110 protein-coding genes and 2 riboswitches (1 of these 112 running past the window's edge) are annotated in these 111122 nt (G+C 58.0%); of the genes, 62 read left to right on the top strand and 48 right to left on the bottom strand.

The window, feature by feature from the left end; genetic code table 11:
- From potA to ACWJ62_RS06650, 10 genes are all read left to right on the top strand, one after another.
- Positions 1 to 769: the 3' portion of a spermidine/putrescine ABC transporter ATP-binding protein PotA gene (gene potA, locus ACWJ62_RS06695; protein WP_449285478.1), read on the top strand. 353 nt of this gene lie to the left of the window's left edge; 769 of the gene's 1122 nt are visible here — the last part of the coding sequence; the start codon falls outside the window, past its left edge; it ends in the stop codon at positions 767 to 769.
- On the top strand, positions 762 to 1619 hold the full coding sequence (potB, locus tag ACWJ62_RS06690; protein ID WP_449285477.1) for a spermidine/putrescine ABC transporter permease PotB: 858 nt from the start codon (positions 762 to 764) through the stop codon (positions 1617 to 1619). Before potA ends, potB begins: the two co-directional genes overlap by 8 nt.
- On the top strand, positions 1619 to 2389 hold the full coding sequence (gene potC, locus ACWJ62_RS06685) for a spermidine/putrescine ABC transporter permease PotC (RefSeq protein ID WP_449285476.1): 771 nt from the start codon (positions 1619 to 1621) through the stop codon (positions 2387 to 2389). Before potB ends, potC begins: the two co-directional genes overlap by 1 nt.
- Positions 2386 to 3426, top strand: a complete 1041-nt coding sequence (locus ACWJ62_RS06680) for an extracellular solute-binding protein (protein WP_449285475.1) — start codon at positions 2386 to 2388, stop codon at positions 3424 to 3426. Before potC ends, ACWJ62_RS06680 begins: the two co-directional genes overlap by 4 nt.
- A 156-nt stretch (positions 3427 to 3582) precedes the next feature.
- The gene (locus ACWJ62_RS06675) at positions 3583 to 4662 is read left to right on the top strand and encodes an extracellular solute-binding protein (protein WP_449286149.1); all 1080 of its coding nucleotides are present in this window, start codon (positions 3583 to 3585) and stop codon (positions 4660 to 4662) included.
- Positions 4663 to 4667: 5 nt separating this feature from the next.
- Complete coding sequence (locus tag ACWJ62_RS06670; protein ID WP_449285474.1) at positions 4668 to 5762, top strand: ABC transporter ATP-binding protein; 1095 nt, start codon at positions 4668 to 4670, stop codon at positions 5760 to 5762.
- A complete protein-coding gene (locus ACWJ62_RS06665) occupies positions 5759 to 6619 on the top strand; it encodes an ABC transporter permease (protein WP_449285473.1) in 861 nt (286 codons plus the stop codon). The genes ACWJ62_RS06670 and ACWJ62_RS06665 overlap by 4 nt, the downstream gene beginning before the upstream one ends.
- A 4-nt stretch (positions 6620 to 6623) precedes the next feature.
- Positions 6624 to 7475 (top strand): ABC transporter permease, encoded by an 852-nt coding sequence (locus ACWJ62_RS06660; RefSeq protein WP_449285472.1) that lies wholly within the window; start codon positions 6624 to 6626, stop codon positions 7473 to 7475.
- Positions 7476 to 7537: 62 nt separating this feature from the next.
- Positions 7538 to 7852, top strand: a complete 315-nt coding sequence (locus ACWJ62_RS06655) for an antibiotic biosynthesis monooxygenase family protein (protein WP_449285471.1) — start codon at positions 7538 to 7540, stop codon at positions 7850 to 7852.
- A gap of 85 nt (positions 7853 to 7937) precedes the next feature.
- On the top strand, positions 7938 to 10199 hold the full coding sequence (locus ACWJ62_RS06650; RefSeq protein WP_449285470.1) for a diguanylate cyclase: 2262 nt from the start codon (positions 7938 to 7940) through the stop codon (positions 10197 to 10199).
- A gap of 4 nt (positions 10200 to 10203) precedes the next feature.
- Here ACWJ62_RS06650 and ACWJ62_RS06645 read toward each other — a convergent pair whose 3' ends face one another.
- The 5 genes from ACWJ62_RS06645 to ACWJ62_RS06625 all read right to left on the bottom strand — a co-directional run bounded on the left by ACWJ62_RS06645 (position 10204) and on the right by ACWJ62_RS06625 (position 14413).
- Positions 10204 to 10644: a universal stress protein gene (locus ACWJ62_RS06645; protein WP_014579184.1), complete on the bottom strand. Its 441-nt coding sequence runs from the start codon at positions 10642 to 10644 to the stop codon at positions 10204 to 10206.
- Positions 10645 to 10682: 38 nt separating this feature from the next.
- Entirely contained in the window at positions 10683 to 11966 is a 1284-nt protein-coding gene (locus tag ACWJ62_RS06640; protein WP_449285469.1) for a TRAP transporter large permease, read from the bottom strand.
- Positions 11967 to 12001: 35 nt separating this feature from the next.
- Positions 12002 to 12595 (bottom strand): TRAP transporter small permease, encoded by a 594-nt coding sequence (locus tag ACWJ62_RS06635; protein ID WP_449285468.1) that lies wholly within the window; start codon positions 12593 to 12595, stop codon positions 12002 to 12004.
- Positions 12596 to 12703: 108 nt separating this feature from the next.
- Complete coding sequence (locus ACWJ62_RS06630) at positions 12704 to 13732, bottom strand: TRAP transporter substrate-binding protein (protein WP_449285467.1); 1029 nt, start codon at positions 13730 to 13732, stop codon at positions 12704 to 12706.
- A gap of 141 nt (positions 13733 to 13873) precedes the next feature.
- Positions 13874 to 14413 carry a YqiA/YcfP family alpha/beta fold hydrolase gene (locus ACWJ62_RS06625; protein WP_449285466.1) on the bottom strand — a complete coding sequence of 180 codons (540 nt, stop codon included), beginning with the start codon at positions 14411 to 14413 and terminating at the stop codon, positions 13874 to 13876.
- Positions 14414 to 14577: 164 nt separating this feature from the next.
- Here ACWJ62_RS06625 and ACWJ62_RS06620 point away from each other — a divergent pair, with 164 nt between their 5' ends.
- Positions 14578 to 15105: a glutathione peroxidase gene (locus tag ACWJ62_RS06620; protein WP_449286148.1), complete on the top strand. Its 528-nt coding sequence runs from the start codon at positions 14578 to 14580 to the stop codon at positions 15103 to 15105.
- Here the strand turns inward: ACWJ62_RS06620 and ACWJ62_RS06615 are convergent.
- Together ACWJ62_RS06615 and ACWJ62_RS06610 are read right to left on the bottom strand one after the other, a co-directional pair.
- Positions 15102 to 16109, bottom strand: a complete 1008-nt coding sequence (locus ACWJ62_RS06615; protein ID WP_449285465.1) for an LLM class flavin-dependent oxidoreductase — start codon at positions 16107 to 16109, stop codon at positions 15102 to 15104. The genes ACWJ62_RS06620 and ACWJ62_RS06615 overlap by 4 nt on opposite strands.
- 85 nt (positions 16110 to 16194) lie before the next feature.
- The gene (locus ACWJ62_RS06610) at positions 16195 to 16851 is read right to left on the bottom strand and encodes a metallophosphatase domain-containing protein (protein ID WP_449285464.1); all 657 of its coding nucleotides are present in this window, start codon (positions 16849 to 16851) and stop codon (positions 16195 to 16197) included.
- 70 nt (positions 16852 to 16921) lie between these two features.
- Here ACWJ62_RS06610 and ACWJ62_RS06605 point away from each other — a divergent pair, with 70 nt between their 5' ends.
- The gene (locus ACWJ62_RS06605) at positions 16922 to 17794 is read left to right on the top strand and encodes an Nmad3 family putative nucleotide modification protein (protein ID WP_449285463.1); all 873 of its coding nucleotides are present in this window, start codon (positions 16922 to 16924) and stop codon (positions 17792 to 17794) included.
- Here the strand turns inward: ACWJ62_RS06605 and ACWJ62_RS06600 are convergent.
- Positions 17760 to 18536: a crotonase/enoyl-CoA hydratase family protein gene (locus ACWJ62_RS06600; protein WP_449285462.1), complete on the bottom strand. Its 777-nt coding sequence runs from the start codon at positions 18534 to 18536 to the stop codon at positions 17760 to 17762. The two genes, ACWJ62_RS06605 and ACWJ62_RS06600, sit on opposite strands and share 35 nt — an antisense overlap.
- A 75-nt stretch (positions 18537 to 18611) precedes the next feature.
- Between ACWJ62_RS06600 and ACWJ62_RS06595 the strand changes: the two genes are divergently transcribed.
- From ACWJ62_RS06595 to ACWJ62_RS06580, 4 genes are read left to right on the top strand one after another with little or no spacing between them, the layout of a single operon-like run.
- Positions 18612 to 20012 (top strand): ethanolamine ammonia-lyase subunit EutB, encoded by a 1401-nt coding sequence (locus tag ACWJ62_RS06595; protein ID WP_449285461.1) that lies wholly within the window; start codon positions 18612 to 18614, stop codon positions 20010 to 20012.
- The gene (eutC, locus tag ACWJ62_RS06590) at positions 20009 to 20839 is read left to right on the top strand and encodes an ethanolamine ammonia-lyase subunit EutC (RefSeq protein ID WP_449285460.1); all 831 of its coding nucleotides are present in this window, start codon (positions 20009 to 20011) and stop codon (positions 20837 to 20839) included. Before ACWJ62_RS06595 ends, eutC begins: the two co-directional genes overlap by 4 nt.
- A 37-nt stretch (positions 20840 to 20876) precedes the next feature.
- Positions 20877 to 21632 (top strand): putative 4-mercaptohistidine N1-methyltransferase, encoded by a 756-nt coding sequence (locus tag ACWJ62_RS06585; protein WP_449285459.1) that lies wholly within the window; start codon positions 20877 to 20879, stop codon positions 21630 to 21632.
- 12 nt (positions 21633 to 21644) lie between these two features.
- Complete coding sequence (locus ACWJ62_RS06580; RefSeq protein WP_449285458.1) at positions 21645 to 22385, top strand: ParA family protein; 741 nt, start codon at positions 21645 to 21647, stop codon at positions 22383 to 22385.
- 18 nt (positions 22386 to 22403) lie between these two features.
- Here ACWJ62_RS06580 and ACWJ62_RS06575 read toward each other — a convergent pair whose 3' ends face one another.
- Positions 22404 to 23180 (bottom strand): FCD domain-containing protein, encoded by a 777-nt coding sequence (locus ACWJ62_RS06575; RefSeq protein ID WP_449285457.1) that lies wholly within the window; start codon positions 23178 to 23180, stop codon positions 22404 to 22406.
- Positions 23181 to 23397: 217 nt separating this feature from the next.
- Here ACWJ62_RS06575 and ACWJ62_RS06570 point away from each other — a divergent pair, with 217 nt between their 5' ends.
- Genes ACWJ62_RS06570 through ACWJ62_RS06555 form a run of 4 tightly spaced genes read left to right on the top strand, consistent with a single transcriptional unit; the run spans position 23398 to position 29166 of the window.
- Positions 23398 to 24237 (top strand): (Fe-S)-binding protein, encoded by an 840-nt coding sequence (locus ACWJ62_RS06570; RefSeq protein WP_449285456.1) that lies wholly within the window; start codon positions 23398 to 23400, stop codon positions 24235 to 24237.
- Positions 24234 to 25685 carry a LutB/LldF family L-lactate oxidation iron-sulfur protein gene (locus ACWJ62_RS06565; RefSeq protein WP_449285455.1) on the top strand — a complete coding sequence of 484 codons (1452 nt, stop codon included), beginning with the start codon at positions 24234 to 24236 and terminating at the stop codon, positions 25683 to 25685. Before ACWJ62_RS06570 ends, ACWJ62_RS06565 begins: the two co-directional genes overlap by 4 nt.
- The gene (locus ACWJ62_RS06560) at positions 25682 to 26353 is read left to right on the top strand and encodes a LutC/YkgG family protein (protein ID WP_449285454.1); all 672 of its coding nucleotides are present in this window, start codon (positions 25682 to 25684) and stop codon (positions 26351 to 26353) included. The genes ACWJ62_RS06565 and ACWJ62_RS06560 overlap by 4 nt, the downstream gene beginning before the upstream one ends.
- Positions 26350 to 29166 carry an FAD-binding and (Fe-S)-binding domain-containing protein gene (locus tag ACWJ62_RS06555; RefSeq protein WP_449285453.1) on the top strand — a complete coding sequence of 939 codons (2817 nt, stop codon included), beginning with the start codon at positions 26350 to 26352 and terminating at the stop codon, positions 29164 to 29166. The genes ACWJ62_RS06560 and ACWJ62_RS06555 overlap by 4 nt, the downstream gene beginning before the upstream one ends.
- A 3-nt stretch (positions 29167 to 29169) precedes the next feature.
- Here ACWJ62_RS06555 and nfsA read toward each other — a convergent pair whose 3' ends face one another.
- A complete protein-coding gene (gene nfsA, locus ACWJ62_RS06550; protein WP_449285452.1) occupies positions 29170 to 29907 on the bottom strand; it encodes an oxygen-insensitive NADPH nitroreductase in 738 nt (245 codons plus the stop codon).
- Between the two features lie 141 nt (positions 29908 to 30048).
- Here nfsA and ACWJ62_RS06545 point away from each other — a divergent pair, with 141 nt between their 5' ends.
- Entirely contained in the window at positions 30049 to 31239 is a 1191-nt protein-coding gene (locus tag ACWJ62_RS06545; RefSeq protein WP_449285451.1) for a diguanylate cyclase, read from the top strand.
- Here the strand turns inward: ACWJ62_RS06545 and ACWJ62_RS06540 are convergent.
- Entirely contained in the window at positions 31219 to 32013 is a 795-nt protein-coding gene (locus tag ACWJ62_RS06540; RefSeq protein WP_449285450.1) for an enoyl-CoA hydratase/isomerase family protein, read from the bottom strand. The two genes, ACWJ62_RS06545 and ACWJ62_RS06540, sit on opposite strands and share 21 nt — an antisense overlap.
- Before the next feature lie 250 nt (positions 32014 to 32263).
- On the opposite strand from ACWJ62_RS06540, the gene ACWJ62_RS06535 reads away from it, so the two are divergent.
- The 6 genes from ACWJ62_RS06535 to ACWJ62_RS06510 all read left to right on the top strand — a co-directional run bounded on the left by ACWJ62_RS06535 (position 32264) and on the right by ACWJ62_RS06510 (position 38899).
- Positions 32264 to 33079: an ABC transporter ATP-binding protein gene (locus ACWJ62_RS06535; protein ID WP_449285449.1), complete on the top strand. Its 816-nt coding sequence runs from the start codon at positions 32264 to 32266 to the stop codon at positions 33077 to 33079.
- Positions 33079 to 33957, top strand: coding sequence for a branched-chain amino acid ABC transporter permease (locus ACWJ62_RS06530; protein WP_014579204.1), 879 nt, complete (start codon positions 33079 to 33081; stop codon positions 33955 to 33957). Before ACWJ62_RS06535 ends, ACWJ62_RS06530 begins: the two co-directional genes overlap by 1 nt.
- A gap of 1 nt (position 33958) precedes the next feature.
- Positions 33959 to 35002, top strand: coding sequence for a branched-chain amino acid ABC transporter permease (locus tag ACWJ62_RS06525; protein WP_449285448.1), 1044 nt, complete (start codon positions 33959 to 33961; stop codon positions 35000 to 35002).
- Between the two features lie 71 nt (positions 35003 to 35073).
- On the top strand, positions 35074 to 36282 hold the full coding sequence (locus tag ACWJ62_RS06520) for an ABC transporter substrate-binding protein (protein ID WP_449285447.1): 1209 nt from the start codon (positions 35074 to 35076) through the stop codon (positions 36280 to 36282).
- Between the two features lie 8 nt (positions 36283 to 36290).
- Entirely contained in the window at positions 36291 to 37100 is an 810-nt protein-coding gene (locus ACWJ62_RS06515) for an ABC transporter ATP-binding protein (RefSeq protein WP_014579207.1), read from the top strand.
- Positions 37097 to 38899: an AMP-dependent synthetase/ligase gene (locus tag ACWJ62_RS06510; protein ID WP_449285446.1), complete on the top strand. Its 1803-nt coding sequence runs from the start codon at positions 37097 to 37099 to the stop codon at positions 38897 to 38899. Before ACWJ62_RS06515 ends, ACWJ62_RS06510 begins: the two co-directional genes overlap by 4 nt.
- Before the next feature lie 11 nt (positions 38900 to 38910).
- On the opposite strand, the gene ACWJ62_RS06505 is transcribed toward ACWJ62_RS06510, so the two are convergent.
- Together ACWJ62_RS06505 and ACWJ62_RS06500 are read right to left on the bottom strand one after the other, a co-directional pair.
- The gene (locus ACWJ62_RS06505) at positions 38911 to 39231 is read right to left on the bottom strand and encodes a hypothetical protein (RefSeq protein WP_449285445.1); all 321 of its coding nucleotides are present in this window, start codon (positions 39229 to 39231) and stop codon (positions 38911 to 38913) included.
- A 94-nt stretch (positions 39232 to 39325) separates the two neighbouring features.
- Positions 39326 to 40276, bottom strand: a complete 951-nt coding sequence (locus tag ACWJ62_RS06500) for a hypothetical protein (RefSeq protein WP_449285444.1) — start codon at positions 40274 to 40276, stop codon at positions 39326 to 39328.
- 131 nt (positions 40277 to 40407) lie between these two features.
- Between ACWJ62_RS06500 and ACWJ62_RS06495 the strand changes: the two genes are divergently transcribed.
- Positions 40408 to 41055, top strand: a complete 648-nt coding sequence (locus ACWJ62_RS06495) for a hypothetical protein (RefSeq protein ID WP_449285443.1) — start codon at positions 40408 to 40410, stop codon at positions 41053 to 41055.
- Between the two features lie 91 nt (positions 41056 to 41146).
- Positions 41147 to 41434, top strand: coding sequence for a hypothetical protein (locus tag ACWJ62_RS06490; RefSeq protein WP_041645974.1), 288 nt, complete (start codon positions 41147 to 41149; stop codon positions 41432 to 41434).
- A 30-nt stretch (positions 41435 to 41464) separates the two neighbouring features.
- Here the strand turns inward: ACWJ62_RS06490 and ACWJ62_RS06485 are convergent, their stop codons facing one another.
- The gene (locus ACWJ62_RS06485) at positions 41465 to 41851 is read right to left on the bottom strand and encodes a hypothetical protein (protein ID WP_449285442.1); all 387 of its coding nucleotides are present in this window, start codon (positions 41849 to 41851) and stop codon (positions 41465 to 41467) included.
- Between the two features lie 170 nt (positions 41852 to 42021).
- Between ACWJ62_RS06485 and nei the strand changes: the two genes are divergently transcribed.
- Positions 42022 to 42864: an endonuclease VIII gene (gene nei / locus ACWJ62_RS06480; RefSeq protein ID WP_449285441.1), complete on the top strand. Its 843-nt coding sequence runs from the start codon at positions 42022 to 42024 to the stop codon at positions 42862 to 42864.
- Here nei and ACWJ62_RS06475 read toward each other — a convergent pair.
- The 3 genes from ACWJ62_RS06475 to ACWJ62_RS06465 are packed head-to-tail and all read right to left on the bottom strand — an operon-like array spanning position 42861 to position 47801.
- Positions 42861 to 43850 (bottom strand): L-threonylcarbamoyladenylate synthase, encoded by a 990-nt coding sequence (locus ACWJ62_RS06475; RefSeq protein WP_449285440.1) that lies wholly within the window; start codon positions 43848 to 43850, stop codon positions 42861 to 42863. The two genes, nei and ACWJ62_RS06475, sit on opposite strands and share 4 nt — an antisense overlap.
- Before the next feature lie 13 nt (positions 43851 to 43863).
- Positions 43864 to 46227, bottom strand: a complete 2364-nt coding sequence (locus ACWJ62_RS06470; RefSeq protein WP_449285439.1) for a YbcC family protein — start codon at positions 46225 to 46227, stop codon at positions 43864 to 43866.
- Entirely contained in the window at positions 46227 to 47801 is a 1575-nt protein-coding gene (locus tag ACWJ62_RS06465) for an NADH-quinone oxidoreductase subunit L (RefSeq protein ID WP_449285438.1), read from the bottom strand. The genes ACWJ62_RS06470 and ACWJ62_RS06465 overlap by 1 nt, the downstream gene beginning before the upstream one ends.
- A gap of 399 nt (positions 47802 to 48200) precedes the next feature.
- Between ACWJ62_RS06465 and ACWJ62_RS06460 the strand changes: the two genes are divergently transcribed.
- Positions 48201 to 48611 carry a hypothetical protein gene (locus tag ACWJ62_RS06460; protein ID WP_449285437.1) on the top strand — a complete coding sequence of 137 codons (411 nt, stop codon included), beginning with the start codon at positions 48201 to 48203 and terminating at the stop codon, positions 48609 to 48611.
- A 38-nt stretch (positions 48612 to 48649) separates the two neighbouring features.
- Here the strand turns inward: ACWJ62_RS06460 and ACWJ62_RS06455 are convergent, their stop codons facing one another.
- The 10 genes from ACWJ62_RS06455 to ACWJ62_RS06410 all read right to left on the bottom strand — a co-directional run bounded on the left by ACWJ62_RS06455 (position 48650) and on the right by ACWJ62_RS06410 (position 58568).
- Positions 48650 to 51085 (bottom strand): sensor domain-containing protein, encoded by a 2436-nt coding sequence (locus tag ACWJ62_RS06455; RefSeq protein ID WP_449285436.1) that lies wholly within the window; start codon positions 51083 to 51085, stop codon positions 48650 to 48652.
- Between the two features lie 107 nt (positions 51086 to 51192).
- Positions 51193 to 51441: a sulfurtransferase TusA family protein gene (locus ACWJ62_RS06450; protein ID WP_449285435.1), complete on the bottom strand. Its 249-nt coding sequence runs from the start codon at positions 51439 to 51441 to the stop codon at positions 51193 to 51195.
- Positions 51425 to 51553, bottom strand: a complete 129-nt coding sequence (locus tag ACWJ62_RS06445; RefSeq protein ID WP_264753977.1) for a hypothetical protein — start codon at positions 51551 to 51553, stop codon at positions 51425 to 51427. Before ACWJ62_RS06445 ends, ACWJ62_RS06450 begins: the two co-directional genes overlap by 17 nt.
- Positions 51550 to 52722 (bottom strand): formate dehydrogenase subunit gamma, encoded by a 1173-nt coding sequence (locus ACWJ62_RS06440; protein WP_449285434.1) that lies wholly within the window; start codon positions 52720 to 52722, stop codon positions 51550 to 51552. Before ACWJ62_RS06440 ends, ACWJ62_RS06445 begins: the two co-directional genes overlap by 4 nt.
- Before the next feature lie 87 nt (positions 52723 to 52809).
- Positions 52810 to 53418: a formate dehydrogenase FDH3 subunit beta gene (gene fdh3B / locus ACWJ62_RS06435; protein WP_064229103.1), complete on the bottom strand. Its 609-nt coding sequence runs from the start codon at positions 53416 to 53418 to the stop codon at positions 52810 to 52812.
- A 15-nt stretch (positions 53419 to 53433) separates the two neighbouring features.
- Positions 53434 to 56319 carry a formate dehydrogenase subunit alpha gene (locus ACWJ62_RS06430; protein WP_449285433.1) on the bottom strand — a complete coding sequence of 962 codons (2886 nt, stop codon included), beginning with the start codon at positions 56317 to 56319 and terminating at the stop codon, positions 53434 to 53436.
- Between the two features lie 90 nt (positions 56320 to 56409).
- The gene (locus ACWJ62_RS06425) at positions 56410 to 56601 is read right to left on the bottom strand and encodes a twin-arginine translocation signal domain-containing protein (protein ID WP_081449860.1); all 192 of its coding nucleotides are present in this window, start codon (positions 56599 to 56601) and stop codon (positions 56410 to 56412) included.
- 41 nt (positions 56602 to 56642) lie between these two features.
- A complete protein-coding gene (locus tag ACWJ62_RS06420; protein WP_449285432.1) occupies positions 56643 to 57254 on the bottom strand; it encodes a TorD/DmsD family molecular chaperone in 612 nt (203 codons plus the stop codon).
- A gap of 109 nt (positions 57255 to 57363) precedes the next feature.
- The gene (locus ACWJ62_RS06415; RefSeq protein ID WP_449285431.1) at positions 57364 to 57990 is read right to left on the bottom strand and encodes a DUF3306 domain-containing protein; all 627 of its coding nucleotides are present in this window, start codon (positions 57988 to 57990) and stop codon (positions 57364 to 57366) included.
- Entirely contained in the window at positions 57990 to 58568 is a 579-nt protein-coding gene (locus ACWJ62_RS06410; protein WP_162851887.1) for a DUF3305 domain-containing protein, read from the bottom strand. The genes ACWJ62_RS06415 and ACWJ62_RS06410 overlap by 1 nt, the downstream gene beginning before the upstream one ends.
- A gap of 143 nt (positions 58569 to 58711) precedes the next feature.
- Here ACWJ62_RS06410 and ACWJ62_RS06405 point away from each other — a divergent pair, with 143 nt between their 5' ends.
- From ACWJ62_RS06405 to ACWJ62_RS06390, 4 genes are read left to right on the top strand one after another with little or no spacing between them, the layout of a single operon-like run.
- Positions 58712 to 60691, top strand: a complete 1980-nt coding sequence (locus ACWJ62_RS06405; RefSeq protein ID WP_449285430.1) for a 4Fe-4S binding protein — start codon at positions 58712 to 58714, stop codon at positions 60689 to 60691.
- Between the two features lie 17 nt (positions 60692 to 60708).
- Positions 60709 to 61557 carry an Mrp/NBP35 family ATP-binding protein gene (locus ACWJ62_RS06400; RefSeq protein ID WP_449285429.1) on the top strand — a complete coding sequence of 283 codons (849 nt, stop codon included), beginning with the start codon at positions 60709 to 60711 and terminating at the stop codon, positions 61555 to 61557.
- Positions 61554 to 62258, top strand: a complete 705-nt coding sequence (locus ACWJ62_RS06395; RefSeq protein WP_449285428.1) for a biotin/lipoate--protein ligase family protein — start codon at positions 61554 to 61556, stop codon at positions 62256 to 62258. The genes ACWJ62_RS06400 and ACWJ62_RS06395 overlap by 4 nt, the downstream gene beginning before the upstream one ends.
- Positions 62255 to 62731 carry a DUF6505 family protein gene (locus tag ACWJ62_RS06390; RefSeq protein ID WP_064229096.1) on the top strand — a complete coding sequence of 159 codons (477 nt, stop codon included), beginning with the start codon at positions 62255 to 62257 and terminating at the stop codon, positions 62729 to 62731. The genes ACWJ62_RS06395 and ACWJ62_RS06390 overlap by 4 nt, the downstream gene beginning before the upstream one ends.
- On the opposite strand, the gene ACWJ62_RS06385 is transcribed toward ACWJ62_RS06390, so the two are convergent.
- The 7 genes from ACWJ62_RS06385 to ACWJ62_RS06355 form a co-directional block, all read right to left on the bottom strand.
- On the bottom strand, positions 62732 to 63979 hold the full coding sequence (locus ACWJ62_RS06385) for a molybdopterin-binding protein (protein WP_449285427.1): 1248 nt from the start codon (positions 63977 to 63979) through the stop codon (positions 62732 to 62734).
- Positions 63980 to 64005: 26 nt separating this feature from the next.
- Complete coding sequence (gene mobB / locus ACWJ62_RS06380; protein WP_148609964.1) at positions 64006 to 64497, bottom strand: molybdopterin-guanine dinucleotide biosynthesis protein B; 492 nt, start codon at positions 64495 to 64497, stop codon at positions 64006 to 64008.
- Positions 64494 to 65081 carry a molybdenum cofactor guanylyltransferase MobA gene (gene mobA, locus ACWJ62_RS06375; protein ID WP_449285426.1) on the bottom strand — a complete coding sequence of 196 codons (588 nt, stop codon included), beginning with the start codon at positions 65079 to 65081 and terminating at the stop codon, positions 64494 to 64496. The genes mobB and mobA overlap by 4 nt, the downstream gene beginning before the upstream one ends.
- Before the next feature lie 12 nt (positions 65082 to 65093).
- Positions 65094 to 65963 (bottom strand): formate dehydrogenase accessory sulfurtransferase FdhD, encoded by an 870-nt coding sequence (locus tag ACWJ62_RS06370; protein WP_449285425.1) that lies wholly within the window; start codon positions 65961 to 65963, stop codon positions 65094 to 65096.
- Between the two features lie 187 nt (positions 65964 to 66150).
- Positions 66151 to 66957 carry a substrate-binding domain-containing protein gene (locus tag ACWJ62_RS06365; RefSeq protein ID WP_449285424.1) on the bottom strand — a complete coding sequence of 269 codons (807 nt, stop codon included), beginning with the start codon at positions 66955 to 66957 and terminating at the stop codon, positions 66151 to 66153.
- Positions 66958 to 67025: 68 nt separating this feature from the next.
- Positions 67026 to 67769: an ABC transporter ATP-binding protein gene (locus ACWJ62_RS06360; RefSeq protein ID WP_449285423.1), complete on the bottom strand. Its 744-nt coding sequence runs from the start codon at positions 67767 to 67769 to the stop codon at positions 67026 to 67028.
- Positions 67766 to 68464 (bottom strand): ABC transporter permease, encoded by a 699-nt coding sequence (locus ACWJ62_RS06355; protein WP_053113881.1) that lies wholly within the window; start codon positions 68462 to 68464, stop codon positions 67766 to 67768. Before ACWJ62_RS06355 ends, ACWJ62_RS06360 begins: the two co-directional genes overlap by 4 nt.
- A 118-nt stretch (positions 68465 to 68582) precedes the next feature.
- On the opposite strand from ACWJ62_RS06355, the gene ACWJ62_RS06350 reads away from it, so the two are divergent.
- Together ACWJ62_RS06350 and ACWJ62_RS06345 are read left to right on the top strand one after the other, a co-directional pair.
- Complete coding sequence (locus ACWJ62_RS06350) at positions 68583 to 69467, top strand: substrate-binding domain-containing protein (protein WP_449285422.1); 885 nt, start codon at positions 68583 to 68585, stop codon at positions 69465 to 69467.
- A 38-nt stretch (positions 69468 to 69505) separates the two neighbouring features.
- Positions 69506 to 70639, top strand: a complete 1134-nt coding sequence (locus tag ACWJ62_RS06345; protein ID WP_449285421.1) for a putative sulfate/molybdate transporter — start codon at positions 69506 to 69508, stop codon at positions 70637 to 70639.
- On the opposite strand, the gene ACWJ62_RS06340 is transcribed toward ACWJ62_RS06345, so the two are convergent.
- Entirely contained in the window at positions 70617 to 72332 is a 1716-nt protein-coding gene (locus ACWJ62_RS06340; RefSeq protein ID WP_449285420.1) for an FAD-binding oxidoreductase, read from the bottom strand. The genes ACWJ62_RS06345 and ACWJ62_RS06340 overlap by 23 nt on opposite strands.
- A 151-nt stretch (positions 72333 to 72483) precedes the next feature.
- Here ACWJ62_RS06340 and ACWJ62_RS06335 point away from each other — a divergent pair, with 151 nt between their 5' ends.
- The gene (locus ACWJ62_RS06335) at positions 72484 to 72876 is read left to right on the top strand and encodes a glutaredoxin family protein (RefSeq protein WP_062782960.1); all 393 of its coding nucleotides are present in this window, start codon (positions 72484 to 72486) and stop codon (positions 72874 to 72876) included.
- A 102-nt stretch (positions 72877 to 72978) separates the two neighbouring features.
- Here ACWJ62_RS06335 and ACWJ62_RS06330 read toward each other — a convergent pair whose 3' ends face one another.
- Positions 72979 to 73875: a LysR family transcriptional regulator gene (locus ACWJ62_RS06330; protein ID WP_449285419.1), complete on the bottom strand. Its 897-nt coding sequence runs from the start codon at positions 73873 to 73875 to the stop codon at positions 72979 to 72981.
- Positions 73876 to 74019: 144 nt separating this feature from the next.
- On the opposite strand from ACWJ62_RS06330, the gene ACWJ62_RS06325 reads away from it, so the two are divergent.
- On the top strand, positions 74020 to 75996 hold the full coding sequence (locus ACWJ62_RS06325) for an alkyl/aryl-sulfatase (protein ID WP_449285418.1): 1977 nt from the start codon (positions 74020 to 74022) through the stop codon (positions 75994 to 75996).
- Positions 75993 to 77600 (top strand): GMC family oxidoreductase, encoded by a 1608-nt coding sequence (locus ACWJ62_RS06320; RefSeq protein ID WP_449285417.1) that lies wholly within the window; start codon positions 75993 to 75995, stop codon positions 77598 to 77600. Before ACWJ62_RS06325 ends, ACWJ62_RS06320 begins: the two co-directional genes overlap by 4 nt.
- A gap of 25 nt (positions 77601 to 77625) precedes the next feature.
- Here the strand turns inward: ACWJ62_RS06320 and ACWJ62_RS06315 are convergent, their stop codons facing one another.
- The 6 genes from ACWJ62_RS06315 to ACWJ62_RS06290 form a co-directional block, all read right to left on the bottom strand.
- On the bottom strand, positions 77626 to 78096 hold the full coding sequence (locus ACWJ62_RS06315) for a MarR family winged helix-turn-helix transcriptional regulator (RefSeq protein WP_148609976.1): 471 nt from the start codon (positions 78094 to 78096) through the stop codon (positions 77626 to 77628).
- A 178-nt stretch (positions 78097 to 78274) separates the two neighbouring features.
- Positions 78275 to 79486 carry an ABC transporter substrate-binding protein gene (locus ACWJ62_RS06310; protein WP_148609977.1) on the bottom strand — a complete coding sequence of 404 codons (1212 nt, stop codon included), beginning with the start codon at positions 79484 to 79486 and terminating at the stop codon, positions 78275 to 78277.
- A gap of 74 nt (positions 79487 to 79560) precedes the next feature.
- Positions 79561 to 80700 (bottom strand): cyclohexanecarboxyl-CoA dehydrogenase, encoded by a 1140-nt coding sequence (gene aliB, locus ACWJ62_RS06305; protein ID WP_148609978.1) that lies wholly within the window; start codon positions 80698 to 80700, stop codon positions 79561 to 79563.
- Between the two features lie 56 nt (positions 80701 to 80756).
- Positions 80757 to 81539 (bottom strand): enoyl-CoA hydratase-related protein, encoded by a 783-nt coding sequence (locus ACWJ62_RS06300; RefSeq protein ID WP_148609979.1) that lies wholly within the window; start codon positions 81537 to 81539, stop codon positions 80757 to 80759.
- 32 nt (positions 81540 to 81571) lie between these two features.
- Entirely contained in the window at positions 81572 to 82339 is a 768-nt protein-coding gene (locus ACWJ62_RS06295) for an SDR family NAD(P)-dependent oxidoreductase (protein WP_148609980.1), read from the bottom strand.
- Between the two features lie 35 nt (positions 82340 to 82374).
- Positions 82375 to 84039, bottom strand: coding sequence for an AMP-binding protein (locus tag ACWJ62_RS06290; protein ID WP_449285416.1), 1665 nt, complete (start codon positions 84037 to 84039; stop codon positions 82375 to 82377).
- Positions 84040 to 84254: 215 nt separating this feature from the next.
- Here ACWJ62_RS06290 and ACWJ62_RS06285 point away from each other — a divergent pair, with 215 nt between their 5' ends.
- The 4 genes from ACWJ62_RS06285 to ACWJ62_RS06270 are packed head-to-tail and all read left to right on the top strand — an operon-like array spanning position 84255 to position 88639.
- Positions 84255 to 85031, top strand: a complete 777-nt coding sequence (locus ACWJ62_RS06285; protein WP_148609982.1) for an enoyl-CoA hydratase — start codon at positions 84255 to 84257, stop codon at positions 85029 to 85031.
- A gap of 23 nt (positions 85032 to 85054) precedes the next feature.
- On the top strand, positions 85055 to 86251 hold the full coding sequence (locus ACWJ62_RS06280; protein ID WP_148609983.1) for an acyl-CoA dehydrogenase family protein: 1197 nt from the start codon (positions 85055 to 85057) through the stop codon (positions 86249 to 86251).
- A gap of 9 nt (positions 86252 to 86260) precedes the next feature.
- Positions 86261 to 87415, top strand: a complete 1155-nt coding sequence (locus ACWJ62_RS06275; RefSeq protein WP_148609984.1) for an acyl-CoA dehydrogenase family protein — start codon at positions 86261 to 86263, stop codon at positions 87413 to 87415.
- A gap of 42 nt (positions 87416 to 87457) precedes the next feature.
- On the top strand, positions 87458 to 88639 hold the full coding sequence (locus ACWJ62_RS06270; RefSeq protein WP_053113905.1) for an acyl-CoA dehydrogenase: 1182 nt from the start codon (positions 87458 to 87460) through the stop codon (positions 88637 to 88639).
- Between the two features lie 41 nt (positions 88640 to 88680).
- Here the strand turns inward: ACWJ62_RS06270 and ACWJ62_RS06265 are convergent, their stop codons facing one another.
- The 4 genes from ACWJ62_RS06265 to ACWJ62_RS06250 are packed head-to-tail and all read right to left on the bottom strand — an operon-like array spanning position 88681 to position 92298.
- Entirely contained in the window at positions 88681 to 89469 is a 789-nt protein-coding gene (locus tag ACWJ62_RS06265) for an alpha/beta fold hydrolase (RefSeq protein WP_148609985.1), read from the bottom strand.
- A 14-nt stretch (positions 89470 to 89483) separates the two neighbouring features.
- Positions 89484 to 90686: a 3-oxoadipyl-CoA thiolase gene (pcaF, locus tag ACWJ62_RS06260; RefSeq protein ID WP_148609986.1), complete on the bottom strand. Its 1203-nt coding sequence runs from the start codon at positions 90684 to 90686 to the stop codon at positions 89484 to 89486.
- Between the two features lie 8 nt (positions 90687 to 90694).
- On the bottom strand, positions 90695 to 91483 hold the full coding sequence (locus ACWJ62_RS06255) for a CoA-transferase subunit beta (RefSeq protein ID WP_148609987.1): 789 nt from the start codon (positions 91481 to 91483) through the stop codon (positions 90695 to 90697).
- Complete coding sequence (locus tag ACWJ62_RS06250; RefSeq protein ID WP_148609988.1) at positions 91483 to 92298, bottom strand: CoA transferase subunit A; 816 nt, start codon at positions 92296 to 92298, stop codon at positions 91483 to 91485. Before ACWJ62_RS06250 ends, ACWJ62_RS06255 begins: the two co-directional genes overlap by 1 nt.
- A gap of 198 nt (positions 92299 to 92496) precedes the next feature.
- Between ACWJ62_RS06250 and ACWJ62_RS06245 the strand changes: the two genes are divergently transcribed.
- A complete protein-coding gene (locus ACWJ62_RS06245; RefSeq protein WP_449285415.1) occupies positions 92497 to 93276 on the top strand; it encodes an IclR family transcriptional regulator domain-containing protein in 780 nt (259 codons plus the stop codon).
- Positions 93277 to 93374: 98 nt separating this feature from the next.
- Here ACWJ62_RS06245 and ACWJ62_RS06240 read toward each other — a convergent pair whose 3' ends face one another.
- The gene (locus tag ACWJ62_RS06240; RefSeq protein WP_148609990.1) at positions 93375 to 94277 is read right to left on the bottom strand and encodes a LysR family transcriptional regulator; all 903 of its coding nucleotides are present in this window, start codon (positions 94275 to 94277) and stop codon (positions 93375 to 93377) included.
- A 106-nt stretch (positions 94278 to 94383) separates the two neighbouring features.
- Between ACWJ62_RS06240 and ACWJ62_RS06235 the strand changes: the two genes are divergently transcribed.
- From ACWJ62_RS06235 to ACWJ62_RS06170, 14 genes are all read left to right on the top strand, one after another.
- Positions 94384 to 95505, top strand: a complete 1122-nt coding sequence (locus tag ACWJ62_RS06235; protein ID WP_148609991.1) for a muconate/chloromuconate family cycloisomerase — start codon at positions 94384 to 94386, stop codon at positions 95503 to 95505.
- 35 nt (positions 95506 to 95540) lie between these two features.
- Complete coding sequence (catC, locus tag ACWJ62_RS06230; protein ID WP_148609992.1) at positions 95541 to 95831, top strand: muconolactone Delta-isomerase; 291 nt, start codon at positions 95541 to 95543, stop codon at positions 95829 to 95831.
- A gap of 71 nt (positions 95832 to 95902) precedes the next feature.
- Positions 95903 to 96844, top strand: coding sequence for a catechol 1,2-dioxygenase (gene catA / locus ACWJ62_RS06225; protein WP_148609993.1), 942 nt, complete (start codon positions 95903 to 95905; stop codon positions 96842 to 96844).
- A 12-nt stretch (positions 96845 to 96856) separates the two neighbouring features.
- Entirely contained in the window at positions 96857 to 98242 is a 1386-nt protein-coding gene (locus ACWJ62_RS06220; protein WP_148609994.1) for a Rieske 2Fe-2S domain-containing protein, read from the top strand.
- Positions 98239 to 98730, top strand: a complete 492-nt coding sequence (benB, locus tag ACWJ62_RS06215; protein ID WP_148609995.1) for a benzoate 1,2-dioxygenase small subunit — start codon at positions 98239 to 98241, stop codon at positions 98728 to 98730. The genes ACWJ62_RS06220 and benB overlap by 4 nt, the downstream gene beginning before the upstream one ends.
- A 20-nt stretch (positions 98731 to 98750) precedes the next feature.
- On the top strand, positions 98751 to 99779 hold the full coding sequence (gene benC / locus ACWJ62_RS06210; protein WP_148609996.1) for a benzoate 1,2-dioxygenase electron transfer component BenC: 1029 nt from the start codon (positions 98751 to 98753) through the stop codon (positions 99777 to 99779).
- Positions 99776 to 100555: a benzoate diol dehydrogenase BenD gene (gene benD, locus ACWJ62_RS06205; RefSeq protein ID WP_148609997.1), complete on the top strand. Its 780-nt coding sequence runs from the start codon at positions 99776 to 99778 to the stop codon at positions 100553 to 100555. The genes benC and benD overlap by 4 nt, the downstream gene beginning before the upstream one ends.
- A gap of 59 nt (positions 100556 to 100614) precedes the next feature.
- A complete protein-coding gene (locus tag ACWJ62_RS06200; protein WP_148609998.1) occupies positions 100615 to 101961 on the top strand; it encodes an MFS transporter in 1347 nt (448 codons plus the stop codon).
- Positions 101962 to 102079: 118 nt separating this feature from the next.
- On the top strand, positions 102080 to 103258 hold the full coding sequence (locus ACWJ62_RS06195) for a benzoate/H(+) symporter BenE family transporter (protein ID WP_148609999.1): 1179 nt from the start codon (positions 102080 to 102082) through the stop codon (positions 103256 to 103258).
- 52 nt (positions 103259 to 103310) lie between these two features.
- The gene (codA, locus tag ACWJ62_RS06190; protein WP_449285414.1) at positions 103311 to 104537 is read left to right on the top strand and encodes a cytosine deaminase; all 1227 of its coding nucleotides are present in this window, start codon (positions 103311 to 103313) and stop codon (positions 104535 to 104537) included.
- Between the two features lie 93 nt (positions 104538 to 104630).
- Positions 104631 to 105158 (top strand): cyclic nucleotide-binding domain-containing protein, encoded by a 528-nt coding sequence (locus ACWJ62_RS06185; protein ID WP_148610001.1) that lies wholly within the window; start codon positions 104631 to 104633, stop codon positions 105156 to 105158.
- Positions 105159 to 105470: 312 nt separating this feature from the next.
- On the top strand, positions 105471 to 105857 hold the full coding sequence (gene rnk, locus ACWJ62_RS06180; protein ID WP_148610002.1) for a nucleoside diphosphate kinase regulator: 387 nt from the start codon (positions 105471 to 105473) through the stop codon (positions 105855 to 105857).
- Between the two features lie 13 nt (positions 105858 to 105870).
- Entirely contained in the window at positions 105871 to 107217 is a 1347-nt protein-coding gene (gdhA, locus tag ACWJ62_RS06175) for an NADP-specific glutamate dehydrogenase (RefSeq protein WP_148610003.1), read from the top strand.
- 35 nt (positions 107218 to 107252) lie between these two features.
- Positions 107253 to 107338: riboswitch (glycine riboswitch) on the top strand.
- 1 nt (position 107339) lies between these two features.
- Positions 107340 to 107438, top strand: a riboswitch (glycine riboswitch).
- A gap of 22 nt (positions 107439 to 107460) precedes the next feature.
- Complete coding sequence (locus ACWJ62_RS06170; protein WP_148610004.1) at positions 107461 to 108078, top strand: trimeric intracellular cation channel family protein; 618 nt, start codon at positions 107461 to 107463, stop codon at positions 108076 to 108078.
- Positions 108079 to 108137: 59 nt separating this feature from the next.
- Here ACWJ62_RS06170 and ACWJ62_RS06165 read toward each other — a convergent pair whose 3' ends face one another.
- A complete protein-coding gene (locus ACWJ62_RS06165) occupies positions 108138 to 109031 on the bottom strand; it encodes a LysR family transcriptional regulator (protein WP_148610005.1) in 894 nt (297 codons plus the stop codon).
- Positions 109032 to 109212: 181 nt separating this feature from the next.
- Here ACWJ62_RS06165 and ACWJ62_RS06160 point away from each other — a divergent pair, with 181 nt between their 5' ends.
- The 3 genes from ACWJ62_RS06160 (at position 109213) to ACWJ62_RS06150 (ending at position 110889) form a co-directional block, all read left to right on the top strand.
- Entirely contained in the window at positions 109213 to 109542 is a 330-nt protein-coding gene (locus ACWJ62_RS06160) for a hypothetical protein (RefSeq protein ID WP_148610006.1), read from the top strand.
- 58 nt (positions 109543 to 109600) lie between these two features.
- Positions 109601 to 110515 (top strand): DMT family transporter, encoded by a 915-nt coding sequence (locus tag ACWJ62_RS06155; protein ID WP_148610007.1) that lies wholly within the window; start codon positions 109601 to 109603, stop codon positions 110513 to 110515.
- Between the two features lie 71 nt (positions 110516 to 110586).
- Positions 110587 to 110889 carry a monooxygenase gene (locus tag ACWJ62_RS06150; RefSeq protein WP_148610008.1) on the top strand — a complete coding sequence of 101 codons (303 nt, stop codon included), beginning with the start codon at positions 110587 to 110589 and terminating at the stop codon, positions 110887 to 110889.
- The last annotated feature ends 233 nt before the right edge of the window (positions 110890 to 111122 follow it).

Here is a 111122-nt window from a genome sequence, read left to right as displayed (position 1 = left end):
AGCGCTGGCCATGGTGCAGTTGCAGGATTTCGCCCGTCGCAAACCCCATCAGTTGTCCGGCGGACAGCAGCAGCGGGTCGCCATCGCCCGGGCGGTGGTCAAACGCCCACGCCTGCTACTGCTGGATGAACCGCTCTCGGCCCTCGATTACAAACTGCGCCGTACCATGCAGGTGGAGCTGAAGCGCCTGCAGCGGGAGCTTGGCATCACCTTTGTCTTTGTGACCCACGATCAGGAAGAGGCGCTGTCGATGTCGGATCGGGTGGTGGTGCTCAAGGATGGCCTCGTCCAGCAACTGGGAACGCCCCGGGAAGTCTACGAACGACCGGCCAATCTCTTCACAGCCCGGTTTGTGGGCGAGACCAACTTTTTTCCGGGCATCGTTGAGTCGGTTCAGGATGGTTCCATCACTGTGGATGTCTTCGGCCTCAAGCGAACACTGCGTCGTCCGGATTTTCCGGTGCAGGCTGAGCAGTCCTTGCATGTCCTGCTGCGACCGGAAGATATCCGGGTTCTCGACCCTGACGACGAGAACGGTGTCGCAGGCAAGATTGTCGAACGCAATTACAAGGGCAGCACCCTGGACTCGGTGATCCATCTCGCCGATGGTACCGAAGTTCTGGCCAGTGAATTTTTTGATGAAGATGACCCGGCTTTTGACTACCGGCTTGGAGAGCCCGTCAAAGTTAGCTGGGTTGATGGTTGGGAATGGCTGCTTCCAGAAGAAGCCAGCCAGACGAGCGAAGAGGAACTGCCGGCCGATGCATAGCGTTATGCAGCAGCCGTTCAAAACCGCTGTCCTGATTCTGGTCTGGGGCTGGCTACTGTTCCTGGTGCTGGCGCCGAATCTGCTGGTGGTAGGCGCCAGTGTCATGACCCGGGACCCGGTCTCGTTCCTGTCTCTGCCCCTGAATCTGGATGCCTATCGCCAGCTGTTTGACCCGCTGTATCTGGAGGTTTTCCTGCACTCCCTGTACATGGCGGCGATGACCACGCTGGTGTGTCTGCTGATTGGCTATCCGTTTGCCTGGGCCCTGTCCAAAGTGGACAAGCAGCGTCAGCTGGTCCTGATCTTCCTTTTGATCGTGCCCTTCTGGACCAACTCTCTGGTGCGCACCTACGCACTGAAGCTGATCCTCGCCACCAATGGTTTGCTGAACAGCGCCTTGATGTCGATCGGGCTTATCGATGAGCCGCTGCAGCTGCTTTACACGGAGGGCGCGGTGATCATTGGCCTGGTGTATCTACTGTTGCCGTTCATGATTCTGCCACTGTATTCGGTATTTGAAGATCTGAAGCAGGAGCTGCTGTTGGCCTCTCACGATCTGGGCGCGGGCCGGCTTTCCACCTTTGTGCACGTGATAGTTCCGCTCACATTGCCTGGTGTGCTGGCCGGCGTGATGCTGGTCTTGCTGCCGGCCATGGGCCTGTTCTTCGTTCCGGATATCCTGGGTGGTTCGAGAAATCTGCTGGTAGGTAACGTGATCAAGAACCAGTTCCTCGATGCCCGAAACTGGCCTTTCGGGGCCGCCGCCAGCATCGTGCTTACCGTGACCATGGCGTTTCTCATGTTTGCGCACCGGTTGAGTAAACGGCGAATCGGTGAGGAGGGCGCGTGATGACACGGTGGCTGCCCCGAACCTATCTCACGCTGGTCTACCTCCTGCTTTATGTCCCCATCGTGGTGCTGGTGGTGTTCTCGTTCAACGAGTCCCGCACCGGCTATGCCTGGGGTGGTCTCAGTCTGCGCTGGTACGAGTCGCTGTTTAACAACCGGGCCATGGTCAGCGCCATGTGGAATTCCCTCTGGCTGGCGCTGTCTGCGGCCACCGTGTCCACGGTGATAGGTGCCCTGACCGCCCTGGCCCTGCACCGATACCGGTTCCGGGGCAAGAAGCTGCTGAACGGCATGCTGTTTGTGGTGATGATGTCGCCGGAGATTGTCCTGGCTATCTCTCTGCTGGCCCTGTTCCTGCTGGTAGGGCTGCAGCTGGGTTACGTTTCCCTATTATTGGCCCATGTGACCTTCTGTCTGCCGTTCGTGGTGATCACGGTGATGGCCCGGTTGAGCGGTTTCGATGAGAGCCTGCCCGAAGCTGCACGGGACCTTGGCGCCTCTGATTTCACCATGACCCGGACCGTGCTGATCCCAGTGATCATGCCGGCGCTACTGGCAGGCTGGCTGCTAGGGTTTACACTGTCTCTCGATGATGTCGTGGTCAGCACTTTTGTAAGTGGCCCGAGCTATGAAATTCTGCCTCTGCGCATCTACTCCATGGTGCGTGTGGGCCTGAAACCCGAGGTGAATGCCCTGGGCACACTGTTGCTGGTGTTTTCACTGATTATGCTGATGTTGTCTCAATGGATTCTGATAAGGAGCAAACGATGAAGAAACTGGCACTTGCCGGCTTGCTGGCGGTGGGATTAACGGGGTGCAGTTCTGAGGAGCCTCAGGTGCTCAACCTTTATAACTGGTCCGAGTACATGCCTCAGGAAGTCCTCGACCGTTTCACCGAGGAAACCGGCATCCAGGTGGTCTACACCACCTACGACAGTAACGAGGCCATGTATGCCCGTTTGAAACTGCTGGATGACAGTGCGGCTTATGACCTTGCGGTGCCGTCTACCTATTACGTCAGCAAGATGCGCCAGGAAGACCTGCTGCTGCCGATCGATCGCAGCAAGATCGAGGGCTTCGATAACCTGGATCCGGAACTGGTGAACCTGGATATCGATCCGGAGAACCAATTCTCTGTGCCTTATCTCTGGGGCACCACGGGTCTGGCCGTGGATACTGCAGATATCGAAGGTGAGCCTGTTACTGCCTGGGAAGACCTGTGGGAAGATCGCTTCGATGGCCGGGTGATGCTCACCAACGACATGCGGGAAGTCTTCCACGTTGGCCTGCGGGTACTGGGCTATTCCGGCAACAGCACCAATCCGGACGAGATCGAGGCAGCCTATGAAAAGCTCGCCGAGCTGATGCCTTCGGTTCGCACCTTCAACTCCGATGCGCCCCGCATGCCTTACCTGGAAGGTGAGACCGACGTGGGCATGATCTGGAACGGCGAGGCCGTGATGGGCAAGGACACCATGGAGTCGCTTGAATATGTTTATCCGGAAGAAGGCATCATTGCCTGGCTGGACAGCTTCGTGATTCCGAAGAACGCCAAGAATCCGGAAGCGGCCCACCAGTTCATCAGTTTCGTACTGCAGCCTGAAATCTCCGCCCTGATCAGCGAGGAGATCGGCTATGCGACACCGAATCTGGCGGCGCGGGATCTGCTGCCGGACGAGGTTGCGAATAACCGTGCAAGCTATCCGACCGCCACCGACATGATCAATGCCGAGTTCCAGACCGACATCGGCGACGACGCCCTGCAGGTCTATGCCAAGTACTGGGAAATGTTGAAGTCCGGGCGTTAAACGCACCGGTATTTGATGGTATCACTGAAAACGGAGGCTGCGGCCTCCGTTTTTTGCGCCGGGTTTCACAAAACTGCAATACATGGTCTATAACTTCCTGATAACAAATGGTTAGCAAACTTCTGGAATTGCCATCAGTAAGGACACGTTATGATCATGCCCTCTCGTTCGACACGGAACCGCGCTTTTTTGCTGTCTGCAGCCCTTGCCACCGCAAGTTTTTCCGGCAGTGCCCTGGCCCAAGAGCTGCGCCTGATTACCTGGGGTGGCTACGCCCCGGATGATGTGGTCGCCCAGTTTGAGGAAGAGACCGGCATTGATGTGAAGGTGACTCTCTCCAACAATGAAGACATGATTTCCAAGCTCCGCGCCACGGGTGGGGCGGGCTTTGATCTGGCCCAGCCGAGCCAGGACCGCATTGTCGGCGTTCAGCGCCAGTTCAATATCTACAAACCCATCGATTTCAGCCAAGTAAACACGGGCCAGTTGCAGCCTTCGATGGTCAAGGCTACCCAGGATTCCACCGAGCTGGACGGCCAGTATTACGGAGTACCGTCGGTTTGGGGTACCAGTGGTCTGATCGTCCACAGTTCTGTGGCGGATATCGTTACCGATTACACCGATCTGTGTGACTCCGAAGTCGAGGGTCAGGTCAGCTACCGGCTCAAGCGGCCGACCTTGATCGGTTTTGCCTTTGCGATGGGGATGGACCCGTTTGCGGCCTACGACAACCGGGACGAGTACGAGTCGATCATGGCGAAGGTGCAGGACAAGCTGATTGACTGCAAGAGCAATGTAAAAACCTACTGGACCGGCGGCGATCAGCTGCTGGCCCTGCTGCGCACCGGTGAAGTGAAAGCCGCCATGGCATGGGATGCCGGCGGCTGGAAGCTTAACGCCGAGAACCCGGAAATCCGGTTTGTTGCCCCCGAATCCGGTGCCCTGGGCTGGATTGATACCTTTGCGATTCCTCGCCGCAGCGAAAACGAAGAAGCCGCGTACAAGTGGATCAATTTTGTGATGCAGCCGGAGATTGCGGCCCGTATCACCAATGCGTCGGGCAACTTTACTGCCTCAAAAGGCGCCGATGAGTTTGTCAAAGCCGACCTTCGGGGCGCATATCGCGAAAGCTTCGACGAAACCGCCATCAACAATATCAAGTGGTATCCGCCGGTGCCCCCGGGGCTGGAAACCATGGAAGGTCAGGTGCTGGATCGCGTTCAGGCCGCGAACTGATCCCCATGGGAATGGATTCGGACCTGTTTTGTGAGGGACTGGTTCGCCGTTTTGGCAGCAATGCCGCGGTGGACCACGTTTCCCTGGACGTGCCTGCGGGCACGTTTTTCTCCATTCTGGGCCCCTCCGGTTGCGGCAAGACTACCCTGCTGCGACTCCTGGCCGGGTTCGACAAGCCCGATGAAGGTGATATCCACATCCGTGGCCAGCGCATGAACGATGTGCCACCGAACCGTCGACCGGTGAACATGGTGTTCCAGCATCTGGCCCTGTTCCCCACCATGACGGTCGGGGACAACATCGGCTATGGGCTGAAGCGCCGGAAAATGCCACTGGCAGAGCGCCGAAAGCGCATTGCCCGGGTGTTGGAGCAGGTTGGTCTACCCGATCTTGAGCACCGCAATCCACAGGAGCTTTCCGGCGGCCAGCGACAGCGGGTGGCCCTGGCGCGCTGCCTGGTACTGGAGCCCACGCTCCTGTTGCTGGACGAACCCCTCGGCGCCCTCGACCTGAAACTCCGTGAGCAGATGAAGGTGGAGCTCAAACATCTCCAAAAGCAGTTCGGAACCACCTTCGTGTACATCACCCACGACCAGTCGGAAGCCATGGTGATGTCGGATCAGGTGGCGGTTATGCGGGACGGCCGGTTTGATCAGGTGGCGCCGCCGGAGGAGCTTTACCGGGAACCGGCCACGCCGTTTGTCGCCGGGTTCGTCGGCGATAACAATCGCCTGTCAGGAGAGCTGGTGTCCGTGCGGGATGATCTGGCAGAAATCCGTCTGGATGATGGTTTGCTGGTTCAGGGCAGGGTGGCATCGGACAACCTTCGAACCGGCCATAGGGCCGAACTGTATATACGCCCCGAATCCCTGGTGCTGTCTGGGGATGCGCTCAGTTCCGGCTTTTCATCTATGCAGGCGAAAGTACGCACCACCCTGTTCGACGGGGCCAACAGCCGGGTCGAGGCAGAGAACTGTGGGCAACCGGTTTACGCCCGCTTGCCCCAGGATGGCTCGGCACCCAGGCTGTCTGCCGACAGTTCAATCCGGCTGGCCTGGAATCCGGCCCTGGCCAGGGTCTTTGGAGTCGACAGTCTGTGAAGTCGTCGGTCAGTCGATTATCCCTCTGGTTGCTGCTCACTCCGTTCCTGCTCTGGATCGTACTGCTGGTGTTGTTGCCCCATCTCCAGATGCTCCGGGTATCGTTTCAGGTCAGGGAAAGCTGGGACACCATTGCCTGGGGCATTGAGCAGTACCAGAATTTCTTTACCGAGTCCTATTATTGGCGGACGTTTGTGCGCACCGGGTTGATGTCGCTGTTCACCACTTTTCTGACGCTGATAATCGCCTTCCCCATTGCCTGGTACATTGCCCGTCTCGCCCGGGGACGCTCAAAGGGGATCCTGTTTCTGGCTTGCCTGATTCCTTTCTGGGCCAGTGAGTTGGTGCGCACTTACGGTTGGATGATTCTGTTGCGCGAGAGTGGGCTTTTCAGTTCCTGGCTGCAGGCGCTGGGCTGGGCGGATGGCCCGGTAGAGATGCTCTACAACGATGTGGCGGTCATCATCGGGCTTGTCTACAACGGTCTTCTGTTCATGGTCGTTCCATTGGTGACCACCCTCGACGGCATGGATGAGAACCTGGTGGAAGCCGGTTACGACCTGGGTGGAGGCCACGGGACGGTTTTGCGCGAAATCGTTGTGCCCTGGGCCATGCCTGGCATTGTCTCCGGATGCATTGTCGTGTTCATGCTCACCCTTGGCAGTTACCTGACTCCGGTACTCATGGGCGGAAAGGACAGCGCCTGGTTTACCGAGCAGATCTTCACCCAGTTCATCACCCGCTTTAACTGGGAGCAGGGTGCAGCGCTTGGTGTTCTTCTGCTGGTGCTGTCGTCGCTCATCGTCTGGCTCGGGCTGAAGATCTCCGGTCAATCATTGCGCAAGGTGATGGGGTGAGGCCATGATTCGTTCGGTTCCCCGGTCCCGTTTATTCGATAGCCTCTACCTGGCTTACCTGGTGGGATTTTTCGTGTACCTGGCCTTGCCCCTGCTGGTCACCGCCGTGTTTGCCTTCAACGATGCGCCTTTTCCATCGTTACCATGGCAAGGCTTTACCCTCGACTGGTATTTCGCGGATGGTAGTGAAGGGCGCACCGGTCTTTTTCATGACGATGGCCTGCTCACAGCCCTCTGGGTTAGCGCAAAGATCGCTTTCTGGGTGACATTGGTGAGCGTCGCCCTGGGGTGTGTCAACGCCGTGTTGTTTGAGAGGATACAGTTCCAGGGTAAGGAGTTCCTGTACCTGCTTATGCTGCTGCCGCTAGTGATTCCCGGGGTTATTCTGGGGGTATCCATTCTGGTGTTCTACAGCGGTATGGCCAATGATGTTTCAGCGGCCTGGGGAATCGAGCTGGATCTTTTCCGGCCGGGTATGACCCTGGTGGTGATGGGGCAGGTGACCTTCATCGCGACCTTGAGCACCCTGGTGATCGCGGCCCGCCTGCGCAAGTTTGATCCCCAGCTGGAGGAAGCCGCTTTGAACCTGGGCGCTACGCCACTGGTGGCCTGGTTCACCGTCACCTTGCCCTGGCTCTTGCCGTCTATTTTCGGAGCGGCCGCCATGGCGTTCCTGATGTCATTTGAAAACTTCAACACCACCGTTATGCTGACAGGGAGTGATACACCGTTGACGGTGGCTTTGTTCAACCGACTACGTGAAGGGTCGACGCCCGTGCTCAATGCGGTGGCACTGCTGTTGATGGTGGGTTCTGCTCTGTTGGCGTTGCTGGTGATGGGCCGTTCTTCACGCTGACAGGATCTGCCGCACCCACGGGGAGCGAGCGAGGACCCGACAGGCAGCTGTCAGGAGGTCTCATGAAGTTCATTTTCGAAGTGCATATCCGGGAAGGTCACACCGCCGAGGAATACGCCGATGCCTGGGTAAAAGCGAGCGAAATCATCCAACAGGCGCCCGGAGCCCTGGGCACAGAGCTGCACCGCAAGATTGGCGACCCCAATACCCTGATTGCGATTGCCTCCTGGGAGAGTAAAGAGCAGCGCGATGCCATGGAGGGGCGGCACAATCCCGATGTGGCCGCCATCATTCGCAGTGCTGCGCCGTTTGTCGACATCAAACCTATTGGCGAGTTTGAGGACCCGGAATGGGTGGTGAAGCCCAAAAAAGACTGATTAGCCGGCGTAGCAGTCCTCACCTTTTCAGCGCGCTGGGCTATAATCAACTCTAATCGCCACATAACGCGGGTTCGCTTTCCTGATGCCATTGATAAGCCTGCTGCGCCTTTCAAGTGTGCTGCTCCTGGTTTTACTTATGCCCGCGCTCGCCAACGGTGCATCTCAGCCGGTAAACCAGGGTTGGGAATACCGCTGGGGTGATTCGCCCTTTACCGAAGATGGTATCCCCGAATGGGTGTTGCTGGATGCACCCGAAAAATGGAACAGCATTGGTTTCCCCTCCAACCCTCCCGGCCGCGCAGGCCGTGAAAACGTCTGGTTCCGGGTGACTTTGCCAGCAGGAGAGTGGCAGGAGCCCGTTCTTTATATCTTTAGTGTCGATCTGATCGTGCAGGTCTGGGTCGACGGCGAGAAAATCTACCAGTACGGAGAGTTCGACGCTGAGGGGCATGGCCGCTTCGAGGGCTGGCCCTGGCATGAAATCTTCCTGCCTGAGAGCTATGAGGGCAAGCCGGTTTATTTCCGTGTGTTCTCCAACTACACGGACATTGGCCTGTGGGGTGAAGTTTCCATCATGGACCACCCGGACCTTGTGTTGTATATCCTGAAGAACTCCCTCGAAGCCCTGGTGATTGCAGGCTTTGCCACGCTGATTGCGCTGTTGGCGATCGTTTTTGCATTGCTGCAGACAGAAAAGAAATCCTTTGCCAGTATCTCACTGTTTACTCTCGCCTCTGCCCTGATGCTGGTCTCGGAAAGCCAGGCCAGTCTGCTGATTGCCTATCAGCCGTTGATGTGGGATTACCTGGCTGCCGGTTCTTACTACATGCTCCCGGTGGCCATGGCACTGCTGCTCGAACAGTGGCTGACCAATCATCGCCCCTGGTTGATTAACCTGATCTGGAAAGTCCATCTGGTATATCTGGTGGGTGCGCTGCTCGGTGCTATTGCCGGCGTGTTTGATCTGTCCTCGACATTCCCGCCATTCGATGCCTTGTTTCTTGTTTCTCTGGTGATCATTTTTGCCGTGGTGCTGCGTCGTATCCGTCGGATGTTGCGGGAACAACAGATTTTGCTCCTGGCCTTCGGATTTTTCTGTGCCTTGTTGATTGTGGATATGGCGGTCGCCCACGGGGTGCTTCCCTGGGGACGGGTTCCGGTTAGCTGGGGCATGCTCCTGTTTTCCCTGGCGGTCGTGGTTATCTCTCTGTGGCACTATGCAGGAACCCAGGAGGCGCTGAAGCGGCTCAACGTGTCTCTGGAGGAAAAAGTGGCCCAACGTACCGCCAAAGCAGAGGCACTGGCCCAGCGTGAGCAGGCGCGGGTCCGGATGCTCACCTTCGAGAACGAGAAAAACAGGATTCTGGGCGACGTCCTTACCGAACTCCAGGATTGTCTGGGCCTGAAGCAGGCGTTCGGCCTGTTGATACGGGCGCTCCCGGATATCTGCAGCCCACTGAAAGGCGCTTTTTATCAAAGGGGCTCAAGCGACCGGTATGATCGCGTCGCTGTTTGGGGTTTCGGCCGCCCGGTCCCTCTGCCGGTGTTGCTGGACGCCCGCAAAGGTCTACCGGAACCCTCCAGGCTGCCGCAACTGCGACGGTGGCAGGGCGCCGAAGGGGGGGATAGAGAAGTCGAGAGTGCCACGCTTTGCTTCTGGGTGAATGTGGAGTCAGCCAGCGCGGGCAACGTAACTGAAGGCATTCTTCTGCTGGAGGGGGATGGCGTTTTCGATAACGCAGAGAGCGAGTATGGTTCGGCCCGTCTGCTAGCGGCACTGGATCAGGCCATCCAGAGAATCAGCATTACGCTGTCCAGTATCGCCCTGCGCGAAGAGTTGCAAAAGTTTTCCTACGAGGATGGACTTACTGGGCTTAAAAATCGCCGCTACTTTGATCAGCTTTTCGAGCATGAAAGCGCTGTTGCACAGCGCAACGACCTGCCGCTGTCCCTGTTGATCATCGATATCGATCACTTCAAGCAGTTCAACGATACCCACGGCCACGAAGCCGGAGATGATGCCCTGAAAATAGTTGCTGGCATCCTGCAGAAGCAGTTCCGTGAGAGTGACATTGTTTGCCGCTATGGTGGTGAAGAGTTCGTGGTGGTGATGCCGGGAGCGACATCAGAGGCCTCAACGGATAAGGCAATCCAGCTCAGCAAGGCAGTAAGTGAGGAGCCGATCATTTATCGCGAGAGAAATCTTGGCGCACTGACAGTCTCGGTGGGCGTCGCCAGTTGGCCGGAAAGCGGCGAGAAACCGTTGCAGATTCTGACCCTGGCCGACAAGGCGCTCTATCGCGCCAAAGAAGCCGGCCGTAATCGGGTCGAAATTTTTGGTTAGACGGTTAAACCACCAGAACCGGGCATTTTGCGTGTGATGCAACCCGGTGCGAAACACTGCCCAGAAACAGGCCATCCTTGTCACTGTGCGTACCCTTGGTGCCGATGACGATCAGGTCCACACCTTTTTCTTTGGCAAACTCTACAATGACTCTTGATGGTTTACCGGCTTTGACGAAGCCGCGGACGTTTTTGCCGCCGCGCTCCGCCGCCAGTTGTTTCGCGTGATTCACCACATCCTTGGCGTACTCCGAAAGCACTTTATCCGGGATGTCCATTTCGGCAGGCCGTCCGATCGACAGGGATGCCTCAAACAGGCTGTGATGCTTGTACACGCACAGCAGGTAGATCTCTGCATCCGTCAGTTCTTGTAGCTCAATAGCCTTGCTCAAGGCCTCGAAGGAGGTCATTGAACCGTCTACTGCCACCAGAATCCGTTTGAACATGTCGCTCTCCTTTGTATTCACCCTCCAGGGTGGTCAGATCACCTGAAGGCCAGGTCGCGCAGGAACAACGCTATTTGCGGGAACGCAATCAAGAGCCCGGCAGCAGCTATCAGCATGAATACGAACGGGGGCGTGCCCCGAATAACCTCCAGATAGGGGCGCTTGAATATCGCGATGGCAGTGAAGATGTCACAGCCGAACGGCGGTGTCGCCGAGCCGATGGCCACCTGTAGGGTAATGAGCACGCCGACGAGTACCGGGTCGATGCCAGAGGCTGCAATGGCTGGTGCAAAGATTGGCGTCAGAACAAGGATAACCACGATCGGGTCAACGAACATGCAGGCAATAAAGAAGGCGATACAGATGGTAATCATCACGCCAACCGGGCCCATGTCGCTGATCCCGACTGAATCCAGAATCGCCTGGGGAATCTGGGCAAAGGAAATAATCCAGGAGAAGCCGGTGCCCACGGCGACCAGGATAAACACCACTGCGGTTATCAGGCCGGTGGACTTGGCAATCCGGTAGATGTCAGCAAGCTTCAGTGATCGGAACACCACGAATTCCAGCAGGAAAGCGTAGAGCACGCAGACGGCCGCCGCCTCTGTCGGGCTGAAGATGCCACCGTAGATCCCGCCGACGATAATGACCGGGAAGAACAGCGGCCATAGGGCCGCCCGCATGGCTACGGCTCGCTGGCCCCAGGTGGACTTCTCCTCGGTGGGAAGCTTGTTGATATGGGCGTAGATCAGGCAATAGATCGAGAACATGATCAGAATCATGATGCCTGGCCCGATCCCCGCAATGAACAGTTCCGCAATGGACGTCTCGGAGATAACCCCGTAGATGATGAAACCGATGCTCGGGGGTATCAAAAAGGCAATGTCGCTGGAGTTAATGATCAGTGCCAGCGAAAACGAATCCGAATAGCCGGCTTTGAGCAGTTTCGGCCGCAGAGGCGAGCCAACAGCCACTACCGTTGCCTGGGTAGAGCCGGACACGGCACCGAAAAGGGTGCAGGAAGTGGCGGTACTGATGGCCAGACCACCTTTTACGTGGCCGATGAACGCCATGACCATGTTAATCAGCCGGTCAGCAGATTGACCGCGGGTCATGATGTCCGCCGCCAGAATAAACATCGGGACCGCAATCAGTGAGGCGGGCCGGATACCGCCCATCATCTGCTGGACGAAGGTACCCATCTGGCCGAAGCCATCAAACATCATTACAAAGCCGACCACCGCACCTGTGATCAGTGGAACCATCATCGGGAAGCCCAGCAGCAGCAACCCGATCATGATCAACATCATTATAGTTGCCATGATTTCCTATCCTTCCTTAACGTCAGCTGCAGGGTTCATACTTCCGATTCTGTATCCGCGTAGCCGTCGACCACCCCAGTAGAAAGGTACACATCCTTGCTGGTGAAGTTCTTGATGGCCGTCAGGAGGTACTGAATACCCGTGATGGCAAAACCGATCGGTACCCAGATATAAATCCACCAGATCTCAAAGCCCAGGGCGGGCAGAATACGGCCGCGGCTGTACAGGGTTTCGATGTATCCGAAGGAGTGGTAGCAAAGGAAGAACATCACCAGAGAAGTGAACAGTGCGATGATGATCATCAAAACCTTACGGCCCTTGACTGGCAATGCATCGTAGATCGCGGACATCCGGATGTGCCGGCCGTGGCGCGCTGCATAGCCGATACCCGCAAAGGTGATCAGGATAATGAGAATCCGGTTGATTTCACCAGAGAAGAAAAGGCCTTCGCCGAACACATACCTCGCAATGACATTTACACAGGTATTGATGGCCATCAGGATGACGCCAACGGCCAGCATGAACGCCTCGACCTTGGCAATGATTTCATCGATGGTCCCCAGAAATCCGGGCAGGCCAGACTCGTAGGTGCCGGTGTCGTCTTCAAGATCCGGGGAATTCTCGGACATGGGGTCTGCTCCAGAGCATGTCGCTCCCGGCCGGTAGGGAATCCCCGGCGGGGCGGGGTTAGCACAGCTGCCCGCCGGCCGGAGCCGGCGGGAGTGGTTCCTTCAGTCTTAGTTGTTCTGAACTGCTTCCAGGTCTTCCTTGAACTGGTTCAACAGCTCTTTACCGCTTTCGCCAGTCATCTCGATGAACTTCTCTTCCACCTGAGGCGCGCGCGCCTTGAAGGCTTCGATCTGTTCGTCGTTCAGACGGGTAACGGTGACTTCATCACTGGCCTTCTGGATTTTGGCCAGGGCTTCGTCAGCCAGACCGTCGATGTGCACAATGATTTCTTCAAAAGCAAAGTCAGCGGCGTCTTGCACCAGCTTCTTGTCTTCATCAGACAGGCCCTCGTAGAAATCCTGGTTGGCCATCATGGCGGTGGTGAACCAGCCGTGCTTGGTGAAGACCAGGTTTGGAGACACTTCGTACAGACCGCCGGACTCAATCCAGAAAATCGGGTTTTCCTGACCCTGGATCATGTTGGTCTGCAGCGCACCGTAGACTTCACCCCAGGGCAGTGGGGTCGGCGTTGCGCCAAAGGCAGAATAGGTCTCGGACAGAAGCGGGTTGGTCATAACCCGGATCTTCTTGTTGTTGAAGTCCTCTGGCTTGGTGACCTTCTCGTCGACGGTCACGACCATTTCTCCCTCCGGGTACATCTTGAGCAGTTCGAGGCCTTTTTCCGCATAGAGCTCCGGGAAGTCCTCGTTAATGGCATCACTGGTCCGGAAGAATTCGATGACCGTGTCCATGTCGGTGGGCATCAGATAAGGAATAAAGAAGATCTGGGCTTCGGGAATCAGGGAGCCGGTAAAGCCGGGAGACTGGTTAACGAAATTCAGGATACCAGCCTGGGTTTGTTCCATGATGTCGTCGGACTCACCCAGCTCGCCAAAGCGATAAACCTGCAGGGTGTGGTCGGAATTATCCTCGATGTATTCCTTGAACTTGTATGCAAATACATCCTGGACGTCGCCTTCGTACTCCTCGTGCGCATACCGCCAGTTTGCGGCGTTTACAGAATTCGCCATAGTCATCGCAGCGAACGCGAACGCTGAAATTCCGGCCAGTTTTTTGAACTTGCTCATGCTGCTCATCGGGTTTTCTCCGTTCGTTTTTTTACCGAAATGTATTGTTACATTAATAAAGACTGGCAAAACAAAGTGGTTTTCGCAAGAAAATGGCCAAAACAATCATTTCAGCAGAGCCGGTTTTCACCGTTTCGCAAGTTCATGAAATCACGGTCGATTCATATCTGAAAGGCAGGTTTGAAGGAATTCGCGGAACTCGCTGACGACCCGATCGAGACTGTTTTCCAGTCGGTGCCCATCAGGCAGGACCAGAATCGGAAGGCCCTGATCACGGGCCAGATCAATCACGGGCGATACTGGTACCACGTCGTCATTCCAACCATGAATGATCTGACGGTGGCCCGCCTGGATCAGCGGGCTGGATTGGGGGTACCGGGCCATCGCCAGGGCTGGTGCCAGCATGAAGCATCCCAGAACAGGCGTCTCAGAGGATGTCTGGGCGCACACCCAACCACCCATGCTCGAACCGGCAAGGATGGTGTTTTCAGGTTTGGCGTCGCATTCAGCCATTGCCTCGCGCATCTGGGCCAGCCGTGTCGCTGGATCCCGGGTGCTGCTGTGATCAATCGCGTGGGCCTGAATGCCCGGAAACGTTTCGGCCTCGGCTTTCATGGCCTGGATCTTGGTGCTGCCAGGGCCGCTTTCCAGGCCGTGGGAAAGGAAGACGTGGATCGGGGTGTCTGTCATGATGAATGTTGCTCCAGTGCTGAACGCTGCAATCATTTGAATGATGGGCAGCAGGGCCCGCTCTGTCCACCGTGCTGGCTGACCCATCTGTCAGGTTGCGGCGTATACATGAAACCTAGTTGAACAGGGAATCCGGATCCATGAAACAGGTAAAACGAGGTCTGATGATCACCGCTTTGATTGTTGGTCTATCAGGAGCGCAGGTAGCACTGGCGGACAGTTGTCCGGCGTTTCTCGATCATGAACAACGCAAGCTTCACTCAACAGACACTGTGAACCTGTGTGATCTGGCGGCTGGCAAACCCATGCTGGTCGTCAACACCGCCAGCCGCTGTGGGTACACGGGGCAGTTTGAGGGGCTCGAGGCCCTGCACAAACAATATTCGGAGAAAGGGCTGGTTGTGGTCGGCTTCGCCAGCGACGATTTCCGGCAGGAGGCAGATTCCGAAGCCGAGGCGGCCACCGTCTGTTTCAAGAACTTCGGGGTGACCTTCACCATGATCGCACCGGGAGCAGTGACCGGGGCTGAAGCCAATCCGGTGTTCCGGGCCATCAATGAGCAGAGTCAACCACCGCGCTGGAACTTCACCAAGTACGTGATTGATCGTTCCGGCATGGTCGTCGATTCCTTCCCGAGCCGGGTGCGCCCCCAGGATCCGGAGCTGATTGACGCAGTGGAGTCTGTGCTTTAGGACAATGCCACCGCGGCCTTTCTGGTTTGTGCCAGGATGTCGAGCGCATGCCTGCGCTTCTCGGGGTCGTAGATGTCCACCGTGAACATCAGCTCATCAACCTCAATGCCTGAGAGAATTTGCCTCATCTGTCTCGCGATGGTCTCGGCATTGCCCAGCAGTTGCAGTCCCAGAAAATCCTTCACACTGGCTTTCTCACCCGCGTTCCAGAGCCCGTCCATGCTGTTTACGGGCGGTTTCATCCAGAGTGGTTGTCCGCGGAACAGGGCGAGAATGCGCTGATAGCTGGTTGTAGCCAGGTACTCTGCTTCCTGCACGGAATCGGCCGGGACGGCTGGCAGGGCAAGCATGGCATAGGGTTTTTCAAGAGTCTCCGAGGGCTGGAAGTTGTCACGATAGACTCTCAGCGCTTCCCTGTAGAGCCGGGGTGCGAAATGTCCGGCGAAGGCATAGGGCAGACCGCGCATGGCGGCCAGCTGGGCGCTGTAGAGGCTCGATCCCAGCAGCCAGAGCGGCACATTGGTGCCTGCGCCGGGAATGGCCTTCACGGGCTGTCCTGGCTGCAGGGGGCCAAGCAGGGACTGAAGCCGGGCGACATCTTCCGGAAACTGTTCAGCACCCAGACCGTCGCGCCTCAAGGCCCTTGCGGTCACCGGGTCAGTGCCCGGCGCTCGGCCCAGTCCAAGATCAATCCGCCCCGGGTACAGACTCTCCAGTGTTCCGAATTGCTCGGCAATGACCAGTGGCGGGTGGTTGGGCAGCATGACACCACCGGAACCGACCCGAATAGACTCCGTTTTGCCTGCGATGTGTCCGATCAGAACAGACGTCGCGGAGCTGCTGATGCCTTCCATGTTGTGATGCTCGGCCAGCCAGAAGCGCTTGAAGCCGAGTTTCTCGGCCCGTTGGGCATAGGCCACACTGTTGGCAAGCGTGGTACCTACCGAATCGCCCTCACGGACGGAGGCCAGTTCGAGCAGCGAGTAATCAGGACAGTCAGGCATGGAGCTCCCGGGGTAAAAGTGGAATTCGAGAGATAGAAAACATGGTGTCTGCCGGCGCCTGTTTCAAGATTAGCCGCGATCGGTGCTACAGATCGATCACAATCGGCGGGTTCCGCGGTTTGAAACTGCCGTTACAGGTGCTGGCGTTAACGCACAGGCAATCGCCAATCTGTTCTTCGCCGTGGCCTTCGTGAATATGGCCAAAGATATGGAGTTTCAGGGACAGTCTGGCGATCCGCTCGGCCAGGGCCTCACAGCCAGGGCGCACGATGCCAGAGGGAGACTCGATTCTGTCGAGAATACCCGCGGGAGGCCCGTGGGTGATCAGGACATCGGTGTCTCCGGGGATGCGGGCCCAACGTTCGGCAATGGCATCGCCCCGTTCCAGATTGAATGCCCAGTTGAAGAACACTGGCGTCCAGGGGCTGCCCCAGAACTTCAGGCCGGCAAGCTCCAACGGGCTGTCCTGCAAATAATGGGCGTGGCGTACCAGTTCCCGGGCTTCTGCCGGTTCGTCCTGGAAACACCAGTCGTGGTTTCCGGCAATCAGTATCTTGTTGGCATGGGGCAGCTCCGAGAACCACTGGTCCAGATCCTCGAGTTCGTCCAGGGTGCCAACGCCGAGGGAATCGCCGGCGTGAATCAGCAGGTCGCCGTCCGGAACCTGGATCTGGCGGTGCATGCTGTGGGTGTCGGAGATGCAGACAATTCTCATGGTGTTGGCGGTTCCGGTCAGTGACATTCGCGCATTTTTGTTTTGTCTAAGATAGCATTTACCGCCCGTTCAGCCTTCATGCTTTTCGAGTAATGCCATGCGATTGATCCTCAGCCGAAAAGGATTCGATTCTTCTGCCGGCGGCTGCCCCAGCCCGGTCCTGCCGGATGGTTCCCTGTGCGTTTTGCCTATTCCTGATACCCGGTCCCGAATCCGCTATGGCGATGTTGCTTTTGACAAACGCAGGCTCGGCAAGATTGCCCGGGATCTCACCGGTGGTCGAATCCGGGGCAGTCATGGTGCCCACCTGGACCCGGATCTGGTGGCCGATGCCTACCCTCGTGAAGAGGGCTGGCGGCCTGTGTTGGGGCAGACTGGCTCGGCCCAGGGGCATTTGCGCAATCAGGGGGTAGAGCCTGGGGATCTTTTTCTGTTCTTCGGCGTTTTCCGCCACGCCGAGATGCATAACCGGCGCTGGCGGTTTGTACCCGGATCCCGGCCGTTCCATGCCATTTGGGGCTGGCTGCATATTGGCCAGATCTACATTATTGATCAGTTGGCGCCACACGCCTTGCCCTGGGCCCGATATCATCCCCATTTCCATGGGCAGCCGGACGCCGGCAACACGCTCTATGAGTCCTCTCATGGCTGTCCATTGCCAACCGGTGCGGAGGTCTTTTCAGGGAGTGGTGTATTTCCGAAGCTACGGGATGAACTGGTCTTGACGGATCCGCAAAGCCGGCTGCCCACCCGGTGGCGTCTGCCAGCCGCGTTTTATCCAGGCCAGGACCGCCCGCCCCTGAGCTATCACACCAAAGGTGACCGTTGGTCCCTGGAGCCGCCGTGGTGCTATCTGGCCTGTGCTGCCCGAGGGCAGGAGTTTGTGCTGGATCTGGACGCGTATCCTGACCTCACTGACTGGCTTGCGGAGCTGCTCAGAATTGGCCGTGACGGCCCGCGCCCTCTTTGAATTTCCGGGCGCCGGCAATGGCTTCTTCGAAAACTACCGGGTAACCACCAGCCCCCTCGGCTTCCAGAGCTTCCGGGGTATCCAGGTCCCACTGATGAAGGGCGGACGCCCTGTCTGCCCGAAGGCATCGCTGGGGAAAGCCTGCGATGGTTGCCGCCAGTTCCTGTGCCGTTTGCACCGCGGTCCCGTCTGGCACCACCCGGTTTGCAAGTCCCATCCCCAGGGCTTCCTCTGCCTTGACGGGACGCCCGGTCAGAATCATGTCCATGGCCCGGCCGTGGCCGACAATGCGGGGTAATCGAACGGTGCCGCCGTCGATCAGGGGCACGCCCCAGCGCCGGCAGAAGACGCCAAACACAGCGGACGCTTCCGCTACTCGCATGTCGCACATCAGGGCCAGCTCCAGACCACCGGCCACGGCGTAGCCGGAAACGGCGGCTATGACCGGTTTGGAAAAATACATTCGGGTGGGGCCCATGGGACCATGGCCCGTGCCGTGAGGGTCAATCCGATTCCGACGCTTTTCATCGCCGATCGCCTCCAGATCGGCTCCGGAACAGAAACTTCCCCCGGCGCCGCACAGTACCGCCACCTTGAGGGCATCGTTTTCTTCGAACTCGGTGAATGCCCGGCGCAGGGCGTCGGCCGTCGGTCCGTCAACGGCATTGCGCTTGTCAGGCCGGTTGAGGGTGATGGTGCAAACGCCATCATCAATGCTGGTCAGTACCGCTGGCTCGGTCATCGCGTTATCCTGAAGTTGATCTGTCTGGATGATAATTACCTAAGATAGTAGAACAACGGTCTCAGGGAGAGGGCAATGTATCGGTACAGTCTGGGTGACCGCCGGTGGCAGTTCGCATCGTTGGCGGAGTTGATGGCCAAAGCCACACCGGCGCGTTCCGGTGACCGGCTGGCGGGGGTAATCGCGCACACCGCAGAGGAAAGAGTGGTGGCCCAGATGGCTCTGGCGGATATGCCCCTGAAGACTTTCCTGAGCGAAGCGCTCATTCCGTACGAGCAGGATGAAGTGACACGGTTGATTCTGGATGATCATGATTCCGTGGCATTTGAACCTGTCTCTCACCTGACGGTCGGCGATTTCCGGAACTGGCTGCTCAGCGATCTGGCCACGCCAGAAATGCTTGTGAAAATCCGGGCCGGGATCACCCCGGAGATGACCGCGGCCGTTGCCAAGATTATGCGTAACCAGGACCTTATCCTGGTGGCAGCCAAGTGCCAGGTTCAGACCGCATTCCGCAGCACCATCGGCCTGCCGGGCCGGATGTCGACACGTCTGCAGCCCAACCACCCGACCGACGACATTACCGGCATTGCCGCCAGCGTTCTGGATGGTCTGTTGTATGGCAGTGGCGACGCGGTCATCGGGATCAATCCCGCCACGGATAACGTGGCCCAGAGTGTCCGGCTGTTGCAGCTGATGGACGAGGTGATTCGTAAATACGATATCCCCACCCAGTCCTGCGTGCTGACCCATGTGACCAATACCCTGGAAGCCATCGAACAGAGGGCGCCAGTGGATCTGGTGTTCCAGTCCATTGGCGGTACCGAGGCCACCAACCGGAGCTTCGGGTTTGATCTGGCTATCCTGGCCGAGGCCCGGGATGCGGCGCTTTCGCTGAATCGAGGCACTGTTGGGAATAACGTGATGTACTTCGAGACCGGCCAGGGCAGCGCGCTTTCCGCCGATGCCCATCATGGAATCGACCAGCAGACCTGCGAGGCCCGGGCCTACGCTGTGGCGCGCAAGTTCGACCCGCTTCTGGTGAATACCGTGGTGGGCTTTATCGGCCCGGAATATCTGTTCGACGGCAAGGAAATCACTCGGGCCGGTCTGGAAGACCATTTCTGTGGAAAATTGCTGGGCCTGCCCATGGGGTGTGACATCTGTTACACCAACCACGCGGAAGCGGACCAGAACGATATGGACAATCTGTTGACCCTGCTTGGTGTGGCCGGCTGTAATTTCATCATGGGTATACCCGGTTCAGACGACATCATGCTGAACTACCAGACCACATCGTTTCACGATGCCCTTTACCTGCGTCGGGTTCTTGATAAACGGCCGGCACCGGAATTTGAACAGTGGCTGACCCGGATGCAGATTTTCCGCGATACCGAAGGCAAGGTGCCCGCAGACGGATTGCCGGAAGCCTTCCGAAAAAGCCTGGCCAGTTTGCCCGGAGGGGTCGGATCATGACTGGCCATAAGCCATCAGTAATCGCCAACCCCTGGCGCCGGCTCTCGGCCTGGACCGATGCCCGGATTGGTCTTGGCCGGGCCGGCATCAGCCTGCCCACGCATGAGATGCTGGCGTTTCAGCTCGCTCATGCCCAGGCACGGGATGCGGTCCATCTGCCATTGGATACCCCAGCGTTGATGAAGGACCTGGCCGAACTGACCGAGCGGAGAAAAGCGTTATTGCACCATGAGCCGGTTCATCTGCAAAGCCAGGCCAGCGACCGGATAACCTACCTGCAACGCCCGGATCTCGGGCGCAGGCTCAGCCAGAAATCCTGTGAGGCGCTGGACCGTCTGGGCCACACAGGTGACTCACCCGTCGACCTGGCTCTCGTGGTAGCAGACGGCTTGTCATCCTATGGCATACAGGAGAACGCCGTGGGATTTCTCGAGGCGCTGCTGGCGAATCTTGAGGCCGATGATCAGACCTGGGAACTGGCGCCTCTGACCGTTGTCTCTCAGGGACGGGTTGCGATTGGTGACGATGTCGGTCACCGGCTTAACGCCCGATGTGTTGTGGTGCTGATTGGTGAGCGCCCCGGCCTGAGTTCTCCGGACAGCCTCGGCCTGTACCTGACCTGGGCACCGGAGCCCGGGCTGACTGACGCCAGCCGAAACTGCATATCCAACATCCGCCCGTCGGGGTTGTCGTTCGAGGAGGCGAGTCGGCGGCTCGGGTATCTGCTCAGGGAGGCTCGCCGTCAGGAGGTTTCCGGAGTACCCCTCAAGGACCGCTCGGAAGAGACGGTTATTGATCAGGGTATTGGCAACTTCCTGTTACGCTAGATGTAGCCGTTGAACCATTCAGGGTAGGAGAATTCTTTTGCAGCAAGCCGAGTACTATGAAAACGACACCACGCTCGCCCAATACCTGGAGTTCCACTTTGGCGAACGGTGGCATGGTGAAGCCAACTTCCCCAAGGCGCTGGCGGATGCCGCCATGCATGCCATGGATGGCCGGCCCCTGGATCGTGCGCTGGATATCGGCTGCGCCGTTGGCCGTACCAGCTTTGAGCTGGCCCGGCATTTCCGGCACGTGGACGGCATCGATTTTTCCAACGCGTTCGTCAACAAGTGCCAGGAAGTGGCCCAGGACAAACGCGTGCGCTATGCCCGTCCAGAAGAGGGTGAGCTGGTGACCTTCCAGGACCAGTCTCTTGCGTCGCTCGGGCTGGAAGAGGCCGCTGAGCGCGTGTCTTTTCATCAGGGCGACGCCTGCGATCTGCCATCTCAGTTCACCGGGTATGATCTGGTACTCGCAGGCAACCTGATCGACCGGTTGTACCAGCCATCGCTGTTTCTGGAGACCATTCATGAGCGGATTAACGAGCTCGGGCTTCTGGTGATTGCCTCGCCCTATACCTGGCTGGAGGAGTACACGCCGAAGGAACATTGGGTTGGTGGGTTCAAAAAGAACGGTGAAGATTTCTCGACATTCGACGGCCTCAGGGAGATGTTGGCGCCCCATTTCCGGCTGTTGTTCGAACCCTGGAGCCTGCCGTTTGTCATCAGGGAGACGAGAAACAAGTTCCAGCACAGCTTCTCAGAGCTGACCGTCTGGGAAAAAGTAAGCCAGTAAGGATGCGGCAACATGAGGACCATTGCGTTTTACAGCCTGAAAGGCGGCGTCGGAAAGACCGCCGCCGCGGTGAATATCGCCTATCTGGCCAGCCAGGCCGGCTATCCCACACTGCTCTGGGATCTTGACCCCCAGGGCGCCTCCAGCTGGTATCTGGCGGGGGCCGATGAGGTGAAAGGGCACAAGCTCTCGCACTTGCTCAAGGGCAAGACGCCCATCGCCGAATTCATTCACGAGAGCGGCTATGAAAACCTGGATTTCATCCCTTCCCACACCAGTTTCCGCAACCTGGATGTAAAGCTGGATCAGGAGGATGGCAGTAACCTGATCAAACAGTGGCTGGCGCCGCTGTCTGAAGAAACCAGCCTCGTCGTATTGGATTGCCCGCCGTCGCTGTCCCGGCTTTCCGAACAGGTGCTGAAAGCGGCCGACGAAGTGTTCGTGCCAGTGATTCCCACCTGGCTGTCCCTGAACAGCTGGAAGCAGCTGCAGGAATTTGCCAAGGACAAGAAACTGAAGCCATCGAAGCTGCACCCGTTCTACTCCATGGCAGACCGCCGGAAGGGCCTGCACCGGGAACTGATCAATGCCCAGGATGAGATTCTGCCCAAGGGTCTGAAGACCATTATCCCGAACGCCAGTGTGGTGGAGAAGATGGGTGAGGAGGGCACGCCGGTGGAACTGCTGGCGCCCGGCTCGGTGGCCGCCGACGCCTATCGCCGGTTGTGGAAGGAGATCAATCGCCTGCTCTGAGGCCCTGATCCCACGCGCTCAGGATCGGGCGAGCTTGTCCCTTCGCAGCGAACGCTCCAGTCGGCGGTGGCTCTCACTGCGTTCTGAAAGTACTTGCTGAACATACTGAATGTGCTTGCCGGCCAGCTCCCGGGCTTCCTCGGCCCTGCCTTCGGTGATGGCTTCGTAAAGCATCCGGTGCTGTTCCACCAGGCCCTGCCGGGTTTCCGCCTCTCTTCGGTACATGCCGCCGATGTTGGTAACCACATTGCTTTTCAGCATGTTGAAGAGATTTCGGATGGTGTGCAGAAGAATCACGTTATGGCTCGCTTCGGCAATCGCCAGGTGGAAGCGGGCATCGGCTGCGCCTTCTGCTTCCAGATCCCGGTCCCTGTCGCTGCCGTAGCAGGCTTGCAGCGCCTCGTAAGCGGTTTTCAGGTGGGCCCTGTCGACCTCTGTCGCTCGCAAGGCTGCGTAATAGGCGCAGTCCGCTTCCAGTGTGCGGCGAAATTCCAGCAGATCCCGTTGCGCGTCTGGCCGGTTTTCAAGCAGAGGAATCAGCGGATCGCTGAAACTTCCACCGAGGGATTCAGTGACATAGTTGCCGCCGCCCTGGCGGCTGATCAACAGGCCTTTGGCGGTCAGCCGCTGAATGGCCTCCCGCAGGGAAGGGCGGGACACCCCGAACTGCTCTGACAAGACCCGTTCCGGGGGAAGCCGCTCGCCCGGTTGCAGGGCGCCTTCCAGAATCATGGTTTCCAGCTGTTCCACGATGGTGTCCGCGAGTCTGCGAGGCGCGATCTGTCCGACGTCCATAAGAAAGAATTTCCTGTCTAAGAATTTATTGGTAATACCAATAACACAGGGCAAGCCTGAGGCCAAGCGCCGATGTATTTTCCATGTGCAGACTGAAGTCTTCCACGAAAAATTTTGACATCGACAGCCGGTCTCGAATACCTTGGTTATCAAGCAATGTCAATTGGTATTACCAATTTAAAGTTTGTCTGTTTGAGACTGTGTTGAGGCGCAATCAATGAGCCAGCTGTTTTACGATGCCGCCCCCAATGCCACCCGGGTATCGCCCGAGCGGGAGCCCGAGCGGCAGTACCCGGAGAAGCCGGAAGCGGTCACGCTGTTCGGTACCTGCGTGGTGGATCTGTTCTTTCCGGAGGCCGGGCTGGATGCCATTCGCCTGCTGGAGCGGGCAGGTGTTCGCGTGCATTTCCCGCAGGAGCAGAGCTGTTGCGGGCAACCCGCCTGGACTTCCGGATACCGGGAGGAGGCCAAGGCAGTAGCCCGTGCCCAGCTGGATATTCTCGATCGATCGGGCCTGCCGGTCGTGGTGCCGTCCGGGTCCTGTGCCGGTATGTTCCGGCATCATTACCGGTCGCTTTTTGCCGACGAGCCGGAAACGCTCAAGCGGGTGGAGGCGCTGGCCGAGCGCACCTTCGAGCTGACCGAGTTTCTGCTGAAAGTTTGCCGGGTGCAGCTGGCAGACCGTGGCGCGCCCAGCAAGATCGCCCTGCACACCTCCTGCTCGGCGCGCCGGGAAATGAACACCCACCTCCATGCTCGCGAGCTTCTGCAACAGCTTGGAGCGGTCGAGCGCGTTGATCACGATCATGAAAGCGAATGCTGCGGGTTTGGCGGCACCTTCTCGGTGCGGATGCCGGAAGTCTCAGGGGCTATGGTCAAAGACAAGACCCGCTCACTGATTGACTCCGGCGCGGTCGAAATGGTCACCGCCGACGGCGGCTGTCTGATGAACATCAACGGTTCTCTGGTGAAACAGAAAGAGAGCTTCCGGGGTCGGCATCTGGCCAGTTTCCTATGGGAGCGGATCAATGGTGCCAGTGCAGGGGAGGCGGCATGAGCCAGCGTATTCCGGTTACCGAACTGACCCCGGACTTCCGGGGCCGTGCCGAAGAAGCCCTTGCGGACGGCCAGCTGCGCAATAATTTCCGGGTGGCCATGGATTCGCTGATGACCAAGCGGGCGAACGCCTTTCCCGATGCGGATGAGCGTGAAGGGCTGCGGGAGCTGGGTAACCGGATCAAGGCCGGTGCACTCTCCCGACTGCCAGACTTACTGGAGCAGCTTGAACAGAAGCTCACTGAAAACGGTGTCAAGGTTCACTGGGCGGAGACTGTCGAGGAAGCCAACAGCCTGGTTCATGGCATCATCGAAGCCCGCAAGGGCAGCCAGGTGGTGAAAGGCAAGTCTATGGTCAGCGAAGAGATGGAGATGAACGACTACCTGGCGGAGCGGGGCGTCGAATGCCTGGAATCCGACATGGGTGAGTACATTGTCCAGCTCGACAACGAAAAACCTTCCCACATCATCATGCCGGCGATTCACAAGAACGCCCGTCAGGTGTCAAAGCTTTTCCACGACAAGCTGGGTGAGCCGGAGACCGAAGACGTTAACCAGCTGATCCAGATTGGTCGCCGGACTCTGCGCCGGAAATTCATGGAAGCAGATGTGGGTGTTTCCGGAGTGAACTTCGCCATCGCCGAAACCGGCACGTTGCTGCTGGTGGAAAACGAGGGTAACGGGCGCATGAGCACTACGGCGCCACCGGTGCACATTGCGGTAACGGGCATTGAAAAAGTGGTGCCGAACCTGAGGGACGTGGTGCCCCTGGTGTCCCTGCTGACGCGCTCGGCCCTCGGCCAGCCCATTACCACCTACGTGAACCTGATTTCCGGCCCCCGCAAGCCCGACGAGCTGGACGGTCCGGAAGAGGTGCACCTGGTGCTGCTGGATAACGGTCGCACCGGCGCTTTTGCCGATGCCCAAATGCGCCAGACCCTGAACTGCATCCGCTGCGGCGCCTGTATGAACCACTGCCCGGTGTATACACGGGTCGGTGGCCACACCTATGGCGAGGTCTATCCAGGCCCTATTGGCAAGATCATCACCCCGCACATGGCTGGATTGCACAAGGTGCCTGATCACCCCAGCGCCTCGTCCCTGTGCGGTGCCTGTGGGGACGTGTGCCCGGTGAAGATTCCGATCCCCGAGTTGCTGCAACGCTTGCGCCAAGAAAATGTGAAGGATCCGGAGCAGCCGCAGAAGGTGAAAGGTGGCGGCGCCAAATATTCCCGGACGGAGCGGTGGATCTGGCGTGGCTGGCAGATGCTCAATACCCGGCCGGCGCTGTATCGCAGTTTTCTCTGGGCCGCGACCCGCTTCCGGGCGCTGGCTCCGAAAACGGCTGGCCCCTGGACCGAGAATCACAGCGCACCTGTGCCGGCCCGCCGTTCCCTGCATGATCTGGCGGCCAGGCATCTTGATCAGAACGGAGATCGGTCCTCATGAGCGCCCGCGGTAATATTCTTGGTAAGTTGAGAGACCGCCTCGCCGGCACAACACCCCGCCCCGACGAGTTCGACGAGCAGCTGGTGACGAAGCCCTGGCGCTATGCTCCGGGAGACCGGCTAGCCCGGTTGCGCAGCCTCATGGAAGCGGTTCACACTGAAGTGCATCAGTGCCGTTCTGACAACTGGCCGGAATTGGTGGCCGAACTTCTGAACAAACGCAACCTCACCAACCTGTTGTGCGTGCCGGCGAAAGAACATGGCCGGGCGCTGCAGGCTCACTTCGAGGCCACGGCGCAGAAGGTCGAGTTACTGGCTTATGACCAGCCGGTGGAAGCCTGGAAAGAAGAGCTGTTCTGGGACGTGGAGGCCAGCCTCACTGGCACCCTGGGCGGTATCGCTGCCACCGGTACACTCGTGCTCTGGCCGGATCGCCACGAACCGCGGCTGATGAGCCTGGTGCCGCCGGTACATATTGCCCTGCTCAAGGCCAGTGAGATTCACGACAATCTGTATGACATGATGGTGGCTCAGGACTGGGCGGCCGGGCTGCCAACAAATGTTCTGCTGGTGTCTGGCCCGTCCAAGACCGCGGACATCGAACAGGTGCTGGCCTATGGCGCCCACGGCCCCCGTGAGCTCATTGTGCTGGTTCTGGAGGACGCATGACTTTTACCCCGGAAGTGTTGGCCGATATCCGGCAACGGATTCCCGAAAACCGGGTCTTTAACGATCCGGTGTCCACCCTTGCGTTCGGAACCGACGCCAGTTTCTACCGCCTGATCCCAAAGGTGGTGGTGCGGGTTCAGGATGAAGCAGAGGTTGTCGATCTGCTGGCCATCGCCCGCCGCTACAAGGTGCCGGTGACCTTCCGGACCGCCGGTACCAGCCTTTCCGGACAGGCGATCAGTGATTCGATCCTGATCGTTCTGGGCGATCAGTGGAACGGCCACGACATCCGGGAAGAAGGCCGTCAGATTCGTCTGCAACCGGGTGTGATTGGCGCCCAGGCCAATGCCTGGCTGGCACCCAAGGGCTTCAAGATCGGACCGGATCCTGCGTCCATCAACGCCTGCAAGATTGGCGGCATCGTTGCCAACAACGCCAGTGGCATGTGCTGTGGCACCGCCCAGAACAGCTACCACACGCTGGCCGGTATGCGGCTGGTGCTGGCCGATGGGGCAGTGCTGGATACCGAGGATCCGGCAAGCGTTTCGGCGTTTCGCAACAGCCACGGGGACCTCCTGGCAGCCCTGAAGAAGCTGGCCATCAATACCCGGGAGAATCCCGAGCTGGCGGAGCGTATTCGTCATAAATACCGCCTGAAAAACACCACCGGCCTGTCCCTGAACGCCCTGGTGGATTTTACCTGTCCTCTCGAGATTCTCACGCACCTGATGGTGGGTTCCGAGGGCACCCTGGGTTTTGTCAGCGCAGTGACCTACAACACCGTACCCGAGTATCCGGACAAGGCCACCGCCCTGCTGGTGTTTCGGGATGCCGAAAGCTGCTGTCGGGCGGCGTCGGTGCTGCGTTCACAACCGGTAGCGGCCGTGGAGTTGCTGGACCGTCGCAGCCTGCGCTCGGTTCAGGACAAGCCCGGCCTGCCGGACTGGATTCATGATGTCTCGGAGAATGCCTGTGCTCTGCTGGTGGAAACCCGGGCCTCATCATCGGAAATACTGGATGAACAGCTGACCCGAATCAGGCAGGCCCTCGCTGAGTTCCCACTGGAGCAGCAGGTCGATTTCACCCGCGACGCCAAAGTGTCTGATCAACTGTGGGCCATTCGTAAGGGCACGTTCCCCGCCGTGGGTGCGGTGCGACCGAACGGTACGACCGTGATCATCGAGGATGTGACCTTCCCGATTGATCAGCTATCCGAGGGGGTCACCCGCCTCCAGTCGCTGTTCGTGAAGCATGGCTATGACGACGCGATCATCTTTGGCCACGCCCTGGAGGGCAACCTGCACTTTGTGTTTCCCCAGGGCTTTGACGACCCCGCGGAAGTCGCCCGCTACGAAGCCTTCATGCAGGATGTGGCGCAACTGGTTGCCGTGGAATTCGGCGGTTCTCTGAAAGCGGAACACGGCACTGGCCGCAACATGGCGCCCTTCGTGGAACTGGAATGGGGGCATGATGCCTGGCAGTTGATGTGGCAGATAAAGCGGCTGCTGGACCCGGAGAACCTGCTCAACCCGGATGTGGTGCTCTCGGAAGATCCCCAGATCCACCTCAAGAATCTGAAGCCTCTTCCGGAGGCCGATCCGCTGGTGGACAAGTGCATCGAATGTGGCTTCTGTGAGCCGGTGTGTCCGTCTGAAGGGCTGACCCTGTCGCCTCGTCAGCGCATCGTGATCTGGCGGGACATCCAGGCTCGCCGCCGTGCCGGTGAAGACACGGCTGAACTGGAAAAGGCCTACCAGTATCACGGCCTGGATACCTGTGCCGCGACCGGTCTCTGTGCCCAGCGCTGCCCGGTCGGCATCAATACCGGCGATCTGGTGCGCAAGCTGCGCAGTGAAAAGGCCAACGGTCAGTCTGTGGCCAATCAGCTGGCACGACATTTTTCCGGCGCCCTTAAAGCGACCCGATTTGTTCTGGCCAGCGCCTCTGCGGCCGAGAGACTGCTGGGGGCGCCACTGCTGACCCGTATCAGTGGCGGCGTTCGCAAGGTGTCTGGTGGTCGGGTAGCCCAGTGGGATCCGAGTCTGCCCCAGCCGGTGCGGTTTGTTTCACCGAAAACGCCGGAACCGTCCGACGGCCGGCCCCGGGTGGTTTATCTGGCGGCCTGTGTGTCCCGGACCATGGGACCGGCTCGCGGCGATAGGGCGCAGGAGCCGTTGATCGATGTCACTCGACGGCTGCTCGAGAAGGGCGGTTACCAGGTGGTCTACCCCGAGGCACTGGACAGCCTGTGTTGTGGCCAGCCGTTTGCCTCCAAGGGCTACCCGGACCAGGCGGCGACCAAGAAAGAAGAGCTAATTTCGGCGCTGTTGCGGGCCAGCCGCAATGGCGTAGATCCGATCTATTGCGACACCAGTCCCTGCACGCTGCAGATTCGCGATGCCGCCGAAGAAGCCGGGCTCACGCTGTTTGATCCGGTCCGGTTCATTCGTGATTATCTCTACGAGCGCCTGGATTTCGAGCCGGAACAGACCCCGCTGGCGGTGCACGTCACCTGCAGCACCCAGCACCTGGGGGAGTCGCAGGGATTGATCGATATCGCCAGGCGGTGCAGCACCCAGGTGGTGGTCCCCGAGGGTATCCACTGCTGTGGCTTTGCCGGGGACAAAGGTTTCAATGTGCCGGAACTGAACGCCCATTCTCTGAAAACTCTGGCAGAGCAGACGGCCGGCTGTGAGGAAGGGATATCCACCAGCCGTACCTGCGAGATCGGGCTCAGCCGGCACAGCGGTATCGACTATCACGGCCTCGTGTATCTGGTTGACCGGGTCACGAGGCCGCGAGCAAATACCTAGCGGTTATTTCATCTCGAAGCCGCATTTGCGCAGGAAGTCGCGCATGTGCGGCCGCAGTTTCGAGGTGAACAGCGGCTTGAGCTGCTCGGACCAGGTGGTGTCCTTGTTGCCACCGGTGCGTTCCCGGTAGTACTCGTTCATGGTGCGATCGAACCCGGCGACCAGCTCCTCGTCCCGGGCATCGGAATAGTAATCTTCCCTGAGAATCGCCTCCACCGGCAGGCGGGGCTTCACCTCCGGGTTCTGGTCCGGGTAGCCCAGGCACATACCGAATACCGGATAGACATGTTCGGGAAGCCGGAGAATTTCGCTGATTTCCGCGGGGTTGTTGCGTATGCCCCCGATATAGCACAGCCCCAGCCCCTCTGATTCCGCTGCGATGGCCACGTTTTGTGCCATCAGGCTGGTGTCGATGGTGGCAACCAGAAGCTGCTCAGTCATCCCGCGCACCACTTCGGCCCCGGCCCGTCCGGCGGCATCGGTAGAGCGCCGCATGTCGGCACAGAACACCAGAAAGTCCGAGCAATCGGCGATGTAGTCCTGTCCGCCCGCGAGTTCGGCGATTTTCCGGCGGTTATCCGGATCAATCACGTGAATGATCGAATACGCCTGCACATGGTTCGAGGTGGCGGCGCACTGGCCCGCGCGGATCAGCTCCCGGAGCAGGTCCTCGGGAACTTTCTTGCCGGTAAATTTGCGTATCGAACGATGGGATTTCAGAAGTTCTATGGTTGGATTCATGGAGTCTCGCAGTGAGTGCATGGATGTCGAGTCAATCTGTGACAATTATCATACCAAACGCTACACGGCACGTGCGCAGGCCTCGGTGGGAAGCTGATACCCTGATCTATCCCGTTGTATAGCCTGGAACGCTGTGCCTTTATGGATCTGAACATGCACCTGCCAACGCTGCTGGTCACTTCGGTCATGATTAACCTCCTGATCGGCGGCATGCTCTGGGCAATCTACCATCTTCGCCACCGTGAACGTTGTTTCCTGCTCTGGGCACTGGCCTGTCTCACTTTTGTGGCGGGCACGGCGTTAGCGGTAGTTAATGAGATAACCGAAGCGCCCGGGCTTATGCAGTTTGCGGCTCATCTGGTTCTTGGCGGGTCTCCCTTGTTGCTCCTCGCAGGGATACATGCCCTTATGCAATTGCCAGTGGCTGGCACCCGAGGTTCGTCCGGTATTCTGTACGGTGCGTCTCTACTCTATCTATTCGGCCTGGTTGTGGGTACAGGGTGGGATCCGGTTGCTGCCAGATTCCTGACGGCACTGTTCTCTGCGCTGGTCTTCAGCCTGGCGATCTATCGTCTGGCTTCCATTGAACGGAAACCGCGGCTGCCTCTGCGGATTCTGCAAACGCTGTTCGGCATCCACGGTACCCTCATGATGGTCCAGGTATTGGTGATTGCGGTCTCCGTGACCGGGAGTGCGCCGCTGGATCTGCACGGGCTGCTGAAACTGATTCTGGTGAACCATCTGTTGCTGGTGAGCGCTACGGCCATGGCGCTCCCGTTGCTGGCGTTTACCCGTGCCGAAGAGTCCCTGGTCGCGCTGGCGGAGCGGGACGGGCTTACCCAGCTGTTCAATCGACGGGCGTTTTACCGGGAGGGCAATCTGGCGTTTGAAAAGGCGCGGGAAGAGGGTTCACTGATCACTGTTCTTATGATCGACCTTGATTACTTCAAGCAGATCAACGACCGCTGGGGACACGCCACCGGCGATGAAGTACTGAGAATTGTGGCGAATCTGATGAAAGCCGAGCTCCGGGATGATGACATCATTGGCCGTGTTGGCGGTGAGGAGTTTGCTGCCGTCCTTAACCACAACAACCGGGAAGCGATCAAGGCGGTAACCGGGCGTCTGTTGCAACGCATTGTTGAAGCCGGTCGGGAGGTTGACGGTGTTCCAGTCCACCTGTCTGCAAGCATTGGCGGCGCCTCTATTGCTCTGGAGCACGCGGCCTTCCAGGACGTCATGGCTTCAGCGGACAGGGCGCTTTACCAGGCCAAAGACAATGGCCGCAACCGGGCCGAATTTGTGACGACGTCAGCGGCCGCGAAAACCTGACGGCCGTTTGGCCAGAAACGCCGACACGCCCTCGGCAAAATCCTCGGTTCGGGTCATTTCAAGGAAGGCCGCGCGCTCTGCCTCCAGGTGGGCGGCCAACCGGTCACCGTTGGCACGATCGATCAGTTGGCGAAAGGCACCATAAGCCCGGGTTGGTCCCTTGGCGACTTTTTCGGTCATCCGATTGAGCTGGTTCTCAAATTCGCTTGCCGGGGCGACCTCGTTGACCATACCCCAGTCTTTTGCTTCGCCGGCATTTAGGGTGCGTCCCAGCAACATCAGCTCCGCCGCCCGACCCGCGCCCAACTTGTGGGCCAGGGCCCAGCTGCCGCCGCAATCCGGAACCGCGCCAATACCGTTGTAGGCCACCAGAAATTTCGCGTCTTCCTCGGCGATCACCAGATCGGCCATCAGCGTGAGACTGAGCCCTGCGCCGGCGGCTACGCCCCTGACCGCAGCGATAACCGGTGCGTCCATGCTGCGGAGCAACAGGATGGCGGGATTAACGGCATCCAGGATCGCGCTGATGGCTGCCCCTGCCTGCTCCGACGTTCCAGCCATGCTGGCTACGTCACCACCTGCCATGAAGGCTCGCCCCGCGCCTGTCAGAACGATACAACGAACGCCGGAAAGATCATTGATGTTCTGGACTGCCGCGAGGAAGGCTTCTGCCAGGGATACATTGATGGCGTTCAGGGCCTCAGGGCGATTGAAGGTTACTCTGGCTACCCCTGTTTCGGTATCAAATGCGGTGGTTACCAGTGTGTCTGTCATGGTGAATTGCCCTCCCGATACGGCAGGTCTGAAGATCAGAAACCTGCGTACAGATTGTTGTTGTCTGTCGGGTAACAGGATAGAGCGGTTTGCCTAATGTTGCCTGAATGGACTACTTTAAATCTGGATCGGGGCTAACCCCGACCACAAGAAAAAACAAAAATTACAATCATCTTCGGGCGTGAGATGGGTAACGGCAGGGCGTGTTCACGTGCTTGTGTACCCGGCGCCAGGGGTGCCGGGAGGTAGTGTGAGCATCCTTGAAATCAGCAACCTTTCTCTGTCGTTTGGTGGTGTGAAAGCGCTGCAGGACGTCAGTTTTCGGGTGCCTGAGAACACCGTAACCACGATTATCGGACCGAACGGCGCTGGCAAGACCTCGCTCTTCAACTGCATCTCCGGTTTTTACAAGCCCCAGCAGGGCACCATCCGGTATCAGGGGGAGGCTCTTGCGGGCAATATCAAGCCGCCGAAGCGTGCCGCACTTGGCCTGGCCCGAACCTTCCAGAATATTGCCCTGTTCCGGGGTATGACCGTCCTCGATAACATCAAGCTGGGCGCCCATGTGCACATGAAGAGCGGTCTGCTCAGTGCCCTGGCCTATTTCGGCCCGGCCCGGCGTGAGGAAATGGCCGTCCGCAAAGAGGTGGAAGAGCGGATCATCGATTTCCTGGAAATAGACCACATCCGCCGGCAGCCGGTGGCGAGCCTTTCCTACGGGCTGCAAAAACGGGTTGAACTGGCCCGCGCGCTGGCCATGCAGCCAAAAGTGTTGATGCTGGATGAGCCGGTGGCGGGTATGAATCGGGAAGAAAAGGAGGATATGGCCCGGTTTATCCTCGACATTCGGGAAGAGTGGGGCGTCACTGTGCTGATGGTGGAACACGATATGGGCATGGTGATGGATATTTCAGACCACATTGCCGTTCTGAACTTTGGTCAGGTGATCACCGAGGGATTGCCAGCGGACGTTCAGAACAACCCAGAGGTCATCAAGGCGTACCTTGGCAACAGCGATATCGAGAGCCTGCGCAAGAAACTCAATGCCGAGGGGGAGGCCGCCTGATGGATTGGTTGTTCTTCGGCGAAATCAGCCTGGCGGGCCTTGCCATGGGCGGGCTTTACGCCCTCATCGCTCTGGGCTTTGTGATCATCTACAAGGCGACCAGAGTGATCAATTTCGCCATTGGCGAAATCATGATGTTCGCGGCTTACCTGTTTCTGGCGTTTGCGGGTGGCATGGAAATGTCGCCCTGGATTGCTCTCCCTCTGGCTGTTATCGGCGGCAGTATTCTCGGTGGCGTGATTGAGAAGACCATGATCCGGCCAATGCTGGGCGAGTCGCCGATTTCAGTGGTGATGGTAACCATAGGGATTGCGAGCATCCTGGTGGGGCTGGTGGAGTTCATCTGGACGGCTGATCCGCAGCTGTTGCCGAATTTCCTGCCTCGTGAGCCGGTGTTTATTGGCGAGCTCTATTTGGCTCCCAAAATTGCCTACGGCTTTCTTATCGGGTCGGCCCTTCTGATTGTCTACCTGCTCTACTTCCGGTTCTCCCGGGGCGGCGTTGCCCTCAGGGCAACCGCCTCGGATCAGGCGGCGGCTTACTCCATGGGTATCAATGTGCGCCGGGTCTTCAACATGGCGTGGGTGTTTGGTTCCCTTGCCGCATCATTGGCCGGTGTTCTCGTTGCAGCTACCGGCGGGCTGAGCCCGCAATTCGGAATCATCGGCCTCAGTGTGCTGGTGGTCGTGATCGTTGGCGGTCTGGATAGCATTCTCGGAGCGCTGGTAGCCGGGGTGTTTATCGGCTGGCTGGAAACCGTCGCGGGCGCCTATCTGGGCGGCGAATACCGGATGCCGGCAACCTTCCTGGTGCTGGCGATCATCCTGGTAATCCGCCCCTACGGCCTGTTCGGCACCCACGAAATAGAGCGAGTTTAAGATGCGCATCGGTGACGCAAAACAGAGTTACGAGGCCGATGAGGCAATCTGGACCAGCCAGACCCAGAAGCTGTGGCTGGGATTTTTCCTGCTGATCTTGCTGGTATTCCCTTTTGTGGTGGACTCCTACCTTCTTTATCTGGGGTGCCTGGTCGGCATCGCGGTGATCAGTACTACCGGCCTCAATATCCTGACCGGTTTCACCGGGCTTATTTCGCTGGGGCAGGCCGGGTTTATGGGGGTCGGTGCCTATACAGTCGCGTGGCTGTCGATAAATACGGCACTGCCATTCCCGGTGACACTGGTGCTGGCCGGTCTTATGGCCGCCGCCGTCGGGATACTGGTGGGGCTACCCTCGCTTCGGGTTAAAGGTTTGTACCTGGCCATTGCTACCCTGGCGGCGAGCGTGTTCCTGCATTTTATCTTCGCCGAGTGGGAGTCGGTTACGGGTGGTATGGGCGGTCTGAGTCTGGAACCCGCTCACCTGTTCGGGCTGACCTTTCAAAGCGACTTCATGATGTATTTCATCATTGTGCCGCTGGCGGTGTTGATGGTGATGGGTGCCAGAAACGTATTCAGGACAAGAATCGGTCGGGCCTTTATCGCCATCCGTGATCGGGATATTTCCGCGGAGATTCTGGGAATCAACCTGCTGCGCTATAAGCTGATGTCCTTTGCGCTCAGTTCTTTCTATGCCGGGGTCGCCGGCGGTCTCTTTGCCTATTTCTATCGGGTGGTGACGCCGGAAAGCTTCCCGCTCTCCATGTCCATTTTCTACCTCGCGGCGGTGATCGTAGGCGGCATGGGTAATCTGCTGGGTGGCATTCTCGGTGCCGCCTTCATGACCCTGGTGCCGGAAGCCCTGAAGCTGCTGACTGCTGCGCTGACCCCGTTCTATCCCAATGCACCGGTGTTTATGTCACCGATGTTGGAAATCATTTTTGGCGCCCTGATTGTGGGCTTCCTGATTTTTGAACCCCATGGCCTGGCCGAGATCTGGCACCGGATCCGCCGTTTTTTCCGCTTGTGGCCATTCCGGAATTAATCGTGTTTCAACGGGCCTGGTATGAAGAGCCCATGCAGCACCAACAACAAGAAGCAGCAAGGAGAAGAAACATGTTCAGAAACATCCTCAAGAAAGGTCGCCGGCTTGCCGGGCTGGGTAGCCTGGTTGCTGCGCTGACAGTTGCAGCGCCGGCCATGGCTCAGGATAAAGAGCCTATCGTTTTTGGCGGCTCTATTCCGCTTTCCGGTGTCTTTGCTTTCGCCGGTATTCACATCCACGCCGGTCTGACCGACTACACGAGCTGGATCAACAGCCAGGGGGGCATCAATGGCCATCCGGTGGAATATGTCATGGAAGACACCGCCTATGAGGTAGACCGATCGGTGGCGGCGTTCAAAAAGATTTCCGGCAGCAGTTCCCCGGCTACCTATTACGGCGACAGCACCGGTTTCATGAAGGCCATTGCCTCGGAGCTCAACAGCCAGGGCAATACCCTGATGAGCGGGGCTTCTTTCGCGACCGCGCTGACCGATAACGAGCAATACCCCTATCAGTTCATACCGGGCCCGAACTATAGCCAGATGTTCGGGATCATCCTCGAGTACATCGCTTCCCAGGGTGAGGACGGCGATATGCCGAACGTGGCATTTGTCTACAGCGATACCGAATTTGGCAAGGACCCGATCGAGAATGGCAAGGCTCGCGCCGCCGAACTGGGCATCGAAGTGGTGGAAGAGATTGTCACCAAGCCGGGTAGCGTAGACGTGTCTGCCGAGGTGCTGAAGCTGCGTCGGGTGCGTCCGGACTATGTGGTGTTCCACGGCTACGTGCTGTCCCCGATCAACGAGTTCATGGTGCAAATGCGCCAGATGGGCCTGGATACCCAATTCATGGGTACCTTCTGGTCTTCGGACAAGCTGATTATCGACAAGATGGGTGCAGATGCTGATGGTTACATGGGCGTGATGCCCTATAACTACTACGACAGTGAGGAAAGCGGGCCGATGCTGGACGCCCTCCGTGCCCAGGCAGAAAAGAGTGACCCGGAAGCCGGCTATCGCCCCACCGGTTACATGCAGGCCTGGTTCAATGCCATGGTCTGGACCGAGGTGGTCAAACGCACCCTGGATGCCGGTAAGGAGCTGACCGGGGACAACATGGCAGAGGCCCTGGCCTCCATTGAGGACTGGGACACCGGCGGTATCATCGGGATTCCCGTTACCGTGCGGGACATGTCCTTCCCGGTAGGCCGTATCTGGCGGGTGAACGCGGACGAAGGCCGCTATGAGCCGGTGTCGGACTGGATCCACCTCGACTGAGGGGCTGTATGGAAGCCTTACTGGAAATCGATAATATCGAGGTGGTCTACAACAAGTCAGTGCAGGTCCTCCGGGGCCTGTCACTGCGGGTGCCGAAGGGTGCCATTGTGGCGCTCCTCGGCTCCAACGGCGCAGGCAAATCTACCACGCTGAAAAGTGTCTCCGGGCTGCTGACCCTGGAAGATGGAGAAGTCACTGCCGGCGAAGTGCGCTTCAGGGGTAAGGATGTAAAAGGCGTTCCGCCGGAGCGGCTTGTGCGCGACGGACTCTTTCATGTTATGGAAGGCCGACGAGTGTTCGAAGACCTTACGGTGGAGGAGAACCTGATTGCCGCCACCTACGCGCTCAGTGGCAGCAAGCCGTCCCTGAGTGACAGCTACGAGCTGGTTTATAACTATTTCCCGAGACTGAAGGAGCGCCGTAAGCAGCTGGCCGGTTATCTGTCCGGCGGTGAGCAGCAAATGCTGGCCCTGGGGCGGGCGCTGATTGCCCAGCCGGACCTGATCATGCTGGATGAACCGTCACTTGGCCTGGCACCACTGCTGGTGGAGGAGATCTTTACCATTGTGGCCAGGATCAACCGGGAGCAGGGCACCGCCATTCTTCTGGTGGAGCAGAATGCGGCGGTGTCGCTGGCGATCGCCTCCTACGGCTACATCATGGAGAACGGAAAGATCGTGATTGACGGCCCGGCAGACAAACTCACGGCCAACGAGGACGTTCAGGAGTTCTATCTGGGTGTGGGCGGCAAGGAAGGTGAAGCCCGCAGTTATCGAGACATCAAGCACTACAAACGCCGTAAACGGTGGCTGTCATGACAACGCCTTCCATACCTGACCTCACTCTCACACAGATGCTCCGGGCCCACGCACTCGAGCGACCGGACGCCCTGGCGCTGCGCCAGAAGGACTTCGGAATCTGGCAGGCCTATTCCTGGCAGGATTATTACCGTAGGGCCCGGCACTTCGGGCTTGGGCTTCGTGCCATGGGGCTCGAACCGGGTGGCCACGTGGCCATTATCTCGGAAAACCGGGTGGAATGGGTCATCGCCCAGATGGGCATCGGCCTGGTGCAGGGCATCTGTGTCGGGGTCTATCCCACCAGTCCCTGGAACGAGGTGGCCTATGTCCTGGAGCACAGCGACGCGGCATTTGTGATCTGTGAAGACCAGGAACAGACCGACAAGGTGCTGGAAGCCTGGCCAGATTTGCCCAAATTGAAGCACTGCATTGCCATTGATATGAAGGGCCTGCGCTATTACCCGGAACCGCCGGCGGCATTCGAGGATATCGAGGCCAGGGGCCGGGAATTCGAAACGCAGCATCCCGGCCTGGTGGATGAATTGCTGGACAGCCAGCAAATGGATGACACCGCCCTGATGATCTATACCTCCGGGTCCACCGGCCGACCGAAGGGGGCAATGATCAGTTGGCACAACCTGCACGCCGCGGCTCCGGGGCTGATTGAGCTGTTGCAGGCGGACGAACAGGGCTCCAGCCTCTCCTACCTGCCGCTTTGCCACGTGGCAGAACAGGCTTTTACCAACATTGCACCGGTCTATGTCGGTAGCACGGTCAGCTTTGGCGAAAGCCTGAGGACTATCCAGGAGGATCTGCGCGAGATAGCGCCGACCTTTTTCCTGGGCGTGCCGAGGATCTGGGAGAAACTGCACTCGTCCATCTACATCAAGATTCAGGAGACCGGACGGTTGCGGCAGGGGTTGTTCAACTGGGCGATCCGGGTGTGTTCGCCCATGGCCACTAAGCCCCGCTCAGACTGGAACCTCAAGGAAAAATGCCTATACGGCATCAGCTACTGGCTCGTGTTGCGCGCGTTGCAGAATTTTATCGGCCTGCGCCGATGCAGCATTGCGCTCACCGGGGCAGCCCCGATATCCACCGGCATACTGGAGTTCTTCCGGACCATCGGCATTCCCCTGGTAGAGGTTTATGGCCAGACGGAGAGCACCGGCGTTGCCACGGCGCAACCGGTTGATGACGTACGCCTGGGAACAGTGGGTGTGGCTGTGTCCGGGGTTGAGGTAACGCTTGGAGAACACAACGAGATCATCATGCGCGGTGGCAGTATGTTCAAGGGGTATTACAAGAACGACGAGGCCACGACTTCAACTCTGAAAGACGGTTGGCTGCACACCGGCGACGTGGGTGAATGGCGGGATGGCCAGCTCAAGATTGTCGACCGACTGAAAGACATCATGATCACCGCCGGGGGCAAGAATCTTTCACCGACGGAGATCGAAAACACCATCAAGGCCAGTCCCTATATCAAGGAATGCATTGTGATCGGTGAGTCCAGAAAGTACGTGTCTGCGCTGATCCAGATCGATTTCGACACGGTGGCCAAGTGGGCAGAGCAGGAGCGCATTGCCTACACCACCTTCCGGAGCCTGACCGAGCAGGAACGGGTGAACGAACTGATCCAGGCGGAAGTGAACCGGGGCAACAACCAGTTACCTCAAGTGGCACAGATCAAACGGTTCCACCTGCTTGCCAAGGAGTTGGACCACGACGACGACGAAGTAACGGCGACCATGAAAGTCCGCCGGAGCAATATCTACGAAAAATACACCGACGTGATCGAATCGCTTTACGCCTGACAGTGAGGCGCCTAGAAACGAGCGCCTTCTTCCACCCGAATTCGTTCCATGTACTGGGTCAGGGCGGCGTTAATGAGTGCCAGAACCAGGAACAGCAGGATACCCTTGGGCACCAGGGCGTGAATTTCCGGGTTGGGCGCGGTGCTGGCGGTTACCAGGATCAGTCCAAGGATATTGCGAGCCAGGCGCATGGTGAGCATCGCGCACAGATACCCGGACTGGAGAGCCGACTCTGCACCCTTGAGCAGGCGGCCGAAGGCCGGCATCAGGTGCACGGTGTTAAACAACAGGACCGAAAAAATAACTAATTGAAGAACACTGTAAATGGTCATGACCAGAGACTACCCAACGACAACAGTACTGGTTGAAAAACGGTCGAAATTATCCCTGATTGGACAGATTTAATCCAGTTCAGGCCGGTACTGGCTAATAACTGCTGTTCAGAAGGTCGTGGTAGTCACTCCGAAATCTCTGGAAACTCAGATAGTTATTCCGGTGGTCTACCAAACTTGCCGAATTGAATGCTTCCACAAAGGCCCGGGACTCTCCGGTGCTGATCTCACCATAAAATCCGCCGTCCCAGTCCAACACCTGCACCATTTCCAGCAATACCGTCATCGCAAGGGCGCCATTGGCCTTTTCCAGGTAGCGGTAGGCCAGCCCGTAATGCTCGAATCGGTAAGGAGTGTTTGCAGCGTCATCGGGAGTGACGTCCCGGAGAGGATCGTAGTCATAGTGCCGATAGACCTCGGCAACGGGTTCTCCTGCCACAACAACGGCCTGTCCCTCTGCAAACCAGTAAGGCAGCAGACTGTAACCGGCGTCATACCGTGACAGGTTTTCCTGGACGAAATGGGCCAGTTCGTGGGCGACGATCTGTCCCGTCTCATAGGGCCACTGGCCAAAATAAGGGTTGAACGCCACAGCGGCCATTGAGGCAGACGCAAACTCGCTGTGCGGCACCTCGGGGCTGAGGCAGCCGATCACCTGGCGGGGATAAGGAGCGGCGGCGCTGCGGTCCTCGACAAATTCGGACCAGCGCAACTGGAACCGGGAGAGCACGCCGTCGATTCGACGTTCAAGCTCTGAAGCCGCGGCCCGGAACGAGGTCTCACTGTAGGCCGGCGAGCCATAGACCCGAACCCGGCCGCTGTGGGTTTCGAAATACAGAGGTTCATTTCGGCATGCTTCGGTATAGCGGGTTAATGACCAGGCGCCGGAAGGGTAGTGCCGGCCGGTATCCCGTGCATCGTAGAAAAGGCCGGAGACGAAGCCACCAGAATCCGGGTAATGGTGACTGTCAGAGGTAGTGACCTTGCACCCGGTCAGTGCGAGCAAGAGAACACTGAGTATCAGCATGGCTTTGCTGGTTGCCATAAACGACTCCCGAATCGATCCTGTTGTTCAGGATCATCGCAGGGTTTTCAGGAAGGCTCCGTCAATGGGGTGTAAAAATCAGGTAAAGCGAGCTAGCGTATTGATTGATATGGATGAGAGGGAACGGATAGATGGATTATATCGCGCCTGTCAGCAGCGCCATCATGGCGATCGTCTGGATTGTCTACTTCCAGCTGTTTTTCCTGCAGTACAAACGAAACAACCGCCCATACCTTGTGATTCACCACGCCCAGAATGAAAACCCGGATGCCCTGTGTCTGCTGGTGAACATGGGCAAGGAAACGGTGCACGTGCAGTGCGTTCAGGTGGTCCTCTACACCCGAGCGGGCGAACAGAAGATCATGACGGTGACCGAGTATCGCCGTGTCGGCGCGGACGATGCCAACGTGCACCAGGTGTTGCGCCAGGGACCACTGCAGCCCGGTGGCTATCTGGTGTTGGGCTCGTTCAGGAACATCATCCTGGGACGTCGCAGTGAAGAAAGTGAAAGTGATTACCTGTTTGAGGACATCACCGACGTGGAAATCCGGGCCGCCGTGATTCACGGGCCCACAAAGTATCCGGTTGGTGTGCGGCGCAGTTTTTCTCTGAGCCATGAGGGCAGGCCCGAGATTTTTCCTCGGAACATTCACAGCGAGCAGCTGGTGCGCCGGAAGGATCGGCATGAGGTTAGACGCTGGGTTGAAGAGGAACTTCAGCCAGAGCGCAAGGGCAGCTCTGAGTCCGACAGCTCGGATCAATCGTCGCAATCGGACTGAGGCAGCAAATCAGTTGGGCCCGGGTTGCGTTTCCATTTTTATTTCTTGAGGATGGGGCAATCACTCGCTAATCGAGCAACGGAGGCATTTTATGTCGCTGAAAGACGAACTGATCAAAAAGGCCGAAACCCAATTGGAAGAATGGGAAAAGCAGGCCGATTCCCTGAAAGCCAAGGCCAAAGCCAAAGAAGCCGAAGCCGAGAACGAGAAGGCGAGCGCAGATATTCAGCAGAGCACGTCCGATGCATTGCGTTCGGTTGAGAATAAAATTTCTGATGGCCGAAAAAAACTGGACGAACTCAAGCAGAGCGGTGAAGACAACATCGACAGCCTGCGCGAGCGGCTTTCCGATCTGATTGGCCCTGACAACAAGCGCTAGGCCGCTTAGTTCAGGAACGGCAGGCTGCGTCTACTGAAACTGGGTGTAGCAGCGCTGTCGTTTGGTTTGCCAGCCCCGCCATTGGGGCTCGCGGTGATGGAGCCGGTAACGCTCCATCACCGCCATGAACCTGCCCATGTAATCGCATTGACCCGAAGCCGGCAACCACTCATCGGGGCCACGTTCATCCCTCAATATCTTGTCAGTCCGACTCATTCTGATCTGGTTCTCCGGGTCTTCCAGAAACCGCTCCTTCATCGAGGGTGGCCACTGATCAGCGCCCAGCGCTTCGGCAAATACCATAGGTACAACCTGGGTCTTCGCCAGGCTTTCCGAGGCAGCCGGTTCCTCCCTTGTCGCCGCCGCCAACACAATCAGAATCGCTGCAATGAACAGGGCCAGCTTGGTGTCTTTCATGACTCACTTTGCTCGTGGCTTAGCTACACCAAAACCTACGAGCAGGTTGGGCAAAGGGCTTACCCGGATCCGGACAAAACTTTGTGACCCGACAACTCCGAATTGCTGGATGCAACGTAGGGTAAAGCTCACCTGTATTGCAGATAGACCGGTCAGGAGCGGAAACGAGTATGCCCGAAGGTCCCGAAATACGCCGCATGGTCGATGACATTCATAAGGCCGTTGGCGGCAAGACAGCGCAATCTGTGTTTTTTGCCTTTGAACACCTGAAACCTTTCGAGAGTGCCCTTCGGGGACGCAGAGTCGAGAGAGTGGAAGCGCGGAGCAAAGCCGTGTTGGTGTTTTTTGAGGCCACAGATGAAGACGGGCCTTGGTGCGTTTACAGCCACAACCAGTTGTATGGCAAGTGGCGCATGGGTAAACCCGATCGGGAACCGAGAACAAATCGGCAACTGCGATTTGCCATTATAGGTCCGAAGCAAGCGGCCCGGTTATACAGTGCCTCCGACATCCAACTGGTTCGGCCCGATGAATTAAGTGAGGTGCCCTATCTGTCACGGCTGGGGCCGGACCCTCTCAATCAGGATGTCAGCGTCGATCAACTGTTGGCGGTGTTTGATGACAAGCGTTTCCGTGGCCGGAACCTGGGTGGTTTGCTGCTGGACCAGGCGTTCGTTGCCGGAATCGGTAATTATCTCCGCTCGGAAATCCTCTTTGAGGCGGGTATCTCACCGCGTGCACGGCCTCGTGATCTGGATGCCGATCAGCAGTCAGGATTGGCCGAGGCGATTCTGACCCTGGTTCAGCGAACCTATCGGCTAAAAGGCATCACCAATCCGCCCGACCGTGCAGAGCGGCTCAAACAGGAGGGGTGGACGTTTGGGCAGCGCCGGCACATGGTGTTTAACCGCGATGGTGAACGCTGCCACGATTGCGCGTCGCCCCTTGTTAAAACCACGATGGCCAGCCGGCGGCTGTATTATTGCCCTGAGTGCCAGGGTGTGCCGGCTTAGGCGAAATGTTCGGTACAGGCCCGTCCCAGCCGATCGTGGACGGCCAGCCATTGGCTTTCCCGGGGCGGAAGCTCAATCACGATTCGATCGACGTTCGCCTTGTCCATCGAGTGCATTGCGGTGTAAAGCATGCGAGCGTACTCGTTCGGATCGGCGCTGAGCATAATGGACTCGGATGCCAGCTCGCCCGGTGGAGACTGCCACCAGATAACGCCAATTTTTTCGCCTGCGGGTGTGACTTCGGGCAGAAGCCCGGCGAACCGATCCGTGGCCACTCCAACGGTATGTGTGACAGGCTGGTAGTGGCGCTTTACGCTCCCTGGCACCGCCTGGCTGGCACCTTTGCCTTGGGCGAGCTTGATTCCTAGGCAGGCTTCTATATCGCTCTGTGCGATCTGCCCGGGCCTGGCAATGACTGGCGTGTCGCCGGTCAGATCGACAATGGTGGATTCAATGCCTACCGAACAGTCTCCGCCGTCCAGAACTGCCTCGATTTTCCCGGACAGTCCCGCGAGTACGTGCTCTGCGGTGGTCGGGCTGATCCTGCCATAGGGATTGGCGGACGGGGCGACAAGATCCCTGCCAAGCCGTTGCATGGTCGCCAGCGTGGCCGGGTGCGCCGGCATCCTGACCGCCACGCCCGGATTGCCGCCGGTAATGAAGTCGCTGACGCCGCTTTTCTTTGGCAGTAGCAGCGTAAGCGGGCCGGGCCAGAATGCCTGGATCAGCTGCATGGCCGTCTCCGGGATCTGGTCGACCCAGAGGCTGATTCTTTCCGGTGATGCCACATGCACGATCAGAGGGTGTCCGACCGGGCGCTGTTTCGCCTCGAACACGTTTCGAACCGCCTGATCGTTGCTGGCATCGGCCGCAAGCCCGTACACCGTTTCTGTGGGCACAGCGACGACGTGGCCGGCAAGAAGCAGGCTGGCGGCTTTCTCAACGTCAGCTGATTGTGTTGCGTCTAACTTGATGGTTGAGGTCATAAGGTCTCAGGGGTTACAGGTTGGGCTGGCCGGCGATGCCTTGCCACTGATTCTGGTAAAAACGCTCAATCGAGGTCTGCTCATCGTCAATCCGGAACAGATACAGCCAGTCGTTATCGATCAGCTCCTGCACAACTTTGTGTTTTTGCGCGATCTCGGCAATGGCTTCCCTGGGTGCCGCCAGATAAACGCTCAGGCGCAACGGCTCGTGAACCCAGCGCTCACCATCGTGTAACGATTGAAGCGGCAAACCGATTCGCAAATCGCCGCCGTTTCCTTCGAAAACCCCCAGGTGGCCGCCAACCACGTTATGGAGGACCTTGTTGCCGCTGCCGTAATGCAGGTTGTCGGTAACAGACATGAAATACTGCAGGTTGATCCAGTGGGTGACCACCATGGGTGCGGTCATGATCAATTCGAGGATGTTGAAGCCGTCGTCCTCGTGCCAGCGGTAGTCGTGGAGGAAACTGCGGCCACCCAGATCCAGGTGTCGCGTGGCCCAGCGAGGCGCCACGATAAAGCTGGCGTTGCCGGCAAGCCCCCATTCCGGCCGCACTTCGGACCAGTCCTGGCTGCGCTTTTTGATGGCGCTGTCAACGTCGTTCTCGTTTGCGATACCAAGCCGGAGGGCGCGTTCACGACGTGCCTGGGCTCCGGCATTGGCCAGGAAACTCCGGATCTCATCGGGAACATCACCGGTGCACTCGACCTCGTCGGTGGTTGTATTGTGCAAAGCCCCCACGAATCGGGTTTCGGAGGGGATCGAAATCCCCTGATCAGCCAGGGCTGCGCGCACGTCCTTGTCGTTCAGGATGCCCGCGAGGACGCGAACGTTCACCGAGCCAGTCTGTCCTCCGCAGGCGCCACAGTCGAGGCCGGCCGCATGGGGATTGTTCCGCGTGCTGCTGCCGTGCCCGACAAGGAGCACGGTGGGCGCAAAATTATGAGTCAGGGTCATGGCCCGGAGAATGCCCCCCGCCAACTCTGCTTTCTCCGCAGCGCTCAGCAGGGTGCCGTTCTGGCGGATCTCGAACTCGGTCTGTCCCTTATGGAGTTGATCGACCGGGTTATCCGAGGACTTGCCAAAAAAGGTTTTGCGAACCATGCGTCCCAGACCTGCCAGGCCCATGCTCTCGATAAAGCTGAAGCTCGCCGGGCCGGCGTTGGAAAACTGTGACCAGTGGGAGTGGTTGGCTAACGATTGCCGGCTGAAGCTGTCGGACGGTTCGGCTTCAGTGACCTCGAGCGCCGGCGCCAGCAAGCCCGGCAATTGCGGCCGGCAAAAACCGGTGCCCTTGGGGCGATACGAAATCGGGAGGCCGAAGAATCCGGCAAACCCGAGGGTCTGGATCGCGGGGTTCTGGGCTTCCAGCGCACGACGATAGACCTCTGAGCGAACATCGATGCAGAAGGCCGCCTGTAGCTTGAGCGGCTGATCATCCGGCGAGAGATTTTCAGGCCTGGTGAGAAGCTTTTCAGCCAGCTGTTTCTGATAGGCCGACTCAGCCTCTGTTTGCTGGCGCCAGCCTGTGGTTTGAGATTGCTCATGGGTCTGCAGCATCTCTGGCCAGGCATCCCACTGTTTGAGCCAGCGGTGTTTCAGTTTGGCAAAGATCGCCCCGCCAATGTGTTGGACGTGCCGCCATATGGCGAGCTCCCAGGCCAGTCGGATGGCCAGGAGGCCCGGCAGCAGGTCTTCCTCGTGGCCATTGAGTCGCGCTTGCCATCGCAAGTAGGCGGCCCAGGATGACCACCCGTTGATATCCAGCAGGAGCGCATGGGCATAATCCGGCGCATAGTCTGGTTGTGATGCCAGGGCATCGAGGGCATCGGTAATCAGTTTTTCATGCTGACCCGGCAACACCTGAAACTGGGAGGGCAGGGATGGTTCTCCCATCACAATGGCAATGCCGCGGTCAGCCCGGGTCATCTGCAGCCAGCTATGGTAAAGGTCCTGGGCATCTGCCTTGAAATCACCGGCATCCAGGCGCTGGAAATAGTCGCCGCAGAACTGGCTTATCTGATGCACAACTTCATCCTGCCAGCCTACCTGGTGGGCGGTGTCACGATTGCGATCCAGCTGGGCGCTGAGATTCTGCCAGTGTTCGGGCATGCTGGCGGTCTCCGCAGCAGCCGGGCCATTGCCCTGTCCGGCAAGCGCGGCCTGATTCTGGCAGCAGGTACCATTGAGTGCCGCCATGCGTGACGCGACCCTGGTGAATGGCAGGTCCCGCATTTCCCAGAACGGATTCACGGCGATCATCTGATCCAATGGCCAGGAGGGCGCGATTCGCGCGCAGGCATCGGTGACCGCCGCCTGCCAATCTGGTGTATCGGTGGTTGCTTCGGTGGTGGCATTAAGGCTCGACGCTAACATTATGCGGACTCCCTGGAACCAGAGGTTGAAGAGACGCTGACCAGAGCTCGCGGCCGTACGACATCAGGCAGTTTGGCAGGCCAGATTTTCAGGGTCAGGCGGGTGGACCACTCATCGAGGTAGCCGGCGGCGAACAGAAACCGGTAGAGCCTGGCGCCTGCGGGTGAGAAACGGTGGTAGCGAACCTGGTAGTAGCCACGCACCAGGATTGCGATAAGGGCGGCGACAAAAACCACTTCCAGCAGGCTTGCCTGGCTTTCCGGTGGCGCAAGCACCAAACCGAAGAAGGTTTTCTGTAGCCAGTACAGTGCCCAGAAGGCGGCACCAATCATCAGGCCACGGGCAACGGTGAGAACGCCACCGCCGGCTGACAGGAACTCTGAGAGCAGAATCGTCAGGGCGATGCCTGGCACAATCCATGAAAACATGTTCGCTGTGCCGGCCTCATTGGACAGGAAAACAGTCGGCAGCATGAACAGGCCCGCCAGAGCGGCAGCGGCCAGCCATTGCTTCGGTCCGGGCTCGTTGACCGCAACCAGACGTTTTTTCATCGACAACTCAACGGTATTGCCGGCGTTCAGGAAGGTGTGTGCCTTGTAGGCGGAATGCGCAACCAGGTGCAGGAGCGCCAGCTCGTATAGTCCCAGAGCGCATTCAACCAGCATCCAGCCCATCTGGGAGCAGGTTGACCAGGCCAGCCTTACCTTGATGGAAATACGAGTCATCATGACAAGGCTGGCAAAGACCGCCGTGGGGCCTGCCACGGCCAGCAAAAGCCACTGGGCAGCGCTTACTTCGGAAATGAGCGGTGCCATCAGAATCATAAGGAAACCGCCCAGGTTCACAACGCCTGCGTGAAGCAGGGCAGAGACCGGTGTGGGCGATTCCACCACCTGGATCAGCCAACCGTGGAAAGGCATCTGCGCGCATTTAAGCAAAGCAGCCACAGCCATCAAAACCGCAGCGATCTGGGCGCCAGCGGGCACCTCTGTTGTACCGGATACCTGGGCCAGAATCCGATCAATAAACGGCGTGTCGTACTGGACGTAAAGCAGGAGGAACGCCAGTGCCAGGCAGAGCTCCGCAATTCGCGCAAAAATGAACTTTTTGTGGGCGGCCAGGGCGGCGCGCGGGCGATCAGGAAAGAACATCAGCAACTGGTGCAGGCTCACGCTGATGGCAATCCAGCTGGCGAGGAACACCAGCAAATGATTGGTGATGGCGATCATGGCAACGCTGGCGAGGATCACCTGAAGCCAGATCATGAATCGGCGCTGGCCGGGATCCCCCGCAAGATACCTTTCCGAGAAGCGTCCCAGCACCATTCCCAGCAAAGTGATCAGCACCAACATGATCGAGGCCAGGGGCGCGTGACTGAACCAGACGCCATCGACGGGCCACCACCAACTTCCGATTGCGGCAGCCACAGCAGATACAAAGGCAAGTTTGAAGGTCAATGACCGTGCGAGAAGGTTGCTCTGGTTGGTTGCCAACGCGGTCGCCACTGCTCCGGCACCGAAAAGCAGCGGCACCAGCAGTGAGAACAAGGATTCGATCGCCTGAACATCGAACATGCGAGGCCCTCGGAAGCAGAAGTATTTAGTACGCGTAGTATCCGAGGCTTTTGCTGTGAACAAAAATATATATATCCGATCAGTTTGTTCGAGTTTAAAGAACGAAATGGCTGCGGGTTTGTAAAACCTTTTCACAATCACCATATTTCGGCGTCCACGAAATGATGCACCGATTGGGCTCGAACTCATCGTTCAGTCGCCATTTCTGGAAGACGCGTGCAAGAAGTGAAAACCGGAAAAGACCGAGGCAAAGAATTGGATTGTGAAAAAAATGGGGCGTTCCTGGCCCGAAGGAAAAAGCACTCGACCCTGACTGCTGGGGTTTATCACCCGAAACCCGAAGCAATTACGGCTGAGTACTGGGGTGTCTTTGTTGATAGAACGCCGTACATATTATTGATGGCTGACGATGAGCGCAGCGCCCGCGAAAAGGCAGAGCGGCTGGCGGAGTCGGCAAATTTTCGCACGCTGCTTGAAGCAACACTGACCGCCTGTAAGCAGATTGAGGCGAAGCGTGTTGATGGCCGCGCCGTGGACTGGGGCGAACGGCTCACGGTGATCAGCGCCAGTCGCTCCGGCGACGTTGAAACGGGGACTCGGGAAATCGGTGAGATCAGGGCAATCCTGATGCCCGGATGCCATCGGGCTGTGGCGGATACCCTATGTATCGACGATACGCTGGCTACGGTGATTGATTCGAAGTTCCCGCAGGTTGCGAATTTTGATGATCTTCCAGAGCTTTCGGATCGAGACGTGAAAATGTCGCTGGGTAATCTGGAAGCCCGCAAGCATCCACGAGGTGGTCACTAGGGTCAGATGCTTGCCGGCAAACTGATACTGCTGTTTGTTCACTGTGCGGTTGTTTGCGGCGAACGAAGAAAAGCGTCCATCGCATCCGTGCCAATGGGGCGGCTGTAGTAAAAGCCCTGGGCATCGCATTTTGCCTGCTTGAAAAACGCCACCTGAGCCTCGGTTTCAACGCCTTCGGCAATCGTTTTCAGTTTGAGGGTTTTTCCCAAACCAATAATCGCACGCACAATGGCTTTGTCTTCTTCGTCATCCGGCAAATCCATCACGAAAGACCGGTCTATTTTCAATTTGTCGATGGGTAGCCTTTTCAGGTAGCTCAGGGAGGAATAGCCGGTACCGAAATCATCAATGGCGATGGTGATGTTTCTCTCCCTGAGTGCGTGAAGCTTCGGTATGGCCCTTTCCGGTTGGTGCATGAATGAGCTCTCGGTTACCTCCAGTTCCAGATGCTCTGGAGGCAATCCGGATTCATCCACAATCGCAAACACCTCTGCAAGAAAGTTCTCATCGTGAAATTGCGATGCCGCGACATTGATCGAGATGCGCCCTATGTCCAGGCCGGCATCCAGCCAGGCTTTCCCCTGGTGGCAGGCCGTTTGCAGCACCCACTGTCCTATGTTTCTTATGGTGCCATTTTGCTCGGCAATCGGTATGAAGCGATCCGGTGTAATCAGTCCCTTGTCTGGATGCTGCCAGCGTATCAGCGCTTCCATACCGATGAGTTTTCCAAGCTGCAGATCAAACTGGGGCTGGTACTCAAGGAAGAGTTGATTGTCAGAAACAGCCTTTCTAAGAGCATTCTCGAAGAAAACGTACTCCAGTGCACGGGCGGTCGATTCGCTCGAATAGAATGCGTAGGTGTTCCTGCCGTTCTCTTTGGCCTGATACATCGCTGCATCTGCCTCAGCCAGAAGTTTTGCTGCGTCCTTGGAGTCCTGCGGAAAGAGACTGATTCCCATACTCACGGTTACCCCGATCTCGACATCGTCCATGGCGAACGTTTCCTTAAACGCTTTCATCAGAGTGTCGGCGACCTGTCCGGCATGTTCCGCGCCGTCAATGTCCTCTAGAAGAACGACGAACTCATCACCTCCAAGGCGTGCCGCCGTGTCGGAAGCACGTAGCTGCTCCCTCAGGCGAGTAGCTACGTGCTTCAGCAGTTCGTCCCCCGTGGGGTGGCCCATACTGTCATTGATGTTTTTGAATCGATCAATGTCGATGAATAATACCGCTATAGAGCGGCCGGTTCGCTCCGACAGACGGATGCTCTGTTGCAATCGGGAATTGAAAAGGAGGCGGTTTGGCAGGCCCGTCAGGGGATCGTGGTGAGCCAGATAATCCAGCTTTTCCTGGTTGGCTTTCAGTGTAGAAATATCAGAAAAAACGGTTACATAGCCGACCGGCTCGTCTTTGTTGAGAATGGTGCTGATGGTCAGTAGTTCCGGGAAGATACTTCCGTCTTTCCTGCGGCTCCAGATTTCACCACGCCAGTGACCGTTTTCTCGAACGCTTTGCCAAATGGCATTGAAAAAGGTTGGATCGTGTCTTCCGGAATCAAGAAGGTCGGGCGTTTTGCCGAGTGCTTCCTCTTCCGTGTAGCCCGTGATCCGGGAAAAAGCGTCATTAACCTCAATGATTCTGTTATCCAGATCGCTGATCATCACGCCTTCAACCGTACTCTGGAATACCGTTGCGGCTTGACGCAGCTTATCATCGGCTATGCGTGCTTCCGTCAAATCAATAGCAACTGCATAGATCAACCCCGTCTCCGGGGATGGCACTGAGGACCAGGACAGCCATCGATAGGAACCGTCACTGTGGCGATATCGGTTCTCAAATTCCGTAGATCCCTCGCTGTTTGCCATCACTTTGGCAGCTTCGTCCAGGGTTCTTTCCCGATCTTCAGGATGCACGAAGTCGATGAAGACCTTTCCTTCCAGTTCGTCGCGACGATAGCCCAGCTTTGTTTCCCAAAGTCCATTGACCCGCACGAACTTGCCCTCGAAGTCGACCATCGCGTTCATCGCCATGCGCTGATCGAAGAAACTGTCCAGTGCTTCCTGGGTCTGACGTTCGCGTGTTACGTCAATGATCACGCTATTCCAGCATATATCTCCATTTTCACGCTGTTTTGGAGTGCCAGTGCCACTCAGCCATTTCACAACACCGGATGCTGGCCTGATCCGCCACTCGTGCCTCCAGAAGGTCATGGTTTCCGCAGAGCCACGAATCGACCGGGCCAGTCCCTCGACATCCTCAGGCAGAATCATTTCCCATAGTGGGCCTGGATCACGTTTCAGTTGTTCCGCTTCAATCTCCCACAGATCAACACACCCCCGGCTGATGTAGCTCAACTGGTCAGTGCCGTCAGGATGGAGAATATACTGAAAGATAGCCCCGGGGATGCCGTCGGTAAGCTCCAGGTAAAGAGCGTTTTCCTCGCCTGGCGTGGAAAAGAGAGGGTCTGAACTCATCGGAATGCCAATTATTAGAAGTCCTAATTAAAGATAGGCTGTTGGCGTCTGATTTTCCAAGAGGGCGTGGTGGAGTGCAGGGAAAGATTGAAAGTTCAGTTGCAGTTTTATGCCAGGGAAATACGGTAACGGGTGACGCCAGCTTCTTCCTCTCTGGTCCATTCAATCCGGTGGCCGGTGATATCACAAAGGGCTTGAAGGTCCTTTCGGCCGGTGGGGTCATCCGCCAGAAAATCGACCAGCGTTCCGCTAGGCAGGTCTTTGGTCCGTTTTTTGAAACGCAGGATGGGGAGAGGGCATACCAGACCGACAGCGTCGATCTGGTATGCCCCGGACTGATCAGTCAAGGCGCACACTCGTTGCACTGCTGCCCTGCTCGGCAGCCGACCAACCGAACTGATTCAGCACCATCGGTGCAGCAGTAGCAATCAGCAGAGCTGCGACAAAAGCGGAAATCATGACCTTCACGACGAACCTCCTTTGCCTTGTTTGGCTTCAACCTCAGCGACCCACAGATCGTGGTGCTGACGGGCCCATTCCAGGTCCACTTGGCCGTTGCCCATGGCGTCGAACGCGCCCTCCATACCAATGGAGCCGATGTAGATGTGGGCAATGATGGCCAGCATCATCACAAACGCGACAATCGAGTGCCAGATGTTGGCGTATTGCATCTCTTCGTGTGGCGTGAGTTCAGTCGGGAAGCTGGTTCCGATGATGCTGTTGATGATACCGAAGGTGTCGGCAAACATCGGCATGTGGAACGGGAACAGCAGCGATAGCCCGGACAGGGAAACGGAGGCGCCCAACACCATCACGGTCCAGAAAATGATCTTCTGGCCAGCGTTGAATTTCTTCGCCGACGGATGCCCTTTGGTAAAGATACCGCCGCCCGCTTTGAGCCATTGCCAGTCCAGCTTGTTGGGGATGTTGTGGGCTATCCACATTACGAAAGTCATCACCAGTCCCAGCATGAAAGACCATGCGATGTTGTTGTGGACCCATTTGGAGCCGGCAGCAATGGTTGCAAAGGCGTCGTGGCCTATCACGGGAATCAGGAAGCTGCGCCCCATCAGCGTTAACAGGCCTGTGATGCCAAGTGCGACGAAAGAGCCCGCCAGCAACCAATGTCCGAATCGCTCGATGGCTTTGAACCGTTGAATGGTTGTGCCCGCAGGGCCCCCATCAATCATGATCTTGCCGCGAACGAAATAGAATACAACCAGCAACGCAAGGAAGCCGAGGATGGCGCCACCACCGTAGGTGATGATCGGACCTTCGCGCAGTTGGTACCAGGGCATGCCCTCGTCCTGGATCATAACCTGGTTGGCCGGGCCCGGGGACTGGATTCGGGGGTCAATCTCGTTATACCGGATAGAACGCCAGACATCGGCGTCCGAGCGCCCGCCATTCGTGCCGAGGGGCGCAGTGGTAGGTGCTGCGTTTTCAGCGTTTCCGAGGTTTTCAGACCGAAACGACTCATCCATCTCCAGCTGTTGCTGGCGGCGCATGATGTCGTCGAGGGTTTGAGCTCCCCCGGTCGCGGTCCGGTCAACCGTAGGGGCCTCTTGTGCCCACACAGGGTTGAAAAGCAGTGTCGCCAACACAAGGAGGGCGGCACTAAAAAGTTTTGTTGTCATTAGAGCACTCCAGCGGAATGAACAAGAAGAAATTGTCGTCTTGACCGACGTCGGGGCCCCGAAGGGCCCCGCGTGAGTCAGGCCAGTTTATGCACCTTTCTTCTCGTAGGCTGTGCCCCATCCCCAGGCGCCGGAACCGAAACCACGGTTCACCACGCGCTGGCGATAGATGTCCGCTACCTCGTTGCCGTCACCGGCCAACAGGGCTTTGGTTGAGCACATTTCCGCACAGATCGGCAGTTTGCCCTCAGCGATACGGTTGCGACCGTACTTAGAGAACTCAACTGTGGAATTGTCTTCTTCCGGGCCGCCTGCACAGAACGTGCACTTGTCCATCTTGCCCCGGCTGCCAAAGTTGCCCGCTTGCGGGAACTGGGGCGCACCAAACGGGCAGGCGTAGAAGCAATAGCCACAACCGATACACAGGTCCTTGGAGTGCAGCACGACACCGTCTTCGGTCTGGTAGAAGCAGTCCACCGGGCAGACGGCCATACAGGGAGCGTCTGAACAGTGCATGCAAGCTACCGAAATCGAACGCTCTCCTGGCTTACCATCTTCGATGGTTACCACCCGGCGACGGTTGATGCCCCAGGGGACCTCGTGCTCGTTCTTACAGGCCGTTACGCACGCATTACATTCGATGCAGCGCTCGGCGTCGCAAAGGAATTTTGCTCTTGCTTGTCCTTCAAGTGCCATGGTCTACACCTCTTGTTATGCCGGCATAATCGCACATAGGGTGGCTTTGGTCTCTTGCATCTGAGTGACCGAGTCATACCCGTATGTTTGAACTGTGTTGGTGGATTCGCCCAGAACGATGGGGTCGGCGCCCTTGGGATACTTGTCCCGCAGGTCCTTGCCCTGATAGTGCCCGCCGAAGTGGAATGGCATGAACGCCACACCTTCTCCAACACGCTCTGTCACCATGGCCTTAACCTTGATTCGCGAGCCCTCCGGACCGGACACCCAGACGTCATTGCCGTCGCGGACATTCAGATTGTTTGCGTCGCGAGGGTTGATCTCGATGAACATGTCCTGCTGGAGTTCGGCCAGCCAGGGGTTCGAACGGGTTTCGTCACCGCCACCCTCGTATTCGACCAGACGGCCAGAAGTAAGGATGATCGGGAATTCCTTGCTGAAATCGTTCTTCTGGATTGACTCGTACAGGGTCGGTACCCGCCAGAAGGTCTTGTCTTCATAAGTCGGGTAATCTGCCACGAGATCACGACGGTTGGTGTACAACGGTTCACGATGCAGCGGCACCGGATCCGGGAAGTTCCAGACAATGGCGCGTGCCTTGGCGTTACCGAAGGGCGCACACTCGTGTTTGATAGCCACGCGCTGGATACCACCAGACAGGTCTGTCTTCCAGTTGGTTGACGCGCCGGCTACTGCCTCAATGCTGGCTCGCTCCTCAGCCGTCAGGTCACCGTCCCAGCCCAGGTCCATCAGCATCTGCATGGTGAACTCGGGATAGCCGTCCTTGATTTCCGAATTCTTGGAGTAAACACCGTCTGCCAGAATGTTCTGGCCATTGTGCTCAACACCAAAGCGGGCCCGGAATGTGAGGCCGCCTTCGGAGACAGGCAACGACATGTCGTACAGGTTGGCAGTGCCCGGATGGTTCATCTCCGGTGTGCCCCAGGAAGGCCACGGCAAGCCGTAGAAATCACCATCACAAGGTCCACCGACTGCACGCAGCGTGGTCTTGTCGAAGTGGTGCTGATACTTCATGTGCTTCTTGAGACGCTCAGGGGACTGACCGGTATAGCCGATAGTCCACATGCCGCGGTTGAATTCGCGGGTAATGTCCTCAATCGACGGCTCATTGCCATCAATGGCGATGTTGCGGAACATCTGATCGGTAAAGCCGAACTTGTCCGCAAACAGTTTCATGATTTCATGATCGACCTTGGAGTCGAACAGCGGCTCTACCACTTTTTCACGCCACTGCAGAGAACGGTTCGACGCGGTTACCGAGCCGTAGGTCTCGAACTGGGTGGTCGTAGGCAGCAGGTAGGCGCCTTCCTTGCGATCGTGAAGTACGGCAGAAACCGTCGGGAAGGGATCCACTACAACCAGCAGGTCGAGTTTCTCCATGGCTTCCTTCATTTCTGTCATCCGGGTCTGGGAGTTGGGCGCGTGGCCCCACAGAACCATGGCCCGAGTGTTGTCTGGCTGCTCAAGGTTTTCCTTGGCTTCCAGAACACCGTCAATCCAGCGGGAGACCGGAATGCCCTTCTCGTTCATCATGGCTCGGGACTTGCCGTCTTTATCCCAAACGGCAAAGCGGCCTTTGAGGTAGTCCAGATCCTCTTCCCAGACACGGGCCCAGTGAGCCCAGGAGCCTGCGGCCAGGCCGTAGTAGCCGGGCAGGGTGTCAGCGAGTACGCCCAGATCCGTTGCGCCCTGAACGTTGTCGTGGCCACGGAAGATGTTGGTGCCACCACCTGCAACGCCCATGTTGCCAAGGGCCAGCTGGAGCACGCAGTAGGCGCGGGTGTTGTTGTTACCGTTGGTGTGCTGGGTACCACCCATACACCAGATAACAGTGCCGGGCCGGTTGTTGGCCAAGGTACGGGCCACACGCTCAAGCTGTGCGCCTGGCGCGCCGGTTACACGCTCAACTTCTTCGGGATTCCAGCGCTTCACTTCCTCGCGAATATCTTCCATGCCGTACACACGGGTACGGATGAATTCTTTGTCTTCCCAGCCGTTTTCGAAAATGTGCCAGAGAATACCCCATACCAGGGCGACGTCTGAGCCCGGGCGGAAACGTACGAACTCGTCGGCGTGGGCCGCTGTCCGGGTGAAGCGCGGATCGCAGACGATCAGCGGAGCGTTATTTTCTTCCTTCGCCTTGAGTACATGCAACAGCGACACCGGGTGCGCTTCGGCGGGGTTGCCCCCGATGATGAAGATCGCCTTGGACTTGTGGATGTCGTTGTAGGAGTTGGTCATTGCGCCGTAGCCCCAGGTATTGGCTACGCCGGCAACGGTTGTGGAGTGGCAGATGCGGGCCTGGTGGTCCACGTTGTTGGTGCCCCAGTACGCTGCAAACTTACGGAACAGGTAGGCCTGTTCGTTGTTGAACTTTGCGCTGCCCAGCCAGTAGACCGAATCGGGACCACTCTGCTCGCGGATCTCGAGCATCTTGTCGCCGATTTCGTTGATGGCGGTATCCCAGGAAATCTTCTGCCACTGGCCGTTGACCATTTTCATGGGCGACTTTAGACGACGCTCGCCGTGGGCATGCTCCCGTACGGAAGCGCCTTTGGCGCAGTGAGCACCCAGGTTGAAGGGGCTGTCCCAGCCTGGTTCCTGGCCTGTCCACACGCCGTTCTGAACTTCGGCTTCGACGGTGCAGCCGACCGAGCAGTGCGTACAGACCGATTTCTTGACGACCACTTCTCCGCCACCGGTTGCCGGAGCCGCAGCTTCAACCCGTCCCGATGTCAGCGACAGTGCCGCCAGACCACCCACTGCCACGCCAGACGTTGTCAGAAATTGACGACGGTCCAGGGTCTTGGCAGCGAGAGAAGAAAGCAAAGAGCCTGCACGGGAGCCTTTCGCTACCCCGTTGGTCTTCTTCCTTAACATGTCGTTTACCTCTCTCTTTATTATTCTCGTTTTTTCGGAAAGCTGAGTCTCTCAAGGGCCTTTCGCAACCTCGATCGGCTCAAATCCCCGTTAAAAGCGAGCCGATTCGAAATACTTACGTGTGTGTTCGGTATCACGTAAACCGCGGCTTTTCGGAACGTCTGTTCGGACGACCTCGGCTGCCGCGTTCGGTGCAACCGTCATTGCAACGGCAGCTGGAGCTGCGGCTGCGGCCATTTGCAAGAAACGGCGACGACTGTTTTCACGCTTCGGGTTGTCCATTGGACACCTCCCCCTGGGGTTATGGGACCTTGAGATCCCGGTTACTGAATTGCAAAGGCGTCAGCTTCCACGGCCATGAAGGCTCGACCAAGCGAACCTACTGGCGCGTAGAAGATGGCGCTTTGCGCTTCTTCCAAATCAGTAAAAAACAAGGCTGCCCACTTCGCCAGATGGGCATCAAAAAACGCTTTTTGCGACGGCAGTCCGCTGTCGCAGGGAAATTCGTCGGTAATGATGCCCGCCATGATTTCGCAAAGGGTTCCGATGTGGTCTTCCGGCTCCTTTACATCGCTGCGGGATTTGATACCGCGGGACATGAGATCGGTTCGCAGCTCCGCCAGAGGCTTCTCATTCAGGAAGCCGGTCAGGTAGTAACTGGCGTAGGGAAGCAGTTCGCCACGACCGAGGCCAACAAAAAGGTTGTTGAACTCTCGCTCGGCGTCATACGGGTTGGTACGTTCGGCGAGGGCTGCCAGGTTTTTGCAGGCTGAACCCAGGGGCGTCTCGTCACCCTGCAGTGACGCCAACCCCTTCAGCAAATCACTCGAGGGTGGGTCTACAAGCAGGACGCCAAGCAGCTGATAGATTTGGGCCCTGGCTCGATCCTCTTCAGAGATCGAACGGGGGCACTGGCTTTCCGCAGTGTTACTCAATTCCTGTTCCTTTTAATTATTATGTGCGGCCTGTCACGCTATTCTAGTACACAATTCTGAATATTGGCCTGACCAACCCTTAATTTGCTAATAGCTGAAACGTATTCTGCTAATAGTCAAAACGCATACGAGGACGGAATCGTGGTTCCGGCTCCTCTTCCGAGTAGCTAGCCTCTTCTTGGGCAAGCTGTTGCTCGGGAAGTTCCGTTGGCGTTGCCATGTCCTCCAGCTCGGGACTGTCCTCAGGATCCGGTTCCTCGGCAGCTGCGGAATCAGGCTCTGCCATCGATGAGACTGCCTGCTTTTCCGACTGATCGTCCACGACGTCCGCGGCTTTTTTGGCTTTGTCGACGAGCCCTTCTCCAACCTTGTACAAGGTTGTCACTGTCTGTCCGGCCGTCGAGGCCAGTGTATAGTCTTCATCGTAATCATTGAGACCGTCCAGAACGGCCAGTACCGGGTTGGATTTCCATAGTCCCCGCAGAGCCTTCCGGCGTAGGAACTCCGGAATTTCCTTGCGCATGAAACCGGTGATGTCCGTACCCAGTTCAATGTTTTCGGGGTCAGGCAGGCCATACTTCTCTAGCAACTCGTGTTCCGGCAATGCTTCATTGATTGCAAGTTCCTGCTCTTCCGGGGCTGGCTCAGTCTCGATAGCCGGAGGAGGGGATGGTTCCGGGCGCTTGGCGGCTTCGGCCTTCTTGCGAGCCCAACGCTGGAGTCTTGATTCGGCCATTACTGAATTCTCGGCTTTTTGATGTTCGCAGGGGCACGGTAAACGTCGCTTTCCTGGCGAATGCGCGGGTCGCCCTTGGCATCCTCGGCGCCATCAACGCGGACTTCATCGCGGCGACGTTTCTTGAACGGCTCCTCGATGTAGTGCATGTCGATAAATTCCTTGATCCAGGCCGCCATTGATTCGGGAATGGGAACCGCCTCAACAATGCTTTCGCCACTATCAAGGGCGTCCAGTGCTTCATGGGCGCTGGCGGTGATAGTGCTCACGACCCATCCGGAGGGCGACTGGCTCGTTACATCTCTATCCATGATGATCCATACAGATGGAACGGCCATGTTCAGAGAGACCAGATAGCCTTCGACATCGGCCCGAAAAAGCTCCATCGTAACGGTGCCTGCGTGGTAATCGACCACATCTTCCTCGCGAACCAATTCTTTCCAGAATGCATCAGGTGCCCCTGGTATAACGGCAACCGGCTTCCAGATTTCCTTTACCCAGCGAGTGACGCCGGGAGATCGGCGAACGACAGCGCCAACCCTCAATTCGCGTTTCCACTGTTCTGTACGACTACTCATGGTAAGTCTCATTTTTTGTTATAGCGTAAAACTAGCAGGGCACAAAAGATTATCCAATTGTCCAAAAGATAATGCCTGTGGCATGCTCGAAAAGCGATACAGAAGCGTATACGTATAAAAACAACGAAAGAGTCAATTTCCTGATGACGGCACATAAGACCTTATTACTATGCAGCTGCGACAAATCACAGACCTTCGATTCAGAGGCTTTGCGCAAAGCCGCGGGCGCTGAACAGGCGATTGCAGTTGATCAACTGTGCGGCAAGGAACTGAGTGTTGCCGCCGAGCATCTGGGCGCCAGCAGTGACGTCCTGATTGCCTGTGGCCAGCAGGCGGCTTTGTTCGAGCGCCTCGCAGAGGACGTTCACGCCGAGACCCAACACGCCGCTCCACTCCTATCCATTGATATCCGGGATCGTGCTGGCTGGAGCGCCCCCGACGCGAAGCCCGAGCGCCTGCACGCGAAGCAGGCAGCCCTGATTGCCGCCGCCCAATTGCCGTCGCCCATGGCCCCGGCAAAAACCATTCAGTCCAACGGCGTTTGCTGCATCGTCGGTCCCACCGAGAAGGCGATCCGGATGGCCGAGCTGGTGCAGGACGAACTGGGTGTTACCTGCATTGTTAATGATGCCGGCCCCATTCAGCTGCCATCCGCCGCTTACGACGTGGCCAAGGGCCAGCTGACGGGAGCCTACGGTGCACTTGGCAATTTCAAGCTGGAATTTGCTCACCTGCAACCCTTGCACCCGGCCGGTCGCGGCGAACTGGGTTACGAGGCGGCCAAGCCCACTGCCCGCAGTGAATGCGATGTGTTTATCGATCTGCGCGGCGGCGCCCCGGCATTTCCGAGCCACGAGAAGCGCAACGGCTACTTTTGGGCCGACCCGGAAAAGTCCGGCGAGCTGGAGCGCATTGCCCTGACGGCAAGGGAAATGGTGGGTGAATTTGAAAAAACCGTGTACTTCAGGCTCGAAGAGTCTTTGTGCGCGCACTCCCGGGCCAACAAGCCGGGCTGTACCCGGTGCCTGGATGTCTGCCCGACGGAGGCTATTTTTTCCTTTGGGGATCACATCCAGATTGATTCGGATATCTGTGCCGGTTGCGGCTCCTGCGCTGCCGTCTGCCCCACCTCTGCAGTGACCATGAATGAGACGCCGTTCGAGGCGCTCACCAAGGCTGTGGAAGTGATGGCCAAAGTCTATCGCGAGCATACCCACGAATCGCCCCGCCTGGTTTTCCATACCCTGGAGGCTGGCACAGAGGCCATTGCCAACCTGGCTCGCTACGATAATGGTCTCGCGGATGATCTGATCCCGATGGGGCTGGAGCATGTCGACCGGGTCGGCCACGCTGAAATCATGGCGGCGCTTGGCGCCGGCTACGCCGAGGTTCTGATCCTTGCGGACAACGAGCTGGACCGCCGTGCAGTGACCGCAGAAGTGGAGCTGGCCCAGGCCCTGCTCAAGGGTACCCACAACTCGCCGAGCCGGATTAGAGTTATTTCCGCCATTGAGCTTTGCGACGCCGGCGATAATGCCGGTCGCGTGAGCGACCCTGTACTGTTAGTGGGCGGTCGCCGGGATATCACTCGCGTGACAGTGGCTGCCATGTCGGAAAAGATCGAAGAGCCGATTCCGTTGCCCAAAGGTGCGCCTTACGGTGCCATCGAAATTGATTCCGATAAATGCACGCTCTGCCTTGCCTGTGTATCACTATGCCCGACGGGCGCGCTTGGCGACCATCCGGATCGACCCGAGGTGCAGTTCACGGAAAACGCCTGTGTCCAGTGTGGTATCTGCGAGAGTACTTGCCCGGAGACCGCCATCACCCTGAAGCCCCAGCTCGATGTGTCCAAGGCGGCGCTCAGTGCCCGGGCGTTGCACGGTGAAGAGCCATTCGAATGCATCAAGTGTGGCACCCCGTTTGGCGTTGCCAGCACGATTAACCGCATCGTCGAGAAACTGGAAAACCAGCACTGGATGTACAAGAACTCTGATAACGTGCAGCTCATCAAGATGTGCGATGACTGTCGGGTCAAGGCCCAGTTCCATGGGAGCACAGCGCCAATGGCCGGTGGCGAGCGCCCGCGGGTCCGCACCAGTGATGATTATCTGGACAGTTAAAAACAACAGGACACACCATGGTTGAGTACACCGAAGTAGGAAAAAAACCGAATCTGATCGGAACTGACGCTCCGAGGCCTCAGGACAAGAACCCGAGGGGCGTGGATCGCATTATTGCCATTGCGTCGGGCAAGGGCGGCGTTGGTAAATCGACCGTGTCGTCCAACCTGGCTGTGGCCCTGGCCTCTAAAGGGCTGAAGGTCGGCTTGCTGGACGCTGACGTCTATGGCCCGAGCCAGCCCCGTATGCTGGGGGTTTCCGGTCGTCCGTCCAGCCCGGATGGAAGCACCATCCTGCCGCTGAGGAATCACGGCGTAACGCTGATGTCCCTGGGCCTGATGGCACCGGAAGACGAAGCTATCGTCTGGCGCGGGCCGATGTTGATGGGCGCCTTGCAGCAGATGATGAACCAGGTTGAATGGGGCCGGCTTGACGTGCTGCTGGTGGATCTTCCGCCGGGCACCGGTGATGTCCAGATGACCCTGAGCCAGAAGTTCTTCGTGGCGGGTGCGGTCATTGTCTCGACACCGCAGGATATCGCCTTGATGGATGCTCGAAAGGGTATTGATATGTTCAAGCGAATGGAAGTTCCGCTGTTCGGGCTGATCGAAAATATGGCTTCATTTGTCTGCGATGGCTGTGGCAAGGAACACCACCCGTTTGGGCACGGCGGCGCCCGGGCCGAGGCGGAGAAACTGGGTTCGCCCTTCCTGGGTGAGATTCCGCTGGATCTCGATATCCGGGTGGGCTCGGATGGCGGTGTCCCGATTGTGGTCTCGAAGCCGGACAGTCCCCAGGCGCAGGCCTTTCAGCGCATTGCCGATGAAATTATTGCCTCTGACGTCTACGCCCGGGCCATCCAATGATCGAATCACCCCAGTTCCCGCCGTTACTTACGGGAGAAGTGGTACCCAGACACATGGACCCGTTCGATAAAGCCGTCAGCCGCGCCATCGCGGGGGTCGATTCCGGCACGGTGTTCTACTCCGAGCAAAGCGACACCCTGCGCGCGGCCCTGGTCCTGGCACCGGAAACACCGCTTGAAGAGGCTATTCAGGCAGTCTATGTGGCCCAGATTGGCCTTGCCGAGAGTCTGGGTGCGTTGGCTCCGCCCGAAGTGCCGGTGCATTTTCAGTGGCCCGATCGCATCAAGGTAAACGGTGCGCTCTGTGGCAGTGTCCGGTTCGCATCGGATGTGTCCGATCCCAAGGCCTACCCCAACTGGCTGGTGATTGGAATTGAGGTACCGTTCATTCCGATGACAGACCAGCCGGGAGAAAATCCGGATGAGACCTGCCTGTATGAAGAAGGCTGCATCGAAATCACGCCCATGGCCCTGCTGGAAAGCTGGTCCAAGCACACCTTGCTGTGGCTGACCTACTTTTTGGACAGCGGCTTTGAGCGGGTACACAACGAGTGGCGGCCAAGATGCGATACTCTGGGCAAAATGATTGAACTGCCCAGACCCGGCACCTTCGTTGGCCTGGATGAAAAAGGCCGGATGCTGTTGCGTCAGGATGTCATGACCGAGACATTGAGTTTGATCGAATTCGCGGAGCACGTATGAAACTGGCCCGAACCCTTCAGCTGGATATTTCCGACGAAAACGTATTTGAAAAGCCTGCACCCAGTGGTGAGTGGGCGATCTCCGGTGGCTTCGAGTTTTCCAACTGGACCGAGGCAGACCTGAAAGGCAAAGCCCGTCAGGCGTTCAGTAACGGCTGGTACAGCATTGAATCAGGCGGGCGCGCCAGTTTCGTGGGTGTCTGCAACATTACCGAACCGGAACTGGAGCATGTTCGCCGGACCCTCGCGCAGACCTTTGTTGACCATTACGGCGCGCCGGATATCGACGCGGCCTATCCGGTTGCCTGTGAGGAAATCGACCAGATGCGCAGCATGTGCGAGGATTTCGAGGACAACACATTGTTGATGGTCAGCCGCACCCTGACCGAACTGGGTGTCGAGGAAACCTACCGTTCCCGGGGGCCTCAGGATGCTTCACTGGAAGCCTTTGCGGTTCACGGCAGCGTCGACTGATTACAGACCGAAGCTGCCGTAAGGAATAAAGCGCACGGGAGTGCCCGGCTCGATCTGCTGGGCGCTCTCATCCAGTTCCACCAGCCCCTCGGACCAGGCCAGGCCGGTCACCCGGCCGGAGCCTTCCGAACCGAACACCTCTACCTGCCCATCGCGGACTCGTGCCCGCAACATCTCGCTGCGCCCGGGCTTTTTGTTTTTCGCAAAATTCGCCGGCATCACATACGCCTGAGGTTCGAACCATTCTCCGCCCGCAAGTAATGCCATGGCCGGGGCGCCAAACCGCAGGGCACAGACCCAGGCGGCGACCGGATTGCCCGGCAGGCCCACTACGGGCGTGCCCTGGAACATGGCGAGGGCCAGCGGGCGGCCTGGTTTGATGGCAATGCGCCAATTGCTGATGTCGCCGTGGGCTTTCAGGGTTTTCGACACGTGATCTTCGTCGCCGGCCGATACGCCGCCGCTGGTGAGGATCAGATCGCACTGTTGCGCCCCTGTTTCCAGAGCCGATTTGACCTCTTCAGCCCGATCGAGTGCATGGCCAAGGTCCACCAGCTCGTAGCCCAGTTGCGAGACCAGGGCGCTGAGCATCGGCCGGTTGGCGTCGTAGATCTGCCAATCAGTGACCGGGACGCCCACCGGCTTTACCTCATCCCCGGTGGACAGAACGCCAACCCGCAGCTTCTGGTAGACGTCGACCGACTCCACCCCAACGCTTGCGAGAACGGAAATCTGCGTGGGCGTCAGACGAGTTCCTGCGACCAGGATCCGATCCTGAGCCTGGATGTCTTCACCGGCTTTGCGGGCATTGGCGCCCGCTTTCAGCGTGCCGTTCAGGTACAGCTGGCCATCCCGGACTTCGCAGTCTTCTTCGAGGACCACTGTGTCTGTCCCGGACGGAATGACTGCGCCGGTGAGAATCCGGATCGCGTGTCCCGCGGGAACCTGGCCTTTGAAAGGCTCGCCGGCGGCACTGCGACCATCGACCAGAGGCAAGGAGCAGGGAACATCCGTTACAGGGCCCGCCAGTGCATAGCCGTCGACTGCCGAGTTGTTGCTTGGTGGATGTGCACGGGGCGCGTAGACGTCGCTTGCCAGGATACGGCCGTTTACCCGGGACAGCGGAACGGCGTGTTCAGTCTCCACCACAGGGTGCAACCGTGAACGCAAACGCTCAAGGGCCTCTTCAACCGGAGTCCAGTTGACGCCAGGGGGCAGGGCAAAGCAGTCGTTGCGAAGCGGTTTCATGGATCTTCGGCTCCCGGTTATGCCGTTCAGGCTTGCTGACGGTTTAGAATAAAATCAGCGATGGCGGAGATGTCGTTTATGTCGAAAACGGGGCCCGAGAATTCGGCTGCGTAGTCCGACGCCACAGCAACAATGCTCGGGTCCTCGGTGAACAGCGGTGACCTCGACCCCTCTCGTCTATGCACCTCGATCTTGGCGTGGGTGTGGGTCTTGAATCCCTCCACCACGACCCAGTCGCAGGGGCTCAGCCGTGCCAACAAGTCATCCAGCGTCGGCTCCGCCGCCCCCCGGAGTTCGTGCATGATGGCGAATCGCTGACCGCCGGCGAGGATGACCTCCCGGGCGCCGGCGTCACGATGTTTGTAGCTGTCTGTTCCGGGTTGGTCCACATCCACCATGTGGTGGGCGTGCTTGATCGAATTGACCGTTAACCCCCGGCTGGACAGCTCACGAATCAGGGCCGAGGCCAGGGTGGTTTTTCCGGAGTTTTTCCAACCTACGATGCCGATAACGTTCACTTCAGGTTCTGCTCCGCCCAGGCCAGATCTTCCGGCGTATTGATGTTAAAAAAGTCGCCCTCGTTGAACACCACCAGGGTTTCGCCCTGGGCCTGAGTCCACTGGCGGATCTTGCGAACCCCATCGTTCAGGGCCGCCCGGAGGTCGTGGCGCAAGGATACCTGCCAGCGACCAAATGTTGGTTGCGGCAGTCGGCCCCGCTCCGGGTCTGGCGTGGCTGCCAGTACCACCGGGGTGTCATGCCCGGCCAGTCTTGCGGCCAGGTCCCGGGGGAAGGATGGAGTATCCGCGGCAACGCTGATCAGCCAGTCATGGCCCTGCTCGGCCGCCCAGTCCATGCCGGCAAGAACACCGGCCAGCGGGCCGGGAAAGCCCTCAATGGAGTCTGCGACCACCGGCAAACCCAGATCGTCAAATCGGTGTATATCGCCGTTGGCATTCAGTACCACCGCATCGACCTGCGGTGTGATTCGCTCAATTACACGCTGGATCAGTGACTGGTCGCCGAGCATAAGCCGGCCCTTGTCGCCGCCGCCCATCCGGTTTGCCTGGCCGCCGGCCAGGATGACTGCGCAATCGGTCACGCCGTGCCTCCGTCAATCATGCTTAGCCCCTTTTCGACGCAGCTTTTTGTCTTCATCGGGTACCTGCGAGAGGTCCTGATCGAATACCAGGCGGTGTTGGCCGCTCAGACAGGTGAATTTCTTGCCCCGCATCCGGCCGATCAGGGTCAACCCGACTTGCCGGGCAATGTCGACGCCCCAGGCGGTAAAGCCGGAGCGGCTGATCAGCGTGGGAATGCCCATGAGCGATGTCTTGATCACCATTTCCGAGGTGAGTCGCCCGGTGGTGTACAGCACTTTATCGGCCGCGGGAATATTGTTCAGGTGCATCCAGCCGGCAATCTTGTCGACAGCATTGTGGCGCCCGACATCCTCCATGTAGGCCAGGATCTTCTGGCCCTGGCACAGCGCGGTTCCGTGGATGGCGCCGGTCTCCATGTACAGGCTGGGTGTGTGGTTGATCTGGTAGGAAAGGTCGTAAAAGGTGCTGGTGTGTACCGGGGTGTCTGGCAGAGACAGCCCTTCCAGTCCCGCCATCATGTCGCCGAAGACCGTGCCCACCGCGCAGCCGGAGGTGCGGGTTTTCTTTTCCAGCTTGTCTTCAACATCGGTAACACTCGATGTGCGAACCACGGCAACCTCAAGTTCCTCATCAAAATCGATCCCGGTGACCTCATCGGTCTCTTTCAGCATGCCCTGGTTCAGCAGGAAACCCAGGGCCAGGTACTCGGGATGATCGCCAATGGTCATTGCCGTGACGATCTCCTGGCTGTTCAGGTAGATGGTCAGAGGGCGCTCCTCGATCACGCTGATCGATTTGGCCTCGCCGTTTTCGTCAACACCTTCTACCGGCCGCGAAAGCCGGGGATCTTCGGGATCGGGAAGTATGGGATTAATCGTCATTTTTGTTATAGCCGTTTCATGAATGCCGCAGAATGGAAGTTGTACGGAGATTGCCAGAGATTAGCTTATTTGGCATTCCGGAAAAACAGCTGCTTTCAGCCAATAAAAAAACCCCGGCATGGCCGGGGTTTTTGCTCAGGGTAAAACCGGGTGAGGTCGGGGGTCTTAAACCTTTGCCCGTTTTGTCTTACCGGGCGTTCGGGAAGAACAGTTGCTGCCCGTCTACCTTGAAGTCGGCAATTGCCTTTTGTCCATCATCGGAAAGCAGCCAGTTGTGCCATTTTGCGGCCATCTCATGCTTGAGGTGCGGGTGCTTCTCTTCAGAAAGCAGCAGGCTGCCATACTGGTTGAACAGCACTTTGTCGCCTTCGAAGAGCAGCTTCAGGTTCTGGCGGTTTTCAAATGCGACCCAGGTCGCGCGGTCTGACATCACATAGGCATCCATGGCGGCTGCCGTGTTGAGCGTGGGGCCCATGCCGCTGCCAAGTTCCCGATACCAGCTGCCGCCTGGTTCAACACCGGCGCTTTCCCACAGACGCAGTTCTGCGCGGTTGGTGCCACTGTCATCACCACGAGAGGCAAACGGTGCCTCTGTTTCGGCAATGGCAGACAGCGCTTCAGCGGCGGTTTTCGCTTCGCTGATGTTGGCCGGATCATCGGCAGGGCCAATCAACACAAAGTCGTTGTACATCACGTCGGCCCGCTCTGTTGCGTAGCCGTTTTCGACAAAACGTTTTTCGCCGACGGTGTCGTGCACCAGAAGGCTGTCGGCATCACCACGGCGGGCGATTTCGAACGCCTGGCCGGTACCAACGGCGACAACACGCACTTCGATGCCAGTGGCGTTTTCGAACTTTGGCAGGATCGAATCAAACAGGCCCGAGTTCTCGGTTGAGGTTGTCGAGGCCAGCGTTATGTAGTCTTCGGCGTGGGCGCTGAAGGCAAGGCCCACGGTCGTGACGGCTGCAAGAACCAGGTTAAGGGTCTTTTTCATCTTGTTTTCTCCTTTTGGTATTCATTCATCAAGAAATCGGTGGTCCGATGCGGTTTCTTATTGGTGGATCAGGCTACGAGCTCGCCGTTGAGGTAGGCTTGTGCTTGGCGCGAGGCAGGGGCTCGGAAAAAGATATCTGCGGATGTGTGCTCCTGTACTTTGCCCTCAGAAAGGAACAGGACGTCGCCGGCCAGTCGACGTGCCTGGTGTAGATCGTGCGTGGTCATTACAACGCGGGTACCCTGCTTGTGAAATTCCTGCACGGCGACTTCCACGGCCTTGATCGCAGCCGGATCCAGTGCGGAGGTGGGTTCATCCAGAAACAGCACTGCCGGTGCGAGCGACCAGGCTCGTGCCAGTGCCAGGCGTTGTTTTTCACCGCCGGACAGCACCCGGGCGGGCGTGTCTGCGCAGGAGGACAGACCGAACCGCGCCAGGGCTTCGAGTGCCAGTTCTGTGCGCAGCTTGCGTGGCACGTTGTTGACGGCCAGTGCGTGCCTGAGGTTGGCCAGCGCCGAACGGCGCAGAAGCACGGGCGTCTGAAAAACCATGGCCTGCCGGGGCGCGCTGGTACCTGACCAGGTCACGGCTCCCTCCGTCGGTGTGAGCAGGCCGTGCGCCAGTCGCAGCATCAGGCTCTTGCCGGCGCCATTGGGGCCCATTACCAGCGTGGGGCCTGGGCCATCGAGCGTGAATGAGCAGGGACCAAAAAGCCGGTGCCCGAACGGGTTGAACTCAACGCTTTCAAAACGCAGCGAAGGTGGTGCGCTGAGCTCGATCGAGTTGCTGAGAGGCACGTTTAACGAAGTCATCCCATGCGCCTTTTTGCCATTTCACTCAGAATGTAGGCCGTTGCGTTAATGGCCATAACCAAAGTCAGGAGCACAATGCCCAGACCCAACGCCAGGGGCAGGGCGCCCTTGCTTGTTTCCAGCACGATGGCTGTGGTCATGACCCGCGTTACGCCATCAATGTTGCCGCCAACCATCATCACGGCGCCCACTTCGGCGCTGGCCCGCCCGAACCCGGCGAGCAGAACGGTCAGCAGGGCGAAGCGGGCATCCCAAAGCAGGGTGGGCATCATGCGCGCCCTGGACATGCCCAGGGAGACAAACTGTTCCCGGTATTCACCAAGCAACTCCTCCACTTTTTGCCGGGAAAGCGCAGCGAGAATGGGCAGTACCAGAATCACCTGCGCAATCACCATGGCGCCGGGGGTGAACAGAAGCCCCAGCTCCCCGAGAGGCCCGGCCCGCGACAGCAGAAGGTAAACGCCGAGCCCGGCCACAACCGGAGGTAGCCCCATGAGCGCATTCAGCGCCACAATCACTCCGCCGCGACCGGGGAACTGCCATAACGCGACTGCCGCACCCAGCGGAAATCCCAGCGTTGCCGCAATCAGGACTGCCAGAAGCGAAACCTGCAGCGAAAGCACCACGATCTGGTACAGCGAGGCGTCGAGATTCACCAGTAGCGACAGCGCTACGTAAAACGCATTATCTTCCACAGCAGCGTCTCCTTAGTGTTGAGCATCGTGGCGTTTTTAACTACGCTTTGCACAGCCTGCTGAAAAATATGCAGCCAAAAACAGTCTGGTGCTTTTGCCCGATCCGCCGGAGAAACCGATGTCCCTCCCCGCTTACCTCACTACGGCCGAGGCCGCCGAGTATCTGCGCCTGAAAGAACGCAAGGTCTACGACCTGGTCAGCCAGGGTGTTATTCCCTGTGTGCGGATTACCGGAAAGCTATTGTTCCCGCGCCAGCGTATTGATTTGTGGCTGATGAACCATCTGGAAGGGGACGACGCGATCAGTGCGCCAACCCCGCCGGTGCTGGTGGGTAGTCAGGACCCGCTGCTCGAATGGGCGGTAAAGGAGAGCAGCGCAGAGCTGGCCATGTTGTGCCAGGGAAGCGGCGATGGGGTGCAGCGGCTGGTCGATGGTCGGGCCATGCTCGCGGGTATGCATATCTGGCACGCCGAGAGCGAGCGTTATAACGATCCGGCAACCCTGGGTTTGACCGGGATGCGAGACCTGGTGCTGATTCGTTGGGCCAAGCGTCAGCAGGGCCTGCTCCTGGCGCCGGGCAATCCCCACAAACTGACACGACTGGAGGATATCGCGCGGCCCGGCCTTCGCCTCGCCCATCGACAGCCGGATGCCGGCGTCAGTCATCTGTTGCAGAGCCTGCTTGCCCGCTATCGTATCGAGGGCAGTCAGCTGACCTGGGCCGAGCATCCTTCACTCAGCGAGGATGATCTGGCCCTGGCCATTCGCCAGGGGGAGGCGGATGTGGGCATAGGTATAGAAGCGGCGGCAAGACGCCAGGGCCTGGCGTTCATTCCGCTGCAGCAGGAGCATTTTGACCTGGCCATGCGCCGGCGCCATTACTTCGAACCGGCCATGCAGCGATTGCTGGGTTTTGCTCGCAGTGAACGATTTGTTCAGCGAGCGGAGGCATTGGGTGGTTATAATATCAGTGAGCTTGGAAACGTTGTGTACAACGCCTGAGCAAAAATAATAAACAGGCAGATCAAGCAGGGGCCTGCATGGGGTCAATCGGAAACAGAACTGTCAAAGAGTTCAGCGGCGCTTTGGGTGACATTGGTACACTGTTGCCACTGAGCCTCGGAGCCATTGGCGTGGCCGGGCTGGCGCCGGTACCGGTTCTGCTGGGATTTGCCCTCTTCTATATCGCCACCGGGCTTTATTATCGCCTGCCAGTACCCGTGCAACCCATGAAAGCGGTGGCCGCGCTTCTGCTTACCACCCAGGTCAGTGCCCAGAGCCTGGTTGCCAGTGGTGTTCTGATCGGCGCGATTCTTCTGATTCTGGGTTCAACTGGGTGGATCAACCGGGCTGCACGCCTGGTGCCAGGTTCGGTGTTGAGCGGCCTACAGTTGGGGCTGGGGTTGTTGTTGGCCAGCATGAGCCTGGAACTTATGACCACCTCTTTGCCGTTGGGGCTCCTGGTCCTTGCGTTGCTGGCCATCACCCTGAAACTTTTCCCCAGTTGGCCTGCGGCATTGCTGGGTCTTGCCGTGGCGATGGTTCTCGGGGCGCTGCTGGGCTCGCCCGGCCTCCCGCTACCGGCGGATCCCGCGATTTTCTCGATGCCGGAGCCGCCCTCAATGGATGACTGGCAGCAGGGATTTTCCATCCTGGTGCTGCCACAACTGGCGCTGACCATCACCAACGCGATCGTTCTGACGGCCCTGGTGGTCGGGGATTATTTCGGCGACCAGTCCCATCGGGTCTCGCCTGGGCGTCTTTCCGTTACAACCGGCCTGGCTAACTTGTGCCTGGTACCTTTCGGTGCCTTGCCCATGTGTCATGGCGCTGGCGGTGTTGCGGCACACTATCGCTTCGGTGCCCGCACCGGACTTGCGCCGGTCCTGCTGGGCGTGGGTTTGCTTCTGGTGGCAATCGTGCCGGGCGGTCTATCGTTTATCGCCGCCGTTCCCGCGGCTGGTCTTGGCGCTCTTCTCATGGTCGCAGCAGTCGAGCTTGGCCTCACCAGGCGTCTCTGGACCGCGAAACCGTCCTGCTGGCCGGTGATCGGAATCACCGCGCTGATAACTTTCTGGGCCGACCCGTTTTTCGGTTTCCTGGCCGGAGTGGCCGCTGAGACGTTCCGGACTGCCTGGGTGCGGGGGCGGTTCAATGGTGTGCATCAGGACTGAAAGAGTCGCCCTGATCGGATAACACACCTCTAATGCCAACGCCTTTATCCTGCGGGTCGATCAGGGCGCCTGGATTCAGGATGCCCTGTGGATCCAGGAAGTGCTTGCCCGCCGCCAGGGTCTGACGAAACAGCGGTGATGTCTGCTGCTCATATCCAAAGCGATGATCCCGGCCAACCGCGTGGTGATGTGTGACGGTAGCACCCTGCTCGGCCAGCACTTCCATGGAGATGCGCTTGAGCTGTTTCCACTTGTCCAGCGCCTTGCCCAGATCGCCGGTGGTGTCGCCCACGCAGTAGAACGTGAAATAGGGCGCGGGACCGTCCGGGTAAACGTGAGTAAAACGGCAGGAAAACGAAAACGGTCGTTGCGTGATCTCCCGAAGCGCGGTCTCCATGGTCGATTTTACCGCCTTGTAGAGGTCCGGGAACTTGTCCCAGGTAATCGCGGTTTCGAAGGTGTCGGCAATCATGCCCATGGCCGTCAGGCGGTTACGCCAGTAGGGCATTCGAATAAAGGCATTGCGCCACGACTCGACCTCGCTGGCCCCTTTCTCTGAATGATCCGGGGTATAGGTAATGCCATCTTTCTGCAGAACGCCGCCATGCTCCTCGGCAATAGCAACGGCCCGTTCGATTTTCTGGTCTTGGGGATGGTCTGCGGATTCGAAGCCAAGAACGAGGATGGCGCACGGCCTGTCAGCAATCCGGTTGATGATCACTTCGGCTTCATCGAGCAGGCGGCAGTTCGACGGAAACAGGCCCGATTGCGCAATCTGCCGGACCGCATCGACGCCTTTCATAAAACTGTCAAACCGCACCGAGGCCGTGGCTCTCCAGGTGGGACGGTGCTGCAGTCGCATGGTTGCCTCGGTAATGATGCCCAGGGTGCCCTCCGAGCCACAGACCATGCGGTCTGCCGAAGGACCGGCGCCTGAGCCGGGCAAGGCCCGGGTCTCGATAATGCCTTTGGGCGTGATCAGTCTGGTTGCTTCCACCATGTCTTCAATGTGGGTGTAAACGGTCGCAAAGTGCCCGCCAGCCCGTGTGGCGAGCATGCCTCCCAGACTCACGAAGGGAAAGCTCTGCGGATAATGGCGCAGCGTCAAACCGTGCTGTTTCAACTGCCGTTCGAGATCCGGGCCTTTGATGCCAGCCTGAATCCGTGCCCGGCGGCTGACCGGATCGATCTCTAGAATACGGTCCAGGTTCTCCAGATCAACGCTGATGGTCGCCCGGTAGCTGTCGCCAACATCGGGCTCTACGCCGCCACAGACGCTGGTGCCGCCACCAAAGGGGATGAGTGCAATGTTGTTTGCGGCCGCATAGCTGAACAGTTGCTGGATGTCGTCTTCGGTTTTGGGAAAGGCAACGGCGTCGGGCGGATTATGCACTTGCCGCATCAGCATCCGGGCCATATCGGCGTAGGACTTTCCGTAGCTGTGTACCAGACGGTCGTAGGGCGTAGTGGAAATAATGTCTGACAGGTGCTCGGGAATCGATGGTAATCGGGATGCGGGAAGCTCGAAGTCTTCAACCGCTGGTGGCTCAATCTCCATCAGACCTTCCGGTACAAACATTTTTGTGACCGTTTCGATCATGGCATGTTCGTCCGGGTGCAGATTCTCGTCTGCATAGCCCCAGCCCCAGAATCGCAGGGGTTTGCGGAGTGACTTGGTGCCGGATTCAGACATCTGGTTCTCCATCTGTGAAGGGGCTGCCCCGTTACTCTGAACACTTCATCCTTTGAAATGATATCCTCGTACACCACTATCAGGCACGCAAATAAATCCTGAATGCCGCTATCCTTCAGGCCACCTTTAATGAGGAGTTCGAGCCTTACCCATGAAAGTTATTATTCGTTATTTTTTCCGCACCCTGCGTCTGGTACTGACGCCCTTTATGCTACTCAGCGAAAAGCTCAGCACGCCAGAAAGCGTGAATCGAAGCGCTGAAGAGCAGGCCCGTGTCGATGAGGCCAGCAAGGATCTCGCCCTTTACCAGTTCAAGGCTTGCCCGTTCTGTATCAAGGTAAGAAAGGAAATTGCCAGGCTGGGTCTCAACATCGAAACCCGCGACGCCCAGCATGACCCGGAGCATCGTGCGGCGTTGGAAGCCGGTGGTGGTCGTGTCAAAGTGCCCTGCCTGAAGATTCGGCATGAGGATGGCAGTGAACGTTGGTTGTACGAGTCTGGTGAGATCAAGGCATGGTTACAGGAGCGGTTTGAGCCGGCCTGATTGCCGTTGTTGATCTCTTGGTTGATGGGCAAGTGCATCGGGTCTTGCTCTCCTGGCTGGCGGCATCTGATTGCTAGCGTCAACCATTGCTATGTCTATGGTTTATTTCAGATTTGCGAATTCCAGAATCAGGGAGCGGAATTTACCTGCCGCCGGTGATAGCGGTCTCCCAGAGCGCTGCATCACACCGTAACGTGTCCGCAAAGCTTCAATGCCTTTGACAGGAATGGTCGTCACCTGCCCAATGGCTAGCAAGCCGGCCACTATAGGTCTGGGCGCAATACTGATGGCCTTGCTGCCAGTAACAATGGCCGCGAGCATGGCAATATTGTCGCACTCGATTCTCCGTTTCAGCCCGCCTTGTTGCGCGCTCATGGCCTGGATATTCCGCTCCATATCTTCAGGAACACGGGTCATGGCCAGGGGATAATCGAGCAAATCTCCCCAAACTACCCCCTTTTCCTGGGCCAACGGGTGATCATGACGACAAAACACAACAACCTCGGGCTGCGGCAAATGGGTAATGTCCAGATCCGGATCGCCAGACAACTCGCCGGTATCGGCCACAAAAAGCTCTATCTCATGATCCAGCAGCGCAAGGCGTAAGCCCTGCCAGTTATCTGTTCGTATGTTGAGGCGGATTCCCGGGTATTGATCCACAAACCGGGCACAGACCTTGTCCATCAGGGCCAGCGCCGGGTAGGGGCCAGTTCCGATATTCAATTCGCCTGTCTCAAGCTCGTCGATGGCCTCGACTTCCTGCCTTAAAGACTCTGCCGCGGCCAGAAGGCCCCGGACATGAGGCAGAGCGGCCCGCCCATGCGCGGTTAAAACCACCCCGAAGCGCCCCCGATCGAACAGTCTTGCCCCCAGTTGGCGCTCCAGTTCCTGGATGCTGCGACTTAACGCCGGTTGAGACAGGTGCACGACCTCAGAGGCGCGAGCAAAACTGCCGCACTCAACCAACGCCATGAAGTGCCGGATGTGTCGTGTGTCCATGGCACTATATCTATGCGTTTTGCGCATGCTAAGTCAAGAAACATTGCATTGGATGAACGGAACACCTCGCTTCAAACTGCAGTTACGTGGCGCACGATTCAAAACCAACAAAACCCAGGTGCCGCCAAAAAGAGGAGATTCCGCATGCTACCCCTATTCAAGAAGGCCATGCTGGCAGCGTTAGGTGCCGGTTTACTGTTCCCAGCGATCGCTCAGGCCGAAACCTCCAAGCCGGCAACTGCGGTGACAGCAAAGGTTAACCAGGCAGTACTGAACGATCTGCCGTTTGCTGACACGCGATCATTTGAGGATGCGCGTCGTGGTTTCGTGGGTGCGCTGCCGAATGGCCAGGTACTGGACGAAGAGGGGCATGTGGCCTGGGACATGGAGCCCTACGCCTTCCTCAATGGCGATTCAGCTCCGGATTCCGTCAACCCCAGCCTGTGGCGCATGGCGCAGTTGAATGCGATCCATGGGCTGTTCGAGGTGGTGGATGGCATGTACCAGGTCCGCAACATGGATCTGTCCAATATGACCATCATCGAGGGTGACAGCGGCCTGATCGTCATTGATCCCCTGCTGACGCCTGCAACGGCGCGCGCCGGTCTGGAGCTTTATTACCAGCACCGAGGCAAGAAGCCCGTTGTGGCCGTGCTTTATACACACAATCATGCGGATCATTTCGGGGGTGTGAAAGGTGTGGTGAATGAGGAGGATGTCCGGGCTGGGAAGGTGCGGATCTATGCTCCGGAGGGGTTCATGGAGCATGCAATTGCAGAGAACGTGATTGCCGGCAACGCGATGACCCGTCGCGCCACCTACCAGTTTGGCGCCGGCTTGCCTCCAGGCGTTAGAGGCCATGTCGACACCGGGCTTGGCAAGGCATTGGGTAGTGGCGGGCTCAGCCTCATTGCACCCACGGATACGGTACCTGACAACGCCAATCTGACCATTGATGGTATCGAGATTGAGTTCCAGATGGCCCACGGCACCGAAGCCGAATCTGAGATGATGATGTATTTCCCTCAGTTCAGTGTGCTCAACACCGCCGAGATCACCAGCCAGCAACTGCATAACATCTACACCATCCGCGGAGCCGCGATTCGGGACGCCAATTCCTGGTCCAAATTTATCGATAAGGTACTGGTTCGCTTCGCCGATCGCGCGGACATTCTGGTGGCCCAGCATCACTGGCCGATCTGGAACCCCGAGGAGATCACGCATTTTCTGGAAGTTCAAAGGGACCTGTACAAGCATATCCATGATCAGACGGTTCGTATGATGAACCGCGGCATGTTGCCCGGGGATATTGCTGAAAACCTGCAGTTGCCTGAAAGCCTGAACCAGGAATGGTCAGCGCGCGGTTATTACGGAACCGTCAGCCACAATGCCCGCGGTGTATATCAGCGCTACATGGGTTGGTATGACGCCAATCCCGCCAACCTAAACCCCTTGCCAACTAGTGAAGAATCCAGACGCACCATTGATTACATGGGCGGTGAGGCGGAAGTGCTCCGAAAGGCCCGCAAAGACTTTGCCGACGGCGACTATCGCTGGGTGGCATCAGTGATGCGACATCTCGTGTATGCCAACCCTGAAAACCGTGAAGCGCGCGAACTGGGGGCGGACGCTCTCGAGCAGCTTGGCTACCAGGCTGAGGCGGGCACCTGGCGTAGTGCCTACCTTGTTGGCGCGCACGAATTGCGCCACGGCGTGATTACGCCGAAACATGTGGGGCTGCAGCCAGACCTGATGCAGGCGCTGGAAACCAGCATGTTTTTTGATGCCATGGGGGTAAGGGTTGACCCGGAAAAAACGGCTGGAAAGCACCTGGTGATTAACTGGTCCATTACCGACAAGGGCGAGGATTACCGGCTGAACTTACAGAATGCCACGCTGACCCATCGGTCAGGGGAACTGGACGAGCATGCCCACGCCAGCGTGAGTATGTCCCGAGCGGTTCTGGACAATATCCTCCTGCAAAAAACCAGTTTCCCGGAGGCGGTGGAGGCAGGCGATATCAAGGTTGAAGGATCAGTGGACGCCTTCTTTGGCCTGCTGCAAATGCTCGAACAGCCGCCATCAAACTTCGCCATCATTGAACCGGTGGCGATGCAATGATCAACGAGAGCTTTGATTACATCGTCGTCGGTGCCGGCTCTGCCGGCTGTGTACTGGCAGACCGCCTGTCAGCCGACGGCCAATATTCTGTCTGCGTGTTGGAGGCCGGGGCCGGCAAGGGTTCGTTCACAATCCGGACGCCGGGCGCTTTTGCTGCCCATATGTTCATCAAGACATACAACTGGGCGTTCAACGCCAGGCCCGACCAGCGACTGCGTGGTGGCCAGCCTTTGTTTACCCCTCGTGGCAAAGGGCTGGGGGGGAGTTCGTTAATCAACGGTATGTTGTATGTGCGGGGCCAGAAAGAGGACTACGACGAGTGGGAGGCTCTGGGTAATGAAGGCTGGGGCTATGCCGAGATGTTGCCTTACTTCCTGAAATCGGAACACCACGAGACGCTGGCCGGAACCCCCTATCATGGCAAAGGCGGCAACCTCTATATCAGTGCTCCGGAAACGGCCGAATATCCGATGTCTGGAGTCTTCGTCGATGCGGCCCGACAGGCCGGTTTTCGCTACAGCAGTGATTTTAACGGCGCCGAACAGGAAGGTGTGGGGTATTTCCACCTGAACATCAAAAACGGCCGTCGGTTTGGTGCCGCCGATGCGTACCTCAAGCCCGCGATGAATCGCCAAAACCTGACCGTGCTTACCGAAGCGCGGGTGAAAAAAGTGGTGCTCGAGGGCAAGCGGGCCGTTGCGGTAGCGCTTCGTCACAAGGACAAAGACCTGGTGTTGCAGGCAAATCGGGAAATCATTCTCAGTGGTGGGGCAGTTAATTCACCACAGTTGCTTCAGCTTTCAGGCGTCGGAGACTGCGACGCGCTGGAAAGCCTGGGTATTCGGTGCCTGCATGAATTACCGGGAGTGGGCAAGAATCTTCAGGAGCACGTGGACGCCTGCGTGCTGGTCTCAAGCAGAAAGAACAATGGCTTCACGGCCTCGTTCGGCGGCATGCTGAAAATGCTCCCGGATACGATCCGATATATCGTCAGTAAACAGGGCAAGCTTGCAAAATCCATCACCGAGGCTGGCGGCTTTATAAGGTCCAGTGACAGCGTTGATCGCCCGGATGTTCAGCTTCACATGCTGCCGTTGTTGTTCGATGATAGCGGCCGTGACCTGAAACTCATGTCCAACCCCGGTTATTCAGTGCATGTCTGTGTGTTGCGGCCGAAGAGCACAGGTACGGTAACCATAACGTCGGCCGATCCGTTCGCGGCGCCGGAGATCGACTACAACTTCTTTGCCGATCCCGATGACTGCAAAGTCATGGTGGATGGTATCCGCCAGGCCCGCCGGATTCTCGCGGCGAAAGCCTTTGACGATTATCGGGGTGAGGAACTCCACCCGGGCGCAGATCGACAGTCCGACGAGCAGATCATTGAAAAGGTGAAGGAAAAGGTGGGCCTGGTGTACCACCCGGTGGGCACCTGCAAAATGGGTACTGACAGGATGGCGGTAGTGGACCCACAATTCAGGGTGCATGGGCTCGAGGGTCTGCGTGTGGTGGACGCTTCCATCATGCCGCGGCTGATTAGCGGCAATACCAACGCGCCTACGATTGCCATTGCCGAAAAGGCTGCTGACATGATCCTCAAGTAGGAGGTGGGTTCCGACATTCGGTCCCTCATTGGTCTCGGCGGGGAGATTCGAGAGAAACGTCAATAAGTCCGTGCTGAAGCTTTTTCAAAAGATGGAGCAAGCTGACGCCGTCATCAAAACTCATCTCCTGCATGGCTTGTCGGTAAAACTCGGCAATGGTGTCCTGCAGTCGATTCCAGAAAGTCCGACCAGATTCGGTCAGCACCACCAGCCGAGCCCGGCGGTCTTGGGGATCCGGTATCCGAACGACGTGCCCATCTCTTTCCATTCGTTTGAGGACGCCATCGAGGTTTTGGCGACTGACGTAAAGGTACTCTTTCAACTGGTTGAATGAGGTGCCGTCTTCGAATCCTTCTCGGGACAAAGCACCCAGTACTGCCCACTGCACAGCACTGATGCCCATCTCATTCTGAACCTGGCGCTGCAGAATGTTTCCAGTCTGGAACAGGCGAAAAAATAGCCGGTTGGGAATGCCTCCGGATTCGTTAACGATCATTTCGTATCCCATTGGTAAAGAATGGTTCGCAAGACGTTTGAGTCTATTCATCAGCGATATCTTCACATAGATCCGGGGTGATCTTCCGCATTTTCTTGCGTCACGCCGAAGGAGTAGGGCACCTGGAATCCGGAGTTCCCTGAGGTCTCGCAGGAAACTCCGTAGTCGCAGTCTTCACTCAGTTATTGATCAGTTTGCACTTGCTCTCGGATAGCGGGCGGAACGCTTCGTCGCCGGGAATAGTTCGAACGATCTTGTACAGATCCCACTCGCCGGTAGATTCTTCCGGTGTTTTCACCTGGGCCAGATACATGTCATGAACCATGCGGCCGTCTTCACGGATACGACCGTTTTTGGCAAACATGTCGTTGATCGGAGTCTCTATCAGATGCTGGCGGACAGTTTGGGAGTCATCCGAGCCAGTAGCTTCCACCGCCTTCAGGTATTGCATCGTGCTGGAGTAGATGCCCGCATGCACCATGGTTGGACGGGTGCCGGTTTCTTCCATGAAACGATCAGACCACTCACGAGTCTCGTCGTTCATGTCCCAGTACCAACCGGTAGTAAGCTGCAGCCCCTGAGCCGCCTGAGGACCGAGAGCGTGTATGTCACTGATAAATACGACAAGCCCGGCAATGGTTTGGCCTGACTGGGTAATACCGAACTCTGCCGCAGTGGTGATCGCATTGGTGGTATCTGCACCGGCGTTTGCCAGAGCAATGACATCGGCGCCAGAAGCCTGGGCCTGCAAAATAAATGAAGAGAAGTCAGGAGTCGGGAATGGGTGGCGGATGCTTCCCAGAATCTCACCACCATTGGCTTCTACAACCCGTGTGACGTCCGCTTCCATGGCATGACCGAAGGCATAGTCTGCGGTCAGTATGTACCAGGATTTGCCGCCTTCCTGAACGATCGCGGTTGGGGTGCCAATGGACAGTGCGTAGGTGTCATAGACGTACTGAATATGATTTGGGGTGCAGTGTTCGTTGGTGATGCTTGAGGCTGCGGACCCGGAGATCATCGCCAGTTTGTTGTTCTCTTCAAGGATCTTGGTGGTGGCGATTGTCACAGAAGAGGCCACCAAACCGCCAACCATGTCGACTCCGTCGTTTTCTACCCAGCGACGCACGGTGCTGGAGGCAACGTCCGGGCTGTTGCGGTCGTCAGCACTGACTACCTCAATGGTGGCATTGTTGACCTTGCCGCCAAAATCAGCAACCGCCATTTCCATCGCCGTCAAACCATTCGGGCCGGCAAGATCACGGTACGTGCCAGACATGTCAGCGAGATATCCCAGCTTAACCGTATCTCCAGATATGGCAGCCTGGGCACTGCCTGCCATAAGAGCTGAGGCAACGACTGAGGGCAGAAGCTTTTTTGTATTTTTCATTGTTCTATCGATCTCCGCTACGAAACTTGTTTTGGTTTGGGTTCTTGTTGCTTTTGTCAGGTTGATTCGTTTGCTTACTTGGGTAGGTATTCCTTCGCAATGATGTTTTTCATGATCTGGGCTGTGCCATCGCCAATCTGAAGACCAAGAACATCTCTCAGGCGCTGGGCAAACGGCAGGTCCTCACCCCAGCCGGTATGGCCGTGGGCCAGCAGGCACTGTTTCACCACATCAAAGGCCAATTTCGGTCCCCACCATTTATTCATGGCGGCTTCGGCGTTATGGGGCAGGTTGTTGTCCTTGAGCCATAGTGCGTGGTAGCACTGCATGCGCGCAGCATGAACATAGGTCTGGTATTCAGCCAGCGGATGAGTCAGACCCTGGAACGCGGACAGGTTCTGGCCGAAGGCGGTTCGCTCGGTCAGCCATTGCCAGGTTTCATCCAGGGATTGTTGCGCGACGGCCAGGCACTGCAGGCCGATCAGGGCGCGGCTGTAATCAAAGCCCTGCATGACCTGTTTGAAGCCTTTTCCCTCGTCGCCCATCATGTTGACGGCGGGCACTTCCACGTTATCGAAGAAGATCGAGCCGCGACCGATAGCACGCTGGCCGTTGTCCTCAAAACGGGTAGTGGTGATGCCTGGACTGTCCATGGGCACCAGGAACGCGCTGATGCCGGAGGCCCGTTGTTCCACCGTGCCGGTACGGGCAAAGACCACTGCCACGTCGGCCTGGTCGGCCATGGAGATTGACGTTTTCTCACCGTTGAGCACGTAAACGTCGCCCTTCTTCTCTGCTTTGAGGCGCAGGTTGGCGGCGTCGGAGCCGCCGTGGGGTTCGGTCAGTGCGATGCAGGCCACTTTTTGGCCGGTGGTCATGCCGTGCAGCCACTCCTTCGCCAGGTCTGGGGCCGCGTGGCTGGCAATGATCTGGCCGTTCAGGGAAGTCAGCAGGGGGATGTAGCCAACGTTGAAATCCCCTGTGGAGATTTCCTCGATGATCAGGCCACTGGTAACACAGTCCATGCCGCTGCCGCCGAACTCTTCGGGCAGTTCGCCACCAAGCAGTCCCATCTCGCCGAGCTGGCGGATGACATCCTTTTCGATGACGCCTTCCTGATCCCGTTTGCGGTAGCCCGGAGCCAGCACCTCGGCGCTGAAGCGGGCCACAACGTCGCGGATCGCGTTCTGTTCTTCATTAAATGCGAAATTCATGGTGTTCTCCGGGAGTGTCTGTGACCCGGTGACGGGTGGCCACCGGGTCGGTCCGCTTACTTGTAGAATTTCCGGAAGTCCGGCTTGCGCTTTTCCTTGAAGGCTTTCACGCCTTCTTTGGACTCGTCGGTGTCGTAATAGAGGCTCAGAGCCTGCATCCCGAGGGCTCCAATACCGGCAATGTTGTCACTATCGGCGTTGAACGAGCGTTTTGCGATGGTGAGAGCGGTGGGGCTCTTCTCCAGGATTTCCTCACACCACTTCTGTACTTCCTCATCCAGCTGTTCCGGTGGCACCACGGCGTTGACCAGGCCCCAATCCAGTGCCTGCTGTGCACTGTACTTGCGGCACAGGTACCAGATTTCCCGGGCGCGCTTCTCACCGACAACCCGCGCCAGGTAAGCGGTGCCGAAGCCGGGATCCACCGAGCCGACTTTCGGGCCGACCTGGCCAAAGACGGCAGTTTCCGAGGCAATGCTCAGATCACAGATCACGTGCAGCACGTGGCCGCCGCCGATAGCGAAGCCGTTGACCCGGGCAATCACCGGCTTGGGCACTTCGCGGATGGTGCGCTGAAGCTCTTCCACGGGCAGGCCAATCAGACCGCGGCCGTCGTACTGGCCTTCGTGGGCGCCCTGGTCGCCGCCGGTGCAGAAGGCTTTTTCACCAGCGCCGGTGAACACGATGACGCCGATGTCCTTGTTCCAGCCGGCGCGGTTGAAGGCGTCCAGCAGCTCCATGCAGGTCTGGCCGCGGAAAGCGTTGTAACGATCCGGCCGATTGATGGTGATGGTGGCGACGCCGTTGTTTTCGTCGTACAGGATGTCTTCGTAATTCATGGTGCGTTCTCCTTGATCGTTTAACTGGTCGCTTACCCGGCCATGGTCAGGCCGCCGGACACGCTGATCACCTGGCCGGTGATGAAGTTGGCATCGTCACTGGCGAGCAGGGCGATGACGCCGGGGTAGTCTTCGGGTTGGGCCAGGCGCTTCATGGGCACCGCGTTGCGGAAGGCTTCCAGTAGCTTCTCCGGATTTGGGGCGGTTTCCGCCACGCCCTTGAGTAGTGCAGTGTCAGTGGGGCCGGGACAGACCACGTTCAGGCACACGTTCTTGGTGGCCAGTTCCCGGGCCACGGTTTTGCTGAAGCCCACCAGGCCGGCCTTGCAGGCGGCGTAGACGGATTCGCCGGAGGAGCCGACCCGGGCCGCGTCGGAGGCAATGTTGATGACCTTGCCGCCACCGGCGGCAATCATCTTTGGCAGTACCACATGATGCATGTTCAGTGCACCGGTGAGGTTCACTGCAATCAGCTGGTCCCAAAGTTTCGGCTCGGTTTTCAGGAACGGCATGAAACGGTCGAAACCGGCGTTGTTCACCAGCACCGTGGGCACGCCCAGATCGTTTTCGATGGCGGCCACGGTGTCAGTAATCGCGGCGTAATCGGTAATGTCGGCGGCGTAAGCTTTTGCCTTGCCTCCGGCTTCGGTAATCAGGTCTGCCGTGGCCTGGGCCGCGCTTTCATCACGGTCCAGTACGGCCACAGCGCTGCCTTCCTCGGCAAAGCGCTGACACACGGCGCGGCCAATGCCGCCCCCGCCACCGGTCACGATGACTGTTTTTCCGTTAAGGCCTCTCATGATGACTTGCTCCTGTAGCTGTTAGATCAATGGGATTAACCGCGCTTGGCCGGCTCCAGGCGAACTTCTTTGGCCTGCTCTCGCAGTTTGAATTTCTGGATCTTGCCGGATGCAGTGCGAGGCATGGCCTCGATCACTTCCAGGTATTCGGGAAGGTAGTTTTTGGACAGTTGCTGTTCGGTCAGATAGGCCTTGACCTGATCCAGGTTCAGATCGGTGGCGTTCTCGTCGAGGGTGACATAGGCGCACAGGCGCTCACCCAGGCGTTCGTCCGGGCAGCCCACCAGGGCGACATCGACAATGCCGGGGAACTTGTAGAGCAGGTTCTCCACCTCCACGACCGGAATGTTCTCACCGCCCCGGATGACCACATCCTTGGTACGGCCGGTGATGCGGATGTAGCCGTCTTTATCTATGCGTGCAAGGTCCCCGGTATTGAACCAACCGCCTTCATCCACGCCATAGAGTTCGGGTCGCTTGAGGTAGCCAACAAACAGGCTGGAGCCCCGAACCAGCAAGCTGCCTTCCTCACCGGCAGGCAGTTCGTTGCCCTGGAAGTCGGTGACTTTTACTTCCATGAAGGGCAGGGCCTTGCCGTCGGATTGGCTGGCCCGCTCGGCGGGATCTTCCGGGCAGGTCATGGTGACAGCGCCGTTTTCGGTCATGCCCCAGGCTGAGACAATCTTTGCCTTCAGCACCTTGCCAGCTTGTTCGACCACGGCACTGGGGATCGGCGCGCCGGCGGAGACGAAGATCCGCAGGGAATCCAGTTCGCCTTCGTGCCTTGGTGCGGTCTTCACCAGGTCGGCCAGGAAGGGTGTTGCCGCCATGGTGAAGGCCGGTTTCTCTGCCGCAATCACCTTGCAGACGTACTCGGCGTCCCAGATGTCCTGAAGGATGGCGGTGGTCCCCAGGTAAACCGGCATCATGATGCCGTACATAAAGCCGGTCTGATGCGCGACCGGAGAGGCCATCAATACCTTGTCATCGGAAGTCAGATGCAGTCGATCAGAATAGGGCCGTACGTTGGAGAGCAGCGTATTCGAGGTGTGCATGACCCCCTTGGGCTCGCCGGTGGTGCCGGAAGTGTAGAGGATCTGGATGGCGTCGTCGGCGGTGAGTTGGCGCTCGGCAAACAGGGCCCTGGTGTCTTGCTTTTCTTCCCAAGGGGTCTCCGTGAGACGTTGTTCAAAGCTGCGCTCGCCCTCTCCCTCGATGACCAGCAGGGTTTCGAGATCCGGCAGCTCCCCCCGAATACCGTCAATCATGGCCTCGTAGTCAAAGCCACGAAAGACCTTTGGAATGACCAGCAGTTTGGCCTCGCCATGCTTGAGCATGAAGCGCAGTTCCCGCTCCCGGAAAATAGGCATGAGCGGATTCAGAATCGCGCCGATGCGCATGCAGGCCAGATGCAGGGCGGTGGTCTGCCACCAGTTCGGTAGCTGGCAGGCCACCACCTCACCTTTGCCGATGCCCAGGGCCACCAGGCCGGCCGCCATGCGGGTGACTTTGTTATTGAGTTGCCGATAAGTGAGGGCGGTGCGGGTGTCGCTGGTGACCTGGTAGCCGACGATGGCTTCCCGGTCTGGAGTGCTGGCGACTGCCTGATCCAGGTAGTCGGTAATGAGTTTGTCGTTCCAGGCGCCGCTTTCCAGCATGGCGTCACGGCGTTCCGGATTGAGAGTGATGCCTGTATCCATCTGATTCACCTGTTGTGTCCGGTTTGTTTTTGTTGGGTGGCCAGCCCGCATAAGCAGGTCGTTGCCTTGTCAGATTCAACATACGCCTTTTCAAAATAATATGTCAACATGTTGCCTTAAAAAATATTCGGGTGTAGCCTCTAGAAATTGGACAAATAAGCTTCCATGGCTTTTATGAAGAAGTAATAAGAAAAAATCTGTTAGCGGAGATGGTTATGGAGTACAGCAACATATTGCTTGAAAAGCACGAGGCTGTGGCCCTGGTCAGACTCAACCGACCAAAGGTCTACAACGCGTTGAACAACGCGCTGATGAACGAACTGACTTCCGCTCTGGAAGTCCTGGAAGCGGATGAGGCCATCCGCGCCGTTGTCATTACCGGCAACGAGAAAACCTTTGCCGCCGGCGCGGATATTGCCGAAGTCCATGCTCTGGACTTTTCCCGGGCCTACCGTGAGCGCTTCATCTCCGCCAATTGGGAAACCGTGACCCGGTGTCGCAAACCGGTGATTGCCGCGGTGGCCGGCCTGGCACTCGGCGGTGGCTGTGAACTGGCGATGATGTGTGACCTCTTGATAGCCGCCGATAACGCCCGCTTCGGCCAGCCGGAAGTGAAGATTGGCACCCTGCCCGGAGCCGGTGGTACCCAGCGGCTGGCCAGGGCTATTGGCAAGGCCAAGACCATGGACCTGTGCCTGACCGGTCGGATGATGGATGCGCAGGAAGCTGAGCGCAGTGGTCTGGTCAGCCGGGTCGTGCCAGCTGAAGATCTGCTTGATACGGCCATGGCGGTAGCAGGGGAAATCGCCGGCTATTCGCAGATGGCCACCATGATCAACAAGGATGCGGTCAATCAGGCGTTCGAGACCCCTTTGAGAGCGGGCGTTGAATACGAACGCCGGCTGCTGTGGTCCAGTTTCTCCAGCGAGGATCGCAACGAGGGTATGACTGCTTTTCTCGAGAAACGTCAGCCCCAGTGGAAGCACCGGTAACCTTTAAAAGCTCAGGAGCGATTATGGATATTCATTTCACCCCCGAAGAGCTGGCTTTCCGCAGTGAGGTGCGAGCGTTTCTGGAACAGAATCTGCCGGCCGGCCTTGCAGAGAAGGTCCGTCTGGGCCGTCGACTTGCCAAAGAGGATCATCAGCGCTGGCAGAAGATTCTTAACCAGAAGGGTTGGTATGCGGTGAACTGGCCGGAAGAGTATGGCGGTACCGGCTGGTCTGTGGTGCAGAAGCACATTTTTGACGAAGAGTGCGCCGCCGCTGGAGCGCCCAGATTGGTGGCGTTCGGCGTCAACATGGTGGCACCGGTAATCATCAAGTTCGGCACCCAGACCCAGAAGGATTACTACCTGCCGCGGATTCTGCGCAGCGAGGACTGGTGGTGCCAGGGCTATTCCGAGCCCGGCGCCGGCTCCGACCTGGCCAGCCTGAAAACCCGCGCCGAGCGGGATGGCGATCATTACCTAGTCAACGGTCAAAAGACCTGGACCACCCTGGGCCAACATGCCAACCGGATCTTCTGCCTGGTTCGCACCGATCCTTCCGCCAAGAAGCAGGAGGGCATCTCCTTCCTGCTGATCGACATGGATACGCCCGGCATTACTGTGCGCCCGATCATAACCCTCGATGGTGAACACGAGGTCAACGAGGTGTTCTTCGACAACGTTCGGGTGCCGGTGGAAAACCTGGTTGGTGAGGAGAACAAGGGCTGGACCTGTGCCAAGTATCTGCTCACCCACGAGCGCACTGGCCAGGCCGGTATCGGCCAGTCAAAAGCGGCGCTGGCACACCTCAAACAGATTGCCAGTGCCGAGACGGTGGCCGGCCAACCAAGGATTGACGATCCCCTGTTTCGCGCCCGGATCGCCGAGTTGGAAATGCGCCTGATGGCGGTGGAGATGAGCACCCTTCGCATTCTGGCCGCCACCCGCGATGGTGGGGTGCCAGGGGCGGAGAGCTCGTTGCTGAAGATCCAGGGTTCGGAGATCCGCCAGGCGATTACAGACCTGATGCGCAAGGCGCTGGGGCCGAACGCGCTGCCGTTCCTGGAACCGGAGCTGGAACCGGACTTCCATGGCGAGCCGTTGTATCAGGATTACAGCGCGTCGCCGGCCAGCCAGTACTTTAATCTGCGCAAGCTGTCTATCTACGGCGGGTCCAACGAAATTCAGAAGAACATCATCGCCAAGCTGGTTCTGGAACTGTAGGAGGGGACTATGAATTTTGAACTGAACGAAGAGCAACAGATGCTGGCGGATACGGTCGAGCGTCTGGTCCGCAATACCTACAGTTTTGAGCAGCGGGAAGTATTTTACCAAAGCCCCCGGGGTTACAGCCCGGAGTTCTGGCGCCAGTTGTCAGAGCTGGGCATTACCTCGGTGCCCATCGCTGCCGAGTACGAAGGCTTTGGCGGCACCGGCGTGGAAAACATGCTGGTGATGAAGGAGCTCGGCCGGGGCCTGTGTCTTGAGCCGTACCTGCATTCCCAGATTTATGCTGCCGGCCTGGTTGAGCAACTGGGTTCCGCCGAACAGCGGCAGTCGATTCTGCCGGCAGTGGCGGCAGGCGAGCGTCTGTTGACGGTGGCCGACGAGGAAGCAGGTAGCCACTACCATCCAGAGGCGATTGAATGCCAGGCGGTGCCCTGTGAACGGGGCTGGCGTCTGAGCGGCCACAAGCGGGTAGTGATCGGCGGCGAGCTTGCCCACATCATTCTGGTCACTGCCCGGATGAGTGATGGTGAAGGCGTAAGCCTGTTTCTGCTGGACCCGGCGGCTGAGGGTGTTTCGCGCACCGGCTACCCCTGCATAGACGGCCCAAGGGCCTGTGATCTTGCACTGGCGGATGTCTATGTTGAGGCGGACAGCCTGCTAGGGCCGGCGGGTAAGGCCGCGCCTGCGCTGGCCTATCAGCGTGGCCGTGCGGTTGCCGCGCAGTGCGCCGAGGCGGTGGGCAGTATGGAGGAGGCCTTCCGGCTGACTCTGGACTATCTGAAAACGCGCCAGCAGTTCGGCTCACCGATTGGCCGCTTTCAGGCGCTCCAGCACCGGATGGCGGAAATGCGCGGCGAACTCGAGCTGGCGCGCTCCATGACCATTCTTGCAGCCTGTGTGGCAGACGACCCGGATTCGGAAAGTCGCAGCCGACGGCTTGCTGCTGCCAAGTTCACCGTGGCCCGGGCGTCGCAGCTGATTGCCGAGCAGTCTGTCCAGTTGCACGGCGGTATTGGTATGACCTGGGAATATTCACTGGCCCACCACGCCAAGCGCCTGGTGATGCTGACTCATCAGTTCGGGGATGACGACTTCCACCTCGGACAGTATTCGGCCCTGCTGGAAGTGCCCCGGCAGGCTTCACAGCAGGTGGCCTGACCACCCGCCCCAAGACAAGATCAACAAACGGAGACAACCAACATGGCCAACCAAGCAAGTTTTAACTGGGAAGACCCGCTGTTGCTGGACCAGCAACTGACCGAAGACGAGCGCATGGTGCGCGAGAGTGCTCGTCAGTTTGCCGAGAGCAAGCTCAGGCCCCGGGTGCTCGAAGCCTTCCGCAACGAACAGACCGACCCGGAGATATTTCGGGAAATGGGCGAGACCGGCCTGCTGGGATGTACCATTCCCGAACAATACGGCGGTAGCGGCCTGAACTACGTGTGCTATGGCCTGATCGCTCGGGAGGTGGAGCGGGTGGACTCCGGTTACCGGTCCATGATGAGTGTGCAGTCATCCCTGGTGATGGTGCCCATCTACGAATTCGGTAATGAGGAAACCCGCCAGAAGTATCTGCCCAAACTCGCTTCCGGAGAATGGATTGGGTGTTTCGGGTTGACCGAACCAGACCATGGCTCTGATCCCGGCAACATGGCGACCCGCGCCCGCAAGGTGGACGGCGGTTACCGCCTGACCGGCAGCAAGATGTGGATCACTAACAGCCCGATCGCTGACGTGTTCGTGGTCTGGGCCAAGGACGACGACGGCGCAATTCGCGGCTTTGTTCTGGAGAAGGGCTGGGAGGGCCTGAGTGCCCCGGCCATTCACGGCAAGGTAGGGTTGCGGGCCTCGATCACTGGTGAAATCGTGATGGACGGCGTCTTTGTGCCGGAAGAAAATGCCTTCCCGGACGTGCGAGGGCTGAAGGGGCCGTTCACCTGCCTGAACTCCGCTCGCTACGGTATTTCCTGGGGTGCTCTGGGTGCCGCTGAAGATTGCTGGCACACGGCTCGCCAGTATGTGCTGGACCGCAAGCAGTTCGGTCGGCCGCTGGCCGCCAACCAGCTGATCCAGAAAAAGCTGGCAGACATGCAGACCGACATCACCCTGGCCCTGCAAGGCTGCCTGCGTCTTGGTCGGATGAAGGATGAGGGCACGGCTGCCGTCGAGATCACTTCCATCATGAAGCGCAATTCCTGCGGCAAGGCTCTGGATGTTGCCCGCCTGGCCAGGGATATGCTCGGGGGTAACGGCATAAGTGATGAATTCGGGGTGGCGCGACACCTGGTGAATCTGGAAGTGGTGAACACCTATGAAGGCACCCACGATGTTCACGCCCTGATTCTGGGTCGAGCCCAGACCGGGATTCAGGCGTTCTTTTGATTATTTGTGCAGGGGCCAATAGAGGTATTGGCCCCTTTCAGTCAGCCCAGATGTTTGAGCAACAGATCGGCAAATAGCGCCGGACACTCGACCGATGGCACGTGGCCAATGCCTTCCAGAATTAGCGGATCCGGGGAATGACTGAATTGCGCCAGGGCTTTCAGTGACTCCGGTGGTGTTGCTGCATCCTCTGAGCCACCAACCAGGAGAGCCGGAACATGGCGGTCCTTCAGCTTTTCCCTGAAATCGGCTTTACCCAGCATTTCACACAGAAGGGCATAACTGTGGTCGTCTCCACGCCCCATGATGACCTTCCATCCATCAAGCAGAGCCGTTTGTTCCTTGCAGGCTGCTGGACCGAACCAGCGTGGCACAATCTCTCCGGCCATGGCGGCAAGGCCCTTATCTCGGACGTTGGAGGCACGCAGATTCCAGGCTTCCACGGTGCCAATGATGGCGCCCGTGTTGGTCAGCGTGGCCGAAATCAGATTGTCGCTGTACTCGGAAACCAGCTGCTGGCCGATCACACCGCCGATGGAGGTCCCGGTGAAGTGGAAGGCCTTGGCACCGGCGATCTGGGCGAGGGTGAGTGCTTCCCGGGCCAGGTCATTGGGGGTGATTTTCCCGGCGTCCTCCGGCCAGGCGCTGCTGGCACCGTGGCCGGGCAGGTCCCAGGTCAGGACCCGGAATTTGCCCAGCAGGGCCGGCAGCATGTCGTCCCAGACGCCCTGGGTCATGCCCAGCGGGTGGGCCAGCACTAGCAGGGGCTTCTCGCTGTCGCCGAGCAGGCGGTAGCAGATGGTGCGACCGTTATGGTTCAGAAATGACATGAAAACTCCTTGGGTCAGACCCGCTCGATAAGTGTAGCAATACCTTGGCCCACACCCACACACATGGTGCACAGGGCGTAACGGCCACCGGTGCGCTGCAGTTGGTGGGCGGCGGTCATCAGCAGGCGGGCGCCAGACATGCCCAGCGGGTGGCCAAGGGCAATGGCGCCGCCGTTCGGGTTCACCCGGGGATCGTCATCAGCAATGCCGAGCTCACGAAGGACCGCCAGGCCCTGGGCGGCAAAGGCTTCGTTAAGTTCGATCACGTCGATGTCGGCGATGCTGATGTTCTGCTTTTCCAACAGTTTTCGGACTGCGGGCACCGGGCCGATGCCCATGATGCGCGGCTCCACGCCGGCTGTGGCCATGCCGAGGATTTTTGCCATGGGCTTGAGGCCCTGCTGCGTCACTGCGGCTTCACTGGCTACCAGCATGGCGGCGGCGCCGTCGTTCACGCCGGAAGCATTGCCTGCAGTCACACTACCGTTGTTATGGAAGGGCGTGGGCAGGGCAGCAAGTTTCTCCAGCGTGCTCTCGCGGGGATGTTCGTCGGTGTCGAATACGAGCGGGTCCTGCTTGCGGCGCGGAATCGACACCGGCACGATCTCTTCGGCAAAGACGCCTTCCTGTTGCGCCCGGGCAGTTTTCTGCTGGGAGCGGAATGCGAACAGATCCTGATCTTCCCGGGAAATGCTGAATTTTTCCGCGACGTTCTCGGCCGTTTCCGGCATGGAGTCGATGCCGTACTGTTGCTTCATCAGCGGGTTCACAAAACGCCAACCGATGGTGGTGTCTTCAATTTTCTGGCTTCTTGAGAAGGCGCTGTCGGCCTTGCCCATCACGTACGGGGCACGGGACATGGACTCCACGCCGCCGGCCAGAACCAGATCCATTTCACCGGCGCGGATGGCGCGAAAGGCCGTGCCTACGGCGTCCATGCCGGAACCACACAGCCGGTTGAGGGTGGTGCCCGGTACGGAGGTGGGTAGACCGGCCAGCAATGCGGACATGCGGGCCACGTTGCGGTTGTCTTCGCCGGCCTGGTTGGCGTTGCCCATGATCACTTCGTCGATGGCGGCCGGGTCCAGTTCTGAAGCCTGCTCAAGCACGGCCTTGAAGATGTGGGCGGCCAGGTCGTCCGGGCGAACGCTGGCCAGGGTGCCGCCGAAGCGGCCGATGGCCGAGCGGCGGGGATGGCAAATAAATACGTCTGTCATATCTTGCCTCACTGTTGGCCGGATTGAGTTGAAGAGTGATGGGCGCTTGTACGTGCTTTCAAATCCCGAAGCACTTCCAGTTCTCTGGTAGTGGGTTCTGGGGTGGTTTCCAGCTGGTCCGCGAAGCGGATCTCCCAGCCGGTGGCCTCGATCACGGCCTCCCGGGTCACGTTCGGGTGCAGGGAGGTGACCACGAGTTCCTTGGTCTCCGGATCCGGCTTGAGGATGCACAGATCGGTAATGACCACAGTGGGGCCGCGGCCGATGTTGGGGACATTGTCCCGGGCTTTGCCGTCACGGCCGAAGCCGACGGTAGTCACGAAGTCCACGTCTTTCACGAAGGTGCGCTTGGAGTGTTTCACGGTAATGAACACTTCTTTCGCGTTGGTGGCAATTTCGGGTGCGCCACCGCCGCCGGGCAGGCGGACTTTCGGTTCGCGGTAGTCACCGATCAGGGTGGTATTCAGGTTGGCGTAACGGTCGATCTGGGCGGTGCCCAGAAAGCCAACACTGATGTGGCCACCCTGTAGCCAGTACCGGAACATCTCGGGTACGGAAACCGTCGTCAGGGCAGACTCGCACAGCTCGCCGTCACCGATGGACAGTGGCAGCACGTCCGGCTTGGTCTGCAGGGTGCCGGATTCATAGATCAGGGTCACATCCGGAGCGTGGGTCAGACGTGCGAGGTTGGCCGCCTCACTGGGCAGGCCGATGCCGACGAAACAGGTCATGTCATTAGTCAGCGCGCGGGCAGCCGTGACGCTCATCATTTCGGAAGAGGTAAATTCAAAGCTCATCACGCAGCTCCTTTTTCGAATACGTTGTCTTGCAGCCAGGCCTGGAAGGTGTCGCGGTCACGGGCAATGCCATCCCAGTCCTTGTAGAAAGCGTTATCCCGGTCGTAATAGCCCAGAGCGTAGGAGGGCGCGGCGCCCTTGGGAGCCTCGGCGATGGCGGTGACGGCCCAGGATGGCAGCACGCACGCGTTCACCGATGCGCCGAGGTCATCGACAATCTCTTCCACGGTCACAATGCTGCGTTTGGCGGCCAGTACCACTTCCTTCTGAATGCCGACTATGCCTTCGATCAGGACATTGCCTTTGCGGTCGGCCCGCTGGGCATGGATCACGGCGACATCCGGGCGAACAGAGGGCACGGCAGCGAGGCGCTCACCGGTGAACGGGCACTCGATGAATTTGATCTGGTCATTAACCTTGGGCAGGTCGCTGCCCACGTAACCGCGCAGCACGGCTAACGGCAGACCGGCAGCACCGGCTTCGTAGGCATTGGCCATGGCGGCGTGGCTGTGTTCAAGGATCTCGATCTGGTGAGGCCAGCCTTTCTCAACGGCATCCCGCAGACGGTGCAGGGAGCCCACGCCCGGATTCCCACCCCATGAGAAAATCAGTTTCTTCGCGCAGCCTGCACCAATCATCTGGTCGTAGATCAGATCCGGGGTCATGCGGATCAGGGTCAGGTCACGTTTCTCCTGCCGGATGATTTCGTGGCCAGCGGCAAACGGAATCAGGTGGGTAAAGCCTTCCATCGCAACGGTGTCGCCGTTGTTGATGTGTTTGCTTACCGCTTCCTGGAGAGAGAGAAATTCAGCCATCGCAGGGTCTCCATCGTGTTTCGGTTGATAAGTTCGATATACGAACATAAGTTTAATATGCGAACATAATGGCGCGATTGGTTTTCGGTCGTCAAGTACAAATTTTCACCAGTTGATAAAAATGCACGGATGTTCGGACTGCGAACTAGCTGATACCATGCGCTGACATCGACTTGCCGAGGCGCTGAAGGAGCCGGAATGGACGAACAGATTCTCAAGCCGGGAGACCGGGATTACGTGGGGGCGCTGGCCTCCGGGCTGGACGTGTTGCAGGCGTTTGATGGTGAGCATCCGCGCATGACGCTCAGTGAAGTGGCCGCCAGGACCGACATGGATCGGGCGAAGGCTCGTCGATTTCTGCTGACCCTGCACGCTCTGGGTTTCGTGAAGCGTACCGGCCGCCAGTTCGAGCTGACGCCTCGGGTGCTGCAGCTGGGCTACGCCTATCAGGCGTCGAACCAGTATCGGGCGGTGATTCAACAATACCTGGAAGACATCACTGCCGAGCTTGGTGAATCCTCTTCCCTGGCGGTGTTGGATGGCGACGACGTGGTTTACGTGGTGCGCTCGGCGGCGCGGCATCGGCTGATGGCGATTACCCTCTCGGTGGGTACCCGCTTGCCTGCGGCCTACACGTCCATGGGGCGGGTGTTGCTGGCACAGCTACCGGAATCGGAGCTGGCTGCGTTTCTGGACCGCATCCGGCTGGAGCGTTTCACCGAGTCATCGGTTATCGACAAAGCTGCGCTGCGCTGCGCCATCGACCAGGCTCGTGAGCAGGGCTACTCCATTGTCGACCAGGAGCTGGATTCGGGGTTGCGCTCTGTAGCGGTGCCGGTGTTTGCCGGCAGTGGTGAACTGCTTGGCGCGATCAATATCAGCACCAATGCCGCGCGGGTGGATATGGAGACTTTGATGAAGGTTTACCTGCCGCGGTTGCAGGAAGCGGCTGAAGCGGTGCGGCAAACAACCCGATGACCTTGTCGGATTACGGCTGCGCCTAATCCGACCTACTGAACTGAATGTGTCCGCGTAGGTCGGATTAGAGCCGTCAGGCTCGTAATCCGACGAGACCGTTACGGATAACGCCCCGTCAGCCGGTTTTCCACCAGCTCTCCCAGAATAGTATTGGCCAGCCGCATAACGGCATTCGGATTCTCTCCGCGCCGGCGTGAGGCGATCACCGGGGTGGTGATGTTGTTGTCCTCCAGTGGCATGTATTCCACGCCCTCACGGTTTAGCTTTCGGACCTGTTCAGGAACCAGCGTAAACCCCATATCCGATGCCACCAGAGACAGCGCTGTCTGAAGGTCGTTGACCTGCTGGCTGACATGAATTTTCAGGCCGCGACGGTGAAACAGACCCTGGGTGATGTCAGCGAAGTTTGGACCGGGACCGGATGGGAAAGTCACCATCGGCCATTCCGAGAGCTCTTTCATGGAGGGCGGGTGACGGGTTAGTTGATGGCCGGCCGGAATGGCCGCGATGATCGGCTCATCAAATAGGTTCTCCTGCTCCACACCAGGGTCTTCGATTCTTAGTCGGCCGAAGCCGATATCGATCTTGCCGGACTTCAGCGCCTCCACCTGCTCGCGGGTTTTCAGCTCATGCAGGACAATCTCCAGGTTTTTGTTCTGGCGCAGCCGGCGCACCATCAGCGGTAATTGCCCGTAGAACACGGATGGGACGAAGCCGATCGAAAAGATGGTTTTCCGGTGCTGGGCAATACGGCGGGTGTCCTCAACGGTGGCGCCCACTTTGTCCAGAATCTGCTGGGCCTGCTCCAGAAAATATTCCCCGCCCGTGGTTAGCTCCAGCCCTCGGGGTTTGCGGATAAACAATTCCACCCCTATCTCTTCTTCCAGCTGTTTGATGGCCCGGGTCAGCGGTGGTTGCGCAATAAACAGTTTTTCTGCCGCCCGGGTCAGGTTGCCTGCCTCTGCCACGGCAACGAAGTACCGCAAGTGTCGCAGCTCCATCCATACCTCCAGGGTATCGGTTATTACTTAATCAATATTGGTTCACATAACTGAAACTTCGTACTGTTCGAATCACAGGTTTTTTTACTTGCGATTCGGAGAGCACATGTCCGCCACCATTCAGTCCATTGAAGCGATCCTGGTCGATATTCCGACCATCCGCCCCCACAAGCTATCCATGACAACCATGGGGGTTCAGAGCATGGTGATCGTTCGGATGAAAGACTCGAACGGTCTTGAGGGACTGGGTGAGGCGACCACAATTGGCGGTCTGGCCTACGGCCCGGAAAGCCCTGAAAGTGTAAAGCTTACCATTGATACCTATTTCAAACCGCAACTGATTGGCCAGCCCGCGGGCAACATCAATACCCTGAGGGTAATGCTAAACCGCTCAACTCGCGGTAACAACCTGGCCAAGTCGGCCATCGAGACCGCACTGCTGGATCTGCAGGGCAAGCGGCTCAAACGTCCGGTATCTGATTTGCTCGGCGGTGCCATTCACCAGCACCTCCCGGTGCTGTGGACCCTGGCCAGTGGGGATACCGACAAGGATATCGAGGAGGCGCTCGGCCTGATCGAAACCCGCCGCCACTGCGATTTCAAACTCAAGATCGGTTCCCGTCCGGTGATGGAAGACGTTCGTCACGTCGCGGCTATCAAGGAAGCCTTAGGTGAGAGCACCAGCGTGCGTGTGGATGTGAACCAGGCCTGGGACGAAGCCACCGCTGCCAAAGGTATGGCGGAGCTGCAGGCGGCTGGTATCGACCTGGTAGAACAGCCGACCCCGATGAAGGATTACGCGGCGCTGGTGCGTCTGTCCGGGAAGTTCCATCTGCCCATCCTGGCCGATGAAGCGGTGGCCGACGCCAAGGATATGTACAACCTCGCAGCCAGCGGATTCGCTGGTGCCGTCGCCATGAAAATTGCCAAGGCCGGTGGGCCTGCACGTGCTCTGGAGCAAGCCGCTGTGGCTCAGGCCGCAGGTATCGGGCTCTACGGCGGCACGTTACTGGAAGGCTCCATTGGCACAGCTGCTGCGCTACACGCCTGGTCCACCCTGGAAACCCTGCAATGGGGCACCGAGATGTTCGGTCCCCTTCTGATGAAAGACGACATTGTCGTCAAGCCACTCAATTTCCACAGCAACGGTGTCGACTTGCCGCAGGGCCCGGGCCTGGGTGTCGAGATTGATGAAGACAAACTCAACCAGTATCGCCGGAAAGCCTGAGGCGCCGGGACATTCCGCAAAACGGAGGAAAGCACATGCTGTTCAAAGTCGAGATGAAGGTGAACATCCCCCACGACATGCCAGCGGAGGTGGCTGCAGACATCAAGGCCCGGGAGAAAGCCTATGCCCAGGGCCTGCAGGAGCAGGGCAAGTGGCGTCACCTTTGGCGGGTGGCCGGCAGCTACGCCAACGTCAGCATTTTCGATGTGAAAGACAACGCCGAGCTGCAGGAGCTGATCAGCAACCTGCCCCTGTTTCCCTACATGGATATCACCGTCGCGCCCCTGTGCCGGCACCCGTCGTCCATTCTCGAAGACGACCGCTAAATCCGAGAACCCTGTTGCCAACTGATGAGATGAATTGAGCAACAAAAACAAGAGCACCGAGGAGATCAACCATGACCGTCAAGACCATGAATACTGCGGAAGTAAAGGACCTGCTGGAGAAAGTTGCCGGCTTCAACCAGGACGTTGGAAATGAGCGGGTGAAGAAGATTGTTCACCGCCTCATGCACGATATTTTCCAGCTCGTTGAAGACTTCGACGTGACACCCGAAGAGTTCTGGCAAGCCGTCTACTATGTGGGTGATCTGGGCGCGAATGGTGAGGCCGCGCTGCTGGCACCGGGCCTGGGTATGGACAAGTACCTCGACATCCGGATGGACGCGGAAGATGAGCAGGCCGGCTTGGATGGCGGAACTCCCAGAACCATTGAGGGCCCGCTTTATGTCGCCGGCGCGCCGCTGAGCGAAGGCTTTGCCCGCATGGACGATGGCTCCGATGAGTCTGCCGAGACCATGATCCTGACCGGCCAGGTCACGGACGAAAAAGGCCAGCCATTGGCCAATGCGGTTGTCGACGTATGGCACGCAGACACCAAGGGTGCCTACTCCTACTTCGACCAGTCACAGAGCGAATACAACCTGCGTCGTCGCATCAAGACTGACGAAAACGGTCGCTACACCGCCCGTTCCATCATCCCGTCCGGTTATGGCTGTCCGCCCGAGGGTTCTACCCAGGCGCTGCTGAACCTGCTGGGTCGCCATGGAAACCGTCCGGCGCATATCCATTTCTTTATTGCCAAGCCGGGTTACAAGCACCTGACCACCCAGATCAACCTGGCCGGTGACGAGTACACCTATGACGACTTTGCCTTCGCGACCCGTGAAGAACTGGTGGTTGAGGCCAATCGCATTGAAGACCCCGCCAAAGCCGAGCAGTTCGGCCTGAACAAGCCGTTCACCGAGGTGGAGTTCAACATCCAGCTGGTGTCTACCGACAAGTCTGAGCTGCAAACCCGCCATGAGCGCAAGCGTGCTCTCGAAGGCGAAGCCGCGTAAGGAGGATTCATCATGACTCGTCAACTCGACAGGCTTGAAAAGCAGATTCGCGGGGCGGTGGAAGCCGACCCGAAAACCGGCCACTACCGCTGTGACCGCGGCATCTTCACCGACGAAGAACTGTTTGAGCTGGAGATGAAACACATCTTCGAAGGCAACTGGATTTTCCTGGCCCACGAGAGCCAGATCGAGAATCCGGGCGACTATTACACCACCACGGTGGGTCGTCAGCCGGTGATCATCACCCGGACCAAGGACGGTGAGCTCAAGGCGATTCTGAACACCTGCACCCACCGGGGTGCCACCCTGTGCCGCAAGAAGCGCGGCAACAAGACGTCCTTTACCTGCCCGTTCCACGGCTGGACCTTCAAGAACGATGGCAAGCTGCTGAAGGCCAAGGACCAGAAGAAGGGCGGTTACCCGGACAGCTTCAATGTCGACGGTTCCCACGACCTGAAACAACTGCCGAAGTTTGAAAACTATCGCGGTTTCCTGTTTGGCAGCCTCAATTCAGATGTTCTGCCGCTGGAGGAGTACCTGGGCGAAACCACCAAGGTGCTCGACGCCATTGTCGACCAGGCGGAAGACGGCTTGGAGATCCTGCGGGGTGCGTCCACCTATACCTACGAGGGTAACTGGAAGCTGACTGCCGAGAACGGCGCCGATGGTTACCACGTCAGCACCGTTCACTGGAACTACCTGTCCACCATGGGCCAGCGCAACTACGAGAAGGGTGGCACCGAAGCGGTTGATGCCAAGAGCTGGTCCAACGAGGGCGGTTTCTACTCCTTCGAGAACGGCCACATGATGCTGTGGACCCGTCTGACCAATCCGGAAGTGCGCCCGGTGTACGCCCAGTTGCCACGCCTGGAGAAGGAGCTGGGTGAAGAGCGCGCTGACTTTATCGTGCGGACCACCAAGAACCTGTGCCTGTACCCGAATGTGTACGTGATGGACCAGTTCTCTACCCAGATACGGGTGTTGCGACCGATCGACGTCAACAAGACCGAGATCACCATTTACTGCTGGGCTCCGAAAGGTGAGCCGGTGGCCGATCGCACCAAACGGATCCGCCAGTACGAAGACTTCTTCAACGTCTCCGGTATGGGTACCCCGGACGATCTGGAAGAGTTCCGTGGCTGCCAGGAAGGCTACTACGCCAAGGGCGTCAAGTGGAACGACATGAGTCGTGGCGCCCAGCACTGGATTGAAGGTGCGGATGACTGGGCCAAGCGCATCAACCTGAAACCGATTCTCAGCGGTGCCAAGCCGGAGGATGAGGGCCTGTACGTGACGCACCACCAGCATTGGGTGGAGGAGATGACCAAGGCTGTCGAAACCGAGCGTGCGCGTTTCATTTCTCTTTCTACCGTTTCGTCAGAGGAGGCCTCCCAATGAGCATGACCTTCGAACAGATTCAGGCCTTTGTCTACCGGGAAGCCCGCCTGCTGGATGACCGGGAATGGGACGAATGGCTCAAGTGCTACCACGAGGACGTCACCTACTGGATGCCGGCCTGGGACGACAACGACGAGTTGACCGAAGATCCGCAGACCGAGATCTCGCTGATCTACTACCCGAACCGCAACGGCCTGGAAGATCGCGTATACCGGCTCAAGACCGAGCGTTCCGGCGCCAGCTCCATTCCGGAGCCGCGCACGGTACACCTGGCCAGTAACCTCGAAATTCTGGAGCGCGACGGCGACACCGTGAAGCTGCGTTTCAACTGGCAGACCAACAGCCACCGCTACCACAAAACCCAGTCGTTCTTCGGTGTGTCTTTCTACACCCTGGATTGCAGTGGCGAGCAACCGCTGATCACCGAGAAGAAGGTGGTTCTGAAAAACGATTACATCAATCAGGTGATTGATATCTACCACCTGTAATTGATGGGGAGAGCATCATCATGAGTTACAACATTGCACTCAATTTTGAAGACGGCGTTACCCGATTCGTGTCCTGCAACGAAGGCGAAACGGTTCTCGATGCCGCTTACCGTGCGCAGATCAATCTGCCCATGGACTGCTCCGATGGCGTATGCGGCACCTGCAAGGGCGCTTGCCGCCAGGGTGAATTCGACATGGGTGACGAGTACATCGACGAGGCACTGTCCGACGAGGAAGCCGAGCAGGGCATGGTTCTGACCTGTCAGATGGTGCCCTCCAGCGACTGTGTGGTGGAGGTGCCGGTTGCGTCCACCATGTGCAAGACCGGAAACGCAGAAGTGACCGGCACTGTCGCCGAGGTAAACCTGATTTCGCCCACCTCGATCGAGCTCAAGATCACGGCGGACGATGACATCGCCTTCCTGCCCGGGCAGTACGTGAACATTCAGGTGCCGGGCACCGACCAGACGCGGGCCTATTCATTCAGCTCAAAACCCGGCAGTCGGGACCTGAGTTTCCTGATCCGCAATGTGCCGGGCGGACTGATGAGTTCCTGGCTGGTGGGTAAGGCCCGCACCGGTGACAAGGTCACCCTGACCGGTCCCATGGGCAGTTTCTACCTCCGCCCGATCGAACGCCCGGTACTCATGTTGGCGGGCGGCACTGGACTCGCGCCTTTTCTGGCCAAGCTCGAGCATATGAAGGCCAACGGTTGTGATCTGCCGACGCACCTCATCTATGGCGTGACCAATGATGAAGATCTGGTGTGCCTCGATATCCTGGATCGTTTTGCCGAGGAGCTGGATAACTTCACCTACATCACCGTGGTGGCTGGCGAGGAAAGCACTCATCCGCGTAAGGGTTATGTGACCCAGCATATGGATGACGCGCCAGTGAACGACGGCGATGTGGATGTCTACCTCTGTGGGCCGCCTCCGATGGTGGACGCCGTGCTGGGCTACTTCCGTGAGCAGGGTATTGAACCGAACTCGTTCCACTACGAGAAGTTCACCCCGAGTGTCCCGGCCGCCGAGGATAAGGTGGCATGAGCCCGCGTTTCGCCAACAAGGTGATGGTGGTCACCGGTGCGGCACAAGGCATTGGCCGGCGGGTGGCTGAACTGGCCGCCGCCGAAGGTGCCCGCCTGGTTCTGGTGGACATTGCTGACTACGTGCAGGGCGTTGCCGCTGAACTGCGCGACCAGGGCATGGAAGCCCTGGCCGTGCAGGCAAACCTGGAAACCTGGGAAGGCGCGGAAACGGTGATGGCCAAGGCCCATAAGCAGTATGGCCGCATCGACATCCTGATCAACAACGTCGGGGGCACCATCTGGGCCCAGCCGTTCGAGCAGTACCAGCCCGAACAGATCCAGAAGGAAATCCAGCGCTCCCTGTTCCCGACTCTGTGGTGTTGCCGCGCAGTGCTGCCTTACATGGTGGAACAGAAGAGCGGCGCCATTGTGAACGTGTCTTCGGTGGCTACTCGGGGCCTGATGCGGGTGCCCTATGGCGCCGCCAAGGGCGGGGTCAACGCCATGACCGTGAACATGGCCTTCGAGTATGCCGAGCTTGGTATTCGGGTGAACGCGACCGCGCCAGGCGGCACCGAAGCGCCGCCCCGGCTGACCCCACGCAACACGGATGAACAGGGCGAGCAGGAGAAGGCCTGGTACCAGACCCTGATCGACCAGACCAATACCAGCAGTTTCATGCACCGTTACGGAACCCTGGATGAGCAGGCGGAGCCGATCCTGTTTCTGGCCTCGGATGCGGCCAGCTACATGACCGGAACCATCCTGCCCGTGGCCGGCGGCGACTGCGGTTAACGCAAAAAAGATTGATCGGAACTCCCGACAACAACAACAGTATTCGGAGAAACAGACCAATGAGAAACATAGACGTCAACGACGTTATCGATAACGCAGCATTCAACAAGTTCCACTGGAAGGTGCTCTTCTGGTGCACCCTGATCATAATTTTCGACGGTTATGACCTGGTGATTTATGGCGTGGTTCTGCCGCTGTTAATGGACCAGTGGAACCTCAATCCGTACGTGGCTGGTTTGCTGGGCAGCAGTGCCCTGTTCGGCATGATGTTTGGTGCCATGGGCTTTGGGATGCTGTCCGACAAGTGGGGCCGCAAGAAAGTTATCCTGATGTGCGTGGTCCTGTTCAGTCTGACCACGGTCATCAACGGCTTTGCCACCAACGCCTGGCAGTTCGGCATCCTCCGGTTTATTGCCGGCCTGGGAATAGGCGGTGTTATGCCCAACGTGGTGTCGCTGATGAGCGAGTATTCGCCTGCCCGCAAACGCAGCACGCTCGTGGCGCTCATGTTCAGCGGCTACGCCGTGGGCGGAATGATGTCGGCAGGCCTGGGTATCTGGATCGTGCCCAATTTCGGATGGGAGATCATGTTCTATCTTGCCATTGTGCCGATGTTGCTTCTGCCCCTGATGATCAAATACCTGCCTGAGTCGGTGGCATTCCTGATGGCCCAGAAGCGGGAGGGCGAGGCGCGGAACATTCTTTGCCAGGTGGCGCCTTTCAAAGCTATTAACGAGCAGGACGTCCTCGTTGTTCCGCCGACCACAGAAAGCAAGGCGCCGGTGCTGGAACTGTTCCGGGGTGGCCGTGCCATGAGCACGCTGATGTTCTGGGTGGCCTTCTTTAACTGCTTGTTGATGGTGTACGCACTTGGCTCCTGGTTGCCGAAACTGATGTCCGCGGCCGGTTACCCGCTCGATTCCAGCCTGATGTTCCTGATGGTGCTGAACATCGGGGCCATTGTCGGCGCGGTTGGCGGTGGCTGGTTGGCCGACCGTTTTTCACTGCGATCTGTTCTGGTGAGCTTTTTCATCCTGGGCTCAGGGTCGCTGATCACCCTGGGCTATGAAAACCCAATGTGGGTTCTCTACACCCTGATGGGAATCGCCGGCGCCACGACCATTGGATCGCAGATCCTGCTGTACGCCTACGTGGCCCAGTACTACCCAACCAGCATAAGGTCTACCGGGTTGGGCTGGGCTTCGGGAATCGGTCGCAACGGCGCCATTGTCGGCCCCATGCTCGGTGGAACCTTGCTGGCTCTGGCCCTGCCGCACCATGTGAACTTCCTGGCGCTGGCCATACCGGGCGCCATTGCCACCGTCGCCATTGCGCTGGTGGGCCGGCGGTTCAGTGAGAAGCCTGTTCAGTCGGAGGCGGAAACGGCACTGGCCCCGACTAATTGATTGTGGAGCGTTGATGCACCCCTGAGGGAGACTGTCAGTCGAACCCCTCGTTTGCCCCGGCGCGTGAGTGTCCGGGGCTTTTTTCCGTTCCCGAAGATCAGATGAGAAGGAATTGAGCATGCCGCAGCTTTTCCGAGACATGTCGTTATCCGCCGTTGCGGCTGGTTTCCTGGCGGTGCTGGTTTCGTACGCCGGGCCGCTGGCCATCTTTTTCCAGGCCGGCGCGGCGGCGGAGATATCAACCCAGATGATGACCTCCTGGGTCTGGGCTATTTCAATGGGCGCGGCGGTTTCGGGAATCCTGCTGTCGCTGTGGCTCAAGGCACCGATTGTGACTGCCTGGTCGGCTCCGGGAACGGCGCTTCTGGTAACCCTGTTCCCGGAGTTGTCATTAAACGAGGCAGTAGGTGCCTATATCACCGCCGCCGTGATTATCTTTGTCATCGGTGTTTCGGGCACGTTCGATGCGTTTGTCAGGGCCATTCCAAAAGGTGTGGCCGCCGGGATGATGGCCGGGATCCTTTTCCAGTTCGGGGTCGGTGCCTTTGCGGCTATCGAATCCACGCCGACGCTGGCGATAGGCATGCTGCTGGCTTACGTGGTGTTCCGCCGGCTGGTGCCGAAATACACGCTGGTCCTGCTTCTGATTGTCGGGATAGTACTGGCGGTGGTGCTTGAGGATGCATCTCTGGCCGGTGTTCGGTTGAGCATGGCTGTCCCCCAGTTCATCACCCCGGAATGGAACCTTGGTTCCACCCTGAGCCTGGCTATACCTTTGGTGCTGGTCAGCCTGACGGGGCAGTTTCTGCCAGGCATGGCGATTCTGCGGGGAGCCGGGTACAGGGTGAAGGCCAAACCGGTGATTGCCGTGTCGAGCCTGGTATCGCTGCCGATGGCATTGTTCGGTGGGATCACGACGGTGGTTGCCGCCATTACCGCTGCGATCTGCACCGGCAAGGATGCTCATGAAGATCCCATGAAACGTTACGTCGCCGGCGTGTTCAATGGCGTGTTCTATCTGGTCGGTGGGCTGTTTGCCGGCACGATCGTGGCGCTCTTCACCTCTTTGCCTGCAGCCTTTGTTGCGGTACTGGCCGGCCTGGCTCTGCTGGGGGCGATTGCAAATAACCTGTTTGCGGCGCTGGAAGACGCAGGCCAACGGGAGGCGTCATTGATTACGTTTATCGTGACCGCTTCCGGGCTGTCGCTGTTCGGATTGTCCTCTGCCTTCTGGGGAGTGGTGATTGGTTTCGGATGCCATGCAATCACACGGGCCGGCCCAGCCAAACCCAGGTAAGCGGGATCCGAACGAAGAATCTGATAAGCATGAATACATGCAAGGAGATGTTATGAATCAAAGTCTGAATGCCATCGTTAATGCGCGATTGCAGGGACAAGAAGGCTTGTTCCGGCTGGTAATTGCCGAAGGCCGATTCAGTGAAATCAAGGCTCAGAAGGCGCCGGAAGGAGGTTCAGGCAACCAGCTGGATGCCGGCGGTAACCTGGTTGTTCCGCCGTTCGTTGAGCCACACATCCATCTTGATGCGGCCATGACCGCAGGTCAGCCCCGATGGAACCAAAGCGGTACCCTGTTTGAGGGTATTGAATGCTGGTCCGAGCGCAAAGCCAGCCTGACTCATGATGATGTGATCAGCCGGGCGGAGCAGACGCTGAAGCTGTTCGCTGATAACGGGATTCAGCATGTTCGCACCCATGTGGACGTCACAGACCCCAAGCTGACGGGCCTGAAGGCCATGCTTGAGGTGCGTAAGCGCATGGCTGAAACCGTGGATCTCCAAATCGTGGCATTTCCCCAGGAAGGTCTCTGGTCATTTCCGAAGGGTAAGGAGCTGATGGAGGAAGCCGTGCGCCTCGGCGCCGACGTGGTCGGTGGCATTCCACATTTCGAATTCACCCGGGATTACGGCGTTGAGTCGGTCCAATGGCTGGTGGCGTTGGCCCACAAAAATGACCTTTTGGTGGACGTGCATTGCGACGAGATCGATGACCCCGAGTCCCGCTTCCTGGAAGTGCTCGCTGCCGAGGCGCTCAAGCTTGATTATGGCTCCCGGGTTACTGCCAGCCATACCTGTGCCATGGGCTCCTACAACGATCATTACTGTAGTCGGCTGTTCCGGTTGTTGAAGAAATCCGGTCTGCGTTTTCTTTCGATGCCCACCGAAAGCCTGCACCTGCAGGGACGGTTCGATGGTTATCCGAAACGTCGTGGCCTGACCCGTGTTCCGGAGCTGTTGGATGCGGGACTTAAGGTAGCCTTCGGCCAGGATTCCATTCGTGATCCCTGGTACCCATTGGGGAACGGCAACATGCTTCGGACCCTTGATGTCGGCCTGCACGCCTGCCACATGCTGGGTATGGGCTGGATTGACCGGTCTCTGGAGCTGATCACCGACAACGGTGCCGCGGCGCTGGATCTGAAAGAGTATGGTATTGAGGAGGGTCTTCCGGCTCGTTGTGTTGTGTTGAATGGCCAATCGCCGTACGAGGTTCTGTTGGGGCAGCTGCCTGTGCTGGCGTCGGTACGTGATGGGCGGGTTTTGGTGAAGCGGCTTTAACCCTTCGAGTTCTGGTATCGGCCGCCAGGATAGACTCGAGCTGTGGAGACCGGACTATACTGTAAGCACGTTTCGTAACCCGGTGATGACTCCATGCGCAAGATAGATTCCTTAGCGTATTGGCAGAAGCAAGGCCCAGAGTTTTTTCGGGAGCTTTCCAGCTTTGGTGCCATGCCCGACGCGGTTATAAAAAAGCTCCTGGAAGAGGGGCGCGTGCTTAGCCTTAGTCCCGGCGACTCGCTTTACTCTGTTGGCGACCGAAGCGAGGCATTCTACATTGTGCTCAGCGGCAGAGTTGGTACCTGGATGCCAAGGAAAGATGGCGGCATGACCCTTGCCCGCTCTCACGAGCCGGGTGACGACGTGGGCTTTGTCCCCATGATTGCGTTGGCAGATCGGCCTGCCAGTACCAGAGCCGATGAAGTATCGGTTGTTCTGGAAATCAGCTGTGTCCAGTTCCTTGATTTCCACCAACAAGAACCGGATGCCTTTGGTCTGATGCTCCTGAACCTTGTTCGTGGTATGGCCAGATCCATCATTACCATGGCGAGCGTGTTGGCGGAACAGGATGAGCAATTGCATCGGATGTATTCGGCGCCGTTCTCGTATCGCTCCAGATAAGCTGGCCCGCAATATGAGTAATTTCATGGGATTTTTGAGGACGCGGATATCAGACATTTTGATCGTTTCTTTTCTTCGTAAACTGAGCTAATTTAGCTTCCTAACATTATTTTTGGGGCCACTGAACTTTTAAATGAAAACCGGTGTTCATGTCATTCACTCTCTCTACTCAACGGTAGCACTTCTAGCTGCCGGGCTGCGCCGTATTCGCCATTCCTTTCGCTGAATTCGTCGAAGAATCGTCGAATTCGGCGAGACCCTCTGAACACATCCTTTAACTTATTCTTGGCTTTCAAGCCTCAAGGAATCGGTATGTCTGAACGTCCAGCTATTTATGTGTTGGAACAGGATTTTGATCGTTTATCCGCCATGTTGGAGAAACAGTCACATGGCAATGAAGCTGCCCAGGCGCTTGCGCTCGAGCTTGATAGAGCAACTCTGGTTGATGCCGCGAATCTGCCTACCGGCACCGTCACCATGAACTCCTTGGTCCATTTTAAAAATGAAAGTAACGACGCGGAGTACACGATGAGGCTCGTTTACCCGAGTCAGCGAGAGGCAGACGAGGAATGTGTGTCCGTTCTGGCTCCAGCGGGTGCCGCCCTCCTGGGTCTTAGGGTAGGGGACCGTATTGATTGGCCATTCGCCGGCAAGAAGCAGCTTCGTCTGAAAATCATTGAAGTAACTCAAGCAAACTGAACAAGGAAAACGCATGAATCAAACAGGCACCCTTGGCGAGCTGTACGAGCAGATCGTCCTTAGAAATCCAGCGGAACCTGAGTTTCACCAAGCAGTGTTGGAGGTCCTGGAATCACTATCGCCAGTCATCGAGAAACATCCCGAGTACAAGGAAGCGAAGCTGCTTGAGCGCATTTGTGAACCCGAGCGGCAAATCATTTTCCGGGTGCCGTGGGTGGATGACTCCGGGGCAGTGCAGATCAACCGTGGATTCAGGGTTGAATTTAACTCGGCTCTTGGACCCTACAAAGGGGGCTTGCGATTTCACCCTTCCGTGAATCTGGGCGTGGTGAAGTTTCTCGGTTTCGAGCAGATATTCAAGAATTCCCTGACCGGCATGCCGATTGGCGGAGGCAAAGGTGGTTCGGACTTTGACCCCAAAGGGCGATCTGACAACGAGATCATGCGGTTTTGCCAATCCTTTATGACCGAACTTTATCGGCACATTGGTGAGTATACCGACGTGCCAGCAGGCGATATCGGCGTTGGAGCCAGGGAGCTTGGTTTCCTGTTCGGCCAATACAAACGCCTTACCAATCGGTATGAATCCGGAGTGCTGACCGGGAAGGGGCTTGGATGGGGCGGCGCCCGCGTCCGCAAGGAAGCGACGGGGTACGGGACGGTGTATTTTGTCCGTGAGATGCTGGCGGCTCAGGGTGTAGACCTTGAGGACAAAGACGTGGTGGTCTCCGGTTCCGGAAACGTTGCAATCTACGCGATGGAAAAGGTCCAGCAGTTCGGAGGCAAGGTGGTCGCCTGTTCCGATTCGAGTGGTTACGTTTATGACCCGGCCGGCATCGACGTTGCGCTGGTTCGGCAGATCAAGGAAACCGAACGTGGTCGAATCAGTGATTATGCGGCTCGTCGTCAGAATGGCAGTGATTTTGTTTCCGGAGCATCTATTTGGGAGGTGCCCTGCAAAGTGGCCCTTCCATGCGCAACACAGAACGAACTGACAAACTCAGACGCGAAAGCGTTGATTCGTAATGGCGTCCTGGCCGTCGCCGAGGGTGCCAATATGCCGTGCATGCCCGATGCAGTGAAGTTATTCCGCGAGGCTGGCATCCTGTTTGGTCCTGCAAAAGCCGCCAATGCCGGTGGCGTCGCAACCAGTGCTCTGGAAATGCAACAGAACGCCTCCCGGGATTCCTGGAGTTTTGATTACAGCGAGCAGCGCCTGAAGGACATCATGACCGAAATTCACCGCTCCTGTTTTGAAACCGCGGAAGAATACGGCCGGCCAGGAGACTATGTGTTTGGCGCAAACACAACAGGGTTCTGCCGTGTGGCTGATGCGATGTTGGCGTTTGGGGTGATTTAACACCTGCGCGCCAGCTTCTTAAGTTTTTATACTCATGTGTTCTCGCAGGAGAGAGGGCCCCTGGCCCCGCCGAAGGCGCAAACTCCCATAAACGCTCAGGCAAAGGTACTGCGAGGCACCGTTCAAAGCCGTCTGGAGAGCGACTGCCAACGCAGTCCACCGAAGGGGCAAGCAGAGCCGGGCTCTGTAAACTCTCAGGTATCAGGGACAGGGGGAGAGGCCGCAGAAACTCAGGAGTCCTCTGTGCTCATCTCTATATATATGATTGCCATTACCGCCGAGGCCATGTCGGGCGCACTCGCCGCCGGGCGGAGAAATATGGATCTCTTTGGTGTCGCCGTTATTGCGTTTTTCACTGCCTTGGGTGGCGGAACTGTCCGGGACATTCTCCTGGGTAATTTTCCTGTTACCTGGACCCAGCACCCACGCTATATCTACATGACCATCACGGGCGGACTGGTAACGATCGTGATCGCCCGCTTTATGCGCCACCTTCATCAGCTGTTTCTGGTGCTGGATGCCTTAGGCCTCGCGGCCTTCACGGTTATTGGTTGCAATGTTGCCCTTGAGCTGGGCTATGACACGGTCGTTGTTGTGATGGCCGGCATCACCACCGGCATTTTTGGCGGTATCATCCGCGACATCATGTGCAACCGGACCCCACAGGTATTGCGTCATGAACTATACGCCAGTGTTTCACTGGTGGTCGCTTTTCTGTACCTGACCCTGCTTCGTCAGGGAGTGAATGAGAGCGTGACCCTACTTGCCGCATTCAGCTTGGGTCTCCTGCTCCGTATGGCCGCCATTCGCTGGCGTTTGTCGCTGCCAGTGTTCAGCTATTCCCAGGCCCGCTGGGAGTGATGGGACCTCGGCTTCTTGTGTGCAAAAAATGGAGTAATTAGGTATGGGCGGGCTTGTAATTATCTCTCGCGAAACCCTTGTGTAATGTGCTCGGCCAGAACGTCGCTGGCGTTGTCCCGGCCCGGACGCTTTACCAGCATCACTTGATAATCTGCCAATGGTGGCAGTGATTCATGAGTAAGACGTGTGAAAGGTGGTCGAATCAATCGCTTCGGAAACGCTGTAATGGCGAGGTCCGCCATCATGGCTGCCTCCTGGCTTGCGCAGTGATCGCAGGCGTAGGCGATTCGATAGTCGATTCCAGCATTATTCAGAGCATCCAGAGCGATCTTTCGCCATGTACACCCATGTTTCGCCAGAGTGACTGGTAGTGGTGACCGTAGGACTGCATCGCCATCCTCGCGACCCACCCATACCAGAGGTTCGGTGAGAATCGCCTCACCTCGTGTTGCGGAACCGGGTTCTCCGCCCATCACGAGGGCGAGATCAAGCTCTCCCTTATCAAGTTTTGGGATTAAATCCATGCTATGGCCTACCGCAACGTCGACCTGAACAGCAGGGTATGACCTGGCAAACTGAGCCAAAACATTGGGTAGGATATGTTCTGCTACCGCGTCAGTGATTCCCACGCCTACGCGTCCTTCCAGGGTGGGGGCCAAAAATTTTGAAACGGCTTCGGCGTTGAGCTTGAGGAGGCGTCGACTGTAGCCCAAGAGCATTTCACCCTCCGCATTGAGTCGCACGGATCGCGCCTCGCGAACAAACAGCGCTTGTTCAAGCATGGCCTCCAGGCGTTTGATTTGCATGCTCAATGCCGAGGGCGTGCGGAATAGTTTTTCGGCAGCCCGGGTAAAACTGCCGCATTCAGCGATGGTTACAAAGGTTCGCAACACCTCGCTGTCGAGAAGCGGCAATGCGGCGCGATTCAAGTTCCTGCTCGACTGCCTTTCCATTGGCTCACCTTTCAATAAAAATGAACGGTCAGTCTAAAACTTTTTGTTTGATTGATCCAACTGGAAGTAGCAAGCTAACAAAAGAGGTCGCGACCCTCGCACTGAATGATCACTTGGCACGATTGCTTACTAGTTGCATGGGTAATTTTGCCAAACAGCAAAATGAAAGCGGAGGCATGCGATGAACGAAATAAACCCAATCGAAAAAGCCCTCCAGGCTTGGGAGAAAGCGAGTCAATTGGAACTACCTCCAGAGCCACCGGAGCTGATGTTTTATATGCCGGCGACACCGCCCAATAAGTTATTGAGGGCGTTAGACAGAGGGTGGTGGTTATGCAAGCGTCGATGGTTTTTCCGTCGCCACATACTGCCACTGTTGGCCCACGGCAACAAAGTAGAACGGGTTATCGGCCATAAATGTGAGGATATTCTTTGGGCCAGCCAGCTCCCGCTGACGGTCGATGCCATCGAGGCATTAAAAGCCCGAAAAGAAGCGGTTACGAGCTCATAAGGAAAGGAAAAAAGGGCTTCGAACTGACAAGCTCGAAGCCCTTCACAAGAGAGGTAGTATGAATTCAGTATCGGGGTCTGGTGTCTTTATAGCGTCCGCAGCGTTCTCGGCCATTTTTATGGGAACGATCGGTGCCATTTCGGTCTATGCGGGTGTGGGGGCCGAGGCGGTTACCTTCTATCGGCTCTTCATTGGGGCCGTTTTGGTGGCGGTTTATCTGCTGGCAACCAGGCAACACAGCAAAATCTTTATGTGGCCCGGTACGAAGGTATTGGTAACAGGTGCTTTCCTGGCCGGTTTCGTGATGTTTTACATCCTGGCGATGGATTACACCAATATGGCGAACGCCGTTATGGTGCTTTATCTGGCACCGGTGACGGCGTCCGTGGCGGCTCATTTCTTTCTCGGGGAGCGCCTCACCTCGGCCAGTGTTGGATTGGTGGGATTCGCGCTGCTGGGCTTCGCCATGATGATGGAGTTCAACTTCAACCTGAGTGGGCGGGCAGAGGAAGCTATCGGTTTGGCCTATGCGTTCTGCGCCATGGTCTGTTACTCGGCGTTTATGTTAGCCAATCGCTCCATTGATGACCGTGTTCATGTTTTCAGTCGCAGTGGTTACCAGATGCTCGCGGGTGCTTTGTGCATGTTGCCTCTGATGCTGCTGGAAGGCGAAGCCATTTCAGGGACGCAGTGGGGGTGGTTGATTGCTGCCGGTGTTCTGCCGGGTTTCCTGGCCATCCTGCTGGCCGTGGTTGCCCTGAGGTCCCTGCCCGCGGCCACGTTCGGCACCCTGGCTTATCTGGAACCCATTACCGTTGTTGCGCTTGCCTGGGTACTGTTTGACCAGAGCCTGAATAGCCTCCAGCTGGCCGGTTGCGCCCTCATCATTCTGGCGGGCATTGCGCAGGCGTTGCTGCTGAACCGGCGTCCGGCAGCTGAGACAACATCCGGAAACTGGCTTCCGGAACAGTAAATGATGCCCGCTTGCATTAATGTGGGTTACAGCGATGATGATGCTTCGATGAGCTCAGGAGGACATAGACGATGAGAACTCTGCTTCAGGTGGATTTTCCTTACGACGGCCCGTTTGGCGATGAGATGGCAAGTGCGATGGCTGAGCTTGCCGAGTCTATTGCTAGGGAGCCGGGGTTCCTCTGGAAAATATGGACAGAAAACCGCGACACCCGCGAGGCAGGCGGCGTCTATCTCTTCGAAGATGAAAGCAGTGCAAGGGCGTATCTGGAAAAGCACACGGCCCGGCTGAAGGAATTCGGTGTGCCGAAAGTGAATGGTAAAGTGTTTCAGGTGAACGAGCGGTTGTCTGCGATTGATCACGGTCCGGTTTGAATCAGGCTGGCCGGGGTACGTGGCAAGCTGCTGTGAGATCCGCCAAGGTCTCGCTACGCCTGTTTAGCAAGGCAAATCCTGCATCTGCTATTTGTTGGCAAGCGTTCCATAAAAAAGCCCACACTAGGTGGGCTTTTTAAATAATATGGCGCGCCCGATAGGATTCGAACCTATGACCTTTGCCTCCGGAGGGCACTCTTCTATGGTGTTTTAAGGAGGGGTTAATCGATTTA

Source organism: Marinobacter sp. PE14, from assembly GCF_053566155.1.
The sequence above is the reverse complement of the archived record's forward strand: the minus strand, read 5'-3'. Positions and strand labels throughout refer to the sequence as shown.

What these genes read in the sequence shown, in the direction of transcription:
- potB (WP_449285477.1), top strand. Translation starts at nt 762, where the DNA reads ATGCATAGCGTTATGCAGCAGCCGTTCAAAACCGCTGTCCTGATTCTG.
- potC (WP_449285476.1), top strand. Translation starts at nt 1,619, where the DNA reads ATGACACGGTGGCTGCCCCGAACCTATCTCACGCTGGTCTACCTCCTG.
- ACWJ62_RS06680 (WP_449285475.1), top strand. Translation starts at nt 2,386, where the DNA reads ATGAAGAAACTGGCACTTGCCGGCTTGCTGGCGGTGGGATTAACGGGG.
- ACWJ62_RS06675 (WP_449286149.1), top strand. Translation starts at nt 3,583, where the DNA reads ATGCCCTCTCGTTCGACACGGAACCGCGCTTTTTTGCTGTCTGCAGCC.
- ACWJ62_RS06670 (WP_449285474.1), top strand. Translation starts at nt 4,668, where the DNA reads ATGGGAATGGATTCGGACCTGTTTTGTGAGGGACTGGTTCGCCGTTTT.
- ACWJ62_RS06660 (WP_449285472.1), top strand. Translation starts at nt 6,624, where the DNA reads ATGATTCGTTCGGTTCCCCGGTCCCGTTTATTCGATAGCCTCTACCTG.
- ACWJ62_RS06655 (WP_449285471.1), top strand. Translation starts at nt 7,538, where the DNA reads ATGAAGTTCATTTTCGAAGTGCATATCCGGGAAGGTCACACCGCCGAG.
- ACWJ62_RS06650 (WP_449285470.1), top strand. Translation starts at nt 7,938, where the DNA reads ATGCCATTGATAAGCCTGCTGCGCCTTTCAAGTGTGCTGCTCCTGGTT.
- ACWJ62_RS06645 (WP_014579184.1), bottom strand. Translation starts at nt 10,644, where the DNA reads ATGTTCAAACGGATTCTGGTGGCAGTAGACGGTTCAATGACCTCCTTC.
- ACWJ62_RS06640 (WP_449285469.1), bottom strand. Translation starts at nt 11,966, where the DNA reads ATGGCAACTATAATGATGTTGATCATGATCGGGTTGCTGCTGCTGGGC.
- ACWJ62_RS06635 (WP_449285468.1), bottom strand. Translation starts at nt 12,595, where the DNA reads ATGTCCGAGAATTCCCCGGATCTTGAAGACGACACCGGCACCTACGAG.
- ACWJ62_RS06630 (WP_449285467.1), bottom strand. Translation starts at nt 13,732, where the DNA reads ATGAGCAGCATGAGCAAGTTCAAAAAACTGGCCGGAATTTCAGCGTTC.
- ACWJ62_RS06625 (WP_449285466.1), bottom strand. Translation starts at nt 14,413, where the DNA reads ATGACAGACACCCCGATCCACGTCTTCCTTTCCCACGGCCTGGAAAGC.
- ACWJ62_RS06620 (WP_449286148.1), top strand. Translation starts at nt 14,578, where the DNA reads ATGATCACCGCTTTGATTGTTGGTCTATCAGGAGCGCAGGTAGCACTG.
- ACWJ62_RS06615 (WP_449285465.1), bottom strand. Translation starts at nt 16,109, where the DNA reads ATGCCTGACTGTCCTGATTACTCGCTGCTCGAACTGGCCTCCGTCCGT.
- ACWJ62_RS06610 (WP_449285464.1), bottom strand. Translation starts at nt 16,851, where the DNA reads ATGTCACTGACCGGAACCGCCAACACCATGAGAATTGTCTGCATCTCC.
- ACWJ62_RS06605 (WP_449285463.1), top strand. Translation starts at nt 16,922, where the DNA reads ATGCGATTGATCCTCAGCCGAAAAGGATTCGATTCTTCTGCCGGCGGC.
- ACWJ62_RS06600 (WP_449285462.1), bottom strand. Translation starts at nt 18,536, where the DNA reads ATGACCGAGCCAGCGGTACTGACCAGCATTGATGATGGCGTTTGCACC.
- ACWJ62_RS06595 (WP_449285461.1), top strand. Translation starts at nt 18,612, where the DNA reads ATGTATCGGTACAGTCTGGGTGACCGCCGGTGGCAGTTCGCATCGTTG.
- eutC (WP_449285460.1), top strand. Translation starts at nt 20,009, where the DNA reads ATGACTGGCCATAAGCCATCAGTAATCGCCAACCCCTGGCGCCGGCTC.
- ACWJ62_RS06580 (WP_449285458.1), top strand. Translation starts at nt 21,645, where the DNA reads ATGAGGACCATTGCGTTTTACAGCCTGAAAGGCGGCGTCGGAAAGACC.
- ACWJ62_RS06575 (WP_449285457.1), bottom strand. Translation starts at nt 23,180, where the DNA reads ATGGACGTCGGACAGATCGCGCCTCGCAGACTCGCGGACACCATCGTG.
- ACWJ62_RS06570 (WP_449285456.1), top strand. Translation starts at nt 23,398, where the DNA reads ATGAGCCAGCTGTTTTACGATGCCGCCCCCAATGCCACCCGGGTATCG.
- ACWJ62_RS06565 (WP_449285455.1), top strand. Translation starts at nt 24,234, where the DNA reads ATGAGCCAGCGTATTCCGGTTACCGAACTGACCCCGGACTTCCGGGGC.
- ACWJ62_RS06560 (WP_449285454.1), top strand. Translation starts at nt 25,682, where the DNA reads ATGAGCGCCCGCGGTAATATTCTTGGTAAGTTGAGAGACCGCCTCGCC.
- ACWJ62_RS06555 (WP_449285453.1), top strand. Translation starts at nt 26,350, where the DNA reads ATGACTTTTACCCCGGAAGTGTTGGCCGATATCCGGCAACGGATTCCC.
- nfsA (WP_449285452.1), bottom strand. Translation starts at nt 29,907, where the DNA reads ATGAATCCAACCATAGAACTTCTGAAATCCCATCGTTCGATACGCAAA.
- ACWJ62_RS06545 (WP_449285451.1), top strand. Translation starts at nt 30,049, where the DNA reads ATGGATCTGAACATGCACCTGCCAACGCTGCTGGTCACTTCGGTCATG.
- ACWJ62_RS06540 (WP_449285450.1), bottom strand. Translation starts at nt 32,013, where the DNA reads ATGACAGACACACTGGTAACCACCGCATTTGATACCGAAACAGGGGTA.
- ACWJ62_RS06530 (WP_014579204.1), top strand. Translation starts at nt 33,079, where the DNA reads ATGGATTGGTTGTTCTTCGGCGAAATCAGCCTGGCGGGCCTTGCCATG.
- ACWJ62_RS06525 (WP_449285448.1), top strand. Translation starts at nt 33,959, where the DNA reads ATGCGCATCGGTGACGCAAAACAGAGTTACGAGGCCGATGAGGCAATC.
- ACWJ62_RS06520 (WP_449285447.1), top strand. Translation starts at nt 35,074, where the DNA reads ATGTTCAGAAACATCCTCAAGAAAGGTCGCCGGCTTGCCGGGCTGGGT.
- ACWJ62_RS06515 (WP_014579207.1), top strand. Translation starts at nt 36,291, where the DNA reads ATGGAAGCCTTACTGGAAATCGATAATATCGAGGTGGTCTACAACAAG.
- ACWJ62_RS06510 (WP_449285446.1), top strand. Translation starts at nt 37,097, where the DNA reads ATGACAACGCCTTCCATACCTGACCTCACTCTCACACAGATGCTCCGG.
- ACWJ62_RS06505 (WP_449285445.1), bottom strand. Translation starts at nt 39,231, where the DNA reads ATGACCATTTACAGTGTTCTTCAATTAGTTATTTTTTCGGTCCTGTTG.
- ACWJ62_RS06500 (WP_449285444.1), bottom strand. Translation starts at nt 40,276, where the DNA reads ATGGCAACCAGCAAAGCCATGCTGATACTCAGTGTTCTCTTGCTCGCA.
- ACWJ62_RS06495 (WP_449285443.1), top strand. Translation starts at nt 40,408, where the DNA reads ATGGATTATATCGCGCCTGTCAGCAGCGCCATCATGGCGATCGTCTGG.
- ACWJ62_RS06490 (WP_041645974.1), top strand. Translation starts at nt 41,147, where the DNA reads ATGTCGCTGAAAGACGAACTGATCAAAAAGGCCGAAACCCAATTGGAA.
- ACWJ62_RS06485 (WP_449285442.1), bottom strand. Translation starts at nt 41,851, where the DNA reads ATGAAAGACACCAAGCTGGCCCTGTTCATTGCAGCGATTCTGATTGTG.
- nei (WP_449285441.1), top strand. Translation starts at nt 42,022, where the DNA reads ATGCCCGAAGGTCCCGAAATACGCCGCATGGTCGATGACATTCATAAG.
- ACWJ62_RS06475 (WP_449285440.1), bottom strand. Translation starts at nt 43,850, where the DNA reads ATGACCTCAACCATCAAGTTAGACGCAACACAATCAGCTGACGTTGAG.
- ACWJ62_RS06470 (WP_449285439.1), bottom strand. Translation starts at nt 46,227, where the DNA reads ATGTTAGCGTCGAGCCTTAATGCCACCACCGAAGCAACCACCGATACA.
- ACWJ62_RS06465 (WP_449285438.1), bottom strand. Translation starts at nt 47,801, where the DNA reads ATGTTCGATGTTCAGGCGATCGAATCCTTGTTCTCACTGCTGGTGCCG.
- ACWJ62_RS06460 (WP_449285437.1), top strand. Translation starts at nt 48,201, where the DNA reads ATGGCTGACGATGAGCGCAGCGCCCGCGAAAAGGCAGAGCGGCTGGCG.
- ACWJ62_RS06455 (WP_449285436.1), bottom strand. Translation starts at nt 51,085, where the DNA reads ATGAGTTCAGACCCTCTCTTTTCCACGCCAGGCGAGGAAAACGCTCTT.
- ACWJ62_RS06440 (WP_449285434.1), bottom strand. Translation starts at nt 52,722, where the DNA reads ATGACAACAAAACTTTTTAGTGCCGCCCTCCTTGTGTTGGCGACACTG.
- fdh3B (WP_064229103.1), bottom strand. Translation starts at nt 53,418, where the DNA reads ATGGCACTTGAAGGACAAGCAAGAGCAAAATTCCTTTGCGACGCCGAG.
- ACWJ62_RS06430 (WP_449285433.1), bottom strand. Translation starts at nt 56,319, where the DNA reads ATGTTAAGGAAGAAGACCAACGGGGTAGCGAAAGGCTCCCGTGCAGGC.
- ACWJ62_RS06425 (WP_081449860.1), bottom strand. Translation starts at nt 56,601, where the DNA reads ATGGACAACCCGAAGCGTGAAAACAGTCGTCGCCGTTTCTTGCAAATG.
- ACWJ62_RS06415 (WP_449285431.1), bottom strand. Translation starts at nt 57,990, where the DNA reads ATGGCCGAATCAAGACTCCAGCGTTGGGCTCGCAAGAAGGCCGAAGCC.
- ACWJ62_RS06410 (WP_162851887.1), bottom strand. Translation starts at nt 58,568, where the DNA reads ATGAGTAGTCGTACAGAACAGTGGAAACGCGAATTGAGGGTTGGCGCT.
- ACWJ62_RS06405 (WP_449285430.1), top strand. Translation starts at nt 58,712, where the DNA reads ATGACGGCACATAAGACCTTATTACTATGCAGCTGCGACAAATCACAG.
- ACWJ62_RS06400 (WP_449285429.1), top strand. Translation starts at nt 60,709, where the DNA reads ATGGTTGAGTACACCGAAGTAGGAAAAAAACCGAATCTGATCGGAACT.
- ACWJ62_RS06395 (WP_449285428.1), top strand. Translation starts at nt 61,554, where the DNA reads ATGATCGAATCACCCCAGTTCCCGCCGTTACTTACGGGAGAAGTGGTA.
- ACWJ62_RS06390 (WP_064229096.1), top strand. Translation starts at nt 62,255, where the DNA reads ATGAAACTGGCCCGAACCCTTCAGCTGGATATTTCCGACGAAAACGTA.
- ACWJ62_RS06385 (WP_449285427.1), bottom strand. Translation starts at nt 63,979, where the DNA reads ATGAAACCGCTTCGCAACGACTGCTTTGCCCTGCCCCCTGGCGTCAAC.
- ACWJ62_RS06370 (WP_449285425.1), bottom strand. Translation starts at nt 65,963, where the DNA reads ATGACGATTAATCCCATACTTCCCGATCCCGAAGATCCCCGGCTTTCG.
- ACWJ62_RS06365 (WP_449285424.1), bottom strand. Translation starts at nt 66,957, where the DNA reads ATGAAAAAGACCCTTAACCTGGTTCTTGCAGCCGTCACGACCGTGGGC.
- ACWJ62_RS06360 (WP_449285423.1), bottom strand. Translation starts at nt 67,769, where the DNA reads ATGACTTCGTTAAACGTGCCTCTCAGCAACTCGATCGAGCTCAGCGCA.
- ACWJ62_RS06350 (WP_449285422.1), top strand. Translation starts at nt 68,583, where the DNA reads ATGTCCCTCCCCGCTTACCTCACTACGGCCGAGGCCGCCGAGTATCTG.
- ACWJ62_RS06345 (WP_449285421.1), top strand. Translation starts at nt 69,506, where the DNA reads ATGGGGTCAATCGGAAACAGAACTGTCAAAGAGTTCAGCGGCGCTTTG.
- ACWJ62_RS06340 (WP_449285420.1), bottom strand. Translation starts at nt 72,332, where the DNA reads ATGTCTGAATCCGGCACCAAGTCACTCCGCAAACCCCTGCGATTCTGG.
- ACWJ62_RS06335 (WP_062782960.1), top strand. Translation starts at nt 72,484, where the DNA reads ATGAAAGTTATTATTCGTTATTTTTTCCGCACCCTGCGTCTGGTACTG.
- ACWJ62_RS06330 (WP_449285419.1), bottom strand. Translation starts at nt 73,875, where the DNA reads ATGGACACACGACACATCCGGCACTTCATGGCGTTGGTTGAGTGCGGC.
- ACWJ62_RS06325 (WP_449285418.1), top strand. Translation starts at nt 74,020, where the DNA reads ATGCTACCCCTATTCAAGAAGGCCATGCTGGCAGCGTTAGGTGCCGGT.
- ACWJ62_RS06320 (WP_449285417.1), top strand. Translation starts at nt 75,993, where the DNA reads ATGATCAACGAGAGCTTTGATTACATCGTCGTCGGTGCCGGCTCTGCC.
- ACWJ62_RS06315 (WP_148609976.1), bottom strand. Translation starts at nt 78,096, where the DNA reads ATGATCGTTAACGAATCCGGAGGCATTCCCAACCGGCTATTTTTTCGC.
- ACWJ62_RS06310 (WP_148609977.1), bottom strand. Translation starts at nt 79,486, where the DNA reads ATGAAAAATACAAAAAAGCTTCTGCCCTCAGTCGTTGCCTCAGCTCTT.
- aliB (WP_148609978.1), bottom strand. Translation starts at nt 80,700, where the DNA reads ATGAATTTCGCATTTAATGAAGAACAGAACGCGATCCGCGACGTTGTG.
- ACWJ62_RS06300 (WP_148609979.1), bottom strand. Translation starts at nt 81,539, where the DNA reads ATGAATTACGAAGACATCCTGTACGACGAAAACAACGGCGTCGCCACC.
- ACWJ62_RS06295 (WP_148609980.1), bottom strand. Translation starts at nt 82,339, where the DNA reads ATGAGAGGCCTTAACGGAAAAACAGTCATCGTGACCGGTGGCGGGGGC.
- ACWJ62_RS06290 (WP_449285416.1), bottom strand. Translation starts at nt 84,039, where the DNA reads ATGGATACAGGCATCACTCTCAATCCGGAACGCCGTGACGCCATGCTG.
- ACWJ62_RS06285 (WP_148609982.1), top strand. Translation starts at nt 84,255, where the DNA reads ATGGAGTACAGCAACATATTGCTTGAAAAGCACGAGGCTGTGGCCCTG.
- ACWJ62_RS06280 (WP_148609983.1), top strand. Translation starts at nt 85,055, where the DNA reads ATGGATATTCATTTCACCCCCGAAGAGCTGGCTTTCCGCAGTGAGGTG.
- ACWJ62_RS06275 (WP_148609984.1), top strand. Translation starts at nt 86,261, where the DNA reads ATGAATTTTGAACTGAACGAAGAGCAACAGATGCTGGCGGATACGGTC.
- ACWJ62_RS06270 (WP_053113905.1), top strand. Translation starts at nt 87,458, where the DNA reads ATGGCCAACCAAGCAAGTTTTAACTGGGAAGACCCGCTGTTGCTGGAC.
- ACWJ62_RS06265 (WP_148609985.1), bottom strand. Translation starts at nt 89,469, where the DNA reads ATGTCATTTCTGAACCATAACGGTCGCACCATCTGCTACCGCCTGCTC.
- pcaF (WP_148609986.1), bottom strand. Translation starts at nt 90,686, where the DNA reads ATGACAGACGTATTTATTTGCCATCCCCGCCGCTCGGCCATCGGCCGC.
- ACWJ62_RS06255 (WP_148609987.1), bottom strand. Translation starts at nt 91,483, where the DNA reads ATGAGCTTTGAATTTACCTCTTCCGAAATGATGAGCGTCACGGCTGCC.
- ACWJ62_RS06250 (WP_148609988.1), bottom strand. Translation starts at nt 92,298, where the DNA reads ATGGCTGAATTTCTCTCTCTCCAGGAAGCGGTAAGCAAACACATCAAC.
- ACWJ62_RS06245 (WP_449285415.1), top strand. Translation starts at nt 92,497, where the DNA reads ATGGACGAACAGATTCTCAAGCCGGGAGACCGGGATTACGTGGGGGCG.
- ACWJ62_RS06240 (WP_148609990.1), bottom strand. Translation starts at nt 94,277, where the DNA reads ATGGAGCTGCGACACTTGCGGTACTTCGTTGCCGTGGCAGAGGCAGGC.
- ACWJ62_RS06235 (WP_148609991.1), top strand. Translation starts at nt 94,384, where the DNA reads ATGTCCGCCACCATTCAGTCCATTGAAGCGATCCTGGTCGATATTCCG.
- catC (WP_148609992.1), top strand. Translation starts at nt 95,541, where the DNA reads ATGCTGTTCAAAGTCGAGATGAAGGTGAACATCCCCCACGACATGCCA.
- catA (WP_148609993.1), top strand. Translation starts at nt 95,903, where the DNA reads ATGACCGTCAAGACCATGAATACTGCGGAAGTAAAGGACCTGCTGGAG.
- ACWJ62_RS06220 (WP_148609994.1), top strand. Translation starts at nt 96,857, where the DNA reads ATGACTCGTCAACTCGACAGGCTTGAAAAGCAGATTCGCGGGGCGGTG.
- benB (WP_148609995.1), top strand. Translation starts at nt 98,239, where the DNA reads ATGAGCATGACCTTCGAACAGATTCAGGCCTTTGTCTACCGGGAAGCC.
- benC (WP_148609996.1), top strand. Translation starts at nt 98,751, where the DNA reads ATGAGTTACAACATTGCACTCAATTTTGAAGACGGCGTTACCCGATTC.
- benD (WP_148609997.1), top strand. Translation starts at nt 99,776, where the DNA reads ATGAGCCCGCGTTTCGCCAACAAGGTGATGGTGGTCACCGGTGCGGCA.
- ACWJ62_RS06200 (WP_148609998.1), top strand. Translation starts at nt 100,615, where the DNA reads ATGAGAAACATAGACGTCAACGACGTTATCGATAACGCAGCATTCAAC.
- ACWJ62_RS06195 (WP_148609999.1), top strand. Translation starts at nt 102,080, where the DNA reads ATGCCGCAGCTTTTCCGAGACATGTCGTTATCCGCCGTTGCGGCTGGT.
- codA (WP_449285414.1), top strand. Translation starts at nt 103,311, where the DNA reads ATGAATCAAAGTCTGAATGCCATCGTTAATGCGCGATTGCAGGGACAA.
- ACWJ62_RS06185 (WP_148610001.1), top strand. Translation starts at nt 104,631, where the DNA reads ATGCGCAAGATAGATTCCTTAGCGTATTGGCAGAAGCAAGGCCCAGAG.
- rnk (WP_148610002.1), top strand. Translation starts at nt 105,471, where the DNA reads ATGTCTGAACGTCCAGCTATTTATGTGTTGGAACAGGATTTTGATCGT.
- gdhA (WP_148610003.1), top strand. Translation starts at nt 105,871, where the DNA reads ATGAATCAAACAGGCACCCTTGGCGAGCTGTACGAGCAGATCGTCCTT.
- ACWJ62_RS06165 (WP_148610005.1), bottom strand. Translation starts at nt 109,031, where the DNA reads ATGGAAAGGCAGTCGAGCAGGAACTTGAATCGCGCCGCATTGCCGCTT.
- ACWJ62_RS06160 (WP_148610006.1), top strand. Translation starts at nt 109,213, where the DNA reads ATGAACGAAATAAACCCAATCGAAAAAGCCCTCCAGGCTTGGGAGAAA.
- ACWJ62_RS06155 (WP_148610007.1), top strand. Translation starts at nt 109,601, where the DNA reads ATGAATTCAGTATCGGGGTCTGGTGTCTTTATAGCGTCCGCAGCGTTC.
- ACWJ62_RS06150 (WP_148610008.1), top strand. Translation starts at nt 110,587, where the DNA reads ATGAGAACTCTGCTTCAGGTGGATTTTCCTTACGACGGCCCGTTTGGC.